Source organism: Gluconobacter sp. GP1, assembly GCF_032913585.1.
Classification (GTDB): Bacteria; Pseudomonadota; Alphaproteobacteria; order Acetobacterales; family Acetobacteraceae; genus Gluconobacter; species Gluconobacter cerinus.
This window is the reverse complement of record NZ_JASGXC010000002.1, coordinates 573,737-689,079: the sequence shown is the minus strand read 5'-3', so window position 1 is coordinate 689,079 and position 115,343 is coordinate 573,737. Positions and strand designations below refer to the sequence as shown.

Below are 115,343 nucleotides of genomic sequence, written 5' to 3'. Positions count from 1 at the left end.
CCCCCACAACTTCAAGCGGCAGGGAAGAAAGGGCAGGAAGCTGCTTGAGTGCTTTTTCAAGAATTTCGCGGCTGTCCTCTGCGACGATCACCCGATCCACGTCGGCTGATGTCAGCGCATTGACAGGACCGAGCACACGCAGCGCAGCAAACGAAATCTGCGGCTGATACAGATCCCCGATGACACGAAAGCCAGGCCCAGCGAATTTTTCATCGCGCGGGAACCAGGCAGAGACCAGAAGATCGACTTCGCCCTGCTCCATGGCTTCCGCCACATCTTCAGGGTCGAGGTCCACAAACTCGACGTCCACCTCATGCGCTTCGAGAACACGGGCGACCGCACTGGCACACCCGGCATGAAGCGAGGTGTACAGATGGCCGATCGTCATTTGCGTCATGAGGCAGTCCGTCAGTCAGAAAATTGAAACGTGAGACCGTGGATAAGCCTCACGCTTCATTTTGTCACGACCCTTACCAGATCTTTACGCGCTGATCCGGGGCAAGATAGAGCTTGTCGCCCTCTTTTACGCCGAATGCATCGTACCAGGCGTCAATATTGTGCGCTGGCATGTTCACACGCGTGACGGCCGGGGCATGCTCGTTCGAAAGCATCTGCTGGCGCAGCGCATCCGGCCGATCCTTCTCACGCCACACCTGAGCCCAGCCCAGGAACACGCGCTGATCGCCCGTCAGGCCATGAACGGTTGTCTGCGGCTTGCCATGCAGGGAGTCATGATAAGCCTGAAGACCAAGGTTCAGACCACCGGAATCCGCGATGTTCTCGCCCATGGTCATCTTGCCGTTCACGTGCGTGCCCGGCAGAGGTTCCTGCGCGTCATATTGTGCACCAAGACGATCGGCCAGCTTCTGGAAAGCATCAGAAGATGCTTTGGTCCACCAGTCATTCAGGCGGCCATGTTCATCATAATGACGGCCCTGGTCGTCAAAGCCATGGCTCATCTCATGACCGATCACGCCACCAATAGCACCATAATTCACAGCCATATCACCCTTCGGATCGAAGAACGGCGGCTGAAGGATGGCAGCCGGGAAAACGATCTCGTTCATCGTCGGATCGTTGTAAGCGTTCACGGTCTGCGGCGTCATGCCCCACTCGTCACGATCCACCGGCTTATCGAGCTTGTTCAGCTCATGCTGCCAGTTAAACGCGGCGCCACGCACAGCATTGCCATACACGTCGCCCTTGCGAACTACGAGGTTGCTGTAGTCCCACCACTTTTGGGGATAGCCAACCTGAATAGCGAAGTGATCCAGCTTGTTCAGAGCAGCCTTACGGGTCTGCTCGTCCATCCATGTGTTGTGCTCAAGGCGATCATGGAAGGAAGACTTCACCTTCTGCACCAGCTCTGTAATCTGAGCTTGGGCTGACGGCGGGAAATAACGGGCAACGTAGATCTTGCCCAGAGCCCAGCCCATGGCGCCATTGGTCACGCGCGTCGCACGCTTCCAACGAGGAGACTGCTGCGCCACGCCCGACAGCGTGCGACTGTTGAAGTCAAAGGACGCGTCAGAGAAATCATGAGACAAATAGGCTGCGGCATTATCTGCCAGATGGAAGGCTAGCCAAGCCTGAAGTACGCTGTAATCAGCCTTCTTCAGAACGCGGGACATGGCTCCGATGCCATCTGGCTCACGCACGTCTACCTTGCGATCGGCAATATTTTCGGCCGGAAGCCCTGCAGTCGTCAGGAACGTGACCCAGTCAAAGTCTGGAGCGATCTTTTGCAGCTGCGTGACCGTCATCGGGTTGTAGAGCTTGAGCGGATCGCGCGTCTGATCGCGGGGGATCTCAACCTTGGCAAGCGCTGTTTCAAGATCAACGACAGCCTGCGCGTTCTTGGCTGGATCAGCCCAGCCCACAAGCGTCAGCATCTTCGCGACATAAGCCTGATAGGCCCTCTTCTTGTCGGCCAGCTTCGGGTCTGTGTAGTAGCTGATATCGGGCAGGCCCAAGCCACCGCTGACGCCAATGCTCATGCCCTGATCGAGCATCAGCATGTAATGTTCCGGATCTTTCTGATCCTGCTCGACGCCAATCTGAAACGTCGAGAACGCCATGGAATTCAGGGACGTACCAAACGCCTCAGCCAGGCTCTTGGCATCACTGACCTTGCGGATCTTCTCCAGATCCACAGCAAGCGGCTTGGCTCCCAGAGCATCAACGGCCTTCTGGTCCAGATAGCTGGCGTAGAAGGTGCCGATCTTGCCCATGTCATCAGACGGCTCGGCAGAAACGTGCTTCTGTGCTTCGCTCAGGATCGCCTTCTGGCGCTCCATGGACAGTTCGTACAGAATACGGAACGGACCATAGCTGCTCATATCCCCTGGAATTTTCAGGTTCTTGAGGTACGTACCGTTGGCATATTCGAAGAAATTGTCGCCCGGCTTGACGCTGTGATTCATGCCGGCTTCATCAAAGCCCCAGCCTGAATTGTAACCGGCGGCCTGTGCATTTGCGGCTGTAAGGCCCATAGCCAGCGCAAGTACACTCGCACCTTGCGTCAGGCGGCGTTTAACAGAAACTGTAGTCTTCACATTATGCCTCATGTTCTGGCGATCGCCGTAGCATGAGGCATAAAAGATCATTTCGTCAAAAGGCCTTCCATACAAACGGAGACTTTTTGTTACTTCCCGCTTTTGCGGGTTGTCTTGCGTGCTTTGTCAGCGGGTGCGGAGACAGCCAGCACGTCATAATCAAAGACCATAACCTTATCGAGATATGGCCCGGCAAATTCCTTGAAGGCCTCATGGGCAGGGTCAAAGAACGCCGGATCTGTCACGACGGGCTTGCCAACATAGTAGTTCCGGTCCCCTTCAGAGCGGAACGTCACGAGGAACGCCTGCTGCAGGCCGCCCTCTACACCTTCCCCACTATTCTGAAACCCGGTCTCAATGCTGACCACAACCGGGCGACCGTCAGGGCGACGGCTGTCCTGCGCAAGATGCAGAAAACGGCCGGACACTTCTGCACGCTGTGCCGTCGTGGCGTCCTTCTTGTACCGGAACATCACCATGTGCCGCACGGTGCCAACATGCCAGTCCGCCGCTGTAAACTGAGCGTATCCGACCTGTCGGGCAAGCTGCTGGGAGGCCACCGTTGCGGCTGCCGGTGTATCGCTCGTCACCGGGCCTGATGTCGCGATCGGCAACGAGTACGGATCTGCTTTGGCTGAGAAGCCCTGCGACAGCCCTGCGATGGACAGAAGGGCAGCTGCTCCCCAGATAAAGCGACGGGACAGAAGTGGTCGAACGTCCATTCTCAAGCTCCAGTTACAAGACAGAAAATGCAGCCCTTCATGGCACGAAATGGCCTCTTCCGTCTTGTGAATTTCCGTAAGTCTGACAAACCGTCAGGCCGCAATCTGGCGCTGAAACGATTTGCGACGCCACCGGATCAGTCGATACACCCCATTCGCTGCCAGCTTCTGCCAACGGGAATGCGGAGTGAAGCCTATTGTCTTGAAGATCATCGCCGTCACACGATCAATGTGCTTCTGCTGATAGAATCCCATGGCTTTGGACATATAAGCCGCAATGCACCGCTTGTGATCATAGGGCATGTCCGGGGATTCATTGGTCGTGTGATAGGCGGACGCCAACTCATCGTCCTCACTCTCGGTCACACGCCCAAGAGCAATACGCGTCCGTGCCCAGACACTGAGCTTCTCGCGCTTCAGATAGCGATGCATGTGATCATAGAAGAGTTTGAAATGCCGGTATTCATCGGCGGCAATCTGCTTGCAGATGGCTTTCAGCAGGGGCTCATCCGTCGCATCCGCCAGCGCCGTGTAAAAAGACGACGTTCCCGTCTCGACCATACAGCGTGCGATCAGTTCGCCCGTGCGGGACCCACGGATAGACGCATCAACGTCTGCATCAATCTTGTAACTTGCGCGATAGCGCTCAAACGCCTCTTCATAGTCCCAGCTCGGATCTGCCAGCATGGCCCAGCGGCCCAGAGCATCTCCGTGCTGAACTTCTTCCACTGCCCAGTTGGCTGTTGCTGCGCTGAAATCCGGGTCTCCCACAAAGACGTGTCTCAGATATTCAGCGTAGTCCAAGCCATTCTTTTCAACGACTGAAGCAGACTTCACCAGAGGAATGATATCCGGGTCCACGCGGGATGGATCAAAGGAATCCCAGTCCATCTGCTCGATACGCCAGTGTTTCATCGCTTTGCCTCGTCCGTTTTCCGGCTCATAATCATGACGATGAGATGACACGCCGGGGCCATTTTGGGTAGGTGTGACGCAACAACGTTGGAGAAAGCCCCGTGACGGCTCAGAAAATGACACAGCCAGACGTCCGCCACGACTGGACGCGCGCTGAAGTTGAAGCGCTGATCAACCTCCCCTTCCCGGACCTGATGTTCCGCGCCCAGGAACTGCATCGTCGTTATTTCGACCCCACAAAAGTGCAGATTTCCACGCTTCTTTCGATCAAGACAGGCGGTTGCCCCGAAGACTGCGCCTACTGTCCGCAGAGCGCCCGACACGAAAAAAGCGTGAAGGCCGAGCGCCTGATGGCCGTCGAAAAGGTGATGACCGAGGCACGTGCAGCAAAGGCAGCAGGCGCAGGCCGATTCTGCATGGGTGCTGCCTGGCGCTCCCCGAAGGACCACGATCTCGACTCCGTTTGTGAGATGATCGAGGGTGTAAAGTCCCTTGGTCTCGAAACCTGCGTCACGCTGGGAATGCTGGACTCCGTACAGTCTCAGCGCCTGAAGGATGCCGGGCTGGATTATTACAACCACAACCTCGACACCTCCGAGGAATTCTACGGCTCCATCATCTCCACCCGCACGTATCAGGAGCGCCTCGATACGCTCTCCAACGTGCGCGATGCCGGCATCAATGTCTGCTGTGGCGGAATCGTGGGTATGGGCGAAGATCTGTCCGACCGCGCCGGCCTGCTGATGACGCTCGCCAACCTGCCGAAGCATCCCGAGAGCGTGCCCATCAACCTGCTCGTTCGCGTTGAAGGCACGCCGTTAGGTGAAGCTGAAGCGGTCGATCCGATCACCTTCGTCCGTATCATCGCCACGGCCCGCATCATGATGCCGGAAAGCCATGTCCGTCTGGCGGCAGGGCGTGAAAACATGACGGATGAGGCACATGCTCTGTGCTTCCTCGCAGGTGCCAACTCCATCTTCTGTGGCGAGAAGCTCCTGACCACGCCAAACCCTGCTGAACACCGCGACCGTCAGCTTCTGTCCGCTCTGGGCATGACGCCGATGGTTCAGTCTGAAGCAGAAATGGGAACGCTACGTCCTGCCGTTCCGGACGTTGCTGCCTACGAAGCGGCTCTGTCCTAACCAACAAGGGCGAGGCATGCTGTTTGCAGCGCCTCGCCCTACACATTGCTGATTAAGCTTTGAGACGCGCCGCAATATCAGCCACACGACGGCCATAGCGCTCAGCCGTCAGCAGATCTCCCTTCTGAACACCATCGACACCCGCATTTGCTGGAGCGCGCGCCAGAAGACCGACTGAGCCACCCAGATTGTTCGGATCGTCGCCAGTTGCCTCAAAAGTGTTGGACGGCGGAATTCCCAAGCTCACCCAGATGCCACCATGCTGGGATGCAAGTGTTTGCAGCGTAATCAACGTCACCTGCTTGTCCCCGTTTGGACTGGCGGAGTTCGTGAAACCACCGAACACTTTGTCCTGCCAGCCTCGCGTGAACCAAATTTTGGACGTGGCATCTGCAAATTTCTTAAACTGCCAACTCACATTCCCCATGTAGGTTGGCGTTCCAAAGATGATGGCATCCGCGTCATCCAATGCGGCCCACTCTGCTTCGGTAATTTCACCGTCCGCACTAATTGCCACGAGTTGAGCCTGTGCTCCCTGAGCCACATGCTCCGCCACCACTTTGGTGTGGCCATACCCTGAGTGATAGACGACCAAGACTTTAGACATCGTTCCTGTCCTTCGAACCAAGAGATCAAACATACAATGCGATACGTGGTATCCATTGGAAACCAGCACCCTTTCTGGTATTATGTTGGAAAATTCGGGACAAGAAGGCACCTTCAAGACACATGGTAACCTCGCAGAAACCAGACACGCCGGCACGAAACCTCTGTTTCAACGTCTATGCGAAAGAGTGTCCGACCCGCATGGTGCTAGACAGGCTTGGTGACAAATGGGCCCTTTTGGTGCTGGACCGCCTTCAGAATGACGTTGTGCGCTTCAATGCTCTCAAGCGGGATATCAATGGGATCTCGCAGAAGATCCTGTCTCAGGTGCTGAAAAACCTTGAGCGTGACGGGCTTATTTTAAGGCAAGCTTATCCAACCGTGCCCGTCACTGTTGAATATAGCCTCAAACCTCTTGGAGAGACCCTGATCCAGGCTGTTTCAAGCCTCACGCACTGGGCTGAAACCCATATGGCTGACATTCAGGACTCTCAACGTCTTTACGATGAAGCAAAAAACAGCGTGCTCTGACATTTTGCGCCTTCCATAAAGCCATTTTTCAACTTTTCCCTTGGCCTCGTAGCCGTTCTTTCCTAAACCCTCGCCCTTCGCGAATTCGGGACGGGACCAGCCAAAATGACGACGCAACCTCTTAAAGCGCCAAAAATTCGCGTCGGCATCGACTTTGGAACGACCAATAGTGTCGTCGTCATCGCAGATGAGCAGGGCAACACGCAGCCTGCCATCTTCAACTTCATTGACAGCCCGTCTTCCGAAACCTGCCGCACCCTGCTCTGTCTCTGGATGGATCAGGATGGCAATCGACGCGTTCTTCAGGACGCCATCGGGCTTGATGCCATCGAGGCCTATCTGGATGATCCGGCAGAAAGCCGCCTCATCATGTCCATGAAAACCTATCTGGCTCAGGGCTCATTCCGCGAAACACGTGTTTTTGCCTCGACCATGACGCTTCAGAACCTGATCGCCCGGTTCCTGCGCTCCCTGATGGACAAAGCAGGCATTACACCAGAGCAGGTCAGCACAACGATCGGCAGGCCCGTGCGCTTTGCTGGTGAACTGGCCGATGATGATCTGGGTGTGAAGCGCCTGAAGGAAAGCTTTGTCGAGGCAGGTTTCGCTGAGCCAAACGTTGTACTCGAGCCCGAAGGGGCTGGCTGGCGCTTCATGCAGCGACTGGATGCACCAGCAACTGTGCTGGTGGGAGACTTCGGCGGCGGCACAAGCGATTTCTCTGTCATGCGCTTTGACCCCCATGGCACACCGCGCACCGTCACGCTGGGTCATTCCGGTGTCGGGATCGCGGGAGACCAGTTTGACTTCCGTATTATCGACAATGTCGTCGCACCCGCCCTTGGTCGGGACACGACATATCGGGTGATGGGTGGGCAGCCTCTTCCCGTCCCTATTGAATGGTATGCGAGCCTCGGGCGCTGGCATCGCCTGTCCCTGATGCGGACCCCTCAAACCCTTCGCAGCATTGCAGACGTCGCAAAGACGGCCTCCGATCCGCAGAAGCTGCGAAATCTTCTGCGTCTGATTGAAGATCAGGAAGGCCAGAACCTGTATCGGGCGATTGGTCAGGCCAAAAGCGATCTCTCACGGCACGACAGCACGGTCCTGAAGTTCAGCCACCGGGACCTGAAAATCGAGCAGGCCATCACGCGTGCAGATTTCGAAAGCTGGATCAAACCCGATCTGGAAAAACTCGCAGCCGCCATTGACGATGCCCTGAACGTTACAGGCCTCGGCATTGACGATATTGATCATGTCTTCCTCACCGGCGGCACGTCTTTCGTTCCGGCTGTTCGGAATTTGTTCACGGATCGCTTTGGTGAAAGCCGCGTCGATGGCGGATCAGAATTCGTCTCTGTCGCTGAAGGTCTGGCCCTGATCGAAGTGGAAGCAAGAGCCTCGGCCTGAATGTTCAGACCGGGCTACTGGTCAGGCGATCTGGAGAAATGGGATTCATCGCGCGGGCAGAGACAACGGCCTCACGGAATGTTCCTTCCAAAGACAACTTGAAGGCCGCATCCGTATTTCCATAAGCCCGGGTCGTGAGACAGACACCTGAGGAGGTGAAAATTTCCACGACCGAACCATCTACGAAAATATCCAGCATATTGCGGGCGGCCAATGGCAAGGGTGCGGAATCTCCATTGGCCATCAATTCTTTTCCGGGCCGGTATGGATCGTAATCAAGCTCCAGAAATGGTCCCTCCCCTCCAAATGTCAGGCGCCCTGCCTCGGTTCCAATAAAGGTCAGACGAATCCGGCCATTCGGTCCATCGGGAGCGGCCCAGGACGAGGGCGTGAGCTGGCGGAAATGCGGGCCTTCCAACGCAGTCAGATTGGGATGGGGCGCAAGACGCAGAGCGGCATCCCCGTCAGCCGTAAGAACCCGCGGTAAAGACATGACACCACTCCAACCCGCTTCCATCGCCCCATGACTGCGCTCAGGCTTCTCAGGCACCCAGCCCCAAAGAACGCGCCGCCCGTGCTCATCCAACATGGTCCGTCCGGCGTAGAACGAGCCATATCCAAGAGGCTGAATAATGCGCGGATGAAATGCGCCTTCGCTGTAAATGCCTGAGGCATAATAAACAGTGCTACCCAGCGAGTAGATCAGAACCCAGGTATCGCCGAGCGCAAAAAAGTCCGGACATTCCATGGCATCGTCGTAAGCGCCAGCCTGATGCGTGGGGCCATAGAAAAGAGTGCGATAGGTCCAGTCTATCAGATTTTCGCTATCGTATTTCAGAATGACGCCACCCGGACCAAACTTGGATTGCCGAACGTTGGCGCCCAGCAGCATGTGCCATCCCTCGTGATCCTTCCAGACGAGCGGATCGCGAAATCCATCAACATGCAGTCCCGGCGGGGGCTCAGAAAGAACCGGGACGGGGTTCTGCTTCCAGTGCATCATCTGGAGATCAGATGTCGCCGTGCACTGCACGGATGGCTCAATCCCCGTGTAAAAAGCGATGGCCTGATCTTCAACGATCACAACGCAACCACTGAAAACTCCGATGGCATCTGGTCCCCCGGGGACAGGGCTCATCGCAACGGGTTCGTGATGCCAGTGAACGAGATCAGGGCTGGTCGCATGGCCCCAGTGAATGTTTCCAAACGCAGCTTTGTCCGGCCCCCACTGATAGAACATGTGATAGCGACCATTGACCCAGACCGGGCCGCAGGGGTCGTTCATCCATCCATAAGGGGCAATCAGATGATATTGAGGGCGCAACCGATCCGCAGCCATAGCGGCGGCTGACGGAAGACGATAGGGCCGCGCCTGACTCCTGTGCGTCAGCCCCAAAGCGAGCAAGGCCACTCCAGACCCAAGAACCATTCGCCTGGATGTAGGCCTCATCTTCTCTCCCTCTCATTCCGATTTCGTTACTATCGAATGAGAGGGGCGGCTCTGGCAATGACGGAAAAAGTTTTTCGTTGATCAGCGAATGGGTGCTGCGGGCGCACTCACGGCAGAGACCGTGATGGAGGCTTTCTCCACATGGCCAGTCTGCTGCACGCTTCGGCTTGAGAGTTCCTGCTGTCGTAAAGCGGCAGCGGTGTTCACGTCACCCTGTGCTTCAGCAGCTTGAGCCGCGACAAGCAGAGCACGCCGCATTCCCTCATAATCCTGCGCATCCCGTCTCTTCTGTGTCAGGGACATGGCCTGTTCCAGCGCAAGTGCTGGCGCATGATTCAGGAGTGCCAGACGGGCCGCCAGATCCTGATGATCCAGCATAGCAGTAGGCTCTTTTGAGGGAGCCAATAATGCTTCCATGCGGGTCAACTGCGCTGTATCACCCTGATCCGAAGCCCCCAAACCAGCCAGATAAGCCGCACGATTGCGAATACCCACATCAGGCGACTGAAGCGCCACGAGCGCGGACGCCTCAGAACCCGTCAGATCATGCTGCCGATAGAGCGCTGCACTTCTGACAAGCTCCAGATCACTGGTCTGGCTGTACTGACGCAGCTTCAGAGCTTTTCCGGTGTGATCAAGCGCGGTCAAAGCGTCGGCAGGCTTGTTTTCTTCCAGCAGGGCCGTCGCAAGATTGAAGCCCGCATCATGGATCTGGGCAGCATCATCCCGGATAAGGGCACGGTCCATCGCCGCACGGTACTGACTTTCGGACTGGTCTGGATGTCCAAGCTCAAAAGCGCTCCGCCCGGTGTCCATGGCGTTTTCATAAGCCTGATCCGGATCGGGCCCCTTCGTCACAGACGAGCAACTCGCCATGGCAAGACACAGCAGAATCATGCGCTTCATGGACGGACAGCCTCCGCTGGCAGACGATGACTGGGCGCTTTCTGCGCTGTACCACCCAGCAGCCATAGGCCTCTGAGCTGATCTGTCAGCTTGCGGAGGCTATTGGCACTCGCTTCCGCCTGCGTGATGAGCGCAGGAAGCTGGGCCGTTGCGGCACTGGCATGGTTAATCGTTTCCTGCACCTGCGGCATGCTCTTGCGAAGAGTATCCGTGGCCGATTTGGCATTATCCATCGTGCCATCAGCTTTCGTCATGACACCCCCAAGCTGCTTTTCGATCGGCTGAAGGCGGGCAATAACTTCTGTAAGATTTTCCAGAGCCTGATTGGCTTTCTGAAGGGTATCGTCCTTTGAAAGAAGCCCGCCAACCGTGCCCTTGCCAGCCCGCATGTCCGTCAGCATGTCATTGACCTGCTTGGTAATGGCCTGAACGCTATCCATTGCAGGGACGAGTTTGTTTCTCAGGTCCGTGACCGTCTGGGTGATCACGTCTGCCGGGTTTGCCTCTACCGTTGCGTTCAGCACGGCATAGCCCCAGTCCATATCTTCCCCACGTCCACGGCCCAACTCGATATAGCTGGCACCGGCCACCACGAAACGATGCCGGATCACGGCAGCACTATCCTGCCGGATGAAGGGCACAAACTGTGGTTCGATATAGCCTTCGGCATACATGCGGCCAGTGCTGTTCAAATCCAGATGGCGAATTTCACCGGCATGCACGCCCATGATCTCAATGTCGTCACCAATAGCCAGCCCGGCCACGCCGGTTTCCGGCAGGACAAAGTGGATTTTCTTCTCGGGTGTCAGCCACTGCTTGAGAAAGCCGGCTTCTGCCACCGCCACAGCAAAGAGGACGATGGTCACAAGGACCAGCAATCCCACCCATTCATCCGCATAGCGGTTCTGGAAAAGCGGGCGGGCAGTGTCAGGGCGGCGTACGCGAAACATCAAGACCCTCGCATCGAAAACAGTCCATCATCATACAGTCGGAGGCGAATGGTCGCATCCGCTTCATACGCTCCCCAGCCGCTGTCATTCGGAGCAAGCCAGACAACAGCACAACCCCGGTCACGCGCATCCGTCAGCGCAGACAGAAAGGCGTTCATGAGCGGAGGGTTGGCACTTCCCATCGGATTTTCCAGCAGAAGAAGTGCAGGCTCCCCCAGAAACGCACGCACGCAGTCCGCGCGGCAACGATCCAGAGGAGACAGTTTGCCCGGAGAAACGACCGGCAGACCAGGCAGACCAAACTGCATTCCCAGTTGCACGGCCTGTTGCATCAACCGTTCCTCGGGCACCCGAGTATGATGCAGTTGTGGCCAGAGAATGTTCATGTGAGTGCCATACAGGTCGATCCACCCGCCATTGGCCACCATCCGCCCGATCCGCCCCCGCAAGGCCGCAGCCCGGCGTTCATCCAGATCAGACCATTCAAGCCCCATGCAGCGGGCAATTCCGTCATCCAGATCTACCAGCCCGACACACATATCGGCAAAGAGGCTGGCCTGCTGCATATCCCGACATTCAATCAGGGCGCAGTCCCCCGGATTCAAACGCAGGTTATAACGGACAGAGGCCAAGCCACTGCCATCAAAGCGTGGACGAGCATCCAGCAACTCCAGAATAGGGTCGAGGATGTTCAGTTCAGCGGGTGGGACTGTCTTTTCGTCGGCCATATCAACCGAGCCAGACGCTGAGGACGACGTTAATCGTCATGATGGACAGAATGCCACGCGCAAATCCTCGGGGCATCAGAGACGACAGATCGTCTTCAGTCGTGGCATCCATCCCGGATAGGCATGAGCACACACCGACCGCAAAGCCACTGAAAATGAATTTGGCCGGAATGGCGAAATAGTCGACCGGGTGCATACTGCTCACCACCTGATCTAGGAACGCCCAGACCGGCATGGTGATGACACCTTCAACACGACACACCGCATAACCGACCAGCAATGCCGTCAAACTGAAGATGATGCCCAGCGTGAACCCACTGATGGTCATGGCGAGACTTCGCGGAAGCAGAAACGCCACAAACGGATCAATCCCCATGCCCGTCAGAACCCGCATCTGACCACCCGTCGTCAGGGTTCCCAGTTCCGTCAGCATCAACATCCCGGAACGCCCCAGAAGAATGACGCCAACCAGCACCGGAGCAATCTCCCGCACCATCACGGTGGACAGAATCGAGCCCGTCATCTGGGCCATCCCGGCAAAACCCAGCCAGTAAACGGCCTGCGCCACAATCCCGAACCCTGTCAGAGCGGCCGTCACCAACACACTCAGAAGACCGCCGCCTGTGGCCTGCTGAAGGGAATGCCAGAATTCGATCCGCACAGTCCGGCGCCATGACGTCGGTGACAGACCAACACGAATAACGCCCCACGAGGCACCAATGACCATCAGGGTGAACCGCATCTGGGTCCGGGTAAAATGCCCCAGAGTGCCCAGGGCATTCTGCACGCGCGGAATACGATCGAAGCGGGTTTTCATCGCCGCCCTGCCAGAATGAAGCTGCGGGTCACGCCACTGTTTGGCAGATAGAACATGCCCCGGGCTCTGAAGAGGAAATGCTCCCGAAGCTGAAGATAGGCCTGTTCCGAAACCTGAATTGTCCCGGCATCCGGCGCGCTGGCAGCCAGAAGCTCAGCCACATTGATAGCCTCGCCCCACAGATTAAAGACTGACGGCTCCTTGCCCAGCATCGCGGCCATAACAGGCCCAACATCAATGCCCACGCGGAAGACCGGATCAATATCTACGGACGCCAGCAGTGACAGGCAGGCTTCACGGATAGAAACCGCAGCATCTGCCAGACGCAGCACGGCACCTGGATCGGGCTCCTGCGAACATCCGCCAACCAGCACCAGACGGTTACTCACCACCTGAACAGAGAACAGGCCTGTTTCTCGGGCAATGCGTTGAATATCCTCGCTGAGCGACGAGACAACTTTCATGGCACGTTCGGCGCTGTGGCTATCCATCGCATAAGGATCAGCAAAGGAAATCACCATGACCGGCACCTGCGGGTAAATCCCACTTGGCACCACGCCGTCCTGAACACCCGAACCTGGTGGCAGGAGGAATCCCTCATCGTAACGCGTGTCTTTCAGCTCATGCGACACGCTCGGACGCGCCCCAGCCTGCTGGTCGCCCTGATCCAGAGCCTGGGAAAACCGTAGTGCCACGACCGACGAGACAATCGCGACAATATGCTCCATCGCGTCTGCTCTGGATGGATCTTCCAGAACAATAACACCAACAGCCTGATGTCCACGCATAACCGGATGAAAGACGAGCGACTTGGCGTCAACGGATCGCATGATAATGCGCTGGAAATTCTGACTGCGCTCATCCTGACGCGCATCTTCAATGAAAAGAGAATGCCCTTCCATCAAAGCATCGAAAAGCTTGCTGTGCTCGCGTTTCGTAATCTCGATGCCCGTGCTGTGAACATCTCGCACGGGATCAAAAGCGTCCTCGCACAGCAGGCGTTCTCCGTCCGGCAGCAATCGCCAGAGGCTGGCCCGACGAGAGCCTGTCCGCGCTGCCAGAGCTTCGGTCAGGATCGGGACATCATGCGACGCTTCAAACAGATCCGGGGTACTGGCAATTTCATACAAAGAGGCATTTTCCGCGCGCATCTGCTCACGACCAACTTCAAGCCGTTTGCGCAGGCGCTCGATACGCCGCCCCTGTATGATCAATCCGAGCGCCAGCAAAGAGGCCAGCCCGACGACCAGTGCCGAAAACCAGAGGTTCTGACGACGCGCCGTAACGGCAAAGTCCGAGAAGTCGTTTTCTGGCGCATTCAGCAACAGAACCCAGCGCCTGTGCACGAAGGGGAGTGTCGCGGCGATGGTCACGTAATTCTTATTGCGCGCCGTCACGAGGCCCGGCCCCGGTCCTTTGACCCTGAAAGTATTCAGAGCCCGAATGAAAACAGGCTGTGTCTTCGGATCAAGCTGCATATGGGCGGGATCGAAGGACGGCTCCGCCCCATCCTCGCCCATGTTATGCCCGGCGATGATCTGTCCCTTCATGTCCACGATCACAGCTCGACCGCTGCGGCCAACCTGAAGCTCATTAAGAAAAGACGTCAGCCGGTTGAGGGAAATATTGGTAGCAAAAACCGCGTGGTGCCCATCCTTCATCGGGAAGGCAATGGAAGCAGTGATGGTAAACTCGCGAGCCGCTAAATATGCGTAAGGGTTGGTCCAGTAGAGCGCTCCGTCTCCCCGTCCAATCCTTTTGATGGCGCCCTGAAACCATGGACGCGCCGTGACATCATATTTGTCAGCCGGATCAAATGCCGTGCCCAGATATGTGCCATTCTGGTCCACGTAAGTGTGCCGATAGACCTCATGGCCATTCTCGACCTGAAAATGGGTCTGCTCGTAGTCCTTGCCGTGCCGTGTCACCATCCAGAACTGGCCCTGATCACTGGCCAGATAAAAGCTGTCCACTTGGGGCGTATGAGCCAGCATGGAACGGCCATAGAGCATGAACGAGTCTGGTGACGCATCCGTCAGCGGCGAACCAAACATGTCCGGGGCGATGCTGGCGCTGTCAGATGCCGGAGACAGATAATTCCGGACCTCTTCCGTCACATACTTCTGCTGGCTGCGCAGCAGGTCCGAGGAAAGCGCAATCGCGCCCTGACGGGTGGTCCGATAGTTGTGCAGACTGATCGCAATAATGGCGGCAATGACCAACAGCACACCAACAATAGGCCCAAGAAACTGCAGAACCTTTTGCCGGCTACTGGCTGGGCTACGTGTCGGATCAACAATCTCGGCAGCTGACAAGGGCGTGTTACTCCGGAAGCACGGATAGTCTGATGGTATTTCTGACAGGCTTTGACATGCCAATATCTCCTGCCGATTAATCTACCGCAACCCATACGATACTGAACGAACGCTCGAACCAGCAGGTTTTTTGCCTGCTTCCAATAAACTTTCGTCAATTCTTGCTCTGTACAAAGAGACAGCTTAATCCGTATCGTACAAGTCCTCTTTTATTCGTCTTCAGTCGGCAGCATATCATACTGCCCCGCCTTTCATTCACGCATGCCCCGGTGCCTCCCATGATTGAACTGCTCCCCCATCGCTCTGTTCTGACTTTTTCAGGCGCTGACAGAGCGTCATTCCTGCAAGGGCTGATCACGAATGACGTTCAGTCCCTCTCACCTGGTAACGCTGTCTGGAGCGCCCTTCTGACGCCGCAGGGAAGATGGCTAAGCGAGTTTTTTCTCTTCAGCGATGGCGATCGCATTCTGATGGACTGTCCGTCCGAGCATGCAGAAATGCTGGTCAAAAAGCTGTCGCGCTTTCGTTTGCGTGCAGACGTCAAGATTGAACTGACAGCACTGCATGTCATTGTTGGTGCCACTGAGACGATACCACCTGAAGCGCTCTGCTCCGCGCCCGACCCGCGCTGCGAGAATGCAGGGTGGCGAGCAATTGTCTCCCAGCCGCCTGTCGAAACCACACAGGGCCATGACTGGCTGGACCGACGTCTCTCTCTTGGCCTTCCCGACACGGACGACTTCGAGAGTGAAAAAACGCTCGCGCTGGAAGCCAATCTGGACCTGCTGCACGGCGTGTCATGGAAGAAAGGCTGCTACATGGGGCAGGAGTTAACTGCCCGCACCCACTATCGTGGCCTTCTCCGCCGCCGCATCCTGCCAGTCACGGTGAAAGATGCTACTTTTCCAGAAACAGGCGGCATTCTCACGATGGGTGACAAAGAGGTCGGTGAATTGCGCTCACGTCATGGATCGCACGCTCTGGCCCTCCTCCGGCGTGAAGCGTGGCTGTCGCCAGACCTTGCTTTTGAGGGCAAACCAGTCTCCGTTGTGTGGCCTGACTGGTTCCCTCTGGAGATGCGTTCGTGACCTATACCCCGCCTGCCCCCGCCATCGTTGATGACATTGTCAGCCAGACGAAGTTCGATGCGAATGGCCTGATTTCCGCCATCGCGCAGGACACGAAAGGCGTCATTCTCATGCTTGCGTGGATGAATGCAGATGCTCTGCGGGAAACGCTTTTGACGGGGCGTGTATGTTACTGGTCCAGGAGCCGACAGTCTCTCTGGCGCAAAGGCGAAACGTCAGGACAGCAGCAGCATCTTATTGAAGCCCGGCTGGACTGTGACATGGATGCCGTGCTGATGATTGTGGATCAGACTGGTGTCGCCTGCCACACCGGGCGTCGCAGCTGTTTTTATCATGGCGTCACACCAGACGGGCTGCGCGACACCGCACAGCCCGAAATCAGCACCAAAGAACTATACGGTCACTGACTGACGTTAACCGGCACCGCCGCTCCCGGCAGCGGCCAACCCGGCATCATGAATGTTGCCGGGCAGTTGTCCTGCACCTGCGGGGATGAGAGATAAGCGCCATTCCCCGGGAAGACTGAAAGCTTCTTCGGGTCCAGAGTGAACCAGAACTGCGTCAGGACAACCCGCCCCTCGTGGTCAGGCTCACACTGAAACTGAAGCGCTCTTTCCTCCCGAACGCCCGTGAGTTGCACAAACATCGACAGCAGATCGTCTTTCTTCACCTGGAAGCCGCTATGCTGTGCGAGCCACTGTCCATAAGCTGAAGACGCAAAACGATCCCGCAGGATCATGGATGTGACGAAGAACTTGTCAGCGTCATATCCGAAACAGCGGGCATGCTTGGTATATTCATGCACATGCAGCGGGTGCTTGAGGTGTGGCACAACGCTTGCCAGCGCATTTTCAGTGGCAGGCTGAAGCTTTGGCGGCGCGTCGTCATGGTCATAGATATCGCACCCCTTCATCCACCACTGCTGCACAGGCACAGCCTGCGCTTCCAGGGCATGCGGCTCGGATGCCCAGAGCCCGTGTAGCCCGATCAGATGGTTATGCGGTTGCCCTGTGAGGCACCCGCCGCCCGTTGCACAAAAGCCAGGCTGCCAGGTCAAGGCCAGTGTATCGTGGCTGAAATCCGCATGCGTGACGGGGGTCAAGGCTGGCCCAACAGGAGCCTGCGACGACACGCAGCCCCCTAGAACAAGCAGGGCGGCAACTACAAGACGTCTCATGCCTTCAGTCCTTTGGCGTGATGGCTCAGATGATCAGCAATGACGGTCTGGATAAACCAATAGGAATGGTCACTGTCGTCATGCCGGCGCATGTCCAGCGCTTGGCCACATTCTTTTGCAGCTTCAACAAGGGCGTCTGGACGGAGGTCAGCGAGATACTGATCCTGAAGCCCCTGATCCACGAGAATTGACGTTGGATGCTTATGCCCGCTCCGCAGTAAAAGCGTGGGATCACATTCCTTCCACTTCGCAGGGTCCCCGCCAAAATAGGCATCAAAGGCTTTTCGCCCCCAAGGAATAACGCTGGGATGACAGATGGGCGCAAGGGCCGAGACTGTTTTCCAGAATTCCGGATGGTTTAGGGCCTGATTGAGAGCCCCCATGCCGCCCATGGAATGGCCCATGATTCCGCGCCGATTTCCATCCAGCGGAAACAGGCTTTCGGTCAGAGCGGGAAGCTCCTTCCGGATGTAGCTCTCCATCCGGTAATGGGCACTCCATGGCGCGTGCGTCGCATCCACGTAGAACCCAGCCCCGGTTCCTAAGTCATATTCATCATCTTCACCGGCTGTTCCGGTGTTCCGCGGAGACGTATCAGGTGCCACAAGCGCAATGCCGTGTTCCGCAGCGAAACGAACGGCATTGGACTTGATGAGAAAAGTCTCATGCGTACAGGTCAGACCGCCGAGAACATGAACAACCGGAACCTTTTCGCCTACCAGAGCCTCTTTGGGCAGAAAAATCCCAAAAGTTGCAGGTACGCCCAGTTCAGACGACTGATGCCTCAGAAAACGGACAGACCCGCCACAACAGGCATGCTGCCCCAACGTCTCAACATCAGTCATGCTCAATACTCCACGACGCTGCGGATGCTCTCGCCGCGCGTCATGAGGTCAAAACCGTGATTGATTTCGGAAAGTTTGAGTTTGTGGGTGATGAGGGAATCAATGTCGATCCGTCCCTCCATGTACCAGTCCACAATATTGGGAACATCCGTGCGGCCTCTCGCCCCACCGAAGGCTGAACCGATCCAGCGGCGACCCGTCACAAGCTGGAATGGGCGCGTGCTGATTTCCTGCCCTGCCCCGGCCACGCCGATCACGCAAGACACACCCCAGCCACGATGAGCACTTTCCAGAGCCTGCCGCATAAGGGTGACATTCCCCACACATTCGAACGTGTAGTCTGCGCCGCCACCGGTCATCTCAACCAGATGCCCCACCAGATCGCCGTTCGGGCCCAGGTCCTTTGGATTGACGAAGTCCGTCATGCCGAACTCGCGGGCCATCTGCTCCCGGGCCGGATTGACGTCAATACCGATGATGCGTGTTGCCCCGACCATCTTGGCGCCCTGAATGACATTCAGGCCAATCCCGCCAAGCCCAAACACGGCGACAGTCGATCCCGGCTCCACCTTGGCCGTGAACATGACTGCCCCGAGCCCCGTCGTGACACCGCAACCGATATAGCAGACCTTGTCGAACGGAGCGTCAGGACGGATTTTCGCAAGCGAAATTTCCGGAAGAACCGTAAAATTCGCGAAGGTCGAGCACCCCATATAGTGATGGATGGGCTGACCCTTGTATGAAAACCGGGATGTCCCATCCGGCATAACGCCCTTGCCCTGCGTGGAGCGGATGGACGTACACAGATTGGTCTTGCGAGACAGGCAGGACGGGCACTCACGACATTCCGGCGTGTAAAGCGGTATGACGTGGTCGCCCGGCTTCAGATGTTTGACGCCTGGCCCCACTTCCCGAACGATGCCCGCGCCCTCATGCCCGAGAATGGCCGGAAAGAGGCCCTCAGGGTCCTGCCCGGAAAGCGTATACTTGTCTGTGTGACACAGGCCAGTCGCCTTGATCTCGACCAGAACTTCACCCGTTTTCGGGCCTTCAAGCTGCACGGTGTCAATTTCAAGAGGCTTTCCGGCCTCAAAGGCAATCGCGGCGATGACATCCATCTGAACTGGCTCCCTGATATATGTGTACAAAGTGTCTCATGAGGGAAACGGGACGCAAGAGCCGCGTTACGCTTTACACTCTTCTCCTGCCCTGACACTTGACGCTCGAAAGGTTTCTTTTCCGGTTCGAGTGGCAAAAGAGTGCAAGAGAGTGGACATCTTTTGGTGTTGGCCGGTCACACTTTTCACGGTTAGTTTCACCGGCCATACCGTTTTCAGGCAAGGAGCACAGGCTTGATCGTCAATCGCCAACACGGGCTAGCCATTCTTTTCAGAGAGTCCTTGCCACCTCTTCTGATTCTGGCGCTCTGGGACCTTGTGGTCGTCATTCTCTTCCAGATCTATCATCAGGAGTGGATGGACCAGCCAGCGCTGCCAATTTCTCTCATGGGCTCCGCACTGGCCATTTTCCTGGGCATGCGCAACAACGCGGCCTATGCCCGGTGGTGGGAAGGACGAACCCTCTGGGGCTCCATCACGAACAACTGCCGGTCGTTTGGCCGTGAGGCTGCATCCCTCCTCGGCGGGCGACCTGACCTGGCCAGATTGATGGCAGCCTACCCGCACGTCCTGCGCGCAGCTCTGCGTGGTGACAAGACGGGCGAGGAAGTAGATCGCCTTCTTCCGTCCGACATCCGTGAAAAAGTCTTCGCCTGCTCCAACACGGCCAACGCCCTGCTTTACGAAATTGGCCTTGGTGTGCAGCAGGAAGTGGCTCTCAAGAATATTGACGGTGCCGTCCATGGCACCGTGGACCGCATCCTGTCTGATATCGCCAATGCGCAGGGCGGTCTTGAGCGTATCCGCAATACGCCGCTTCCGGTGCAGTATTCGGTCATTCCTGAAATCGCGACGCATCTTTTCTGCATCATTCTGCCGCTTTCTGCCGTGCAGACCCTGGGGTGGATTACGCCGCTTGGTTCCAGTGTCATCGGGCTTCTGTTCCAGATGCTGGATCGCAGTGGTCGTGACCTGCAGGAACCGTTTATTGCCAGCGTTCATGCCCTCCCGATGCACACGATGGCGCGGACGATCGAGCGTGACCTGCTTCAGCCGATTGGAGAGCCTGCTCCTGGCATCATTCAGTCCAAGCACGGCGTTCAGCCCTGATTGGACATGATAGTGCAGGACAGGAGGGGGTTTTTCTGGTATCATCCGTGGCTATGAACACCTTCAAGACCCCCCCGAAGGGCGGCATGACCGACGAAATGGCTCGTGCCGCAGCCAAGTACACCGCCCGTCAAACCGACCCTGAACACGGCACTGACCCGTTCAGCGAAGGTGACTCCATCGTCTATGCCGCCCATGGCGTAGGCCGCGTGGAAAAGATTGGTATGGTCGAAGTGGCCGATACCATGATCGAGATGATCCAGATCTCGTTCCCCGGCAATCAGATGATGCTCCGCATTCCGCTTGCGAAGGCCCGTAAGGCTGGCCTCCGCAAGATCGTGACGCGGGATATCGTGGACAAGGCGATGACTGTCATCAAGGGCAAGCCGCATGTCAGCAAAGGCATGTGGGCCCGTCGTGCTGTCGCCTATCAGGAAAAGATCAACTCCGGTGATCTGATCCAGATTGCGGAAGTTCTTCGTGACCTGCGTCGTAACGTCGACAGCCTTGATGGCAGCTTCTCCGAGCGTAAGCTTTTCGAAGCTGCACAGGAGCGCTTTGTTGCGGAAGTTGCCGTTCTCGAAAATACGGACCCCGCAACGGTCCTCGAGAGCCTGACCAAGACCATGAAGGCCGCCTGAGCCTTCCAAAATTCTGTGATGTTTTCGCGTAATTACGAAAACATCACAGTTTGAAAAGCATCCTTCAGGCCGTTTCCGCGTTGGCGACACGGAAGGCCGCTCCCGGATGCCCTATCCCATCTTTAAATCACTGACGTTCAAGGAGAGGTGAGGACCTATGCCCGCCCCTTACAGCAATCGTTTCGCCGGCAAGAAAGTACTCGTTACGGGTGCGTCCCAAGGTATTGGTGAGGCAACAGCCTTACGCTTTGCAGAAGAAGGCGCTCAGGTTGCGCTGAATGGCCGCAAGGAAGACAAGCTGATTGCTGTCCGCGACAAGCTTCCAAAGGTTTCTGGCGGTGAACATCCGATCGCCACGGGTGACATCTCCAAGGAAGAAGACGTCCGCCGCCTGATGCGTGAAAGCATTGAGGCCATGGGTGGACTGGATGTGCTGGTTTGCAATGCAGGCTATCAGATCCCTTCCCCGTCTGAAGACATCAAGCTCGAAGACTTTGAAGGCGTGATGGCCGTCAATGTAACGGGCGTGATGCTGCCCTGCCGCGAAGCCATCAAGTACTGGCTCGAAAACGGCATTCAGGGCGCGATCATCGTGAACTCCTCTGTGCACCAGATCATCCCGAAGCCTCATTATCTTGGTTATTCCGCCTCCAAAGGCGCCGTGGGCAACATCGTCCGCACGCTGGCTCTGGAATATGCAAGCCGTGGCATCCGCGTAAATGCTGTTGCGCCTGGCGCAATCGTGACGCCGATCAACATGTCCTGGATCAACGATCCAGAGCAGTACAAGAACGTGGCTGACCACATTCCGATGAAGCGCCCGGGTGAAGGACGTGAGATCGCGGATGCCGTCACATTCCTGGCCGCCGAAGACAGCACCTACATCACGGGTCAAACCCTCTTTGTTGATGGCGGCCTGACGTTGTATGGTGACTTTGAAAAGAACTGGTCCTCGTAATTTATGACATCTTCCCTCACTGTTCTCATCATTGAAGATGATTTTCTGATCCGGACCTGTCTTGTGGAGTTTCTGCAAGACAGTGGGATTACAGTGAGGGAAGCCAGTAACTGCGCGGAAGCCATTGCCTGTATTTCCGCTGAACGCAGCCTTGATGCTCTCGTGGCAGATATGTCTCTTCCTGATGGCGACGGCATGAGCCTCAGCCATCAGGCCAGAGAAAAATGGCCTGATCTCCCCGTGATTTACATTAGTGGTCATGGGGACCTTCGGCGGGATGAAGCCTCTGACAATCCGGCTCTGGCCCGTTTTATCTCCAAGCCTTATTCGCTTGCAGCCATTCTGAAAGCACTTCGGGAGATGGCTGAACCTGTTTCAGGATAACACTGTGACGGCTAGCCAAAGTACTTCTACGACAGACGGTGAGGCCCTCACCCGCGCTGAAAACGCCATACAGGCAGGCAATCCGAAACAGGCACTGGACATTCTGGGGCCACTCCCCCCGAGTGACGCCGTTCATCTGGTGAAGGGGCGTGCTTTTTTCCGTTCCGCTCAGTACGCGCAGGCTGCAATAGAGCTTGAATCCGCGAGCAAGCCTTTCGGCGGCCATGCCATCACTGCCCTCATTGAGGAAGCAGCCTCCCTCCGTCGCCGGGCTGATCTGCTCCTGCTTATCAAGGAGTGCCGTCGCCTCTCCCCGCAAGACACACGCCTTCTGGATGCCTACGGCACCATTCTGATGCATACGGGGCGCTTCGATGAAGCAGATGTCGCCTTCCGCGAGAGCCTGCAAAGACGCCCTAACGATAAAAATACCCTTAATCTTCTCGTCATGAACCTGACGGAACAGGGCCGGTTTGACGAAGCGTTGTCCATTATGGATGACCTGCGCCGCCAGCATCCGGAAGATTGGAAGATCGGCTGCAATACCGCTGCAATCCTTAACAACATCGGCAGGCTGGAAGAATCAGCTAACGTCTATCGAGAGACCATTCCGCTCGCTCCATACGAACCAGCCCTGCGACTGAACCATTCCATTGCCATGCTCAAAAGCGGTCGAATGGCGCAAGGATGGACAGAACATGAGTGGCGCTTTGGCGTCCCCGGGCACACCAACCTGCCCAAAGACACCCTCCTGCCCAACATTTCCCCGACTCTCAATCTTCAGTGCAAGCGCGTGCTCGTCACGCAAGAGGAAGGATTGGGTGATACGTTGATGTATCTTCGATACATCCCTGCGCTGGCACGAACAGGTGCAGTTGTGCACATCTGGGGATCTTCAACACTGGCAGATCTGTGCCGTCGCGTTGAAGGGGTAGCCGTTGTTCAGCATGGCGGCGAGGCCCCTGCTTTTGACTATCACTGCCCCTTCATCAGTCTTCCCCGCGCATTCTCGGCCACACCTGACGCCATGGGCGCTCCCGTGCCTTATCTGAGGGCTGACCCTGGCAAGGCGTCTCAGTGGAAGAAATCCCTGAAGGCGGATCGTAACCTGCGTGTTGGTCTGGTCTGGGCCGGTGGCGCACGCCCGGAAAACACTGGCGCGCAGATGGTGGACCGTCAGCGATCAATGCCTCTTGCAGCGCTGGCACCGCTCGCGAATGTAGAAGGCGTTACGTTCTATTCCCTGCAGAAAGATGACGCTGCGCTTCAATGCCTGGATTTCCCGGCCCCGCTGGTGGACTTCATGCCCCAGTGTCTGGACATGGACGACACAGCCGCCCTGGTGTCCTGCCTTGATCTGATCATCTCCGTGGATACATCCATGGTTCACCTGGCTGGGGCGTTAGGTAAACCGGTCATCATGATGGACCGCTTCAACAACTGCTGGCGTTGGCTCCACGAGCGCGAAGACAGTCCGTGGTATCCACAGATGCGGATCGTCCGCCAGACCCGTTTCCGGGAATGGTCGGACGTCGTGACCCGCGTAAAGGTCCTTCTGGAAGACGCCGTTCAGGCTCAGTAATCAAATCCGTAAGACAGACCCACACTTGAGCCGGGATCGTTCTCTGGCGTGGTAAAGCCTGTCACTTGGCCGCCCGTCCCGACTGTCGTATTGAGCTTCAGCCGCTTGGTCAGATCAATCTGGACCTGAGCCTGCGTACCGGAGCCAGAGGTGGCCTGTTTTGCGCCAACATACACGCCCTTCATAACGTACTTGCCCGCTTCCACGCTGGTCCCACCGTTATCAACGCCACCACCGCCACCAACAGCTAGTCGGTCCAGACCAAGGGCATTCCGCACCTTTCCAAGTGGATCGAATGAGGACCCGCCGGCAAGCTGTGCGACGGCAGCAGCAAGCTCTGCAAGCTGCGTTGTGGAAAGTGAATGGGCATCCGTTCCAAACAGCAGAATGGCCATGACTTCATCGCGAGGCTGAGTCGGCACAGACGAGAAATCGATCTTCGGCGCACTGGCATAACCCGTGACAAGAAGGCTCGCGAGCGTTCCCTTGGCGTTACGGTCCGCGCGGAAATCCAGTGTCGGGTCAAGCTTGTGATTGACGCCTGTTCCATTGAACGCGACGCGACCATGCGTGAAGTTCAGATTAATTCCGGCCAGATTGAAGTTGCCCCGCTTGAGATCGAAACCGCCTGTAATGGACGGGGCGCTACTCGTGCCGCGTACATGCAAGCGGCCCTGCATTTCCGCATCCAGGCCATGCCCCTGGACCACAAACTGTCCCGGCGAAATTACATCAATCCCCAGCCCGATGATGAGGCTGCTGGTATTGTCAGGTGCCTTCTGCCCCGGCCGGACTACGTCAAGCTGCGCGACCGATGCTGGCATTGAGTTCGGAATATTGACTGTCACGCTTGGCAGGACAATCTTCCCATCCACATCCACACGCGTCGTGGCCTGACCGTGGATGTGCAGGTCCGTGTTGATGACGGCTGTTACAAGATCACTTGAGACAGGTCGGGCCTTGTCAGAAATAACCTTGATGTCCACCGGCAGACCGGGACGGAAAATCCCAACCGTTCCATCAAGTGCGATCGTTCCCGGCCCCGCGTGAGCCAGAATATGCTCCAGCGTGAGGCTATCGCCCGAAGCGACAACGGCACCATTGATGTCTGTCAGACGAACGCCCTGTGCATAGTGGTCAAATGAAACGTTCTGGAGCTCTACACGCCCCGTCGCCCGTGGCTGGCTGGCCGTGCCTGCGACGTTCAGATTGATGCCAACTTGCCCTTTCGTCGCCATTCCACTCGCACCGAGCACGCCATTGGCAACGGAAAGATCGACATGACCTGTTGTAGCCAGTGCAATCGCGCCTTCCTTGGAAAGAGGCGCGGTTCCCCGAACAGCCAAGGCAACTTTCGGCCCTGCTCCAAGCGTCACATCAACTTTGGCGGTTTTTCCGGCCAGACCGATATTGGCCAGAATTTCAGCTGCGGGCAGTGATGCTGCGGGGCCTGTCTGCATTTTCAAGCCATGCGCCGTCAGCGCAACAGTCCCGGTAGGAGCGTCAATCGTTCCCGCCAGATTGGCCTTCGCAGAAATGACACCACTGGCAGCAAGTTCGGGGGCAAAAGGCTTGGCTATGGCAGGCGTCAGTCGGTCAACAGTCGCCGTCAGAGCCAGACGAGGTTTGATAGACCCGGCAATATCAATCGTTGCAGGCGCAACACCCTGTGGGGCCAGTGTCGCCCGCAGATGATCGACCCCCATGATATCTCCGAAAGAGACATTCGCAGGGCCACCCAGCCGGATATACTCTTCCTTGGCCATGGCCGTCAGACGGTCCACGCGCACCGTCTTTTTAGGCAGGTTGAGCAGAACCGCCGCGTCCACGTTGGCCGGAGAACCCATGACGTTCTGGAAGGCGCCATTCAGGGTCACCGCCATGGCGGACTGAGGACCTTTGACTGTGGCATGAGCCTTGCCGGTGATGTCCTGAGAGCGGACACCCGTTAGATCCAGCGCCAGATCTGGAGCGGGATCGTCAATCGGGTTGGAAATCGTTCCTTTTAGATTGAGAGCCTGCACACTGGCCTGAGCCATACCGAGTGCACCGTCTAGTCCCAGCTTGACCTGCGGTGGTGCGCCCTGCGGTTCAGTCGTATGGATGGACAGCGCCAGATGGCCTTTGATGGCCTGCCCGATCAGTCGCTGGAAATCCGAAAGATTTTTGATGCTGACGTCCAGATCACCCAGCGGCACTTTGGCGCCATTTGGAAGACGGAGTTTCCCCTGCCCCGTCAGGCTGTTCCAGCTCAACTTGTTCAGATCGAGATGAAAAGCACCGTCATCCGTTTTCTGAACAGCCGTATCCAGCGCCAGTGGGGCATGATCCAGTGTTCCATGTGCCGTCAATGTACCTTGCGGCCGGCCAGGCAAATGCTGGAAATCAGCATCCAGCGCGACTGGGCCCTTGGCGACATCCTTGGTGCCGAACTCACCCTCGAGCCCTGCTTTGACAGCCAGATCATCGGTAGGGCCATCGGCCGTTGCCGTCAGGGTCATGTTGCCCAGAAGTGCTGGGCTGGCCTGCCGCAGATCAGGAAGAGCAACCGTTGCTTTGGTTTGCATCGTGTTGCCATGCGCCAGATCGACAACGGCAGACACCAGTAAATGAAGCGCCTGACCGTCCAGACCAAAACTCTTCACCGTCAGAACATTGGCGGGTGACTTGCTGAGCTGAAGCGCAAGATGACCATCCTTGCCAATCAGATGGAGAGCCTGTGGCTGGCCACCCGTAACAGAGATCGTGCCTGAGCTCTCAAGTGTCAGATCATCATGATCAGTCACTGGCATGGCGAAGTCAGCAGCAAGGGCCGCGCTACCACTCAGATCCGTACTTCCGATCGCTGCAAGAGGATGCAGATCTGGCAGCGCCAGTGTCACATGCCCCTTCGCCGCTGGCTTGACATCAACATTGGCCGCGACGTGCATCAAAGGATGGTCAATCCTGGCGACAACCGGAAGTGTCGTTGCCAGAGGATGAGCCGTCACATCCAAGGTCAGAGGCGCCGAAGCCAGAAGTGTTGGCTGACTTCCCGGAATCCGCAGACCATCCAGAGCGGCTTGCAGATGTGCAACGGTATCTTCTGACTTTGCGGCTTCCGTGCCATCGAACGTCGCGTGCAGATGGCCGATGGATGCGCCACCAGCAGTCAGAGCATCAATATCCAGAAGCCCCTGTCCGGCAGGAGCCTTGAGCGGACCGTGTAGATCCGTGTTCAGGGCAATCGCATTCCAGCCAATGCCAGGTTTCAAAGTCATCGCAGGGGCATTTGCCTTGACGTGCAGGTTTGCGATGTTGGTGTAGAGATTGATCTGCCCTGTTGAAGATGCCGTGATCGGTCCAGCATTCAGGCCGAAATCAAGGGCCGCCGCCTTGCGGGGGCCTGCAAGGTTCAGATGCATGTCCACAGGATCAAGCTGCGGAAGCTGTCCGAGTGTGGTTGCAAAGCCGTTGACACCTTCCTTGAAGGTAACGGCGAGAGCCAAACGATCTTTCGGTGTCTGGGCTGAAAGCGTAAGTCCCCCGGCCGCATCCAGACGGGCCAGTTGCAGGGCAATGTCCATCTTGGGCAATGACTGCATCGTCACGCCATTCAGGAATGGCGCGATAGACGCAATATGAGCGTGACCGTTCAGGCTGAATAGCGTTGCCTTGCCCGTGAAATCAGGACCAATTTCGATCCGACTGACTTTCAGGGCATCCAGATCAACTTGGATATTCAGCTTTGATGGGCTGGAACTGGCTTGGGTTTCAGTCGTCTCTGCGGTTGTGTCAGAAATTGGTTTGCGCAGAAGAGCGAGGCGCTCAGCGCTCAGAACCTTGACGTGCGCATCCATGCCCACAAGGGACAGGGGCGACCAGCGAAGTTCAAAGTTATCCAGCTCGAGCCAGACGCCCTTGCTGTCCTTCACTGCAAGCCGGGCAAGCTTCAAATGCTGCGGAAGCGCACCGGACAGACCGGAGATCTGCACCATTCCACCTGTGAGTGGACTGACCTTCTGTTCAATCAGGCGTTGGCCCGGACCGATGTTGATCCCGACAAGAACGACAACCAGCGCCAGAACAACCAGCCCGAGCGGAACGCCAATGACGAGAGAGACGATCCAGAGAATAATCCTGCGGGCGCGCATCAGAACGTCTCTCCAAGACCAATATACAGTTCCCATTTGTCGCCGTAGGCCGGTCTGTTCATCGGCAGCGCGACATCGACACGAATTGGCCCGATAGGAGTGAAATAGCGCACCCCTCCGCCATAACCCACGCGAAGTGTTCCCTGTCCGGGGCGGGATCCTGTGCCGACCTGTCCGGCATCCACGAACCCTGCCAGACCGAGGTTCATGGGCAGTCTCTGCCTGAACTCAACTGTCCCGGCATCCAGTGACGTGCCACCGATCGCATATTTCGTGTGACCGTATTGCGGGCCTACACCCTGATATCGGAAACCACGCACTGTCGCCGGTCCACCCGCATAGAGCCGTTGATCTGGCGGGATCTGATACGTCGAAGCGCCCTGCACAGACCCAACAGTTCCACGAACTGCGATAACGCTCTTGCCCGGCTTCGTCAGGCCGATCTTGGCCAGATCGAAATAGGTAGAGACCTGCGCGGACAGCAATGTGAAGAACGATGTTCCGTTCTCCAAGGACACAGAAGGTGTGGCAGACAGAGAGGCCCGAACACCATGTGTGGCCGGGTCAATCGGATTTTCCAGCTGGGTGCTATCGTAGGCCGCACTCAGAGGCGCCGATACGATGAAATAGCTTCGTGTATCGCCAAACTGCTGGATCTGCTCCTGCATACCCATCAGCCCGCCGGACACATACCAGAACTTGCCGAGACGACGTCCGATGCCACCACGAATGAGGAAGGCAGTCTGATGATAGGAGTAAAGAAGCTGACGAATGGCTTCGACACGCAGACTCAGGTTTTGGTTCTTATGCAGGAAGTCCGGTTTGCTGAAGTCCGCGTAGACATCATAGCCCAGCCCCTGCTGGGCTGACCCTCCAAGACCCGTAATGAGCGCTGTGAGCTTGAGCTGCTCTGCATTGCCTAGCAGATTATGGTGCGTCCAGGTTGCACCGGCACGCCCACCGAGATCCGTCGAATACCCTGCCTGCACCGCAACAGTGCGTCTTTTTGCTTCCTTGAAGCTGAAATTGACCGGCATGGCCTGAAGAACGCCAGGCATAAGCGTCTGGCTTGCGGGAAGTGTGATGATGGGCGGTGCGTTATGCACCTGAACGGAAGAAAACACGCCGACTGCTGCCAGATCCTGACGGGCCGCTTCAATCTTGGAGGGCTGGTAAAGCTGCCCTTCCCGGATCGTCAGACGCCGCCGCAGAAAGGACTGATGCACACGCTTCAGGTCATCCATTCCGATTGGACCAATGACAACCTTCGGCCCTTTCCCGACACGGAAAACGATATCAAGGGTCTCATCATGTGGCTGGAGATAGGCCAGCGGCGTAGAGACATCCGCGACGGCGTAACCCTCTTCCTGCAACTGGGTCAGCAGGTTGCCCTGGGCAGCCAGAACGTCCGAAGCAATCGCAGGCTGGCCTGCCTTGAGCTTAAAGGCTTTCTGTTCATCAGATGTAAGCTCGACCGGCACTCCCTGCCCCGCAGCCTGCCCGGAAGTATCAACCGCTCCCATTTTGTCGGCCGTCTGAGCTTTACTCGAGACCGGCGCCGCACTTCCTTTGGGGGATGGCGCTGTTTTCGAAGCGCCAGAAACGTCCGGTTGAGGCTCTACTTTCGGTGGCGGTGTCGTCAGGATAATTTTCCCAAGGCGGAACTGGTTCCCCTTGGTGACGGAAATCGTGATGGTGACTTTGGCGTCTTGGGGAAGAGTGTTCAACACGTCCGGCACGGCCGGATCACGTCCGTCTAACTCTCGTGCTCCCGCCTTGATAAGAATTGTAACCGTCCCGGCATAATACCCCTGAGACTGCAGTGCCGTGTCCACACGGTCATAATCTGACCGGATACGGCCAGCGAGGGCATAGGGCCCGACGGCATGTGTATTCTGAAGCGATTGCAGCTGGGAGGACGCATTTACAGCGGCATCAAGGTCAGCATTTTTCGTTGGCTGTATCGTGACCTTGTAGGGAACAGCCTGTTCAGCAGTTTCGCCGGCGACAGGCGCCGTATCTGCCTTGGCCTTGGGCGCATGGCAGCAGACTGCCATTGCCCCAATGGCAAGAGAAAGGGAAACAGCAGATGAGCGACCGCGTGACTTCACCGGAGGTCCTGATAATCCGTTTTGAGAAATGATCGACCCCGAAGAGGCCGAACCACGAAAAGCGAACCGATCGGATGTGGCCGCATATCCTTGTGGCAGTACCCCACGACGCACTGTCAAGTCCATGACAGAAAGACCTTTCGAGGCAGGTATACAATGTTCGTAAGACAAACGAGATTGTCTCCAGCGCCTGAAATCCTTATCACTCAGCACCCATGCCCCATCCTGATGCTCAGCCACCACTCGGCCGCCGTCGCCATAACCGACCGATCATTGACGAAAGTGTCAATTTTCCGGCCGAACAGGCAACGACCCAGTTCTCTGCTTTCAGCCGCACTGCCTGTGTGGCAAGGCTTGCAGCTGTTCTGATCTGGGCATTCTGGGTCTCTATCATCCAGTTCGTACTCATTCGCCTTCCTGGCTCCGGCAAGATTCGGGTGCCTAGGATTTTCTGGCGCATGATCAGCCGTATTCTCGGCTTGCAGATCCGCATCGTCGGCACGAGAGCTGGAAAAATCCTGAACGCCAAGGACGTCCAGCGCGGAGAACGTCCTATTATTTATGTCGCGAACCATTGCTCGTGGCTGGATATCCCTGTTGTTGGCGGCACGCTTCACACTGTTTTTGTTGCGAAAGGTGAAGTTGGCTCCTGGCCACTGATCGGCACCATCTCACGACTGGGCAGAACAATATTTGTAAGCCGCAACAGGCAGAATACTGGCAAAGAGCTACAGGAAATGACCGAACATCTCTGGAATGGAGATGACATCGTTCTGTTCCCTGAAGGAACATCGACGGACGGATCACGTGTTCTGCCCTTTCTGTCCTCGTTCTTTGCTGTCGCAAAGCCTGGACGGCTTGATCAGGCTGGCATGCCAAAGCCTCCACCAACGCTCGTCCAGCCTGTGTCTATCGTTTATGATCGCCTGGAAGGGCTGCCAGTCGGCCGCAGTCGCCGATCCGTTTTCTCCTGGTATGGAGACATGGATCTGACGCCTCACCTGTGGTCTTTCTGCCAATGGCGCTCGATGCGGGCCACAATTCTGCTCCATCCACCACTAGACCCGGAAAATTTCCGTTCCCGGAAAGAGCTGGCAAACGCCACATTTAAGGCCGTCAGCGAGGGCGCGGCAAAGCTCAGACAGGGACTTGTTCCTGACGGCCAGAACTGAGCCCGAGTTATCTTTGGACCAACCCAAGGTTTGTCTTGACTTGCAGGGGAGCGCCGCGTCACTTTCAGTTTCATTGATGGGAGCAATTCAGCGTCCATCCGGAGATGGTGATGCCGCTTCAGGCCAGTCTGACATGCCGGTCCAGTCTCATGTTTGACCTTTCCTCTGTCAGGGTGGGCTTGACCCCGCTGCCCGCAGCCCTGATGTGTGTGCCTGATATTGCCAACCCCGGATTGAAACCTTGACCACCGAGACTTCCGCCTCCGCGCCCGCCCCTGCCGAACGTGCCCGTCATGGCCTGCATGTCATTACATGGGGCTGTCAGATGAACGTCTATGACAGCGCGCGCATGGCCGATGTCCTGCGCCCTCTGGGATATGGTCCTGTCGACACACCTGAGGCTGCTGACATGGTGATTCTCAACACCTGTCACATCCGTGAACGGGCTACGGAAAAGGTGTTCTCCGAACTTGGACGACTGCGCAAAATTCGTGATGAACGAATTGAGAATGGTCAGGATCGCAGCATCATTGCTGTCGCTGGATGTGTGGCACAGGCCGAAGGAGAAGAAATCCTTCGCCGTGCGCCGTACGTCGATCTGGTGCTTGGGCCTCAGACGTACCATCGCCTTCCGGAAATGGTGGCTAGGGCCGCACGCGCTGGTGGCGCTGTCATCGAAACAGACTTCCCGGCCGAACAGAAGTTTGACTTCCTGCCCGCCGAAGCTGCGCCGCAATCTTCAGGCAATCTCACTGCCTTTCTGACCATTCAGGAAGGCTGCGACAAATTTTGCTCCTTCTGCGTCGTTCCTTACACGCGAGGCGCGGAAACAAGCCGCCCCGTTGCATCGGTCATGGCCGAGGCACGCCGGATGGTTGCTGCAGGCGTGCGGGAAATCACCCTGCTGGGCCAGAACGTCAACGCCTATCACGGTGACAATGGCCAGGGCGGAAGCGCAACACTTGCTGAGCTGGCTGCCGAGCTGGGCCAGTTGGATGGGCTGGATCGCATTCGGTACATGACTTCACACCCGCGCGATGTGGACCAGAGCCTCATTGACGCGCACCGTGATAACCGCGCCCTGATGCCTTTCCTCCATCTGCCGGTTCAAAGTGGTTCGGATCGCATCCTGAAAGCCATGAACCGTGGCCACACGGCGGATGAATATCGCGAGAGCGTCCGTCGCCTGAGGGAAGCTCGTCCAGATCTGGCACTGTCTTCTGATTTCATCGTGGGCCATCCCGGTGAGACAGAAGAAGACTTTGAAGCGACAATGCAGCTTGTGCGCGATATCGGCTTCGCCATGGCCTACAGCTTCACATATTCCCCCCGTCCCGGCACTCCAGCCGCTGGCCAGCCTTTTCAGGTGGCCGAAGACGTGAAGACCCGTCGTCTGGCAGAGCTTCAGGCCCTTCTGCGTGAACAGCAGGATGCGTTCAATGCAGATATGGTCGGCACGGTTCAGGATATTCTCATTACGGGGAAAGGCCGCAAGCCAGGACAGCTTTCCGGCCGGTCTCCGTATCTCCAGCCCGTTCATTTCGAAGGGCCGGACCATTTGATTGGCACCATCGCCAAGGTCGCCATCACCACTCGCATGACCAACTCACTTGGTGGAACCCTCATCCGGGAGACAGCCTCCGCTTGCTGACAACACCCCCGACGCGCTCCGTCGCCGCCCCTGGTGGTACCGAAGGCAATCGCACCGTCGCATTGCGCTTCAATGACAATATTCTCCTTCAGAGACTTCTGGGAGATCATGACAGACACCTCGTCCAGCTTGAGGAGGGGTTCAATGTCAGGCTTTCATGCCGCGGCAACAAAATCGCCATTTCAGGCGAAACGGATGCCGTAGGCCGCGCTCAGGCGGCTATCGTTGCGCTGTACAATCAGCTCGAACAGGGCGGCACCATCGACAGCTCGCAGGTTGATGGTGTGATCCGGATGACTGCGCTTCCCACACGCCATCACGAACGCCAACGCGCTGCTGTTCCCCCGGCCTCACCTTCCAGGCAGCAACAGCCTCGTCGCGAAGCAGGTCAGCACAAACCTGCCCCTCAAAATTTCCAGACCTCTCCGACGTCTGCTCCTTTAACCGATCTTCCGGCTATTCGCACCAAACGCGGTGTTATTGCTCCGCGGTCTCATGGGCAGGCCGCATATATGGAAATGCTGGGTCGGACTGATCTGGTTTTCGGAATTGGTCCTGCCGGAACCGGCAAAACCTATCTGGCTGTTGCTCAGGGCGTTGCCATGCTCCTTGCCGGACAGGTGGACCGGATCATTCTTTCCCGCCCGGCTGTGGAAGCAGGCGAGCGTCTGGGCTTTCTGCCCGGCGATATGCGGGAAAAGATCGACCCCTATCTGCGTCCGCTTTACGATGCCCTGAATGACATGATGCCGGGTGACCAGGTCGTGCGACGGATGGGCACGGGCGAGATCGAAGTTGCCCCGCTGGCTTTCATGCGCGGCAGAACGCTCGCCCATTCTTTCGTCATTCTGGATGAAGCCCAGAACACGACCCCAGCCCAGATGAAGATGTTCCTGACCCGCATGGGTGAAGGCACACGCATGGCTGTTACAGGTGACCTTAGTCAGATTGATCTGCCCAACGGGGTATCATCTGGGCTAAGGGAAGCCGTCGAGACCCTGGAAGGTATCAAGGGAATCGGCATCACTCGCTTTACATCCGTTGATGTGGTGCGCCATCCGCTGGTCGCCCGTATCGTCGATGCCTATGAACAGAAAGCGCCTGCCCCCTTGGATAATTTCCGGGATCGGCCGCGCCGGGATAACAATGGAACCTCCAAGTCGTCACGCCGGTACTGACATCATCATCGAGGACGCCAGATGGCGCTCCTCGGTCTCTGATACAGAGCGCACGATCCATCGTGCGCTTACCGCCGTCGCCCGTCAGGGTGGCCCGGATTTCAGCCGGTCTCCTGCTCCGTCGATTCTTCTCTCGACAGATCGGATCGTAAAGCGGCTCAATGCCCGCTTCCGCAACAAGAACAAACCCACGAACGTTCTGACGTTCGAACCGGTCTCTCCCTTCCACGGTGGAGACATCATTCTGGGTTACGAGACAGTCCGGAAAGAAGCGGATGCTGCCCATCGCAGCATGCGCGCTCATCTGTCCCATCTCGTGGTTCATGGGGCCCTGCATCTTGCAGGATACGATCATTATCTTCCCGGCGAAGCCCGGGACATGGAAGGGGTTGAAACCCGCACGATGCGCCAGCTTGGTTTTGGCGATCCATGGCGACAGGCAGGAAGACGGGCATGAGCGAAGACATTACTGACCGTTCAGACGACGGTAGAAAGAATTCCCGCGGATTGTTCGGACTGTTTGGCCGCCGCAACCGTGATCAGGGTCTGCGCGAGTCCATCGCTACACTTGTCCACGAAGCCGCCCAGCCTTTCGAAGAGACGGGAGATGAGCCGGAACTGGACAGGCAGGAACGTGCTCTCATCATGAATGTCCTGCGCTTGCGAGACATCACGGCAGATGACGTGATGATCCCCCGCGCAGATATCATTGCCATGTCAGAGAGCATCTCCTTCAACGATGCCCTGGATCACATGCGTCGGGAAAACCATTCCCGTATGCCGGTCTATCGCGGCCAGCTCGACGATATCGCGGGCATGATCCATGTGAAGGATCTGGTGGCGTATGTTGATGACCCTGAGGCATTCGACATCCGCCCGCTTCTTCGTCAGCCTCTGATGATTGCTCCGACCATTCCGGTGCTTGATCTGCTGCTACAGATGCGTCAGCGCCGAATGCACATGGCCCTTGTCATTGACGAATACGGCAGCATCGATGGCCTCGTCACGATCGAAGATCTGATCGAGACGATTGTGGGTGATATCTCGGACGAACACGACGACCCTGTCACGACCCCGTGGGTAGAACGCGCGGATGGCTCTTTCGATATTGATGCCCGTCTGCCCGTCCGTCAGCTTGAGGAACGGCTGGGGGCTGTTCTCACGGATGCTGAGCGCGAAGCCGAGATTGAGACAGTTGGTGGACTTGTTTTCCGCCTGGCAGAGCATGTTCCGGCAAAAGACGAAGTTCTGACCCATGAGAGCGGGCTGGAATTTCGCGTTCTGGATGCGGATGCGCGCCATATTCGCGCCTTGCGGATGCGGGTGCCGGAAGGCTGGGAAAAGAAGCCCCTGCCCGATACGGGACAGCAGGACGACGAACGCGGGTCTTGACGTCTGAGCCAGATCAGCGTTGTGAGTAGGACATCTTGTCCGTAGTGGAGCCTTGTCCATGACCCTTGGCCGTCGTGCATTTCTCGTTGCCGGGCCTGCCCTTGCGGCAGTTGCGTCATTTTCTTCTGCGCATGCAGAAGAAAATGGACTTCCCTCGACTGATCCCCGGATGGGTCCGCGCGTTCTGGGATCGCCAGATGCCAAGGTTCAGGTCGATGAGTGGTTTTCGCTCACCTGTTCTCACTGTGCTCACTTCGCACAGACCATCTTTCCCCAGATCAAGACCAACCTGATCGATACCGGAAAAATCCGGTATCGCTATCATGACTTCCCCTTGGATCAGGTCGCACTTCTGGCTGCAATGCTAGCCCGGTCTCTTCCTGCAGATCGCTACGCCCCTTTTGTGGACGATCTCCTGCGGACACAGGATCAGTGGGCATTCGCTCAAAACATCGATCCCATACAGGAACTGAAAAAGCGCGCTGTCCTTGCTGGCATCTCAGCGGCTGAATTCGACAGGATCAATGCCGATAATGCCCTGCGTGAAGCCATTGTGAACCGTCAGGACCGCGATGGTGCTTTCCTTCAGATCCAGGGTACTCCTTATTTCCGCATCAATGACGTTCCGGCACCGGATGTCGTCTCCAGCTATGATGCGTTCGCCAAAGCAGTTGCAAAGGCTTCCTGAATGACCCGTCCCATGATTTCCCGCCGTTTCATCCTGTCCGCAGCACCAGCGCTGGCCGTTGCTGGTACGGCAGCCCGCGCCGCAGATGCGCCCCCGGCCCTGCCCGCCAATGACCCGCGTATGGGACCGCGCATCATCGGTAATCCGAACGCAAAGGTGCTGGTGCAGGAGTGGTTTTCCCTGACCTGCACGCATTGTGCCCATTTCGGAACGGAAGAATTCCCGAAGATCAAGGAACAGCTCATTGATACCGGTAAGATCCGCTATCAGTTCCATGATTTCTGCGGAGACCGCGTCGGCCTGACCGCCGCCATGGTGGCCCGTTCCCTGCCAGAAGACCGTTACGTGCCTTTCATTGGCGCGCTGCTTTCCAGCCAGATGCAGTGGGCCTTCGCTTCGGGTGGCGACCCGATGCAGCGGCTTCAGCAGATGTCGGCTCTGGCAGGCGTCTCTGCCGCGCAGTTCAAGAGCATCAGCGAAGACACGGCGTTCATGCAGGCCATGTTTAATCAGGTGCAGAAGGATGCGGACACCTATAGCATCCAGGGCACGCCATATTTCCGCTTCAACAACACGCACTACGATCAGGACCCGGAAACCTACGAGAAGTTTGCCGATCTGGTCGCCAAGGCGTCCTGACCTCTTTCAGGGCGTTTCATAAACACCAATGTCAACGCACACCACGACGATCAGCCGCCTGACGATCGGCGGCTTCAAAAGCTTCGCCGATGAGGTGCGCGTTGACATCCTTCCGGGCCTGACGGGCATTATCGGCCCGAATGGCTGCGGCAAATCCAATGTCGTCGAAGGCCTGCGCTGGGCGATGGGTGAGACCTCCGCCCGCGCCCTCCGGGGCGGCGAGCTGGACGATCTGATCTTTGCCGGAACAGGCGCACGTTCCGCGCGAAACATCGCTCAGGTCACGCTTCATCTGACTGGCGCCAAGGGTCTTGCTCCTGCTCCGTTTCAGGATGCTGAAGACCTAGAAATCACGCGTCGTGCAGAGCGTGGCTCGGGCAGCGAATACCGTATCAATGGCCGCGTCATGCGTGCGCGTGACGTACAGACGCTTTTTGCTGATCTGGCGTCCGGTGCGCGCAGTTCCGCCATCGTCAGCCAGAACCGTGTCGGCCAGCTTATCGCGGCTAAACCGGAAGAGCGTCGCCTTCTGCTGGAAGAAGCCGCTGGCATCACCGGCCTTCATGCCCGCCGTCATGACGCGGAACTGAAACTCCGCCAGACCGAGACCAACCTGTCCCGTGCGGAAGACCTTCGCCTTCAGATTGAAGAACGCCTTGGCAGTCTCGAAGAGCAGACCGTTCATGCGCGGAAATATCGTGAGCTTTCCGAGAAACTACGTGAAGCCGAGGTTCAGCTTCATGCGCTTCTCCATGCCCGCGCCAACCTCGCCGTACAACGCAGCAAAGATGATCTGGCCAAGGCCCGTGAAGCTCTGCGCAAAGCTGAACAGGAAGCCGAGCACGCGACCATTGCGGAGTTCGAAGCTCGCAAGGCCACCCCACAGGCCCGAGAAGAAACAGACCGGCTTCGAAGTGCTCTGGAACGTCTGAAAGTCCAGTCCGAAACGGCACAAGTAGACGTCACACGTGCGCGAGAAGCAGAGGCCGAAGCACTAGCGCGCTTTCAGCAGGCCGAAGCCGATTTTACCCGGAGCACGGAACGGCTCTCGCAGGATCGAGCCGCCCAGGCGGCCGCTCTTGCAGATTTGGAAGCGCAGGAAAAGGAGCACGCCCAGCTTCCTGAACAGCGCGCTCAAACCACAGAAGAGCAGAACCGGCTCGCAGCACTTGAGCGAACTCAGGCAGCATCTCTGGAAGAAGCGGTCCGTCTGCGGGACGCAGAAGCGATCCGTCGCGATGGGCTGAGAAGTGCTCTGAATGCTCTGACAACGCGGCTTGATGCTGAAACAGGCGCTCTTCAGGCACTTGAAACAGAACTGACTGCGCTGGAAAAAGATCGGCCGGACGATGATGCCCTGGAAAGCCTGCGCCAACAGGTTGATGTCGCCATCAATGAGGCTGAAGACGCCCGACAGATCGAAGCTGCTGCTCTCGCTACGCTTCAGGATGCGCGTCTGGCAATGGAATTGCAGGGCCGCACCCTCGAAGACGGACGGCAACGCCTGACGGTTCTGGAAAAGACCGAGGCGGATCTGAAGCGCCGCCTTCAGGCTGCGACAGACCGCCTGTCTCAAGACCGTACCGCTCATACCCAGACGGCAACCGCTCTCCTGACGGATACACAGCGCGCCGAACTTCAGGCTCAGCGTGAAAAGACCCTGCAGGCATTGGAAGATACTGCCGCTCGGGAACGCGCGGCGCGGCAAGCTCTGGATGAGGCCAATAGCGCATGGCTCGAAGCACGGGCGAAGGCTGAGGAAGGCGTTCAGCGCCATAAGGGTCTTCTGCGTGCGAAAGAAAGCGCACAGCAGGCCGCCCATCAGGCGACCCAGCGCGTAGAAACGGCTCTTCGAGAGCGGGATACCGCCGCGAAAGCTCTCGTACCGGACACTGACGTAGCAGCCCTTCGAGCAGCCGTCACGGATCTGGAAGCAAGACTGGACGCCCTTCAGCGCGCTCTTTCCGAGGCCGAAAAGGCTCTTTCTTCCGCGTCAGAAGCGGAGCGCTCTACCCGTGAGGCTCTGACCCGCACAGAAAACACGATCCTGCGCCTTCGTTCGGAATGTGAGGGGCTGGAACAGACACTCGCAGCCGTCGCCGCGCAGCCGGACCCGTTGGAAGACAGACTTGATATTCCGGCGGATCTGGCACGGGCCGTCGCTGCGGCATTGGCGGATGGGCTCGATGCCTCGCTCGCGCCCACGACCGTCGCAGCCGACCGTCGATGGCTTGCGCTCACAGCACTAGACAGCCCACGGATTGAGTCCTGCCCGCCTCTCTCGTCTCTGGTTGCGGCTCCAGATGCTGTTAAACGCTGCCTGGACGCTGTTTTCCTGCTGGATGATCCCGGTAGAGGTGCCGCTCTTCAAACGCATCTCCAGCCCGGTCAGGCGCTTGTCTGCCGGAATGGCGCTCTGTGGAGATGGGACGGTTTCATTCGCTCTGGCGATGCGCCTGACGCCGGCGCTACCCGTCTGGAGCAAAGGCAACGTCTGACAAAGGCACGCGCCCTTCTCGCTGAGCAGGAAAACGGGCTTCCGGCCGTACAGAGTGCTTTCCAAGAAGCCCAGCGCACTCGCGTCGAAACGGAACAGACCTTGCAACGTCTTCGGTCGGAACGTTCGGGGCTGGAGCCTGAACTGAGCAAGGCCCGCACGCAGCTCTCGTCACGCGAACAGCAGGCTGCGCTGGCCAAAGGTCGATGGGACGAAGCAGAACGTCGTTTGTCAGACGCCGAGGCCGCTGCGAAAAGCACACGCTCGGACGCTGACAAGGCAGCGGCCGATTATGACGCTCATCCTTCTCCGGCAGCTCTGACTGACACGGCTGAACAGGCGGCTCAGGTCGTGGAGAAGGCTCGAACAGCTCTCACAGCATTGACGCGGGATCTCCAGACAGCCCGGACAGAGGCTGAACAGGCTGATCGCACGTTGGACCAGGCCGTTCTGCGTCATGAAACGGCGCAGACACGCCTTCAGGAACTGGAAGAGGCACTGAAAAGGCTGGAGCGGGACATTGATGCTCTTCAAACAGAACTTGAAGCCACACGAACTGCCACAAACCGGCCGGATCTTCCGGATCTAGAGCGCCGTGACGCGGTCGCCCGTCAGCAGCATCAGGACGCCCGGCAGAAGCTTGAAACCGCGAGCAAGACCACGGGCGACCTCCGCCAGAAGGCAGATCGCCTTTCTGCCGAACTGCAAACTTTGGACCAGTCCGCAACGACAGCCCTCGCCCGGCGCACGGCACTTGCTCCACGTGCGGCGGAGCTCAAAGCGCTCGTAGAAAAGCTCACAAAGGACCATCAGGCGCAGGACGCTGCCATTGCAGAGCGTCCAGACCCTGCGCGTCTGGAACAAAACGTACTGGACGGCACGGCGGAACTGGAAGAAACCCGGAAGGCGCTTCAGACGGTCAGGGAGAGTCTGTCTCATCTTGCGCTGGAAGATATGCGCCTGAACGGGAGCATCGCGGCGCTCAGAGGACGGCTATCTGACCTTGAAGGACAGATTTCTCTGGCCGTTCAATCCCATGCAGAACTGGAAGAGCGCCGGAACACGCTGGAAAACGCGTGGAACAAAGCAGCCCATAGTCCGGTTCGTCTCGAAGTCGCGCTAAAGCAGCAGGATCTGGATCTTGAGAAGGCTCAGGCGGCCTATGATGAAGCCCGCGCAAAGGACGAAGCCACCGATCAGGCTGGTCAGGCTGCGCAGGAGCGTCGTCGGGAGGCTGATCTGGCCCTGTCTTCCGCACGCGAAGCCATTGCCCGCCACACGGAACGCGCTGAACAGGCCGTGGCAGCGCGTGAGCGTCTGTTGACGGAAAGCGATCCGCCAGAAGGGGGCGTTTACCCGTCTGATCTATCAGAGCAGGCTGAAACGTCCACCCGCCGTAGGCTCTCCCGCCTCACCCGTGAACGGGACGATCTGGGAGCCGTCAATCTACGGGCCGAGACAGAGTATCAGGACGCCAAGCAGACAGCCGAGACCATCGCCCGAGAGCATGAAGAACTCACGGCGGCCATCAACCGTCTGCGTGGCGGCATCGGAACCATCAACCGTGAAGGGCGCGAGAGGCTTCTGGCCGTCTTCACGGAAGTTGACCGGCATTTCCAGTCCCTGTTCTCCCGGATGTTCGGAGGGGGTCGCGCGCATCTGGGTATGGTCGGCAGTGATGATCCGCTGGAAGCTGGTCTGGAAATCTTTGCCCAGCCGCCAGGGAAAAAGCTGTCTACCCTTTCCCTGCTCTCTGGTGGCGAGCAGGCCCTGACGGCACTTTCCCTCATCTTTGCGACGTTCCGCTGTAACCCTGCGCCAATCTGCGTATTGGATGAAGTGGATGCGCCATTGGATGATGCCAACGTGGAACGCTTCTGTTCCCTTCTGGCAGATATGACCAAGGAAGCGGGCACGCGCTTCCTTGTCGTGACCCATCATCAGCTCACCATGGCGCATATGGACAGGCTTTATGGTGTTACGATGCAGGAACGTGGTGTAAGCCGGGTATTGTCGGTTGATCTGGGGCGTGCTGCCGCTCTTGTCGAAGGCTGAAGTCTTTTTTCTTCAATCGAAAATTGACGTTAAGGCGTTGAAGCCTTTTGATAGACAAAAAGCCTGAAAGATCGAACCGATTTTCCCCGAACCACCTCTCCCTGACCCGATCATGACGCGAATCCGCGAACACGGTCTTCGTGTGGTGGGAGACGTGCACGGTGATCTCAACGCTTTCCGTCACGCGACAGCGACGGAACGTTTTATCATCCAGCTCGGGGATCTGGTGGATCATGGGCCGGACAGCGCAGGTGTGATGGAGCTCATGCTCGACCTGCTTGAAACACAGCGTGGCCTCTTCATTCTCGGCAATCACGATCGGAAGCTCGGTCGTGCCCTGGAAGGGCGGCGTCTGCGCCGAGACCCACCGCTTGAAGAAACGCTGCGCCAATTTGCCCTTCCCGAGTACGAAGGGCTTCAACAGCGCACTTATGACGCCATCGCGGCGGCCCCGACATGGCTTCAGCTCGGCCGCGCGCTGTTCGTACACGGCGGCTTCCATACAGCGATGCTCTCAGAACCCGCAGTCCCGGGTCTGGGCGAAATGTCCGCGCCCCTGTCCCGCGCTCTTTTTGGCGAAACCACCGGCCGCATGCAGCCGGACGGATATCCCGAACGCCGCCTGACCTGGATCAACCGCATTCCGGACGGAATGACGGTCTATGTCGGCCATGACCGCCGCTCGACTGACGGACGCCCCTGGCGCCGGACGGGGCGTCTTGGCGGCACGGCTGTCTTCACGGATCTGGGCGCAGGAAAAGGCGGCCACCTTGCATGGATCGATATCAATGACTTCTGACAGCTCTTCCGCCCTCGCAGAACTTGAGCGCCTGCGTGCCAGCATCGACAATATCGACGCCGCCCTGATTCATATGCTGGCAGAGCGGTTCCGCTGCACCAAGGCTGTTGGCGAACTCAAGGCGCGTTCCAGCCTGCCCGCCGCAGATCCTAATCGGGAAGCCCGGCAAATCGAACGCCTGCGCCAGTTGGCACGAGACGCGCATCTGGACCCTGATTTTGCTGAAAAATTTCTCGCATTTGTCATTCGTGAGGTCATTCGCCACCACGAGGCCATCGCTGCCCAAGCCAACGGTACCCACTGAATGACCGAACGCCTGCTCCTCATTCTGCGGCATGCTGAAGCGGGTCCTCACCTTTATTCAGGATCGGGTGATATTGAGCGGCCACTGACACCAATGGGCCATCAACAGGCGGCCAGAATTGGTGCCCAGCTTGCAAAGCTGGAGTTACTAGGGCCTGTCCACGTGCTTTGCAGCCCTGCACGCCGAACACGGGAAACGGCAGAGGGCGTGCTCTCTGCTTTTCCAGACGCGGCTGTTCCGCAGCTTGAGAAGAACCTCTATGGGGCTGGCCTCGACACGCTTTATGGCTTCATTCACGCCACACCAGAAGATATCCGGACGCTACTCCTGATCGGGCACAACCCGACCATAGGAACACTGGCTCACGACCTTACCGGGCCGGCTCTCCAGAGTGATACTTTTGCGGCTTTGAGACATGGTTACGCACCCGCCACCCTAACCGTTTTTCAGACACAGGAAGACTGGATCAATATCCGGCCTTCCACTGTCAAAGCCAGTCAGGTTCTTATTCCCTGACTGGTGTACCAGCCTCGCTCAGGCGCAAAGAAGACTGATGCGTTTTTCAGCGGTCTGAGGTTTTACATAGGGGCCAGCCTCAAGAATTTCGATTTCCAGAACACCGGCATCAGTGGCCGAACGCGTCCCGAGTTCGAGAAGAGCATTGCCATTCGTCCAACGGATTCCTGAGGGATCTGCTGGATACCATCCCTCAGCATCTGCGGGCTGGCGCGCCATAAGTTCTTGCATTCCCTCTCCATCCCAAAGACGGATCGTTCGCGTCAGAACGCCGAGCATCCGGCGGTCATCCAGATAGGGACCAACCGAATCACACAGCCGAGAGGCACGTGACACCAGACGAACCGTGCGCGTACCCGTCGGAAGTGAGAAAAGGAGCCTTCCTCCGACCTGACGCATAGGAGCAATACGTTGCCCCGAACGTGTTTCAAGATGGAGATTATGTACACCCGTGGTCTCAGATTCAGACGCCACGTTCAGGCCAAGCTGTTCAGAGCGCTGAGCCAAACGAGCATGGACAGGCTCTACGACTGCCCGATCCGTCACCAGTGGTGCAGAAGCGTCGTGCTCCCAGCTTTTTGCAACAGTCGAGAAGTGAGCAATGCTTCCTGGCTGAGCAAAGCTGTTGCGATTTCCTGTGTCGAGATAGCTCTCTGTCGTCAGACCGTTTGCCACAATCACATCATGGTTGGCTGTCTCGACATGGTAGTAGTCATAGGACGTGATGTCAGTTGCGTAGGCAATGCTGCTACCATTCACGAGCATACGCACTGGAATGAAAACACCATTGAGATAAAGGCAATGCTCTGACGTCAACAGCAGATCCGTATGAGGAACGCGCTCAGACACGGCCCCTTTGCAGATGCGGACCGGATAGCCGGCTTCATCCAGATGGGGCCCTTTACGAACCTGTGCTTTCTTGCGTCCTACCCAATTCAGACGTTCAACCTGCTCGGTGCCGTCCCGGATGACCACAACTTCGTCCCCGGCACGCAGGTCTTCAACAACGACCTCACCAGTCGGTGTCTGGATAAGGCTTCCTCCAAGAAAGCAGACCGGGCCTAGCGAAGCGATTGTTGAACCGTCATCATCTTTCGTCAGGGTCACACCATTGCTGCTGTAATCGCCCTGCATCCGCGTGGAATAAACGACATTTCCACCAGAAGTGACGTTCAGATAATAAGCGCCCCCACTACTGACAAAGGTCGCTGTTTCCCCGTCTGAATAGCTCAGTCCATCCAGGTCAATCCGTCCGCCTGACGACAGGATCGTCTCGGTCAGGATGCCCCCGCTTTGCAGCGTCAGGACAGCGCCCGACGAAATAACGGTCGTATCTGCAACCGCTCCGGATGCAACGTAGAACGACGCTCCACTGCGAACTTCAGCATGGTCAACAATCGAGCCAGACAGAGCCGAGAGGGTAGCGCCGGGGTTCAGCTGTGTGTGGGTCAACTTCCCGCCCGAAGACGTAACCTGCATTCCCCCGCTGCTGACGGCTACATTGTAGGCATGACCGCCGTTCGTAACAGCCTGGAGCCCCCCGGACAAAACAGTCGCGTTGTAGGAAGTACCTGCGGACCCAACTGTCAGGGTTCCACCATTGCTGATGGTCAGAAAGCGATCTTCTCCTTCGTTAGAAACAGCACCACCGCTCACAACGGTCACCCTTTGAATAGAGCCACCATTTTCAACGGTCAGAATGTTACCCTCTCCGCTGACGGTACCCCCGGAGACTGCCTGACCTGAAGAAACTATCTGAGACATGAAGATCCTGTTTTGACGGAAAAGGAAATCGCAGATTTTCTAAACCTGACGACGTGAAGAGCGCGGGTTGTAGCCGAAACGCATTCAAAAACACAATTTTATTAACAAAAACTTTAAGGCGCACTGTTCCACGGCGGTTTTTAGGTTTTTCCGCTTTTTTTTGAGGCCATCGACGGCCTGACAGATGGTGTCTCTGGACAGGGAAAACCCCTACACCCTAGACTTTAGTCCTTTCCGTCACTCTGCCAGACAGGCGCCTGTTCCATGCACGATCCAAAGTCCGAAACTGCTACCCTTCATGCTGGCGGCGCTTCCATGCAGGCGCCCCTCCTGAAAGGCACCATGGGGCCGGACGTCGCAGACCTGCGTGGAATCCAACAGAATCTGGGTATTTTTTCCTTTGATCCGGGCCTGACGGGAACGGCAACCTGCACCAGCAAAATCACATTCATTGATGGCGATGCAGGAACGCTTCTTCACCGCGGCTATCCCATTGAAGACCTCGCCCTGAATGCAAGCTTCACGGAAACAGCCTACCTGCTGCTTTACGGAGAACTGCCGACCACTCCGCAGTATCAGGCGTTTCAAGCTGACATGAATACCCATCGGCTGCTCAATGAGCAGATCCGCAATTTTTTCAACGGTTTCCGCCGCGATGCCCACCCGATGGCTATTCTGTGCGGGACTGTTGGTGCGCTGTCCGCGTTTTATCATGATGGTCTGGATATTTCACAGGCAGAAGACCGGGATCTCTCTGCCCGCAGGCTGATTGCCAAAGTGCCGACCATTGCAGCCTGGGCTTACAAATATTCCATCGGTGAGCCTTTCATCTATCCAGATGAAGAGATGTCGTTCTCCGAGAATTTTCTGCACATGCTTTTTGCCCGCCCGGGTAATCACTACCGGGTCAATCCGGTTCTGGCGCGCGCCATGGACCGTATCCTGCTCCTGCACGCCGATCATGAGCAGAACGCGTCAACCACGACCGTTCGACTTGTTGGTTCTACCGGCGCGAACCCTTACGCCTGCATCTCGGCCGGTATTGCTGCGCTCTGGGGACCGGCTCATGGGGGAGCCAACGAAGCAGCATTGAACATGCTTCAGTCTATCGGAACACGTGAGGGCATCCCTGCTTTCCTGGAGCAGGTTAAGGATAAAAATTCCAGCGTTCGTCTGATGGGCTTTGGCCATCGCGTTTACAAGAATTTTGATCCTCGCGCGAAAATCCTACAGGCGACGTGCCATGAAGTGATTTCCGAGCTTGGCCTGGAGCGCGATCCGCTGCTCGACCTGGCCAAGGAACTGGAAAGAGTGGCCACAGAAGACGACTATTTCGTCAGCCGTAAGCTCTATCCGAATGTGGATTTCTACTCAGGTCTGATCCTGAAAGCTCTCGGGATTCCGACAAGCATGTTCACTGTTCTATTCGCGGTTGCGCGGACAGTGGGCTGGGTCAGCCAATGGAAAGAAATGATTGAAGATCCGGCCGGGCGGATTACGCGCCCTCGCCAGCTTTATGTAGGGGAAACAAAGCGGGAATTTGTTTCCATGAGTGACCGGGGCTGAAAGGCCCCTGTCACACGGGCTGGATTAGCAATCACAGCCCGGAGTCTGGCCATCAGCCTTGCGGACAACGTGATGGTCGATCCATTCCGCAACAAGGCGGCGTGCTTCCGTGATGGAAGATTCAGGATGATGGATGCGGTAAAGCGTCGTGCATGCAGCAAAGGCCTGCATGTCCGGCTGACCGACCTCACGCAGTTCCTGATAGGCTGTGACAACGGCACGTTCGCATTTCCGGCCGATCCGGCTGGTTTCGATGCTCACTTTTGATCCTGCTTCAGAAGAGGAAAAACGGTCTTACTCCTTAGGGGGCAAGGCCTGACTGCGCAAGCATAGATTGGGTCTCCCTATAACAGCAACAAGTGCGTACGAATTTGGCACTACCCTTTGTGTCTTGTGGCCGGTAAACCACAGAAAACGACGTCAGTGGAGAGCAGCATGACACAACATGGAGAGAGCCCGATCGCGGGTCGCACCCAGTGGGACCGGGACGCAGCCCTGACCACCGCCCGCATCCTTCTGGAGATCAAGGCCGTCAACTTCCGTCCGGAAGAGCCTTACACCCTGACGTCAGGCTGGAAATCCCCGGTCTATATCGACTGCCGCAAGATCATCTTCTTCCCCCGCGCCCGGACCAAGATCATGGAACTGGCTGTCGAGAAGATCGGCCGCCACATCGGCTATGAAAGCATCGATGCGGTTGTCGGCGGCGAGACAGCAGGTATTCCGTTCGCTGCGTGGATTGCAGATCGCATGATGACGCCGATGGCGTATGTCCGCAAAAAGCCGAAGGGCTTTGGCCGTAATGCGCAGATCGAAGGTGATGTGCCCGATGGCATGCGCACACTGCTGGTCGAAGACCTGACGACGGATGGCGCATCCAAGATCCGATTCGCCAATGCCCTGCGCGATGCGGGCGCCATCGTGAACCACACCTTCGTCGTGTTCTTCTACGGAGTCTTCCCAGGCGCCCACAAAACGCTGGCAGACATGGACATTTCCCTGCACGCCCTATGCACCTGGTGGGATGTTCTCGAAGCGTGTGCAGGCGGCGATTATTTCTCTGAAAAGGACAGCGCCGAGGTTCGTCGCTTCCTTGAAGATCCCTGTGGCTGGTCCCGCAAGCATGGCGGTGTCGGCAGCGCCGAAGAAGCGCTGGCGCTCAAGGCCAAAGCAGAAGGCTGACGCCCGTGGGCTCTCCTGCCCTTTTGTCCCGATGCCTTGTTTTTGACTCGGGCATCGGGGGGATGGGTGTCGTTCAGGCTCTGCGCGACATCCTCCCCGCCCTCACGATCGACTATCTGGCTGACACCGCGCTGTTTCCATATGGGGAACAACCTGATGACCGCTTGACCGGCCGCATTGTCAGCCTGCTCGAAGCAGCCTGCCGTGACGTCCAGCCAGACGTTCTGGTGATTGCCTGCAATACGGCGAGCACTATTGCCCTGCCAGCGCTCCGGGAACGTCTCTCCATCCCCGTTGTCGGATGCGTCCCCCCTATCCGCTGGGCTGGGCGCGTTTCCACAACCCGGACCGTTGGTCTGCTGTCCACGTCAGCAACGGCCCGGCGCCCCTATGTTCTGGAACTGCATCGGCAGTTTGCCTCGGATTGCCGTCTCATCACCCATGGTGCGCGTGGACTGGCTGATCTGGCCGAACGCGCCTTTCTGGGCGATGCCATTCCGGATGCAGACGTCGAACGCGAACTGACCTGCCTGTTCGAACAGCCTCATGGCGAGGCCATCGATACGGTCGGGCTTGGCTGCACGCATTACACGTTTCTGATGCCAGCTTTTCAGCGCCTTGCACGCTCAAACCTGAACTGGCTCGACCCGGCACCAGCCGTCGCCCGACAGGTGCGGACTGTGCTTGAAACCCTAGCACCCATCACGACAGACAACGTCGCAGCACCGCCCCGGCTTTTCATGACAAGCGCACCATTCAATGCGCCACGTCTGGAAGCTGCCGTAAGCCGTTTAGGTTTTTCGGAATGGTCTCTTTTCAGCCCGCTCGCACTGACGGCCTGAGAGCACAGTCTGCGCCAGCCCTGAGCGGACTGACGCAGAACGGTTTTTTTTAGCGCGCCCGGTTCACGGTGAACTGAACTGTCTCAATCAGAAGGCGACGCAGTTCGCTATCGGGGAAAATAGACAGGGCTTCAACAGCCGCATCTGCATAGACCTGCGCCCGGGCGATCGTCGTATTGATCGCACCGGTTTTCGCAATCAGGTTCAGAGCGTGAGGCAGATCTTCCTCAGTCTGCTCACCTTCCCCGATAACACGCTCCCAGAACACACGCTCTTCCGGTGAGCCGGCCTCATAGGCGGCCAGAACTGGCAGAGTAATCTTGCCTTCCCGCATGTCATCGCCAACGGTCTTGCCCAGAACCTGCTGGTCCGCGGCATAATCGAGAGCATCATCAACAAGCTGGAACGCCATACCAAGATTGGTGCCAAACTGCTCCAGAGCATCCTCTTCGGCATCCGGACGCTCAGCGACGACAGCACCAACGCGGCAGGCGGCCGCAAACAGTGCGGCCGTCTTGCCGTGAATGACTTCCAGATACCGCTCAACAGGCGTCGTGAGATCGTTCTGCACAACCATCTGAAGGACTTCGCCCTCAGCAATCGTTGCAGACGCATCTGACAGGATCGCCATGACCTTCAGGGAGCCGTCTGCCGTCATAAGCTGGAACGAACGGGCGAACAGGAAGTCCCCCACCAGAACAGACGCCTTATTGCCGAACACGGCATTAGCCGAAGCCAGACCGCGACGCAGCGTGCTCTCGTCCACCACATCATCATGCAGCAGAGTTGCGGTGTGAATGAACTCCACGCAGGCTGCGAGCCCGACATGACGCTGATGGTCAGGGCCTGGCTGATAACCACACAACCGTGCTGAAGCGAGCGTCAGAAGGGGACGAAGGCGCTTGCCGCCAGCAGCCACCAGGTGAGCGCCAAGCTGCGGGATCAGGGGGACAGGGCTCTCCATCCGCGCGATAATGGCGCGGTTGCAAGCCAGCATGTCCTCTTCGAGATAGGCTGACAGCGCTGATAGTGCGCTTTCGCCACCTGTACCCTGAACCACAGCTTTATCAACGGTCACGGCAGCATCCGGTGCGGCAGAATCCAAGGGTCTTTACTCCAGTTCCTGCACACTATCCCAGGACTGCCCAGGACCGTGCAGGCACGATATGATGTGGCGTATCCCTGCTCGTTCTTCCTGTCTGGAAAAGCGACCAGGCCATATTAACGCCGGACGACAGGTTGGAATGACCATATGAGCGGCAGCAGGAAGGTGGTCAACCCATTGCAGCCCCCTAAGACCCATCTGAAGAGCACTTCCCCCCTTTCTGAAAACGAAAGGGACGGAACATTGCTCAACGGACGACTCCACTACCGACAATTTCGGAAGGGCTATCGCACAGGGCTTGAGCCCGTCCTGATGGCGGCAGCGGTCCCTGCACGAGCTGGAGAGACTGTTCTGGAGGCAGGATGCGGTGCAGGCGCAGGCTTGCTATGCCTTGCAGCACGTGTTGCTGGCGTGAGCGGTATTGGGCTTGAAGCAGATGCGGATACAGTAAAACTGGCAGCTCACAATTTCCTGAACAACCCGTTTCCAGACTCGCGAACATCGCTTTCGGCTCTTCAGGCGGTGCTCCCGACGATCCCATCATCTTTGCGAGCTCTGGCTCCGACAGCCAATGGTCGCTTCCATCACGTGATGGCCAATCCTCCTTGGCACAGTGCGCATGGTACGCCCTCCCCCGACGAACGACGGCGGCTGGCCCTCAGCGCAGAAGACACCGACCCACAGGCCTGGATCCGCAGCCTCACCCGCTGGGTTCTGCCCGGTGGAACACTGACGTTCATCATATCCGCAGCGATCACGGACAGAGCCTGCCAGACGCTTTTGGAAAACGGGTGCGGTTCACTCCAGCTCTACCCCTTCTGGCCCAAACAGGGACGGGAAGCGAAACTGGTGCTGATCCAGGCCATCCACGGCGGCAAAGGCATCTTTCGCCTGCGTCCGGGACTGATTTTGCATGAAGAGGATGGCCGCTTTACCGATGCGGCCGAACGGGTTCTGCGACGGGGAGAAAGCCTGCCCGAAAGCTGACTCTCCCCTATCCCCAGATTATTCGAAGACGCTGCCTTCAAAGGCTTCTTCCCAGGTGCCGGACGTAGAGGCACGGGAGTATTCCGTAGAGCGGTTTTCGAAGAAGTTGGCATGCTCAACAGCGTTCAGCATGTCATCAATCCACGGGAGCGGATTTTCTTCCTCACCATAAACCGGATCAAGACCCAGCTGCGTCAGACGACGATCCGCAATGAAGCGAATGTAACGCTTGACGTCTTCCGAGGACATTCCCTCAACCGGGCCCATTTCAAAAGCCAGATCAATGAACGCGTCTTCATGCTCAACGGTCGTGCGGCAGATTTCCTTCAGTTCTTCACGGAAATCTTCCGTCCACAGTTCCGGATTCTCACGAATGAACGTGCGGAACAGACGGATCATGGACAGGCAGTGCAGCGTTTCATCACGCACGGACCAAGAGACAATCTGCCCCATGCCCTTGAGCTTGTTGAAGCGCGGGAAGTTCAGCAGGATCGCGAACGATGCGAAAAGCTGAAGCCCTTCCATGAAGGCGCCGAAGGCCGCCATGGTCTTCGCGATCTCACGCTTGTTGTCGATGTTAAACGACTGCATGAAATCGTATTTATCCTTCATCTCCTTGTACTTCAGGAAGGCCGAATACTCTGTTTCTGGCATCCCGATGGTGTCGAGAAGATGGGAATAGGCCGCAATGTGGATCGTCTCGATGTTCGAGAACGATGACAGCATCATCAGCACTTCAGTCGGCTTGAAGACCTGGCTGTAATATTTCATGTACGCGGAATTCACTTCCACGTCGGCCTGCGTGAAGAAGCGGAAGATCTGCGTCACGAGATGCTGCTCGGCTTCCGTCAACGTACGATGCCAATCCTTCACGTCATCAGCCAGCGGCACTTCTTCCGGGAGCCAGTGAACGCGCTGCTGGGTTAGCCAGGCGTCATAGGCCCACGGGTAGCGAAACGGTTTGTACACCGGGTTCGCAGTCATCAGGTCATAATGCTGCTCGGTCGCTGGCGTTTCGCCAGCATTCGGGGTCGTGTTGCTCATGACCTTACTTTCCTCAAAGACACGTTCTTCCTGTGGCCGCGTTTCATCCGATCCGGACAAGACAGACACGTGAAAATTCGTGTTTTTCAATACCTTAGTCCGACTGAAGACCATCGCAGGGGCGCAGCGACGCACAACCCAGGTCATTCAGAATCATTCTGAGGCAGATCATAACGTCCGACGCTGCATCAGTCGACAATCCATTCGCTTGTGGGACGAAAACACGGGGGTTATGCAATCAACACAACCCTCCACCTGGAGCTTCCATGCCCCCGAAAACGCGTCGCTTCTGGCCTCGCTCTCACCTTCTCGCGCTGATCTTCCTGCCAATCTGCATCTATCTGCCGGAATGGCTCGGATTACGCTCCAGCGACCCAATGATGACGACATCACTGATGGTGCAGAACTCCGCCAGTGCCGCGAAGGGACTGATACCGGGACATCCAGGCTGGATCGACGGTTGCGCAGGCGTTTTCGTAGAAGCCCTCGGCCGACTTGTGGCGCACGACTGGGTGCATGGTGTCATTCCCTGGTGGAATCCCTACAGCGGTGTCGGCATGCCTTTGGCGGGCGAATACCAGCCTGCCGCATTTTTTCTACCATTCGTGCTGTTTCTGGGGCTGCCGAATGGTCTCCTGATGATGAAGTGCACTCTGCAAATCATAGCGGGCCTGTCCACATATGCATTTTTGAAACAGCTGCGCCTCGATCTGCGCGCCGCGCTGATCGGTGGCCTGCTCTATGCTTTCAACGGCACCTATGCATGGGCTTCGGACGGCCCGTCTGAACCCCTCGCCTTTCTGCCTCTCGCTCTCTATGGCGTGGAACGTGCCCGAACCGGGAATTGGGGCTGGCTTGCTCTAAGCCTGACCTATCTCCTGTTGGCAGGCTTTCCCGAAACTGCCTTTCTTTTAGGACTGATCGCGCTCGGGCTTGCAGTTCTACGCTTTTTCCAGACTGCTCCTGACAGCAGATCCCGCTTTGCCCTTCACATCTGCCTTGGGGGCCTCACGGCAGGCTTGATTGCCGCCCCGCAACTCCTCGCGTTTCTGACATTCCTACCCCATGCTGACATCGGTGTTCACGGCGGCATCAATGATGAGACCCTGCCGCATCAGGCATGGTCGATGCTGCTATTCCCCTACATCAACGGCCCCATATTCTACGGCTCCGAATTGGATGCATGGTATGCCCTAGGAGGCTATTGCGGGCTTACTCTTCCGTTTCTGGCTTTATGCGCCATCGGGGGCAACAACGAGCGAGGGCTGCGCTTCCTGCTGCTCGGCATTTTCCTTGCTGTCGTGGGAAAACAGGCCGGTGTTCCGGGGCTCACTCAACTCGTCGATCTGGTGCCAGGACTTGGGCACACCGTATTCTTTCGCCTTTGCGAACCCATGGTGGAAAGCTGCCTGATCCTTCTCGCAGCCTTCGCCCTGGATGACATGTTCCGTGGTGTGTGGCGCCGCAGAGCAATCATCCTGTCTACTTGTGTGATGAGCGCCCTGATTGTCACGACCTATGGTCTGGATCATCAGTTCCTGACTAAACTTTGCTCGGTTTCCGAAGGACCAGTTTCCTCCCACATCTATGCAGTAGGATCGCTGATTTTTGGCAGCTTCTGCTTGGCTGTTGTGGTTTTTCTTGCAACGAGCAGGAAACATCCGAAAATTATTGGAACGGTTCTCTTTTGTGAGACCCTTTTATTGTTCGAAATTCCTCTTCTAAGCGCCTATCCGGAACAACCCCATCCAGACCAACGCCTTATTACGGCACTACAGGGTGAAACCGGCCTACAGCGCTTCGTGACCATTGGCCCGATTGAGCCAAATTATGGCGCTTATCTGCGGATCGCCTCTATCAATCACAACGCCATTCCCACGCCGAAAGCATGGATCGAGCGCCTGAAACAGGACTTCGGCTCAAAAGTCGACGCCGTAACCTTTAATGGCTCCTATCCTTTTGCTGAAAACGGGGATGCCTTTCTGGAAGCCTCTTTAGCCCGGCATCCTGATCTATTTGCCAAACTCGGCGTATCAGCCCTGCTGGTTCCTCCGGGTCATGGCATGCCAAGCATCGCGCCCTATCCCCTAGAAAACCGCCAGCAAAACGGCTTTCCTCTGACGCCGAACTCGCCAGAGGTCACAATCAATATTTCATCGTGGGAAAAGCCGGTTAGCCGCTTGGCAACGCTGCAATTGGGCACTTACGCCGGAAACTCGAACGGAATTCTGATTCTGTCCATTTGTTCCGACACGCAATGCGCAACGGGTCAGGCACGGTTGAAAGAGGCAACAGACAACGGTCTGACGTCGATCGAACTGGATAAAATCATTCCTGCCGATGCCCATACCCTGACGTTAAGCCTCAACGAGGCCACCACAGACGTTATGATCTGGTCCACCGTGAAGGATCATGTGGCTTGGCCGCGCATCCACTTTGAGACAGAGGCTGTGCGCGAAGCCATGATGCCCGTCCTGCACACGGGAACCGGAGATCTCATCCGGCTGAAGAGCGCTGCCCCCTATTTTGAGACTGAAGCAGCCTGCACCCTTACTCTGAAAGACCGGGAGACGCTTGCCGCAAGCTGCCCGGCGCCGACTTATCTTATCCGTCGCGAAGTGATGCTGCCGGGATGGACGGCCGAGGTGAATGGCACTTTCATCGTCCCGGAAGTGTGGGACGGGTTATTTGAACGTATCCCGCTTCCTGCAGGACCAACCCGGATCCACTTTCATTTTGCACCTCCCGGCGCAACATTCGGATGGATCGCTACAGCACTGGGGCTCATCCTGCTCTGGCTGGGTTTCCGTCGCGTTAAAGCGCCTGATACGCCCTGAGAACATAAAAAAAAGCCCGGCTCCCAAAACGAGGAGCCGGGCTTTTCAAACCGATAGTCCCAGCCTGCCTTACTGACAGGCGAGGCACTCGTCATAATCGCCACTGCTCATTTTGCCACGCGGGGCAGCCTGCACAGTAGCTTCGTACTTCTCATCGTCCAGAATATCGCTCTTCACGGCCAGCGTGGAGACTGCATCAGCACGCTGCACCGACAGGGAACGGCAGTAATACAGAGACTTCAGGCCTTTCTTCCAAGCCTGGAAGTGGATCTGATGCAGGTCGCGCTTATGAACATCCGCCGGCAGGAAGAGGTTGACCGACTGTGCCTGACAGATGAACGGCGCACGGTCGGCGGCATGTTCGACAACCCAGCGCTGATCCAGCTCAAAGGCCGTCTTGAAGACGTCCTTCTCATCCTGCGTCAGGAAGTCCAGATGCTGAACGGAGCCTTTGCTCAGGGTGATGTCAGACCACACCTTGTCCGTATTCTGACCGCGCTCTTCAAGGATCGTGGTCAGATGACGGTTACGGACCGAGAACGAGCCGGACAGGGTCTTCTGAAGGAAGACGTTCGCACTGATCGGCTCAATACCGGGGCTGGCATTACCCGTGATGATGGAAATGGACGCCGTCGGAGCAATCGCCAGCTTGTGCGAGAAGCGCTCCATGAAGCCGTATTCCTCGGCATCCGGGCACGGACCACGCAGTTCCGCCAGCTTCTTTGACGCCGCATCGGCCTGAGCGCGAATATGCTGGAAGATCTTCTTGTTCCAGACCTTCGCCATCACACTCTCGAACGGGATCATCCGGGCCTGAAGGAAGGAATGGTATCCCATCACGCCCAGGCCGACAGACCGCTCACGGGCAGCAGCATACTTGGCACGCGCCATGTCGTCCGGGGCGCGGTCAATGAAATCCTGCAGAACGTTATCGAGGAACAGCATGACGTCCTCGATGAACTGCGGATCATCTTTCCACTCGTCCCAGGTTTCCAGGTTCAGGGAAGACAGGCAGCAGACAGCCGTCCGGTTCTTGCCATGATGGTCTATGCCGGTCGGCAACGTGATCTCGGCGCAAAGATTGGAGGTCTTGACCTCAAGACCGGCCAGCTTGTGGTGTTCCGGACGGGCACGGTTCACATGATCCGAGTAGATGATGTACGGCTCGCCCTGCTCCATGCGGGCCGTCAGGATACGGATCCAGAGCCCACGAGCAGACACCTTGCGGATGATGCTGTGATCCTTCGGGGACAGCAGCGGCCATTCCTCGTCCGCCTCAACAGCGCGCATGAAGGCGTCTGTGATCAGAACGCCATGATGCAGGTTCAGGGCCTTACGGTTTGGGTCACCGCCCGTTGGGCGGCGCATTTCCGTGAATTCTTCGATTTCAGGATGCCAGACCGGCAGATACACAGCCGCAGACCCACGACGCAGAGACCCCTGCGAGATAGCTAGTGTCAGGCTGTCCATCACGCGGATGAACGGAATGACGCCGGACGTCTTGCCGTTACGACCGATGTTCTCGCCGATTGAGCGCAAATTGCCCCAATAAGACCCGATGCCGCCGCCCTTGGATGCCAGCCAGACGTTTTCGTTCCAGAGGCCGACGATACCTTCCAGGCTATCTTCGGCTTCGTTCAGGAAGCAGGAAATCGGCAGACCGCGGGACGTTCCACCGTTAGACAGAATCGGTGTAGCTGGCATGAACCAGTGGCGCGAAATGTAATCATAAATACGCTGGGCATGGCCCTGATCCGCCCCGTAATAGGACGCAACACGCGCAAACAGATCCTGATAATGCTCGCCTGGCAGAAGGTAGCGGTTGTTCAGAGTCGCCTTGCCAAAATCCGTCAAAAGCGAATCACGTGAACGATCCACACGGACGGCATGATGACCCGGAAGCTGCACGACATCATCGAACATGTCTGGCGTTTCTTCTCCCTCCCCAACGGCGCGCTCGCCAACAGGATGGTCAACAGGCGGAAGCACGTCATGCGGGCGGTCGGCCGTATGTGGCGTGTCCATCGTCACGTCATGAAGTGTCATTGCGCTCTGCTCCGGCAGTCTGATTTTTTCGATTTGATGCCCCTCCAATTCCACACCCGCGCCCGTCACTGCAAGCGAACTCTTCTCTTGCAAATTGGAAAGAGCTGTGAATTTGGAGTCATCCATATCTAGGGGCATAAACGATCCACACCCCTATATATTGGGGCAATCGCAGAAAACCGCCATAGGTTCCCATTCATCCCCAAGGGGCTTTTCCTGAGTGACATCACAACCACACCACACGGTTTTTTCACGGCAACGTTTCCTGTCTGGTCACGTTGGAGACAGCATCCCCCAACACGCGGAGAGCGTCTCATGACCATCAACAAGAAAGCTTCGGCCCACTGGAGCGGTACCATCAAGGAAGGCAAGGGCACCATCTCAACGCAGAGCGGCGCCCTTCAGGACCAGCCTTATGGTTTCAACACGCGATTCGAAGACAAGCCCGGCACCAACCCAGAAGAACTGCTCGGCGCGGCCCACGCCAGCTGCTTCACAATGGCGCTATCTCTGATCCTTGGTGATGCTGGCTTTACAGCCGACTCCCTCGACACGGAGTCGACAATTTCCCTGGATAAGGTTGGCGATGGCTTTGCCGTCACGAAGGCCCATCTGACGCTTCGTGGCGTGGTTCCGAACGCGACCGAGGCCGACTTCTTGGATGCTGCCAACAAGGCCAAGATCGGCTGTCCGATGTCCAAGGTTCTCAATACGGAGATCACCCTGGACGCCAAGCTTGCCAGCTAAAGCCTGAAGGCTGGGATCAGTTGTCCCAGCCGCACTGCGCATGATTGCGAAGCAGATGGTCTGCCAGAACGCAGGCCATCATAGCTTCCGCTACGGGCACGGCACGGATACCAATACACGGATCGTGTCGTCCCTTGGTGCGCACCTCAACCGAATCCCCTGCACTATTGATGCTCGGCACAGGGGTCAGGATCGAACTGGTTGGCTTGATGGCGAAGCGGGCCACGATCGGTTGCCCCGTGGAGATGCCCCCTAGGATGCCGCCCGCATGGTTCGATGCGAACTGCGGCCCCGATGCGATCGGATCGGCGTTCTGCTCACCGCGAAGAGCCGCGACAGCGAAGCCGTCACCGATCTCAACGCCCTTCACACCATTGATGCCCATAAGAGCGCCGGCGAGATCAGCATCGAGCTTCCCATAGACTGGCGCACCAAGACCCGGTGGCAGACCTTCCGCAACAACTTCAACAGTGGCCCCGATGGACGATCCATCCTTGCGAATAGAATCGAGCAGCTCTTCCCAAGGGCCGACGCTCGCAGCGTCCGGACACCAGAGCGGGTTGCGCTCCACTTCGTCCCAGTCCCAGCGGGTTGGATCAATGGTCTGACCGCCAATCCCTGTCAGGGCCGCGCGAATCTTCACGCCTTCCCCGACCAGAGTTTTCAGAAGCACACGGGCCACAGCACCAGCCGCGACACGCATAGCCGTTTCACGAGCAGACGAGCGACCGCCCCCTCGGTAATCGCGGATGCCATATTTCAGATCGTAGGCAATGTCCGCATGGCCCGGACGATAGCTCTGGGCAATCTCACCATAATCTTTCGACCGCTGATCGGTGTTTTCGATCATCAGCGAAATAGGCGTGCCGGTCGTCTGGCCTTCAAACACCCCCGACAGGATCCGGACCTGATCCGGTTCCCGACGCTGGGTCGTGAAGCGGGACTGCCCTGGCCGACGGCGGTCGAGCCAAGGCTGGATGTCCGCTTCGGACAGCTTCAGGCGAGGTGGACAGCCATCTACGACACAGCCGATGGCTGGACCGTGGCTTTCACCCCAGGTGGTGACGCGAAAGAGTTGCCCGAAGCTGTTGTCTGACATTGTCAGTCCCCGGAGCTGACAGCTGCGATGTCAGGAGCTGCCGGGTTCTTCATGCCAACCGTGTGGTAGCCACAATCCACATGATGGATTTCGCCCGTCACGCCGCTGGAGAGGTCGGAGAGCAGGTACATGCCCGAACCACCAACGTCCTTCAGAGTCACGTTACGCTCCATCGGGGCGTTGAGCTGGTTCCAGCGCAGGATGTAGCGGAAGTCGCTGATGCCGTTGGCGGCCAGCGTCATGATCGGGCCTGCGGAGATGCCGTTCACGCGGATATCGTCACGGCCGAGATCAGCGGCCATGTAACGCACGGAGGCTTCTAGAGCCGCCTTGGCAACACCCATGACGTTGTAATGTGGCATGACGCGCTCGGCACCGAGATAGGTCATGCTCAGGAACGAACCACCAGCATTCATCATGGCAGACGCGCGACGGGCGACGGACACGAAGGAATAGCAGGAAATGTCCATGGCCTGCAGGAACGCATCACGCGGCGTGTCAATGTAACGGCCGCGCAGGTACTGCTTGTCAGCAAAAGCGATGGCGTGAAGCACGAAGTCGATCTTGCCCCACACCTTTTCGATTTCATCGAACGTCGCATCGATTGCTGCATCATCGCTGACATCACACGGCAGAACCAGATCAGAGCCAACGCTTTCTGCGAGGGGACGCACGCGCTTGCCAAGAGCTTCACCCTGATAGGTGAAAGCGAGTTCCGCGCCCTGTGCAGCACAGGCGCTCGCGATAGCCCAAGCGATGGAATGCTTGTTGGCGACACCCATGATAACACCGCGCTTGCCCTTCATGAGGGTGCCGGTCACGGGAGCCGGGATGTTGTCTTCTGTTTCAGACATTGAAGGTTTCCTGAATCGCGTTGGCGTGTTAGCGCCGTGGTCGCACAAGAGATGCCAGCAAACAAGAGTAACACGACACTCAATGCCTCTTGCACGGCAGTTTCCAGCCGTAGTGTGGATTTCAGGCCCATGAGGCAGGTCAAGGCAACCGCTCCTGCTTTCTCTATATAATGCCTCTGACGCCATAATTCGGAGCCGGAACCTGACAGGGTCTGTTCCGGGACCCGGACGGAGCCGCTATGGTTCTCACATCGCCCTTTCGGGCTGTCCCCGCTGCTTCAGGAGACTTCCATGCCCTCTCTGCCCCTCATCGATCTGACTTCTGATCCATTTGCCCTGTTTGCAGCCTGGATGTCAGACGCAGAAGCGTCTGAGCCCAATGACCCCAACGCCATGGCCGTTGCAACATCCACGCCAGATGGCCGTCCTTCCGTTCGCATGCTGTTGCTCAAGGGCGCGGACGAGCGCGGATTTGTCTTCTATACAAACGTGGAGAGCCGCAAAGGTGGCGACCTGCTGGCCAATCCGCATGTCGCCCTGCTGTTCCACTGGAAGTCCCTGCGTCGGCAGATCCGGATCGAAGGACCGGTTACGCAGGTCAGTGACGAGGAAGCAGATGCTTATTTCGCCAGCCGGTCGCCCATGTCCAGGCTGGGGGCCATTGCATCTGACCAGTCACGCCCTCTGGATGAGCGCAGCACCTTTGAAGAGCGCCTGAAGGCCGCAGAAGGAAAATATGGCAATGGCCCTATTCCACGCCCGAACAACTGGACAGGTTTCCGCGTTGCTCCAGACGCCATAGAGTTCTGGCAGGACCGGCCTTTCCGCCTCCATGACCGAGCATTATGGACTCGTGATGGATCTGAATGGAACGTCACGCGTCTTTATCCGTAAAGATAGAGAACACCCTTTTCCCAAGGTGGGGAGCCTTACGTTATGCTTATCGAAATCAAGAACATCCTTCTCCCCCTCACCGGGGCCGACGATCTGGATTCAGTTATGTCGGTGGCCCTGGATTTTGCCCGTCGTTTTGATGCACACCTGTCTGCTGTCGTTGTCGGATCAGATCCGACCGAAGTTGCCACACTCGCTGGCGAAGGCATTTCTGCCGGAATGGTGACGGAAATGATTGATGCGGCGGCCACGGAAGCTCACCGCCGCGCCATCAGGATCCGACACAGCTTCGACAGCTTCGTGCATAATAACGGACTTCGCCGCGTCGAGGCCTCCAAGATCGGCATGTCCATTGGCGGCGGTGTCAGTGCCAGCCTCGAAGTGCTGGATGGCACGGAACATGATGCTCTGACATGGCGCTCACGTCTGGCAGACATGACGCTCGTGCCCAATCTCATTTCAGCCACTGACCCGCGCGCATCAGAAACACTGCATGCCATTCTTTTTGACAGCGGGCGTCCTCTGGTCATTGCTCCGCCAATTGCTCCGAAAACGGTAGGCAGCCGCATTGCCATTGCCTGGAACGGAACGCCCGAGTCTTCGCTCGCACTCCGCTGCATTCTGCCATGGGCGCATACCGCGGAAGGCGTTCAGGTTTTGACATGCCAGGAATATCAGCGTCGTGGCCCTACAGGCGACGATGTTGTCCGTTATCTGCGTCTGCATGGCATTTCCGCTACGACACGTGCCTGCGACCCCATCAATAAGGATGTCGGTGCCGGCCTGTTGAAGGGGGCTGAAGATTTTGGCGCCGATATGCTGAGCATGGGAGCCTACTCCCACTCCCGTCTTCGCCAGATGATTCTGGGGGGCGTGACCCGTCATATTCTTGAGAACATGAAACTCACGGTTCTCATGAGCCGCTAATCATGCGTCCTTTTCGGGAGTTCTGCGTTGAAACAGTCATCTGACGTCACAACCAGAACCCCGGAAGGACACATTATGATCTCCCGACTTGCTGGCCCAGCTTTTTGCCTAAGTGCTCTGATCGCTATGCCGGTGCATGCCATGGATGTCCCGCAAGCACCGGACATTTCGGCTTTTACACTCCAGGAGCCTGCCAAGCGTTTGGGCCTGCATCTTGTTCCGTCCGCGACACTTGGCTCTGGCTACAACACAGCTTTTTACTCCCGCGATCAGCAGACAGGTGCCCTAACGCTCACGACTGACGGCCTCCAGCCAGTCATCCGTGGAAAGGTCGCTCCGGAGACGCTTTTGCGAGAAAATACCGCATGGTATTTTCAGCAAACGAATTCTGACATGCAAGCGACTGTGCACATTGATCAGCTTCCGCGAAATGGAAAAGTGGTCATTGGCCGCCTGGCAAACACACAGCATCCAGTGGCGGAGCTAAGTGTTCAGGGCGACCGGGTCTTTGCACTCGTGGATAATGGGACATCCAAGCAGAGCGTTGTGGTCGGTACGGTTTATCCGCATCAGACCATTCGCTATGAAATTCGCACGTCTCCGAATGGTCTGATGCGCATCATCGTCAACGGAACAGAAAATCACTTCTCATTGCCCTCTGCCGCGATAGCACAGGGTGTATGGTTCGAAGCTGTGGCTGGCGAACAGGGTTGGCACGCGCCAACTCACTCCGATATGGCCCGGGTAACCTTCACCAGCCTTCAGGTTCATCACGAAGCAGCCTGACAGTCTGTCACAAAGTTTTGCGAGCGCCATCTGACCATGCTACCCGACTGCTCATGATATCGCCCGCTCGCATGATCCATGTCTGGTTAGGTGCCTGTCTGCGCTCCACCCACTGGAATGTCGGAGGCACCAAACAGGCAAGAGCACTTCTGACGCAAGCTGATCAGGGAACAGTTCTTGCCCTCTGGCACCGTTCCCTGACCTTGGCTCCAGCGCTCTGGTTCTGGGCCCGCGCGATCGAACCACGGGTGAAGCTCCGGGTTCTGATTTCCCGCAACGCGGATGGACGCCTCATCGCGGACGCTATTCGCCCATGGGGAATCATTGGCATTCATGGCTCCACGTCCCGCAAAGGGAAGGACAAAGGCGGTGCGGCGGCACTGAGAGTCGCTCTCCGGGAGCTGAAGGAGGGTGCTTTTGTCGCCATTACTCCAGATGGCCCGCGTGGCCCGGCGGAAGAGGTTCAGCCGGGCATTCTCGTGCTATCGCGGATTTCCAGACGCCCCATTATTCCGCTGGGTATGGCCTGTAACAGCATTCGCCTGCCCTCGTGGGACGGCCTTACATTTCCACTCCCCTTTGGGCGCGGGTCTGTCGTGGTCGGTGAACCGCTTGTTGAACCGGACACAGAGACGCTCCGTGTTGCACTCAATGCCGTTGCGGACCAGGCAGAAGCTAACGTTCGCAATCAAAATCTTTCCGTCATGGATCGGTTGTGGGGGGCCGTTGGCAGCCTTCTGGCTCCTGCTCTGACGATCATGCTGCGGGTACGTCTGAAGCGAGGACGGGAGCTGCCAGACCGCCTTCGTGAAAGAATGGGTCTAGGGGGCGGTCATCGCCCAAAAGGCACACTTCTCTGGATACATGCTGCCAGCGTGGGGGAGACCCTGTGTGCGCGACCATTGCTTGATGATCTTCTGCAGAAGCGCCCGGATCTGCATGTCCTGTTCACAACCGCCACGGTGACGGGCGCAGAAATTGTCAGCCGCCATCCAGAATTCGGGCGCCGCGTCTCTCATCGTTTTATTCCTCACGATGTGCCGCGCTGGTTTGGCCGATTTCTCAAGCGTTGGAAGCCGGACGGTGCTGTCTTTGTAGAAAGTGAACTCTGGCCCGGCATCATTGCAGCCTGCTACCGCAAGGCTATTCCCGTCATGCTGGTCAACGGTCGCCTCTCGGATCGCTCGGCTCGCCGGTGGAAAAAAGCCGCCAGCCTGACTGGACGCATGTTTTCTCGCCTCTCCTGGGTTGCAGCCCGAGGCCCGGAAGACGCGGCACACTTCCGCTCCTTAGGCACAAAAGCCGTTTATGAAGATGGAGACCTCAAACAGGACGCTCCTCCTTTGTTATGCGACTTCGCGGAATTGGAGCGACTTCAGGCCGTGATTGGAAATCGTCCGGTTTTCGTCGCGGCTTCGACTCATCCTGGTGAGGAGGAATTGGTTCTGGCAGCAGCAACACTCGCCAGAGAAAAACAACCCGACCTTCTGACGATCCTCATCCCCCGGCATCCCAAACGTGGCGAGGAACTGGCTTCGCGCTTTGATCTGCCCCGGCGATCCGTTGGGCAGGAGCCGAACAACAAGGCTCATGGCTGGATTGCCGACACATTGGGGGAACTGGGCCTGTTCTACAGACTCGCGAATTGCTGCTTCCTCGGCAACTCTCTCGCGGGGAAAGGCGGTGGCCACAATCCTTTCGAGCCACTTCGCCTGGGCGTTCCGACAGCAAGCGGCCCTCTTATGGAAAACTGGCGGGAAGCGGTTAGCCTGCTGCACGATTATCTTCACATCGTTAAGGATATCGATAGTCTGAGCCAGTGGATCACTGAACCTCATGTCACGCCTTCACCCGCAGTGCTTCAGCGCTCCGTGGTGTCCAGACTAAGCCCCCGCATTCTGGAGACACTTGAACGATGAGACTACGGGCTCCGCGATTCTGGTCCGTCCCGAGGGTAGGCCCTGCGGCATTCATGCTGCGCCCTTTGGCAGGAATCGCGACCCGTTTGACCCGTCGCCGCATGACCCGGGAAGGCTACCGAGCCGTAGTCCCGGTACTATGCTGCGGCAACGTGACTGCTGGGGGCACGGGAAAAACACCCCTGACACTGGATCTGGTCCAAAGACTGAAAGATCGTGGACATTCTCCGCATATTCTCAGCCGCGGTCATGGTGGCAGAGAGAAAGGTCCGCTGGAGGTCAATCCGGGGCGTTCGAGCGCCCGTGATGTCGGCGATGAGCCTCTTCTTCTAGCAAAAGCTGCTCCAACATGGGTCGGAGCAGACCGGGCCCAGACCGCAAGACTGGCGATTGGCCAAGGCGCTGATTGTCTCGTGATGGATGATGGTTTCCAGAACCCAGGACTTCACAAGGACCTCTCGGTGCTGGTCGTGGATGGCGTCGTGGGGTTTGGCAACGGGCAGGTCATGCCCGCCGGTCCTCTGCGTGAACCGGTGCTGGATGCTCTGAAGCGTGCGCAGTGTGTGGTCATCATCGGAGAAGACCGCCACGGCCTGCTGCTCACCCTTCCCCCATTTCTCTTCAAAGCTCAGGCCAGACTGGTTCCCGGCCCTGAAATCCGCGGTCTGCAAGGCCGGAGAGTTGTCGCTTTCGCGGGGATCGGCCGCCCCGATAAATTTTTCACCATGCTGCAGGACGCAGGTGTTTCCCCTGTTCGCTGCCTTCCCTTTCCGGATCATCATGCCTACTCGGCCAATGACATCCAGCGCCTTGAAACGCTGCGTCGGGAATCCGGAACCACGCTCGTGACCACAGCCAAGGATGCGGTCAAACTTCCTCCCGCTTTCCGGGCGCAGGTCACCGTCATCAACGTTGAGCTTCTTTGGGCGGACCCAAAAGCGCCGGACCATATTCTGGATCTTCTGTTCCCTCACTCATGACTTCAATTCCACATCGGGCGGAAGCCCTGCTTGTGCGCGTCCTGCTGGGCTGGCTGCGCATTCTCCCCTCTGCGGCCGCGTCCACACTGGGTGGCTCTGTCGCGCGCCATATCGGGCCTCTTATTCCCGTTTCCAGAGTTGCCGACCGAAACCTGCAACTGGCCATGCCACAGCTGACCAGGGAAGAGCGGGGCAGTATCGTCAAAGACTGCTGGGAAAACCTGGGACGCACCGTAGCGGAGTTTCCGCATGTGGGCCGATTGAAACAGAACACGCCGACCGGCCCAGGATGGCGTGTTGAAGGATCGGAATATCTGGAAGCCGCACGCGCAACGGGGCGCCCGGTCATTTTCTTTTCCGGCCATATTGGCAACTGGGAACTCATGCCCCCGGTCGTCGCGCGATTCGGGATGCCCTTTGCTTCCTTCTATCGGGCAGCCAGCAATCCGATTGTAGATTCCATCATTCATGCCCTCCGCCGCCGAGCTATGCGCATGGATGTTCCGATGTTCCCCAAAGGAGCCCGTGGAGCTCGCTCTGCGCTGAAGCACCTGTCTCACGGCGGGCATTTAGGCGTGCTTGGCGATCAGAAAATGAATGATGGCATCGAGGCCCGTCTTTTCGGTCGTCCCGCCATGACAGCCTCTGCAACTGCCGTGTTTGCCCTGCGGCATAAAGCCTTGATTGTAACCGGACATGTGCGCCGCGAAGGCCCTGCCAGACTGGTACTCGTTGTGGATCCCCCCATTGACCCACAGCCTACCGAGAATCGTCAGGCAGATGTCCTGAAGCTGACGCAGCAACTCAACGACTGTCTTCAGGAGTGGATAGAGCAGGAGCCCGGCTCATGGCTCTGGCTTCACCGGAGATGGGACAAGGCGCTGTATCGGAATATGACAACAACATGTTGAGCCATGCAATTTTTGCATGGCAGATTTGTCACAGTGGGGAAAGTTTATGTCGCGGAAAGGGGTTTTGGCGTCATTTTAGATTGTGAAAGGGGCCGTTTGGATTTTAGCCTGACCTTATCGCAATCCACGGGCTCCCCCGCCCCGCTCTGATGAGGACTTTCCTGATGGCGCAGGCAACTCCCCTATACGATCTTTCACCCGTTTCGATGGGCGGTAATGTCGTGACGTTGAGGCAGGGTGTTCTCCCTCGTCACCGCGAATATCTGTCGCGGTGGCTGGAAGCCGGAATGCGGATGGGTCTCTTCGATGCAGAAATCACACCGACGGATTCCGGGGTCACGAATTTCGATGGAACAACGCCCATTGAGCATGTTCTGGTCTGGGTCCGTGAGAACCCGGATCCAGCCTACATGCTCCGCCCGCAAGGGATGCGTTGGGTCCTGATCGATCATCTGCGCAATCATGAACTGGGCAGCTATGCCAGCTTCGAACTGGCTCTTCACACTATTCGCCCGGTTCTGCCGCTGGCCGAGACCTACGCAGCCTGATCTGCGCGGTCAGGATTCACCCCTGACACGCCAGTTGGCTTTCAAGAAAAGCCATAAAAAAAACACGCGCCAATCGCCATGGACGCGTGTTTCTGTTTCTGAACCAGCAGTATTTTCTCAGCTTGGACGGACCGCAATATCCCGCGATGCTGGAACAACGATGCGGGCACCTCCGCCACGCTGAATCTGGAAAATAGCCAGCGCGCGAGTGACATGACCGTCAGCGCGCAGGCGGAACAGGCCATCCACACCCATATAGCCGTCCGGACGGGTCAACGCCTGAACGGTCGGGCCTCCCTGCTTCATCAGGTTGCCGGCAAGAGCTGCGGCATCATAGGCGAAATCCGTCACAGGTGATGGCGCCTGATGATAAACCGCCTTGTATTGGGCCACGTACCCATTGCGATCCTTGGCATCGGGCGCAGCATACCAGGCACCATGCAGGGCACTGAGCTTGCCATCAAATGCCTTCCAGAGTGCTGGCCCCATGATCTGCACCTGATCTGACGTCACTTGGTCAGCGTGTAGCGCAGTGATGATGCGCCCTAGCTCCACACCGGTATCTGCCAGCAGAAGAGCGTCAAACGGAGGGGGCGGCACCGCTGGCGCAGCAACTGGAGTTGCTGGCGGCTGCGCAGGCGTTGTCGAGTCGGCAGGCGAATCGGCTGTGGGATCAACAGCCGATGGACCGGTCGGCGTCGAAACCACAGCTGCCGGCGGCTGGCGATTGGCAATATCTGAAAGGGATTTCAGGCCATCGTCGATGGTTTGCGCATCCATGGAATGGAAAACGATCTGCGGATCTTTCAGGCCGTCATCCCGGCAGGCCCGCTGTAGTCCTTCCGCCATCGCATGCCCCAGCGCGCTATCTGGCAAAAAGGCTGCAAAATTCTTACGGCCTGTTGCACGTGCAGCATCCACCATCCGGCGAACCTGCTGCTCCGGTGTCAGGCCCATCACCCAGACGCCAGGACGAGCCTGTGTGGAATCGCTTGTGAACGCCAGAACAGGCTTGCCTGCTTCAACAGCCAGCGGCGCAAGAGCCGCAGTTTCTGTAGCCGTTAGCGGCCCAAGGAGCATGGCATCGCCACGCGTCAGGGCATCATGGGCAGCCTGAGCTGCGCCACCAGCAGCGTTGCTGTCATGAACGTCCAGCACAGGCGAGCCTTGTGAAGACAGAGCCAGCTTGGCTGCATCACGCATTCGCGCACCGATGGCACCGTAGCGTCCCGTCAGGGGAAGGATAAGGCCAACGTCATGCGCGCCAGGAGCCTGGCCTGAGCCGGGAATTCCACCCACGCCAGATGTCAAAGAGGAGTTTCCGCCGGAGCAGGCGGCCAGCGTCAGGAAGGTTCCTGCGGCCAGCCCAGTGCTTACACCCTTGCGCAGACGGCTCATCGGTCCAGAATAGACCCTTGAGTTCGTCACCGAGGATGCAGATGTCCGAAAAGTCATGTTCCGCTGAAACTCCCTTGAGCGATACGGCTGAAACGTTAACGGCCGCCCCGCCTTCGGAGCATGGCCCGAGAGTGGGGGGACAACTGATATTGGTTGCGACGCCGATCGGCAACCTGGCCGATATCAGCGAGCGCGCGATTGAAGCCTTGAACAGTGTTGAAGCTATTTTATGCGAAGATACACGCGTTACGGCAAAATTATTGATGTCGCGCAACATCTCCACTCCCACACGAACGCTTCACGATCATAACGAACAGGATCGCGCACCGTTCTTTGTGGAAAAAATGGTGGCTGGTGCCAGCTTTGCCGTGGTGTCAGACGCAGGCACTCCACTCGTCTCGGACCCAGGCTATCGGCTCGTCCGGGCAGCAATCGCCGCTGGCGTCCATGTTACGGCCATTCCGGGTCCAAACGCTGTCATCACGGCTCTGACTCTTTCAGGCCTCCCCCCTCTTCCCTTCATGTTTCTCGGCTTTCCCGCGCCGCGAAGCGAAGCCCGCAAGACAGGCTTCGCGACGCTTCGGGCCGCAGAACAGGCTGGCGTTCGTTCCACTCTGATCTGGTATGAGGGGCCGCACCGCCTCGTCGAGACACTGGAAGATCTGATTACCGTCTTCGGCCCTGACCGTGAGGCAGCGGTTGGCAGAGAACTGACAAAACGCTTCGAAGAGATGGTGCGGGGAACGTTGGCGGAAGTATTCGCCCATTTCCAGGACACCGCACCGCGGGGTGAGATTACACTCCTGATCGGCCCCTCAGCAGAGGACGATAGCGGAGCAGATGATCTGGATACGCATCTCCGCGAAGCGCTGACCAGTCATTCGGTGAAGGATGCGGCCACTCTCGTGGCGGGAATTATCAAACTGCCCAAGCGCACGGTTTATGCCCGCGCACTGGAGCTTTCCCGCGAAACAAAGGACTGAACGTCAGTCCTCAGACTTCGGGAGCGTGAACAGAGACTGGGATACGCTCCCACCCGTTCTGATATCTGACAGGGCGATGCGCGTTGTTCGGCCCTGCGCATCCACGACTTCCCACCCCAGAAGAGCAAGTGGCGCTTCGGAGAACATTAGGGTCAGATTCCCCTCACCCGGGCTCTCCGTTTTTTCAACCTGAAGGTTGATCTGACCGTTCTTACGCTCAAATCCTGTCACCGTGACATCGCCCGAGAGCTTCAGATCAGGCCTTAGCAGCAAACCGAGGGGAGTACGGTCCAGCGGCATAACCGTTACCTGTCCGACGCTCCGATCCTGAAAAACGACTTTGCCATCATTGGCCACAAGAAGAAGCGGGCTGGGACTGTCATAGTCGAAGCGCATCCGCCCCGGACGATCAAGCGTCGCTGTCCCGGCAACAGCTTTCCCATCTGGTGCAATTTGTTGAAACCGCGCCTGAAGCGTTGTGATCTGCGCCAGCGTATCCTGAACGCGCGCAACCCAGCCCTGATCCACAGGACGGAGTTGTGCGGGAACGGCCTGAGCCATGGCAGGCAGCGGAAGAGCTGCTACGGATATGAAAGCGCTGGCTACAGCCGCGCGGAAGAAAAGACGGTTCATCATGCCTCTGGAACTGCCGATCAGGTCACGGGTTGCAAAAAGCTTCGCACCTGCATTCCATAACGTGTTCCTGCACAAACCGGAAACTGATCGCAGCAGGGCTTAACGCCCTACTCCGATGCGTCTGACTTCAGATCGATGCTTCGCGGAACAGCGGCTTCACATTTCCGCCCCATGCACCTTCATACAGGGCAAGCCAGTACTCAGCCTGGTTGGGGCCACCATCTGCAATCAGATGCAGCGGATCCAGGAACTGTGCTTCGTTGCGAACACGGGCGCGAAGTCCCTGCTCCGCGAGAGCCACAACGCGCTTTGCCAGCGCTTTCAGGCCACCGGGGAAGTCAGCCTGCATGCCCTTGGCAGGAACATCCGCACGGAGTTGCTGATAAACCTCCCAAGGCTGTTCCAATACCAGCTTTTCAGCTGCTTCCAACGTTGCAGCATCGTAGAACAGGCCAACCCAAAGCGCAGACTGGGCAACCATCATCTCCGGACGACCGGCGTCCGCGCCACGCATCTCAAGGAACTGCTTGAGGCGCACGTCAGGGAAAACAGTCGTGAGGTGATCCTCAAAATCACCAATTGTCGGCGTCAGACCTTCCAGAGCAGGCTGCGCAGTGCCTTCCAACCAACGCCGGAAGGAGCAGCCACTGGCGTCGATGTTTTTTCCGTCCCGAGCGACGAAATACATCGGCACATCCAGCGCCCAGTCCACGTATTTCTCGAAGCTGAAATCTTCTGCGAAGAACAGCGATGGCTGGCCTGAACGCTGATTATCGGTATCCGTCCAGATACGGGCGCGATTGGAAAGGAAGCCGTTTGCTTTGCCTTCCACAAAAGGCGAATTCGCGAACAGAGCCGTAGCCAATGGCTGAAGCGCCAGCGATACACGCATCTTGCGGGCCATATCGGCTTCATCACCGAAGTCCAGATTGACCTGCACAGTACAGGTCCGCGTCATCATATCCAGGCCCATCGTGCCAACCTTGGGCATATAACTGCGCATGATGGCGTACCGACTCTTGGGCATCCACGGCATCTCGTCGCGCGCCCAGAGCGGCTGAAAACCAAATGGCAGAAAGCCAAGTCCGAGCTCAGCAGCAGGACCGCGGATCAGATCGAAATGCTCCTGCATCTCGCTCTGCGTTTCCTGCAAGGAGACAACCGGCGCACCAGAAAGCTCGAACTGTCCAGCAGGCTCCAGAGAAATGGACCGCCCTTTCTGGCTGTTCTGCCCGGCCAGACCGATCAGCGCCTCACCGTCGTGGATCGGAGCCCAGTCCGGCCCCTCCAGTTTCCGCAACAGCGCGCCAATACCTTTGGGTTCATAAGGCGGCGCTGACAACGGTGTACGCCCATCATCCTGCCCCGGCAGTACAAAGCCGAACTTCTCGTGTTCGGTTCCGATCTTCCATTCGGACCGCGGCTTGGAGCCCCGTTCCAGAACCTCGACGAGCTGCGCCCGATTCTCGATCGTTGCGCTATTAGACGTGCCGGGATTGGACATGGCGGTTTTGCCTCGATTTGCGATCGTTGTTCGATATTGATTGAACTTGTAGCACCTCAGACTGTCCTGTCACCCTCAGGCGCCACGACGCAGTGCAAGTCGCGCCAGTCCGGCGCAGACAGCCGTCTCGGCGCGCAATACCAGCGGCCCTAGTGTCAGCGCATGAACAGCAGGATGCTTCTGAAGCAGCGCTACCTCCGCATCGGAAAAGCCGCCTTCAGGCCCAATGAGAAGAGCAGACGCGACCAAAGGACCATCTGCCCCGGGACGTCGCTCAAGAGCCGCAAACAACGGCTTGTCTTCCGGCCATTCCGCAAGAACGGATTTCAGGGGCTCCAGCGGCAGGATTTCAGGAATATCCAGCCGCTCGCATTGTTCAGCGGCTTCACTGGCAATCAGCGCAAGACGGTCGAGGTTCAGGCGATGCGTGTTTGTGCGCTCTGTTACGACGGGCCGAAAACACGTCACCCCGAGTTCTGTCCCCATCCGGATAACGAGTTCTGTCGCGTCACGCTTCAGGGGCGCAAACAGGAGTTCCACACCATCTGTGACCTGAGGTGCGCGCTCTCGCGTTCCCAGCCGCACTGTTCCCTTGTCTTTTCGCAAGGTCTGGATGATGGCGTTCCACTCTCCATCGCGCGCATTAAAGACACGTACCGGATCTCCAGTGCTCTGCCGCATTACATTGCCAAGGTAGTGGGCCTGACTGGCGGGAAGAGGAAGTTCCAGCCCTTCCGTGAAGGGAACATCCGGCACTTCAAGATAAAGACGGGGATCAGATCGGCTCATCCTCTCCCGATAGCGCGCAACAGCCATTGACGGAAGCGCATCTGCCCCTCATCACGTGCTTTGATGAGTGAAACCCGCCCCCATACCGATATCAGCCTGACAGGCTGGACTGGCCGCCTGCCTGAACCATGGCGGTCCTACGCACTTTTGGCCCGACTGGATCGCCCAGTTGGGACATGGCTGCTGTTTCTCCCTGGGGTTTGGGGATTGTTCCTTGCACCGGATGCGCCACTCGGACTCCGCGTTGTCTACACAGCGCTGTTCGCGTTCGGCTCACTCGTTATGCGCTCTGCCGGATGCGTGGTGAATGACATCTGGGACCGGGATATTGATGCCAAGGTTGCTCGAACCGCCGGCCGTCCACTTGCCAGCGGTGCGCTCTCCCTGAAGCAGGGCCTTAAGCTGCTGGCCTTTTTACTTCTGTGCGGTCTGGGCGTTCTGGTGTGTCTGCCGCGCACATGCTGGCTTCTGGCGCCCTTTGCTTTGCTGCTTGTAGCGCTTTACCCCGCGGCAAAGCGTGTGACGTGGTGGCCACAACTCGTCATGGGCTTCACGTTCGGTTTCGGTGCGCCCATGGGCTATGCCGCAGCAGGGGGTGGCCTGGATGGAAATGGCGCGCTGCTGTATGGCGCCGTCATCCTTTGGCAACTCGGATTCGATACCATCTATGGCTTCCAGGACATGGAAGATGACGCCCGCATCGGTGTTCGCTCCACGTCTCGCCTTATGGAGAAGCGCGCTCAGCCCTTTATTGCCACCTGCTACAGCCTGATGCTTCTGGCGCTGGGACTCGTCGCCATTCATGCCCATCTGCATCTGGGGTTCTGGCTGTTCTTCCTGATTGCAGGCGGACTCCTTCTCCAGCAGGCTCGCACGCTGAACCCATACGATGCGCCAAACTGCCTGCGACAATTCAAGCAGAACGTTCCAATCGGTTTCCTTCTGGCTCTGGCCTTTATCTGCGGAAGACTTTGAACATCATGTCAGTCAGACTGCAGGACCCCGCGGCATTTATCCGCGAGAATACGGCGGTCGAAACCGCCAGCCTCGTTCCCGAAATTCCCCTGCATCTGGCAACAGACATAACCCCCATCTGGCAGGCCAGCGAAGCCTTCCTTGAAGCGCACGGTATCGAGCCGCCGTTCTGGGCATTTGCATGGCCAGGTAGTCAGCTTATTGCGCGATATATTCTGGATAATCCGCAGCGCGTTGAAGGCAAAAGAGTTCTGGACGTGGCGTGTGGATGCGGATTAGCCGCCATTGCCGCCGTAAAAGCGGGCGCGTCCACTGCTGCGGCCAATGATATTGATCCTATGGCTCTCGAAGCAACGGCCCTTAACGCTACGCTCAATGCCGTGACAGTAGCGCTTTGTCCGGGCGATCTTGTCGGATCGAAACCGGACTGTGATCTGCTGGTGATCGGAGATGTCTGTTACAACGAGGCGATGGCTGCACGCATCATGCCCTGGCTGCTGGAATGTGCCCGGCACTGCGAAGTCTGGCTTTGTGATCCGGGGCGCCATTATGCCCCAAAGCTGGATCTGGACATCCTGATTCAACAGAACGTCCAGACCACTCAGGAGCTGGAAAGTACCGATCAGCGAACGACGACGCTCTTCAGTCTGCGAGGTATTTCCGCCCAAGACTGAGGGCAGATCCCGTTAGCGCGGCGATCATCGCGCCTCCAAGGCAGATGAACGCTGGATGTGGGAAGATCGTGAAAAGAGCTGCAACGAGCAGCGCACCCGTCGTCTGGCCACCCAGTCGAGCGACGGACAGCATGCCGCTGGCCCCACCTTCCCGCCCAGCCGGCGCAGAGACCATGATGGCCCGATTGTTAGGTGGCTGGAAAAGCCCGAACCCACATCCGGCCAGAAGCGTCCGCCACGCGATCGCAGCGTTGCTCGCGTCCAAGGGCAACAACCAGAGCAACATAAAGCCGAATGCTGTCAGGAGCAGTCCGAGCGAGGAGAGAACTGAAGCGGGAAAGCGGTCAGCAATCTTTCCAACAACAAAAGACATCACTGCGACGCCAACTGCCCAAGGCGCAATCAGCAAACCAATCGTGGAATCTTCTCGATGAAAAGCCGATGCCAAAGTGAACGGCATGGCGACGATGTAGAGGTTGGAGGCTACAAAACCGAGAAAGCCGACCAGACACGCCAACAGAAAAGGCCGCCGCGCCAGCAGATCCACCGGGACAATCGGCTCACGCCGTCCCTTTTGATACCTCAGAAGCAGCCACCAGCAGATGATGCCCGCTCCCGTGAGCAACGATCCTGGTAGAAAATCGCCGTGCATCAATCCGTCCAGCCCGATGCCGAGCAAAGCGAAGGACGCTACTGTCAGAAGGGAACCTGGAATGTCTGCCTGCGTCTCGCTCCGCGGTGTCTGCGGCAACGCGAAATGGGCCATGACGAGAGCGGCAAGCGCGAGTGGGAGATTGATCCAGAAAATCCAGGGCCACGTTGCGACCGAAAGAACGATCGACCCAATTGTTGGGCCAAGAGCGACGCCAATCCCAACAAACAGACCGTTCAGAGCAATGCCCTTACCAAGCTCCGCGTGTGGATAAATGAAGCGTACGAGCGCGATATTCACGCTCATGATGCAGGCACCACCCACACCTTGAAGGGCGCGCGCCAATGTCAGTTCCAGCAGGTTCTGAGACAGGGCACAGCCAACGGACGTAATGAGGAATAGAAAAATCCCAATCTGGCTCATGCGGGCGAAGCCTACTCGGGAGCCAAAAGACGCGAGTGGAAGCAGGCAGGACAGATTGGCGAGCTGATAAGCGTTCACCACCCAGATCGCCCGAGACGACGGGGCGTTCAGATCGTGGGCGATGGAGGGAAGCGCCACGTTTGCTATGGCGTAATCCAGAACGGAGAGAAGCAGCCCAAGAAGAACGGCTGACATTGCTTTGGCACGCTGGGCTCCGTAGAGCCCAGCGTGCCGTTGAGGGTCGACGCCGAGATCACTCTCGTCCGCCGCCTTGGCTTTCATCACGATTTAACGTCCCAGATTTCTAAGTTTCTTGCCCGAAAACAGATTGGCCTCAAGTGTCTCCAGGGAAACACCTTTCGTTTCCGGAACCATCATGAGGGTGACGAGAACAAAAAGTCCATTGAACGCTGCAAACATAATGAATGTTGATGCTGCCCCCATAGCCACCATGATCATGGGGAAAGTTTTGGAAATGGCCCAGTTTGCAGCCCAGTTCGTAACCGTTGAGCAGCCAATTCCAAAATCACGTCCGCGCGTTGGCTGAACTTCGGAACACAGCGTCCAGACCAGCGGACCCTCTCCGATTGCGAATCCTGCGACGAACAACAGAACAAATCCACACAGTGCAATCTGTGCCTCAAAGCTCGACGCGCCCACGGCTAGCAACGCACCTACGCCCAGAAGCGCAAAACCCGCGATTGCGCAGCTTAGAATAAGCAAAGGACGGCGCCCCCACTTGTCCACGCAGGCAATGGCAACACCCGTCAGAATCATATTCGTCAGACCAACGAGTGTCGTGGCCCAGATGGACGCGTTGACCCCGAAATGAGCAGCCTGAAAAACCCGCGGCGCATAATACAGGAGCGCGTTGATACCCGTGAGCTGCTGCATGACCTGCAGAAGCATTCCGAGATAGACGGAGCGGCGAAAGTTGGGATTGCTCTGGAAAAGGCCAAAGCCAGCGTCGCTGCTTTTGTGAAGACGCGCCTGAATATCTGCAAGCTCAGCTTCTGCCACTTCTTCGTCGGACCGAAGGCTATTGAGCACGCGACGCGCATGATCCTTGCGTCCCTGCATCATCAGCCAGCGCGGGCTGTGTGGCAGGATCAGGACAATGCCCAGAAACAGGGTGGCAGGAACAGCCATAATCCCCAGCATCCAGCGCCAATGCTGACCTGTTGCCAGCAGACTGTCAGACACGAAGGCCAGGAAAATCCCAAGCGTGACCATGAGCTGATAGAATGAAATCATGGACCCGCGCGCAGATTCCACTGTGATTTCAGAGATATAGAGAGGAGCGGCAAACGCCGCCAAACCGACAGCAAGTCCCAGGAAAACGCGCCCGACAATTAGCACCAGAGCAGAAGGCGCCAGCGCACACAGTAACGTTCCTACAAGGAACAGAACCGCAGCCACGAGCATGGCCCCTGTCCGGCCATAGCGGCTGGAAATCCGACTGGCGGCGAGAGAGCCGAATGCTGCTCCCGCCATCATCGAAGATACGATCCACCCTTGCAGGGCGTCACTCGCGTGAAAATCTGTAGCGATAAAGGGCAAGGCGCCAGCGACAACGCCGGTATCGAGACCGAACATCAGACCAGCGAGAGCTGCCATGATGCCCAATGCCGTGGCGCGCGCCGTGCTGCGTTGAGGCTCTCCTGAGGAGCCTTCACTGCGAACCGCAGCAATCCCGACCATAATCTGTAATCCTCATCTCTAACTCAGGCCTGATGTAGGGCTTGGCGGCTCTTCTAGGGCCGAACACCATGCACCGCCATAGGCTGACGAAGGATTAGGTATACGAAAATGGGGAGTTTTGCAGTCCTGTGAGAAGATTTTGTTCCGCTATGCGTTCATTGCATAACGGAACAAAAAACAACTCTTACTTATCCGCGTAAGGATTTGTCGTCCCGCGAAGCTGAATACGAATGGGCACACCAGGCATATGAAATGTCTCGCGCAGCCCGTTCACCAGATAGCGCTTGTACGCATCAGGCAGCATTTCTGCTCGGGTGCCAAAAAGAATGAATGTCGGCGGACGAGCCTTCACCTGCGTCATATAACGCAGCTTGAGGCGGCGTCCATCAACCAGAGGCGGCTGATGACGGTCCAGCATTGCTTCGAACCAACGGTTCAACTCACCCGTCGTGACGCGTGAATTCCAGACTTCGTACGCTTTCCGGACAGCCGGAAGAAGACGGTTAACGCCAGCCCCCGTCAACGCCGAGAACGTGACGACCGGGATACCCCGAACCTGAGCAAGGGACGTCTCGATCCGGTCTGAGATGGCCTGACGTGTAGCAACGCGGTCTTCAACAGCGTCCCACTTATTGAGAGCCAGCACGCAGGCGCGGCCTTCCTTCTCAATCAGACGGGCAATTTGAAGATCCTGCTCGTGCACACCCAGTGTGGCATCGATCGTCAGCACGACGACTTCTGCCATTTTCAGCGCTTCAATAGAGGCGGAAACAGACATACGCTCAAGATGCTGCTCGACACGGGCGCGCTTACGCATCCCTGCCGTATCAACAAGCTTGATCGGGCCATGTTCGTCATGCAGATCGACGGAGATCGAATCGCGGGTCAGACCAGCTTCGGGGCCGGTGATCATCCGCTCTTCACCGAGAAGGCAGTTCAGAAGCGTGGATTTGCCTGCATTCGGGCGCCCCACAATCGCAAGATGAAGCGGGCCAGCCGGACGTTCTTCAGGCTCTTCGCCCTCTTCCGGCTCTTCGTCACGACGACGACGGCGCTCCTGCTTTGGAGCACCGGGAAGACGATCGACGATCTCTCCCATGAGGTCACTGATGCCCTCACCATGCTCGGCGGACAGCGCCAGTGGCGTGCCCAGACCCAGCGAGTAGGCTTCTAGTGCGGAATTGGTCCCAGCCTGCCCTTCTGCCTTATTGGCAATCAGCAGAACCGGACGGTTCTGACGACGCAGCCAGTTGGCAAAATGAGCGTCAGTTGGCGTGATACCGGCGCGGGCATCGATGCAGAACAGCACCAGATCTGCCATGGAGACGGCAGATTCGGATGATGCACGCATACGACCGAACAGCGTGTCCGGCGCAGCTTCTTCAAGGCCCGCCGTATCAATCACACGGATGCGGCGACCGCGCATGTGGGCTTCGCCCTCCTTGCGGTCACGCGTCACACCGGGCTGATCGGAGACGAGCGCCTGACGACGCCCGACAAGCCGGTTGAAAAGAGTGGATTTCCCGACATTCGGGCGCCCGGCAATAACAACTACGGGCAGATTCTCAGAGGTCATTCGTTCAGCCATAGGCCCGCAGAACAGCATCCTGGGACAGCGTCAGAACCAGACCGTCACAGACGATCGGCTGAACCTGGCATGGAGCCGTGGTTTTACGGGTCGATTCAATTTTGCCGGTTACGGCATCAACAATCACCATGCCTTCCTGCGGCAGGGTAGAGAAACAGACCAGCTTGCCGTTTACGAGCAAAGGCCCCACCCACTGGATGGCGTCCTTCTGCACTTCCTGTCGGCGGAAGCGGCGAAGCTGGGTAATCCAGCGTACGTGGCCGGACAGACGGTCCAGACAGGCAAGCTGCTGATCGGTGGACAGGACAAACATCCAGTCACCGCAGATTGTCAGGGGCGTCTGGCCACTGACTTCGCGCTCCCACAAGCGACGTCCGGAGCGCATATCCACAGCCACAAGAACGCTGGACATGGAAATGGCATACGCCGTGCCATCCTTGATGACCGGAGCCCCACGGATGCAGGAGAAATCCAGCATGGCGCCCATACCGTTGGCACCGCCAAGGCTATCGCTCCACACCATTTCACCAGAAGCCGCACGCAGTGCAACGAGGTCGCCACTGCCGAAGCCTGCCAGAACCACACCATCTACGATTGCAGGAGCAGCCTGCCCGAAGATGACGGTGTCCGCACCCGTTGCCTGATATGTCCAGACCTGTCGGCCAGTTGCGGCCTCAAGTGCGTAAAGACGTTCGTCAATTGTCCCGAAAACGACAAGACCATCGGCAATCGTAGGGGCTGAGCGCCCGGGTGTGCCGAGATCGACAGCCCACTTTATCTTGCCACTGGCAGCATCCACGGCCAACGCCTGCGCCACGCCATCCACGATGTAGAGGGTCTCTCCATCGAGTGCGACGCCGCCACCAATATTGGTGGAGCGGGACTTTTTGGGAGCCGGCTGATGGGACCAGAGCTGCTTCATGCCCGGCCACGTCCACGCCTTCACCACACCCTGTGCATCCGTGGTGAAAATCCGACCATTCCCGATCACCGGCGGGGACTGAATGGCCCCGCGGCTGTTCGGCATGATGGCCACCATGGACAGGAAGCTCGTCGGGTTCACCTCGGCGCCGATAGAGCGGCTCCACTTGATGTCCGAACCGTTCCAGACAGCATTGACGGCAACATGGTCCGGCGTGCGGTCAGGCTGAAGCCATTCCGTCACGGACTGCGGTGCAGACAGTGTGATGGGCGTATGATCTTCCGGATCAACGGTCAGACCTGCCCCAGTGGAGAGCACGTCAACGCGATGGCCGGCCAGCGTGGGCTTCTCATCATCGTTGAACAGGCTGCATCCACCCATCGCAGTCAGAGCGGCGCCAGAACAGGCAACACGCAGCATCGAACGGCGGTTCATGGGCACAGAAGAACGGTCAGGACGGCGCATTAACCAGCGTCTCCAAAAGTTTCGAGAAGAGCCTGTGCACGCGCACGAGCCCCTTCAGGTGCAGATACATTTCCAACAATCTGCGTCAGAAGGCGACGGGCTTCTTTCTGCTGGTCAGCCGTCGCATCTGGACGCAGATCCAGAGCAACCAGGCCTTCCTGGGCCAGAGCTGACCAGGCGCCACCATTCTGCGCAAGCGCTTCATAGCCGGGACGCAACGTCTTCGGGTCTGCCGTGTTGGTCTGAGCATTCAGGACCATGTAACGGGCCATGTCCTTCAAGGCAGGCTCAGCGACAGAATCGGACACGACGCTGTTCCAAGCCTTCAAAGCAGATGCCAGATCATGGTCCTGCATCTTCAGATCTGCCAGACGCAGCGCTGCATAAGACCGCACGCCAACAGGTCCATGATCTGCCAGATCCTGAAAAACTGTCTCGGCTTTCTGCGTGACAGTCTTGTCGTGCTTGGGATCAGCCAGCGTCTCAAGTGTATTGAAATACTGAGCTGAGGCAGCCTGCTGGGCCTGCTTCCGGGCGTGATTCTGCCACTCCCAGACACCGCCGCCAATCGCTCCCACGACGACGACACCTGCCACAACAGCACCCCATCGGCGCGCAGCTGCCCGTAGGCGCTGAAGCCGAATTTCTTCGTTCACCTCTGTGATGAAATCGTCCGCCACCTGGTCCCCTGCTGGATCGGTCTTGTAAAGTTCTGGCGGAACCATACAGGCGCCGCACGTTTGCGGCAAACGCTTCGCTTGAGAAGCTGTTACCGAAAGAAACCGGCTATCAATTTAGGGCTTTCTTAACCCCTGCCGCATGATGCTGCCAAACATGAAAAAACCAGCTCTGCTTCTATCGCCGGTTCTGATGTTTTGCACACTGTGCGGCTGCGCGCCGGACCGGATTGCCTCTGCCATTACCGGAAAAGATTGCAATACGGCGTATCTGTATGATGACGAAAGCTTCTGCTCCCGCCCGGTTGGCCCACCCCCGCCCCAGCCATACTGCACCACCAGTTTTGAAGGCACGGATTGCTGGACCAGGCCGGACCTGATGCCAAACGTCGCGCGCCAGACCTATGAAGGTCCGACTTCTCTAACGCCACAACAGAATCAGGTGCGGATGGGCCAGTGAAAACCCGTCAGTGATGGCCGAGCTTACGTCCAGCGGCAGTCAGTTCGGAAGAAAGCTTCTGAAATGACCCCGCAATGTGAGTCTGAACGGCTGCACTGGCAGAATGAATTCGTGAGATTTTAGCGCTGGCCTCTTGGCTAATAGCCGTCTCTTCACGGTTGGCCTGCCCTGAAACGCATGCGTTATAGGCCCGCGCTTCTTTTTCGTAGGCTGTCACTCGGTCCACGCTCTCGTTGTACTGGGCAACAGTCCCAGCCTTCACGGCCGGAGCGTCCGGCTCGGCACCACATTTTGGTGCGCTCCAACCGGATTCGGCGGCACTGGCTGTTCCAAAGGCGAACACGGACAGAAGGGACAGGCCGCAGAGTGCGGCGACGGGGCGAATCATAAAACTCTCTTTCATGGTCGAAGCGTCGCGCGCCCTACGCCCCGATCAAGGCGCAAATTTGGCAAACCGTCCCGTGGCTTCACCAATCACCTCATCGTCCTGCATGACCACCGTTCCACGCACGATGGTTGCCATTGGCCAACCCGTCACATGGGTTCCGTCAAATGGCGTCCACCCTGCAGGCGAGACGATCCAGTCATTGGTAATTTCCCGCTGTGCTTTCATGTCCACAAGCGTGAAATCTGCGTCGAAACCGACAGCCATGCGGCCCTTGGTCTGAAGACCGTAAACACGCGCTGGCCCGGCGGACATCAGATCCACCAGACGTGCCAGTGACAGACGACCTGCATTCACATGATCAAGCATGACCGGAACAATGGTCTGGACACCAGTCAGGCCAGCCGGGCAATTCGGCCAAGGACGTTTCTTTGCTTCCAGTGGATGCGGCGCGTGGTCCGAAGACACAACATCGACACGACCGTCCTGAATGGCCTTCCAGCTTGCCTCGTAGTGATAGCGATCCCGCAACGGCGGGTTCATTACGGCAAGCCCACCCAGCTTTTCATAGCATTCCGGGCCAACCTGCGTGAGGTGATTGACCAGCACTTCTACTGTTGAAACATCCCGAAAGTCAGCGAGATATTCCAGCTCTTCGGCTGTAGACGTGTGGAGGATATGGGCCGGCCGACCCGTCTTGCGGGCAATCGCCATGATGCGGCGCGTTCCCAGAAACGCACATTCCACATCCCGCCAGACACTATGTGTGGCGTAAGGCTGGCCTTCATGAAACATCGGCTTACGTGCCTGAAGACGGTATTCATCTTCGGAATGAAAGCAGACACGACGGTGGCCCGAACGCATGACGGCTTCGATGCCTTCGTCGTCCTCGATCATCAGGTTGCCGGTAGAAGACCCCGCAAACACCTTGATCGCACAGACGCCCGGCTGCTGCTCCAGCATCGCAAGGTCCGGCGTGTTCTCACGGGTCGCCCCGATGTACATGCCAACATCGACATGAGCGACATTGCTGATGTGCTCGCGCTTCCAGTCCAGCATCGCCTTGTCCGTAACGCTAGGCGAGGTATTCGGCATATCGAAAACTGTTGCGATACCACCCAAAGCTGCCGCGCGCGTTCCGGTTTCAAGAGTTTCTACCGCAGCGTTTCCGGGATCACGCAGGTGGACATGGCTATCGATCAGGCCCGGCAGGACATGCAGCCCCGTCGCATCAATCACCCTTTCAGCTTCATCGTCGTGCGAAACGGACAGAGAAGCGATGCGGCCGTTTCGGACACCCAGATCCGCCTCCGCTTCTCCCCACGGGAATACGCAGCGGCCACCCCGGATAATCAGATCGTAATGCATGGTCTGTCCTTGTCAGTCTGATGAAAACCGCACTTAGCGAGCGCGGGAAAGTGTCTCGAAAACATCTCCGTCAGCCGGAATGCCTTCAACATGGTGTCGGAACCACAACGCGTAGAACAGCAGCGTCCAAGCTTGGCGGGCGTGACCGTGCTGGGTCGCAGTCGAGAAAATACGTTCGACCTTGTGCGGAGCCATGACGTCCTGAATGCAGGACTGTTGCGCCACCAGCGGGCCCAGTCGTTGAGACTGTTTCTCGATCCACGGCCCAACAGGCACAGTGAACCCCTGCTTTGGGGCAAACGGCTTTGCCTGGGGAAGCGCATCCTGAAGCCAGCGGCGCAGAAGCCACTTACCGTATCCATCCCGCACTTTGAAATGATCCGGGAGAGACCAGACAGCCTTGGCCACAACAGGGTCTAACAGCGGTGTGCGCCCCTCAGCAGAATGCGCCATCAGGCAGCGGTCCAACTTGAGCAACAAGTCATTCGGGAGCCATTCGGCGATATCAAGCGCCTGCACTGCGGGCAGACCCGTCAAACGCTGGGACAGTTCCATAGCCGCGAGCCCGGAGCGCCACTGACGCCCCTGTCCCGGCACACACCGCCCAAATGTACCCGAACGCCAAGGCCCTCTTCCGCCGCGCCACCATGGCTTCATAGCCCGACGATAGCGCCCATACCCAGCAAAGAGCTCATCGCCCCCTTCGCCGCTCAGGATCACAGTGACGTCCTTGCGCGCTTCCTGCGCCAGAAACCACGTTGGAATAATCGCGTAGTCCGCCGCAGGATCATCCATGCAGGCCACAATGGCAGGCAGATGGGACCAGACCATTGCTTCTGTGACGGTCAGAACATGATGATCTGCACCAACCGAAGCCGCCAATGCTGCTGCATCGGCAGATTCGTCCGCTTTTCCAGTGTCAAAGCGCGCCGTCCAGGTCATGGGGCGCGGTAGCCCGAGTTTATGAGCGGCAGCGAGAATGGCAGAACTGTCAATTCCGCCCGATAGAAACAGTCCCAGAGGAACATCGGCCCGAAGGTGCGCATGAACACTGTCTGTCAAGGCGGCATCGAGCCTGCGCAGAGCCTGCTCGTCCGTCAGGTCAGCGGGGATGGTTTCCGTGGCTTCCTGCAAAGCGTGGCGGCGGCGCGATTCAACGATCCGCCCATCCACAATCCGCAGGGTTTCACCCGGCAACAAGCGCCGTATTCCCGGGAAAACTGTTTTTTGCCCGGTTGTGAACTGAAGCTGGAGCAGTTCATTCCGCGCCTTGCTCCTGACACGCCGGACACCAAAGCCTCCAGCCAGCAAAGCCTGCGCCTCTGAGGCGAAAGCAATTCCACCTTCGTATTCCGCAATATAAAGTGGCTTGATGCCGAACGGATCACGGGACAGCAGCATTTCGTGCTGGCCTTGCTCGTTCTCAACGGCGGCGATGGCATACATGCCACGCAGTTCGTGCGTGTAACCCGTTCCATCTCTCAGCCAGAGGTGCAGAGGCGGTTCACAATCACTCTTGGTCTGGAAACGATCAGCAGGAAACGTACTGCGAATGTCGGGATCGTTGTAAATCTCTCCATTGGCAATCAACGCCGCATTCCCGACCCGGAAGGGTTGGGTTCCGCCAGCAATATCCACGATGGACAGACGGCGATGTCTCAGCGCGGCGCCCGTAAGATCCAGGCGCCCTTCCCCATCCGGCCCACGATGAAAAATCGCAGCAGACATTCGTTCCAGCGCGGCTTGATCGGGTGCCTTTCCGGGCAGACAGGACAGACCGGCGATTCCACACATCAGGTCAGCCCTCCGTCCAGAAATTCGGACCAGCGGGCCATCACAACATCCTGTGCAAACTCGCGCTCGAACCGGGCACGACCATTGTGTCGCAAACGCTGGGCAAGAGCTTTATCTTCCAGAATATTCCCGATCTGGGCAGAGAAGGCTTCAGCATCTTCAACGGGAGCAAGAAGGCCATCCTCGGTTCCCGAAAGAATTTCCTGAGGCCCCTGAATAGCACTTCCGACAACAGGCACCGCTGCCGAAAGACCTTCAATCACGACATTTCCAAGCGGCTCAATCCGCGATGGGCAAACCATAACATCACATGCCCGCAGCCACGGCCCACTCTCCGCCACCCACCCCGGAAGATGAACACGGTCTGAAAGATTTTCGCTTCGGATCAGCGCTTCAAGTGCTGCACGCTCCGGACCTTCCCCGGCAATGACGAGGTGCACGCCTGGCAGACGGGTCATGGCACGGATCAGAACATCAAACGCCTTGTTTTCATGCAGGCGCCCTAGAGCCAGCACAAACGGAACATCGGGAGGCAGGAAATCCGGGCGTACCGGCGTCACAGACGCAAAATCTGTCGCAAAATTCGGTAGGTAATGAACGCGGTTCGCAGGCCATCCCTGGGCTTTCATCCAATCGGCCAAACCACGCGTATTCCCAATCAGATGCTCACAGCGCCGATAATTGGACAGATCGTAGTATCCGCCCAGACGCCCAGCTGTCCGCCAGGGACCAATCGGCAGTTTGCGCGCCGCACGACTCATCCAGGCTACAACGACATCAGGTTGAAACTCATTCAGGTTCCGGCGCAAGTGCGACCGCGTTCTGACATCCAGAGCACCACCAAACCTGAACGTATGTGTTTCCACGCAAGCAGCACGAAGACGAACTTCCCGAGCGGCATCATGCCGGATCAGCGCGCGAACAGGGCGCTCATCCTGTGTTTGAGCCATGGAAAGGCGCTCAAAGAACAGTTCCGCCCCGCCGCGTGCCGACCCCGCCATGACATGGGCCACTCTGGCTTTGCGCCCGGGAAAAGAAGACGACACCACAGGCGAAGGCTGGAAAGAAACGCTCATACTTTCTCTATCGGCCATGCAGGGCAGCGCTTCAAGGTCAGGTCCTGAAAGCACCAGCGTTTCCTGCCAGAATGGCTTTGGCAACATTTAGAACCGCTTCGACACTCAGGTCTTCCAACAACGCTTCTCCTTCCGGCCCGGGAGCAGCGATTGCGAATGCCTCAATCCCCGACGGAGCATATTCGGACATGCGGGAGGGCCCAAACAGACCAAGCGTGGGCGTTCCGGCAGCGGCGGCCAGATGCATGAGGCCTGAGTCATTGCCTACAAAGAGCGCACAACGAGCAAGCAACGCTGCCACCTCTCCGAGAGACCTGTCTCCGCCCAGGTCCAGCGCCTCCGGGAGCGCTTCCAGAACAGGCCTGGCGCGTTCCCTTTCGGCATCTCCCGGCCCATAAAACAGAACAGGTCGCATCCCCTGACGACGCAGGCCCTCAGCAAGCGCGACAAATCGCTCTGGAGGCCAGATCTTGCCGTCCCAGTTCGCAGTTGGCCCCAAAGCCAGCCAAGGGCCACCCGCAAGCAGGTCTTCTGCAGTTTTGTCATGCTGGCTGGAGGTCCAGACACGCGGCATCGGGGTTTTGTGACGGCCAAGCGCGTCACGAAGCTGCTCGATTTTGCGTCCGTCCCGACGTCCCCCCTGGACGATCAACCTTCGACGGGTCCGCAGCGTGAGGCTGAGGAGGGAACCCCGCAGATCCACAACCATAAACCAGCGCGTTCGAACGCATGCAGACCAGAGGTCCAGCCAGTGTCGATCGTGGCGGCGTTTTTCAAGAGTAATAACCCGCTCACAGCGAGGGTCTGGCTCGAACAACCCTGCCGCGACCGGCCCACAGACAACAGTAAATACAGCTGCCGGATAGCGTTTTTGCAGAGCATCCAGCACACCGGTGGAAATAACGGCATCGCCAAGCCTGTTGGACGTGATGAACAGGATCTTCATCAGTCGCGGCGCCACACCGGATCCTTCAGACCATCCACAAAAGCTGTGTGAGCCGCCAGCTCTTCTGCATTCGGAAGCGCCATTTTCCGTGGGGTCCGGTTCGCGAGCATATCACCCGCTTCTGCAATACTGCGGCTCCGTGAAGGTCCAGCCAGTCCAAGCCCGCGCTGGCGGCCGCCCATCAGTTCGACATACACTTCCGCCAGCAATTTGCAGTCCAGCAGAGCGTTATGGGTGCCACGCTGGGACAGGTCGATGTTGAAGCGCCGACACAGCGCATCAAGGCTGGCGGGCATACCCGGATATTTTTTGCGCGCCATTTCCACGGTATCGATCGCACGACTGGCGTAATCCAGCGGCGCGCGACCGCATTTTTGCAGTTCGGCGTTCACGAATTTGAAGTCGAAGCGAGCATTATGCGCAATCATGGGGGCGTCGCCAATAAACTCCAGAAATCCGTCTGCGATTTCTGGAAACTTCGGCGCACCCTCCAGATCTTCAATCCGAAAACCATGCACCTTCGTGGCCTCGGCCGGAATGTCGCGCTCAGGGTGCACCATAACGTGGTAATAATTGGTCGTTGGCAGATCATCGATCAGTTCGATGGCCGCGATTTCGATGATGCGATCGCCCTGATCCGGGTCAAAGCCTGTGGTTTCCGTATCGAACAGGATCGAGCGTTTCATGAAGCCTCGCGCAGACGGTGCAAAAGAGCGCGAACCTGCCGGGCAGCAGATCCGCGGGAAAGGCCGGTTCGTATCACGATGTGTGCCCGGCGTCTGCGTTCGTGGTCCGGCATTTGCCGTGCGATGAGGGAACGTGCTTGTGCTTCGCTCATTCTGGCACCCGTTTTCCCGCGCTGATGAATACGGGACAGGCGTGTTGCCATGGGGGCCTCAACCACCACCACTACATCGCATTTCCGGTCTTCCCCGATTTCCATCAGGAGCGGAATATCCAGGACACAGAACGGTTCTTTTCGCGCACGACATTGACGCAGGAACCTCCCGCGCTCGGCTTTTACAAGCGGATGCATGATGGCCTCCAACGCTTGAAGCGCGGCGACATTTCCAACCACAGCCTGACGCAGGGCCATACGATTCAGAACGCCGTCCTGCACTGCAACAGGAAAGACGCGGGCAATGGCGGGGAGCGCCTTTCCTCTTGGCCCCTGGAGGGTCCGCACAACAGCGTCCGCGTCAAAAACCGGCACACCGGCCTGGCGAAACAGAGCGGCGACTGTACTTTTCCCCGCCGCCATTCCGCCAGTCAGACCGATGATTTTCATGGGTTAGCGCAAACTTGCAGCCAGCAGATTGAAGGTTGCCTCATCGGCTTCCGGGTCTACTCCGAACCAAGATCGAAACCCTGCCCGAGCCTGATGAATCAGCATCCCGAGACCATCAACCGTTTGTAGATCCGCGGCTTTTGCCGCTTTCAGGAGCGGCGTCTCCCGCGGAGTATAGACAATATCCGTCACGCATAGGCTGGACCCGGCCTGCCGTAGCATTGCGCTCCAGTCTATTTCGGCCTTGCCGTTCATCCCCAGCGACGTTGCATTGACCAGAAGTGAACAGCCCGGAAGGAGAGACGGCCAGTCATACCACTCAACAGCTTCCCCTCCCTTCAGGGCCTCGACCATTGCTTCGGCGCGCGCCATGGTTCGGTTCGCGACTACAACCTCGCAGCCCCGATCCAGCAGTGCAGCCGCAACAGCGCGCGCTGCGCCTCCAGCCCCAAGGATTAGCGCTCGGCCGGACAAGGTGACCCCATGTGCGGTGAGGTTGTCACAAAAACCCGTGCCGTCAGTGCAGTCACCGATAATCTGACCATTCTCAAAACGCACAGTGTTAACGGCTCCCGCACGCCTGGCGGTATCCGTCATGCTGTCGCAGGCCCGCATCGCGGCTTCCTTGTGCGGAATCGTGACGTTCACGCCCCGAAAGCCCGCTGCAGCCAGTCCCTTGAGAGCAGCCTCAAAATGTTCCGGTCGCGTGGGGAGCGGCACATACGCCCCGTTCACATCGTGCACCCTGCACCAGTGATTGTGCAGCATGGGCGAACGGGAATGCTCCACGGGCCATCCCATGACACCAGCAAGTTTTGTGTGTCCGTCAATCATGCAGCCAGTGTCTCCCAGACCTGAGGCAGAAGTCTTGCGAGACGCTCCGCCCATGCACGTTGCCCCTCCTCATCCGCAATAAGGTCCTGTCGAAGTTCAATTTCCAGATAGGGCAACCCGTTTGCTTCTGCATGCCGGGGGACTGTGTATTCGTTGGTATCGGTCAGAACGTAAGGCTCGTTGTCTCCAACGCAAAGGTCACCTTCTGCCCGCAGAGTATCGATCATCACACGAGCCATCCGGCTATCCTTGTGATGAAGAATGCCGATCTGCCAGGGGCGCCGAACACCCGCCATTTCCGGGGTAAAGCTGTGCAAGGCAATCAGCGCCGTCGGGCGCGATGTCCGTTCCGCCAGAACCTCGGCAATTGCATCGTGATAGGGATGAAGGATTTCGCGCTCTCGCCGTGCCCGGCAATGAACAGGCGCTTCACTGTTTCCTGGAACATGGGTCCCATCACTGACATGCGGCATGGATGTCGGGTGACCCGGCGCGCGGTTACAATCGATGACCAGCCGGGAATAGACCTGCTCAATCAGGGGAGAGCCCAGCAGGTCACGCAGAAACCGCCCTACCCCGACGATCCCGATGTCCCATGCAATGTGCCGGTGCCAGTCCGGTTCTCCAACGCCCAGAAACTCCAGTGCTTTGGGAACAGCTTTTCCCGCATGGTCACTCACCAGCACAAACGGTGACGGTTGGGTCTCAGGGAACAGGAGGAACGGTGCCGGATCATCGGCACCCAGCAGAGAAAGGGACATCGACTCTTTACGTTTTTAGCCTGCGAGGACGGACAGGGTATGGCGGACCGCATCGGCAGACCAGTCCATATTCCCAATGGCCTCAGCAACAACCTCACCCTTGGCGTTCAGCAGAAGGGACCGGGGCACGCCATGCAGCGCCATGACACTTGGCGTAAGATCTTTCAGATCGTCCGGACGTACATGCTTGATAGACGCTACCAGAGCATCCTGATCCGCCGTTTCCATCATTACAGAAGACGTCGGGTCCACGAGAAGCGGCAGGGCGTCAATCTGGTGTGCATCATAAAAAGCCCGGACCTTTGGCACCGTACTGCCGCGTACGGCTGCCGTCACAATCTGTGGCCCGTCTGCGCCCAGAGCCTTGGCCGTCGCGTTAACGGACGGAAGTTCACGAATGCATGGCGGGCACCAGGTCGCCCAGAAGTGCAGAACGAAGGGCTTGCCGAACCAATGCGACAAAGGGACTTCCTGCCCCTGCTCATTCTGGAAAGAGAGCACTGGCAGAGCACGAGGCTTGGCCAGAACGCCGAACGAATTCGGGACAAAGGGTATGCCTTTGTCTTCAGCTGAAGCACTGAAAACACGGGAAGAAGCGAGCAGTCCGGCGGCTCCGGCGAGAGCGGCACGGCGGGTCAAAGAAAAAGTCATTAGTGGAATTCCTGGTGTCGTCAGAAAATCAAAAATCAGATTCCGGCAAGAACGTCGTGCAGTTGACGCGCGGCATCAGGGGCGGACCAGTTCACACCACCTTCGGCCGCAGCCCGAAGACGACCCGACGAATCAATCAGGTATGTGACTGGAATGGCGACGTCGGATGTCTTCAACCATGCTTTGTAAGCAGCCTTGTCCATCGTCCACGCCGGGAGGTGCTTCAGATCCGCCGCATCCAGAAATGACGCAACCTTTTCCGGTGTGGCACTGGCTACAGCAGCGGGAATGATGGGACAGTCTGTTCCCAGGGAAGCACAGAAAGCGTCGAGCTTTGGAAGCTCCTGTTTGCAAGGACCGCACCATGTTGCCCACACATGCAGCAGGAACGGCTTACCCCGCATCGAGGCCAGCGATTGCGTTGCCCCTGCCGGGCCAATCAGTTGCAGCGCTACAGGCTCAAGCTGCGGCTTACCCGGCGCCAAACTCCTGACCGAACGAAGATTTTCCTGTTTTCCAGCCCATGCGGCACCAGACAGGCCGGCAGCCACGCTCAAACCGCCTACGCCCGCAATAAATCCACGCCGACCAATCGTCACTGCCATCAAATCACTCGTTCTGCTGTCACTTTCGCCAGAACACCATTACTTTTTCAAAGCTGCAATAACTTTTCTGAACTGCGCCACACTCTCTGGCGCCCCCCAGTCCGTTTCGCCTTCAATCACCGCGCGAAGACGACCCTCTGCATCAATCAGATAGGTAGACGGAAAGCTCAGCGGCTTGTCACCCAGCCAGCTCTGGAATTCATGAGCATCCGCCGACCACGGATCAATATGGGTCAGATTTTGCGCCTTAAGAAACGCAGCGACGGCATCCGGCCCATGACTGGCCATAGCGACCGGGACGATAGGGCTGTCGTCTCCAAGCGCCTTCATAAAGGCGTCCAGCTGCGGCAGTTCGTGCTTGCAGGGCGCACACCAGGTTGCCCAGACATGCAGAACAAATGGCGTGCCACGCCAGGCCGACAAGGCACGACTGCCGCCCTCCGGCCGCTGGAGCTTCAATTCCAGCGGAGTAAGACGTGCCGCCGCCGGCTCCAGAGACGGAACAATCGGTTTCGGGCGATCTTCAGCACGTGCGGAATTGCGCAGGCTGGCCGCCGCAGCTAGGCTTAGGCCTCCTGAAAGAAGGGTTCGCCGGTCGATCTGCTTCTGTTTCATCCTGTTACGGTTATCATGAAAAACGTTCCTGTCGAAAAAGAAACCGATCCTGCCTCAAGCTTTGAAGGTACGGCTGCCAACCCGCAATGGGGTGGCCGTTTCGCCTCCGGACCGGCTGCGATCATGAGTGAGATCAACGCTTCCATCGGCTTTGATAAAATCCTCTGGCGTCAGGATATCCGCGGCTCTCTCGCACATGCAGCGATGCTTCAGAAGGTCGGCCTGCTGACGGAGACCGAACTTGCGGAAATCCGGCAGGGACTGGGTGATATCGCACAGGAAATCGGCGAAGGACGCTTTGAGTTCTCCACTGCCCTCGAAGACATTCACATGAACATCGAGGCACGCCTCTCTGAGCGGATTGGCGAAGCCGGCAAGCGCCTGCACACGGCACGGTCCCGCAATGATCAGGTGGCCACAGATTTCCGCCTGTGGGTGCGTGATGCGATTGACGGCCTTCAGGAACAAACCGCCTCCCTCATGCGCGCCCTTGCGACACGCGCACTGGAACATCACGCGACGCCAATGCCCGGCTTCACGCATCTTCAGGTCGCTCAGCCTGTAACGTTCGGCCATCACCTTCTGGCTTACGTCGAAATGCTCTCCCGCGACCGTGGACGCCTGCGCGATGCACGGGCTCGATTGAACGAATGCCCGCTGGGATCAGCTGCTCTGGCTGGAACGTCCTTCCCGATCGACCGTGCAATGACGGCAGCAGCACTGGATTTTGATCGCCCGACGGCCAATTCGCTCGACGCCGTTTCAGACCGTGATTTCGCTCTCGAATTCCTGTCAGCCCTCTCTCTTCAGGCCATGCATCTGTCGCGACTGGCTGAAGAAATCGTCATGTGGGCATCCGCTCCTTTCGGATTCGTAACTCTGTCGGACGCGTTCACAACCGGCTCGTCCATCATGCCCCAGAAGCGTAACCCCGACGCGGCTGAACTGGTGCGCGCCAAGATCGGCCGCATTATGGGGAATTTCGTTGGCCTGCTGACTGTTATGAAGGGCCTGCCGCTAGCCTACGCAAAGGACACACAGGAAGACAAAGAGCCTGTCTTTGACGCGACAGAAGCCATGACGCTGTCCCTTGCTGCCATGGACGGCATGATCCGGGACCTTAAGCCCAACACAGACCGGATGCGTGAAGTCGCAGGCATGGGCTTCTCCACCGCCACAGATCTGGCGGACTGGCTGGTGCGTGAACTCCGCGTGCCTTTCCGGACGGCTCATCACGTTACAGGCCGTTTGGTAGGCCTGGCTGAACAGAAAGGCTGTGATCTGGCTGATCTCTCCCTTGCCGAAATGCAGGCGGTGGAACCAGGCATCAATGCAGGCATTTTTGATGTTCTGACGGTTGAATCTTCCCTCGCCTCCCGCACCAGCTTTGGCGGCACGGCTCCGTCCAACGTTCAGCAGCAGGCTCAGGCCTGGCTGAACAAACTTGGAGAGACGACATGAAACGTTTTTTGATTCTCGGTCTAACTTTTCTCGCCCTCAGCACCAGCCTGAGCGCCTGTGGAAAGAAAGGGGCGCCACGCCCACCGGGCCCAGACTCTGACGTCACATACCCGCGGAGCTATCCCGCAGAGTAACACTTTGCTCCGGTAAGCACTTTTCATGGGATGCCCCCACTCCGCTGGGTCATCCCATAATTTCAGCTCTCCGCGAGTGCTTGAAGCACGAGCGGATGAGCCAGAACCTGCTCAGCAGTCCATCCAGCAGCACGTAACGTTCGAATACCTTTCACTCCATTCCGTTTTGAGAGCTTCTGGCCACTTTCGTCTTTGATAAGGGCATGATGGCGATAGTGAGGTTCTGGCCATTTCATCAAGCACTGAAGAACACGATGAATGGATGTTGCGTCATACAGATCCCGACCACGCGTAACGCAGTTCACACCCTGTTGGGCATCATCATGCGTGACGCAGAGGTGATAAGAAACACCCGTGTCCCGTCGGGCCAGCACAACGTCTCCAAATTCGTCAGCGCGGCCAGAAATTCTTCCCTGCCCCACTTCGTACCAGGACGGAACTTCCTGAAGCTCATCAAGCGCGCGCTGCATGTTCAGGCGCCAGGCTGGCACACGCCCGGATATTGATCGGCCGCCACAGAGACATGTGCCCGGATAAACAATACTTCCGTCTGGAGCATAAGACGTAGAAGCCGCAGCAATGTCAGCTCGTGTACAAAAGCAGGGGTAGAGAAGCTCCCTGTTCCTGAGTTCAGTCAAAACATGGGCATATTCCGCCAGATGCCGGGATTGTTGACGCACAGGTTCCTGCGACCATAGCCCCAGCCATTGCAGATCCTCGCCCAGCGCATCGGTAAAAGCTGATGTGCACCGCGCGGTATCAATGTCCTCAATCCGCACAAGAAACCGCCCACCCTGTCCGGCGGACGCACGCGCGTGAAGGGCAGACACAACGTGTCCAAGATGCAGGAAACCAGTCGGGCTGGGCGCAAAGCGCGTTACAGGAGGCAGCGTCATCAAGCTTTCATCAGGGTTTTCTTGCAGTTCATGAAGTTTACTGAAATAGTCATCTCAAAGAAGCCGACGACGCATGTTTATCGGCGTTTGTCTTAAGTTTTCTACGCCGAAGTTCCCGCATGTGCCGTCCTTCAAAAAAGGAAGCGCGTGGTGCCTGTCAGTAGTCAGCATTTTCCGGCTCTTGTTCTAAATGCGGATTTTCGTCCGCTCTCATACTTTCCGCTGTCGCTATGGTCATGGCAGGAAGCCGTGAAGGCTGTGTTTCTGGACCGGGTATCCGTTCTATCAGAGTACGAAGACGCCGTCGTTCACTCTCCCAGCATGGCCATGCGCCTTCCCAGCGTCATCGCACTGAAAGATTACATTCCTTCAGCACGAAAACCCGCCTTCACACGGTTCAACGTTTTCTTGCGGGACAATTTTTCGTGTCAGTACTGCCATGATCGATTGCCAACACATGAGTTGACTTTCGATCACGTTATCCCCCGTGCGAAAGGGGGGAAAACAACCTGGCAGAACGTTGTTACCGCCTGCAGCCCCTGCAATCTCCTCAAAGGCTCCCGCCTCCCCAGCGAGATCGGCATGCATCCCCACCGAAAACCCGATCAGCCCAGCAGCCGCCTTCTTCAGGAAAATGGGAGGACCTTCCCGCCCCACTATCTTCACGAAAGCTGGCGTGATTATCTGTACTGGAACACTGAACTGGAGACCTGACACCACGTTTAGTGTCTCCAACTCCTGCAAGGATCACGTTCCATGCGTACAGGTCTCTTTGTTACCGCTCTCGCGCTGGGTCTCTCTGTTACAGCCCTGCCTGCTTCTGCTGAAACGATCCATCTTTTTGGTCCGTTCAAGGGCGAACATGGCGCAACATCCCCGATCAAGGGGTCTGCGTCTGCTATGCTAGACACAACCAAAAACACCCTGACGTACCGTTTCGAAGACAACGGTTTGACAGGTCCGGTCAATGCAATCCACCTGCATGGTCCGGCAGCCGAGGGTGAAGATGCCGGCGTAATTGCGCCGATCCCTGGCCCTTACCAGACCCGGATGACGGGAACCCTGACACTGACTGCAGATCAGGTGAAGGACGTGCTGGCAGGCAAAAGCTACATCAACCTGCACACGGAAAAATTCCCATCCGGTGAGGCCCGCGCCCAGCTCACGACTGAGCTGACGGGCCATAAGCACCATATGGAACACTAAGGTCTTCCCAACCTAAACAAAGGCCTGCTTCGAAAGAAGCAGGCCTTTTTTCTGGATAGAACTTAAGGAGCGTTTATACCCGCCTCAGTTACCGGAGGCGTAGTTTTATGCGGATAAAGAGAGGATCTGCCTCCTCTATCCACCCTCCTTAGCTGCGATGAATTCGAGCCGACACATAAGGTTTCGGCGTGTACGTCAGATCGGGCACCCAAGGCCAAGTCGGTTTACGGCGATGATTACCGATATTGACGATATCCTGATTGATAGCTCCCGGCGAAAGCGCCATGAGCGCCGGATTGGCCAGCGGCTTCATGGTTGGGTTGAGATACCCGCATTTCAGAACGACAATACTGAAATTGGTTGGCTCCAGCCCAATATCCCGGAATGCTTCCGCCGAATGATACAGACGCCGCCGAGCAGAAAGCGTCGCCGTGATACCATTGAATTCAATGACTGCTTCACCTTCATCGGGATGCGAGACCGGCGTCAGATGCTTCACAGTCGCGCGGACATGCACAGGCTTGCACATCACGGGGTCCAAAGTCGCGCCGATAGATAACGGAAGAACTGCGCCAACACCCGCTTTGTAACACGCATCCGTTGCAGGCCGGTCCGTCATGCCACCCAGCAGGACATTCTTCGCGCCAGCCTTTAGCAAAGCCTGAAGGAAAAAAGTCTGGTCAGAGTTTCCGCCACCGCCCGGATTATCTCCGGAATCTGAAATGACCACAGGATGCGTTTTTGACGACATCGCACGGCTGAGACACTCATCGATCGTCCCGGTTGGTGTGCCGAAATGAAAGTCGTGTCGCGCGTCCCAGTATCGCTGCGCCAGTTCCGTAGCGATGCGTTTCTGCTCTTCGACGTTCGTACCTGTGACAACCACGGATGCAGCCGAACGGGGTTCATCAGCCCAGACATATCCAACCAGTTGGGAGACATCGAGAATACCCGGCAGCCGATTGTATTCCGCCAGATCTGCCCACAGGCGACGGCCCGGCTCCCATTCTGTGCTGCTCTGCTCCCCCGGAAGCAGCGCCGGTATGCTTGCCCACACAATTCCGGGTCGCAGGCCGTAACGCAGACAATGCGTAAGCATATCCGTAGCCCGCATGACATTCTCGATACGATCAACATGCGGCGCCGTGCGGTATGCCGTCAGAGCATCCAGCGTATCGACACTGCGCTGACTGAGATTGCCGTGAAGATCGTAGTAGGCAGATAATAGGCAATCCGGCCCGACGACAGATCGCGTTGCCGCATACCAGTCCCCCTCCGCATCATCCATGCCTTCGACACTCAGGGCACCGTGCATGGCCAGGTAAACACCGTCCAACGGTAAGAGCTTTCGCAAACGCTCAAGATATTCTGCTTTCAAAGCCTCATACGTCTTGCGCTCAACGGGCCCGCCTGGTGGTGCGGATGCTTCCAGGGTCGGCAGGAGGTCAAAATCATAACGATGCAGCGGCTGGGACAGCGGCGCCCCGAAAATTTCATCGCCTCGGAGCGTAATGAACTCCGGCATGCGGGAGCGAATACGGCTGTAAGTGCTGCATTCCGACGCAATCCCCCCCACGGCAATCCGGGGCGTACCTTTAAATGCTGGTATCAGCCCGGTTCCACGATCTTGGGCATACCCCTGCCCTCGTAATGCCAGTAGCCCCGCTGGAAGCATCTTCAAGATCAGTCTGCGACGCACGTCGTTAGCCCTCGTCCTATTGTCCAGATGTTCAAAAAGCAGGAATTGTCGCAGCTCTCTTAAAGCGGAGACCCGCCCGGAGTACTCCGCTGCAGGCGCCTCTGAGCAAAAAATGGACCGGCCTTCGAACTGTCACCGTGCCAGACACCGGCAATTCCTCACTTGTTTTGTCCGCCAGAAAATGGCGATGACACGAACATGCGAAAGTCTGAACGAGATCGATATTGTTTTGCTATAAAAACTAATGTCGCAATGCGCGTTAAATTGACGCGAGGCGAAACAAATGCCCGCCTTGATGGCAAGATCATAAAAAAGGCCCGTCCCTCTCGGGACAGGCCTTTCCAAATGACAGAGGTTTAGAACCTCATTCCCACTCAATCGTTCCCGGCGGCTTGGACGTAATGTCGTAAGTCACGCGGTTAACACCCCGGACTTCATTGACGATACGGCCAGCAACACGATTCAGGAACGCGAAGTCGAACGGATAGACTTCAGCCGTCATACCGTCAGTGCTGGTCACGGCACGCAGAGCGCAGGCCTGATCATAGGTCCGGCCGTCGCCCATCACACCGACAGTCCGCACAGGAAGCAGAACCGCAAAAGCCTGCCAGATGGCATCATACAGGCCGGCATTTCGGATTTCTTCCAGGTAGATCGCATCCACCTTCCGCAGAAGATCCAACTTTTCCTTGTCGATCTCACCTGGAATACGAATAGCAAGCCCCGGCCCCGGGAACGGATGACGTCCCACGATGTGTTCCGGAATACCAAGTTCACGCCCCAGTTCACGAACTTCGTCCTTGAACAGTTCGCGGAGAGGCTCGACCAGCTGCATGTTCATGCGATCCGGCAAGCCGCCAACGTTATGATGGGACTTGATGGTAACGGACGGGCCACCCGTGAAGCTGACGCTTTCAATCACGTCTGGGTAGAGCGTGCCTTGAGCAAGGAACTGTGCGCCACCAAGCTTTGCAGCTTCTTCCTCGAACACTTCGATAAAGAGGCGGCCAATGGTCTTCCGCTTGATTTCCGGATCTTTGACGCCTGCAAGTTCACTCAGGAACAGGTCAGATGCGTCGCGGTGAACCAGACGGATATTGAAGCGACCGCGGAACGTCTTGACGACTTCGTCGGCTTCACCGGAACGCAGGATACCCGGATCAACGAAAATACAGGTCAGCTGGTCGCCAATAGCATCATGGATCAGCTTCGCCGCCACGGAGCTGTCCACACCGCCGGACAGACCACAAATGACGCGGCCATCCCCGACCTGCTTGCGGATACGGGCGATTTCCAGCTCGCGGAAGCCAGCCATCGTCCACGTGCCGCTGCAACCCGCTACATTGTGCGTAAAGTTGCGAATTAGCGCAGCACCATGCGGCGTGTGCACGACTTCCGGATGGAACTGCACACCATAAAGGCGGCGGCCTTCATCAGCGATAATCGCGAACGGAGCCCCTTCCGAATAGGCAACAGCGCGGAAGCCCGGCGGAAGCTGCGTGACGCGATCGCCATGACTCATCCAGACCTGTTCACGCTTGCCGCGTGCCCAGACGCCACGGAACAGGGCGCAATCTTCAGCGATGTCGATATAAGCGCGACCGAATTCACGATGTTCGTGCGTTTCGACCTTGCCGCCCAGCTTCTGGCACATGGCCTGCTGGCCATAGCAGATGCCAAGAACCGGACGATTCAGTGAAAAGACGATTTCCGGAATCGCCGGAGCATTTTCGTCATGAACGCTGGCAGGGCTGCCAGACAGAATGATACCGCGCGGATTGAATTCACGGATCTTCTCGTCCGTCGCCGTGAACGGCCAGATCTCACAGTAAACACCGCTCTCACGCACACGGCGGGCGATGAGCTGCGTTACCTGGCTGCCGAAATCCAGAATGAGGATACGGTCTTCGTGAAGTGTTTCGTCGAGTTTCGCGACGGTGCTGGCGTCCTGCTGGGTCAATGTGATGGCCTCGCGTTCCGTGTTCATGGTGCCTTTTGATGCTCTCCTATAAGGTGTTGTGTCGTCTGCGTCATCCATTCTGCATCACAGGACAGGCACAACATGCGTCCGATTGCTCTTTTTTCTCTTTCTGCCATGGCTTTTCTGGCAGCTTGCGCCACTCCTGATCCCGGAAATGATCCATCAGGCCGTTGGGTAGGCGCGCTCGTCACGGATCAGGGCTCCTGCCCGACAGAACGCACGTCCACGCTTGATATTCGTGGGCGAAAGATCGTTTTCACACCGGGAGATGGCTCTGAAGTGCTTTCTGGCATCTATCAGCCCGGCGTTCATCACTATCACGCAGAGCTTGCCAGCAAGGACATGAACGGCCGTCCGACCGCGCTGGTTTTTAACGGATATCCCGTTGGTCAGGCGATTGGTGGCACTTTTGGTTCCAGCGCCTGCCGTGCTCACATCACCATGACAAGAAAGTAGAAATTAATTTTCAGAGGGGGGTTGTCAGGTTTTGAAACCGCCTGTAAAACCCCGCCTCAAGACGCACCCGTAGCTCAACTGGATAGAGCACCAGACTACGAATCTGGGGGTTAGAGGTTCAAGTCCTTTCGGGTGCACCATCTTACTTTTGGCTTTGCCAAAAACATACAGTGTTCGCACCCGTAGCTCAACTGGATAGAGCACCAGACTACGAATCTGGGGGTTAGAGGTTCAAGTCCTTTCGGGTGCACCACACAACATCTTCACAAAAATCAGTGCTGCAGTGCTTTCAGAGCACGATAGACGTCTTCCCATTCGTATGGCTTGGGAAGAAACATCGCCTTGTTTGGCAAAGGTCGCTTTTCCTGAAGATAAGCACCTGACGTCAGTACAACGCCGATCTGCGGCCAGCGAGCTCCAACTGTCTCAGCCAGATCCAGTCCGTTGAGCCGCCCGGGCATGTTCACATCCGAAAAGACGAGATCGACTGTCTCACCTTTGGAAAGAATATCCATCGCCTCATCGGCAGTGGCAGCAAGAATCGGGTTATAGCCGGCGTCTTCAAGCATATCCGCAGCCAGAAAGCGCAACAGGGCCTGGTCTTCAACAACCAGAACATTCTTGCGGTGCGTCAGATAGGCGTTGCTCGCATGCATGCCACGAGACTGCCCGACAGACGCCGTTCCTTTCCCTGCCATGACATACATAAAGTGCCCCTTTCCGGACCGAATAAAGAGTGGGAAACTCCAAAGATGATGTTTCCCGATCCTTCAAACGCGTCATGCAGGCGATGTTTGCAGAATTATGAAAATTCTTCTGCCATCAACTAAGGAACAAGTGGAGCAGCCAACCCGCCAGGCCCCACATCTGCCGCGACAGCAAGCCCGCCGATACCCCACGTTCCATCAGGCTTTTGAAGCAGAAGCGGAGCGCCGCTTACTCCCTTTGTCGCCTCGCAATCGTGATGGACAAGACCACTGACTGTCACTCCGTTGATATGACAGTCCAGATCGCCGAAAGGCACTTCGTTTCTATCTTGCGAATACCCAACCAGCATTGCCCTTGCGCCATCCTGCACAGGAATCGCCGGGAGAAGATCCCGCGTCGCGATGACTGGTTCCGACAGCAACAGTGTTGCCCGATCACTGGCCCCGGTAGCGGATTCGTTTTTTGGGTCGTATCCGGGGGGGATAATGAATCGCACAACATGAGCATGTTGGCGGTATGAGCCCCTCGAGTATCCCATCAGCACATGAACATCGCTCGGCCGTATGTAAGTGTGCATTTTCGGCAGCCAGAGACAGTGAGCTGCCGTCATGACCACATTGGGAGCTACGGCAAAACCCGTACATTTAACGCCGAATTCAGTCTGTACACGCCCCAGAATTCGCCAGGGCTCCGCACGGACGTCAATCAGTTCACGTCTGGCCCCGTCCCCAAGACCGGGCAGAGACGGAAGAGGCTGCGCACAGACCGTTCCCACCACCAGCAGTCCCAGAAAACAGGGCCAATATTTCATTCCAGATTATCCGGACCAAATGCGTCAGGCAGCAATTCCGCGAGGGTGCGTGTCAGAAGCAAGGTTCCTGCGGGCGAAATCATGTGCACTTTCAGATCAGGCAGGCCGAATTCACGGAGTTTCTGCCGACAGCCACCGCATGGTGTGCAGGGTTGATCTCCACCCCCAACAATCACGATTTCCTCAATGCGCCGGCCCCCGGCAAGAATCATGGCCGAAATGGCCCCGCCTTCAGCACAGGTTCCAAGCGGATAGGCTGCATTTTCGACATTGCAGCCTGAATGAACCACGCCCTCACAGCGCAGGGCCGCGCCAACCTGAAAGCGGGAGTACGGCGCATAGGCCCGGGATCGGGCTTCAAGAGCCCGGGAGATCAGTTCTTCCATCATAATTCAGACACTAGCGCCTGTGTGAACAGCTTGGAACATCCAAGCGTCCACGATACGGTAGGAAGATCATGAATGCTCTCTCTTCCGAACCCACGCTCAACGACCTTCTGACAAGCCGCCCTCCGCTGGAGGTCAATGCGCGCGATGGTCTTCTTTTTGAAGGCGTGCCTCTGCATGTCATCGCCGCCGTAGCAGGAACCCCCTGCTGGATCACGGGAGCAGGCACACTGCGTCGCCGTGCAAACGCACTCAAAGCTGCGTTTGAAGCCCGCAGGTTGCCGGTGCATTTCCATTTCGCGATGAAATCACAGGATCATCAAGCCACACTGACGATTCTTCGAGAATGTGGCTATGGCGTGGACATCGTGAGCGGTGGAGAGATGACCCGCGCGCTACATGCCGGGATCAAGCCGGATGGAATCGTCTTTTCAGGCGTCGGGAAATCGGATCTTGAACTTCGCGCCGCAGTAGAACACGGCATCCGACAGATCAATGTCGAGAGCGTGGAAGAGCTTTATCGCCTGAACGATATTGCACGGGCCTGTGGCAAGGTTGCTCCGGCGGCACTCCGCGTGAACCCGGATGTCGACGCACAGACGCATGACAAGATCAGCACGGGCCGTGCAGGAGACAAGTTCGGGATTGAGCATCGCCGTGCGGTTGAACTGTACGCCGAAGCTGCTGCTTTGGAGCATGTGGAGCTTGTCGGCCTGGCGGTTCATCTTGGTAGTCAGATGCTAACGGCCGAGCCCTTCCGCCAGGGCTATTCCCGTCTGGCTGATATGGTGCGGGAAATTCGTGCCCTGGGGCATACCGTCAAAACAGTGGACTGTGGCGGCGGCCTAGGCATTCGCTATCAGGACGAAATCGCTCCACCTCCGGAAATGCTGGCCGGTGTCATTGCCGAAACACTTGGAGACCTTGGGGTAGAGCTCAGCATTGAGCCCGGCCGCTGGCTCTCTGCTCCGACAGGAATTCTGCTGTCCCGCGTGATCGAAACAAAAGCGGGCAATCCGGATTTCGTCGTGATCGACGCGGCAATGAACGATCTCGCCCGTCCTGCGCTTTATGATTCTTGGCACGGTATTCTGCCCGTCGCTCCGGCAGCATTCAACGATGCACTCAAGCCTTGGGACGTGGTGGGGCCAGTCTGTGAAAGCAGCGATATCTTCGCCCGGGACCGGGTTCTGCCCGCTTCCTTAAAGCGCGGAGATCTTGTCGCCCTTCTGGATACGGGAGCGTACGGATCCGTCATGAGTTCGACCTATAATTCCCGGCCGTTTGCTGCGCAGGTTCTCGTTGATAATGGTCGCTGGGAGATCATCCGCCAGCGACAGAGCGTCGAAGACCTGATCGCCGCAGAAACCGTTCCGGATTGGCTCCTGCCCGCCCATGGCTGATTCGTTTGCCGCAGCAGCTCGACTAGCTTCCGTCCGCCGTCGCGCTCGACGCGTTCTGTGGTGGGAACACGCCTGGCCAGCTCTGCGCTGGTCTTTGCTTCTTGCGGCATTCTATCTGCTGGCCTGTCTGGCCCGCATTCCCCAGTCACTGCCTGACTGGTTACACATTCTCTTCGAGCTCACAGTCTTAGGGACTGCCTTCTGGCTGGGCATCAAAGGCCTGCGTGCTATCCCGCAGCCTACGGATGCTCAGGTTGATCGCCGGATCGAGCGCGACTCTCGCCTGGCCTATCAGCCCCTTCTGACCTTAGCCGACCGCCCCGCCTACGCAGCAGATGGCGAACAAGGCGCCATCTGGACGCAGCACGTTCAACGTGTAGTTTCCTCTCTAGGACCGCTTAAGGTCAGCCTGCCAAAGCCAGACGTCACGACGCAGGAAAAACTCGGGCTTGCCTCTGTCGCCGCAGCCCTTGCCATTGCGGCCGTTCTGAGCGGATCACATTCCCAATCCCGCTTGCACGCTGGCCTTGTGCCCGGTGTCGATGACGACAGTATTCCGCTCCCGTCCGTTCAAGCCTGGATCGACCGACCATCCTACGCTCCCGGCGCGCCAGTGTTTCTGTCGCAAACGCAGCAGGGCAATCCCATCCACGTTCCTCAGGGCGCCATTCTGAATGCGACCATCACAGGCACATCCGGACGTCCGGTTCTTCGGGGGGCAACCTCCATCAGTCATGACCGTCTGGACGGACAGAGCTGGAGCGAAAAAGCCACGTTGCAGCAGACCGGCACTGTCACGCTAAAAGCCCGCGGCCGCATGCTGGGTTCATGGCGCGTGAACGTCGAGCCGGATCTGCCCCCAGTCGTAGCCTGGGACGGAAAACCCGCTCCCCAGAAAGATGACTGGCGCACCAGCCTTCCCTGGCACGTTCAGCAGACTTATGGCGTCGCCTCTCTGGAAGCGGAAATCCGACTGCCTGACCTGCCCAAAGGCCGCGTCGTACGTGTCCCTGTGCCACTGAATGGACATCCAAAAGATGCAAAAGGAGAGGCACGCCCGGATCTTTCTTCGGACCCGTTTGCCGGAATGGAAGTCGAAGGGCGCCTTCATGCCGTTAGTGTTTCCGGCCGGGAAAACCACAGCGCTTTTGTGCGCTTCCACTTAGGCTCCCGGAAGTTTTCGGACCCATTGGCACGAGCCATTGTCGCATTGCGTCGCCGCTTGATGCTGGGACAGGAACGCCCCCAGCAGGCAGCAGACGAACTGAAGCTCCTGACGCAGACAACGGATGTCCTTGCCCTCCTCGCCCCGCTAGGCCTCGATATTGCTTCCCTGCAGTCCAATGCTCCCGAAGGAGCGGCGGAACAGGTGCCGGGGCAGCTTTGGGCACTGGCTCTGTATCTCGATGATCTACGTCGAGACGGGCCAGAAATTGCGGATGCAGCCGCGGCCGTCCGGGCAGCACAGCAGAGTGTTCAGCAACAGCTCGATCACATGCAGTCTCTGGGAGATAAAGGCCATACTCTGGCTGAACAGGAAGAACTCCAGAAGCGCACGAAAGCTCTCAAGGACGCCCTTAACCACCGCATGCAGCTTCTTTTTCAGAAAGCAGCCCAAAGCGGCATCATGATGCCGCAATCCGGCACAAGCTCTGCTGATCCATGGTCGGATCAGATGCAGCGCCTTCAGAACGATGCATCGCAGGGGCATGGGGACGAAGCATTACGTAAACTCCAGCAGATGGAAGACATGGCCGAGCATATGCGTCAGGCCACGCCGGAAGATCTGAAAACCCTTGCGGCTCAGATGAAGGCTCAGGAAGAGGCACGCGCGCAACGTGCCGCCCTTCATGATCTGGTTCATCGGGAAACAACCCTGCTGGATCATGCACAGGCCCGTTTGTCTGCCGCCCGCAAGGCCGCTCTGCCGCCTGACCAGCAGGACGGCCATGAAGACATCAGCCAGATGTCTACAGCTGATTTGCTGCGCCAGCTTGGAATGCAGCCGCCGCCGAATATGGAACAGCCAGCAGCTCCAAAACCGGCAGCGCCTGTTGATCCTGCGACAGTCGCGGCGCAGTCGCCTGAACGCCGCGCAGATCATGCCTTTCAGCGTGCACTCTCTCGCGTGGATGAAATTCTTGGCCGTCGGGTAAAAGACCTGACAGGCAAGCCTGCCACTGCGTTCGACAAGGCAAAAGCGGATATGCAAGATGCCCGCAAGGCCTTGGCAGACCGTAAGGATGATCAGGCACTTACGGCAGAACAGAAGGCTCTCGCGGATCTGTCTGAGGCCGGAAAGCAGATGCGCCAGAGCCAGAAGTCCGGCGGATCTGGCCAAGGTAAAGGCGGAAGCCTGAGTTTCATCCCATCCATGGGTGGTGGTGGCTCTGGGCAACAGCAGCATGGCAAGGCTGGACAGCAGGGTGACGGAGGCGATCAGCCTGACGCCGGGGATGATGACGACGGGGACGAAGACCGCAAGGATCAGGATCCACTGGGCCGCAAGCTCGGCGAAGGCCAGAGCGGCAAGGATTCGGACGCCCACATCCCTGATCGTAACGCCCGTGATCGGGCACGGGATATCGAACGTGAACTACGTCGTCGCGCTTCCGACAGAACCCGCCCTCAGGGTGAACTGGACTATCTGGAACGTCTTCTAAAGTCGTTTTGAAGCCACAAAAAAAAGGTGCTCCGGATTTTCTCCTGAGCACCTTTTTTATACCGAAAACAGATATGTCTTAGGGAACGCGATAAAACGGGTTGGGGAGAAGGAAGCCCTTCTCTGCATGTCCGTCCGCAAGATCAGAAGGCTGATCTCCCAAGCTTGCAATGATCGTATACCCCTTGGCCTCGATGGCAGCGCGTGCTGGAGCCTTATAGTGCGCCGCATACCCATGAGATGTCATTGGGCGCAGATCCAGCCCGTCCCAATGCTTGATTCCAGCCAGATGAAGATTGCGTGCCGTCGCTTCGCGCTCATCTTCATGACGGCCTGTGATGAAGAACACAGCGACATGGTTTCGCTCGGCTTCATCAATCAGAGCCAGCGTGGAAGCGAACGCCGGAGCACGGCCGCTCTTTTCCCAGGCAATCGCCCCGCAAGGACCTTTCGGCAGCGCATCACAGGGACCATTGGCAATATAACCAAAGTTGTCCGCACGGATCTCGTCCCAATTGGAGAGTGTCGTCTCGTCAATATCGAGAACAATAGCTGGCTTGTGCACCTGAGGCGCCCGCTCGGACACCCAGTGACGAGCCTGTGCGATCACCGTGTCAAAATCGTGCTGGTAGTCACCACTATCGTGATACGCGCTGGCAGCCATGACAGCGTCACCAACGTTGGCAGGCTGCTCGGCGTAGGCCGCAAATGGCGTGAGAGCCGCACTGAAGAAAAGCCCGGTGGCGAGCAGAAAGGAACGGGTCATGGCGGGGCCACCTTTCGCGAAAAGAGAACAAGACCGACCCCAACGAGGGCCAGAGCCGTTCCGATAACGGAAACACCGGGATAACCCAACCCCATGGACAGGGCGACACCACCCAGAGCGGCCCCGATCGCATTGCCAAGATTGAAGGCGCCGATATTGACCGAGGATGCCAGGGCTGGTGCATCGTGAGCAGCTTGCATGACCCGCATCTGAAGAGCTGGCATCAAGGCAAATGTCGCCGCGCCCCAAACGAGTGTTGCGATCAGCGCACCTGGTACGGTTTGAGCCACCCAGGGGAAGAGCAGCATGACGGCACCCAGAATGGGAAAGAACATCAGCAGACTGCCATCCAGAGAGCGATCCGCGCTGCGACCACCAATCGCATTTCCGATGGAGAATCCAACGCCCGTCAGCATCAGGGCAACCGTAATGACCAGTGGGCTGGCATGCGTGATGTGCTGAAGAATAGGCGTGATGTACGTGTAGAGCACGAACATGGCCCCTGCCCCGATGGCCGTTGTGGTCAAAGCGAGAAGAACATTGGTCCTTAACAACGCCTTGAGTTCGCTGGCAACGTCTGGAACAGGACCGGCCTCACGGGCTGGAAGAGCCAGTTGCACGGCAATCATGGTCAGAACGCCCAGAATGGCCGTCACACCAAAAGCCATGTGCCAGCCGAAATTCATGCCAAGCCACGTGGCAGCCGGGACGCCGATAATGTTGGCGACCGTCAGACCCATGAACATTGTTGCAACGGCACTCGCCCGGCGCTCTGGCGCAACAACGGCAGATGCTTCGACAGCGCCCAGCCCGAAGAACGCACCATGCGCCAGGCTGGTCAGAACGCGCGAAGCGAACAGAAGCTCATAGCTTCCTGCCACGGCAGAAAGGAGGTTCCCCGCAACGTAAAGCCCCATCAGGAGCGTCAGGGCGAATTTTCGACGGAGTCTTGCGAGAAGAAGAGTAATGAAAGGCGCGCCGACCATCACGCCCACAGCATAGGCCGTTACAAGTCCGCCCGCTTTCGGGACAGTAACCTGAAGGCCCTGTGCAATGACAGGCAGAAGACCCATCGGAGTGAATTCGGTGGTTCCGATGGCGAACGCGCCCACGGCCAGCGCCAATAAAGGCCAGTTCACGGGCAATCTCCGGGATTAACAAGTGTTCGAGGATGATCGAACCATGCCAGTCCCGGAGGCAGAGAACAAGATGGAGGGTTACATCATCCCGTTCATATGCATGCCCGGCTCCATCCCGTCCATATGCATGCTCTTATGTTTTGGATCATCAATCTTGCACTTGTGATCCTGAACTTCCTCACCGGACGCACGGTCCAGAGCATGAGCGACATCGTCGAGAATGACGAAGCCACCATGATGGCCCGGTGTCACCACGATCGTATGATCGCCCATGTTCTCCGCACCAATCAGCCGGAAAGGCGACTGATCAAGGGTCTGCACCAGCTTGGCACGATACGGATGACCGTAAAGGGAGACCGGGGTCCAGTCCTCACCAATCATGTTCTTGTCAATTTCCCCACGGACATAGGGCGTCAGACAGTCAATATGAATGTGGAGCTGGTCCTGCGTCCGGCCATCACGGGAATTGATAGCCAGCGAGAGGTGATCGTCTGAAACGGGAAAACCATATCCCTCAGACACCCGGTGACGTTCGGCCCAGGCTTCGGAGAAATAGTTTGGCGTGTCAGTCTGAAGCAACGAAGGATCTTCGATGCCAGGCACTTTCCGTGTCGGGATGAGCAGATACTGACCATGTCCGGCCAGATCTTTCAGAAGAGCATAACCGTCCTGCGGATCATACACTGCACACGGATGATGCTGAGCGTCCTTCGCGCAGCGGCTCCCGACGAGTTCCCACAACTTGTTACGGTCATGCCTAGGAACCTTGCCACAACCGACAAGGCCGGCACCAATCGTGAGGGCCGCACACAGTCCCAATGCAGCCTTAGTCCCGATCTTCATTCTCAAACTCATTCTTCCCTTACCTGAGCCTCAAGCTGCATGGCTGCGGCCAATCGTTCAAAGCGTCGACGGACTGCACTTCCTGCTGCACGGACACTCCGTGCACCGAGGATCAGCACAAGCTGAGGTTCTTCCACCAGCAGGCGGCATTCTTCCAGCAACACTTCTGTTCCCGCGCACAGCGTATAGGCCAGACGCAGCGCCAGACCCAGCTTCACAGCACGATCGATTTCAGAGCGGGACAGAAGGCGGCGCGAGGGCTCAATCAGTGGAGAGTCCATCGCCACTTCATAACGCACGGCCAGGGTCAGGCCGATAAATGCACGGGCCGTGTGTTCGAACCCCACGCCGTGACAATGCATCACACGCTGATAGGTCTGTTCAGCACGATATTCCGGATGATCGTATGATCCGATATCCGAGAGGGTACAGGTCAGTTGACGCAGACGCTTCTGGGACGGTGTTTCACCCCGAAAAATCGGTGTCGTCCAATCTACGAGCGCCTTGGAAAGCGTCACGCTTCGCGCCAAACGGTCCGCCATTTCCTCCGCCAGCGTCGTCATGGGGTCTTCCCCGGCGACAGAGGAGGCGACATGCCGCATGTACCAGCCTTCTCGCAGGCCATCCACGCTGAACACCACTTTGGACGGGCGAACACGTTCCATCAGGCACTTGAGAACGACCGCGGCAAAAGGCGCATCACCCAACCGCTTGCGTGGGGCATTCGGCAGTTTTTCAAGAGTACGTTTTGAGGCGCCGATGACCCAATCCGACATCTCGCGTGCTTCACCCTCGGAAAGCGTGAAGAGATGGACAAGATTCAGAGGATACTGCGTCCGTGCAATCTGAAGACGTGCCAGAGCCCGGAACGCTCCGCCGACCAGATACAATGGGCGGCCACTCATACCCGGAAGCCAGTTGACCTCCTGGAGCATTTCAGAGGCAATCCGCTCAGCTTCCAGCAGAACACCCTTCGCCCGATCCTGAAGACGAATGACGCCAAGCTTGGTTGTCAGGGCTTCGTAATACTGCCCGTCAGCAACGTGGATCAGCTCCAGTGAGCCGCCGCCGATATCCGCGACCAGACCATTGGCTTCCGGCAGCCCGCAGAGAACACCACGGGCCGCATAATCTGCTTCCTCAGTGCCTTCGAGTACACGGATAGCCACACCCGGCATTCTTGCACGGATGGCAGAAACGAAGTCAGGCCCGTTGGAGGCATCACGCACAGCCGCAGTAGCCAGAACCTCGAAAGGTTCCGCTCCCATGGCCCGCGCGACGGTGTGGAACCGGCCCAACACGTCCATCGCCAGGGTAACGCCCTCGTCGTTCAGGCGACCCGTTGCATCCAGACCGCGCCCCAGCTTGAGTGTAACTTTCTCATTGAAGATGGGGAGCGGATTGCGCGCTACGCCTTCGAAGACCACGAGCCGAACGGAGTTGGACCCGAGATCGACGATGGCGGAGCGCTGTGCAGATGATGACATGAGGTTTCAGTCTTCCAGAATCCGGTCAGGCCGTTCGCGCGGGCGATGGGCCTCCGGAAGAGCTTTTTCCCGTGCGGCCGACCCACGGCCAGACAGGGAGGGATTGTTCATGAAGTACTCGTGTGCGGAGAACGGGTGTGCACCAGGAGACACCCGATGCCAACGCCCGTCCTTGGAGAGCGTCCAGCTCTGAAGGTTGTCCTTGATATTCATGGTCATGATCTGGCCGAGAATCTGCGCGTGGACGGTTGGGTTGGTGATAGGCACCATTGCTTCTACCCGCCAATCCATGTTTCGCACCATCCAGTCCGCAGAAGAAATGAAAACTTTTGCCTTATGCGACGGCATCCGGTGACCATTTCCAAACGCAAAGACACGCGCATGCTCCAGAAAACGACCGACAATGGACTTGATGTCGATGTTATCAGACAGCCCCGGCACACCCGGGCGAAGGCAGCAGATGCCACGAATGATCCCGACGATCTTCACACCGGCCTGCGACGCTTCATAGAGCAGGTCGATCAGTTCAGCATCGACCAGACTGTTCATTTTCAGCCAGATCCGGGCGGGACGGCCTGCCTTTGCATGAGCAATCTCGTCACGGATGAGCTGTTCAAGCGTGGAACGGATCGTCATGGGAGAGAAGGCTAATGCGTCCATTTTTTCCGGCGTGGCATAGCCGGTCATGTAATTGAAAAGCCGCGCGGAGTCTGACGCCAGTTTTGGATCGCAGGTGAAGAACGACAGATCCGTGTAAATCCGGGCCGTAATGGGATGATAGTTCCCGGTCCCAAAGTGGGCGTAAGACCGTAGTGTCCCGTTTTCACGACGCACCACAAGGCTCAGTTTCGCGTGCGTTTTCAGATGCGCAAACCCGAAGACAACCTGCACGCCCGCCGCTTCCAGCGCACGCGAAAGACGAATATTGGCTTCTTCGTCGAACCGGGCGCGCAACTCAACCATGGCCGTGACGGATTTTCCAGCTTCCGCCGCCTCGATCAGAGCATGAACGATCGGACTATCGCGTGAGGTCCGATACAGCGTCTGCTTAATGGCCAGAACATTCGGATCACGCGCAGCCTGGCGAAGGAACTGCACAACCACATCGAAGCTCTCGAACGGGTGGTGGACGACAATATCCTTTGCCCGGATCGCTGCGAAGCAGTCTCCATCATAATCCAGAATGCGTTCCGGGAAGCGTGGGCTGTACGGTGGGAAAACCAGATCCGGGCGGTCATCCACAATCAACTGCTTCAGATCTACAACGCCCACAAAATTGGGCATGACCACGACATCTTCGTCACCAACACCCAACTCTTCACCCATTTCGCGCCCAAGCGTTTCAGGGAGCTTGTGATCAAGAGCCAGATGAATACCGACGCCACGACGGCGCTGCTTGAGAGCCGTTTCATAAGAACGAACGAGATCTTCCGCCTCGTCCTCAAACTCGACGTCCGTGTCACGGATAATCCGCAGGACACCGGCCGCACCAATCATGAGACCGGGGAACAGGCGATCTGCAAACAGACTGATCAGGTCTTCAAGCAGGATGAAACGAATGTCACCCGTGGCATCCTTGCCTTCACCAACCCGGGACGGAAGGCGCAGGAAACGCGGCACCTGTGCTGGAAGCAGGATCAGCCCGTCCATGACGTGCTTGCCCGAGGCAGGGTCTTTGAGACGCATCACCAGCGCCAGCCCCATGTTTGGAATAAACGGCAGCGGATGAGACGGATCAACGGCCAGCGGCGTCAGAACCGGGAAAACACGCTCATCAAACAAAGCTGAGAGCTGTGCGAGATCCGTAGCGTCCAGACTTTCGGTCGACAGGATGGAAATACCGGCCTCTTTCAGCTCACCTTCAAGCTGATGCCAGACCCGCTGCTGCTCCGCGAGAAGGAACCGGGCTTTCTGACGTACCGCCGAAAGCTGCTGAACAGGCGTTGCTCCATCCGGGCTGCGCACAACCATGCCTTCACGGACCTGCCCTACCAGCCCCGCAACACGGACCGAGTAGAACTCATCAAGGTTACTGGCGCTGATGGAAAGAAAACGGACACGTTCCAGAAGCGGATTGCGCGAACTTTCGGCTTCTTCAATGACGCGTTGATTAAAGTCGAGCCAGGAAAGCTCCCGGTTGATGAACCGCGCTGGGGATGTTGGCATGTCAGCATAGTCTTCAGCTGTCGGAACAACCATTCTGCGCCGCCGGGCCCGGGTTGCGGCTGGCGTCAGATTCCCCTCTCGCGGCTGGTTGCGCGAACGTCGACGGGGAGTTGGCTTATTATTTTCAGTCGTCACGATGGTCTCTTCCGGGAAGCTCGAACCAAAACCCGTTTAAGATCAAGGCTTGGGAGAAGTGTGTCAAACGTAGGTTTTATGTCATTCCTCTGACATATCAGGCATCAGAAGATCGGGAAGCATTTCTCGCGCAAGCGCCCGTGTAATTGCGGTTCCACGGGCGAGAGCCGCATCATCCAGTCGCTCAACCGCCGAAACCAAAGCATTTCCCGTGCGTGGCAGGTGACGCCAAAGCCATTCCGTAACGGACTGCGAAACCACGAGCTGACGATCCGCCAGAAGAGAAAGCAGCAACGTTGCCCGCAGATCATCTTCCGGCTCTCCCGTGGCCGTCGTTGCGGTCGCACGGAGCCGACTTCCCAGATCTGGGAGGGAGACATGGCTGCGTGACGGTGGAAGGCGCCCAACCATCAACACCCGGTCCCCCTGCGTCAGCGCGTCATTCAACAGATGGAGCATGGTTGCCTCATCGCCGGGCGAATCGGCGTTATCAATCGCAAGGTTTCCCCTTACGCGAATGCGCCCTCCGGAAGAGGCGTGAGAAAACAGGCGTGCATCCAGAATGGTCGCATCATGCTCCTGCGCCCAGACAGACAACAGATGGGTTTTTCCCGTGCCCGCTGGCCCCCAGAGCCACAATCGGCCATCAGGCCACACTTTGCGTGAAAGCCACGCGCGCGCAGGCGCATTTGAAGGGCTCGTGATGAAGCGTTCAGCTGTCATCGCGGTCGGACGACGAAGAGGAAAGGCCATCTGAGGTCCGGCATCGCTTATGGCGTGCCCTTCCTGTCCGTCCTGTTTTGTCATCCCTCATCCCTTTTCATGCCGTTACGCCCTCAATTCAAGCGTTCCGCCCGCGTGCAGGATGCTCTAGAACGGCGTCACGTCAACCAGCGGGAAGCTTCATCATGACCGATCAGCCCGACACCTCACAGGGCGCCAGCTATGCACAGGCTGGTGTAGACATTGCAGCAGGCGATGCCCTGGTCGATGCCATCAAGCCCGCAGCCAAAGCCACGAACCGTCCCGGCACAATGGGCGGACTGGGCGGCTTCGGTGCCCTGTTTGATCTGAAGGCTGCCGGTTTCACCGATCCGGTCCTTGTCAGTTGCACAGACGGCGTGGGCACGAAACTCATGGTCGCGATTGAAGCCGGCAAGCATGATGAGGTCGGAATTGATCTCGTGGCCATGTGCGTGAACGATCTGGTCGTTCAAGGCGCAACCCCGCTGTTCTTCCTGGACTATCTGGCGACCGGCAAGCTCTCCATTGAAGATGCCTCAACGGTCGTGAAGGGCATCGCCCATGCCTGCGCAGAATCCGGCTGTGCGTTGGTCGGTGGCGAAACCGCAGAAATGCCTGGCATGTATGCACCGGGGCATTATGATCTCGCCGGCTTCAGTGTCGGCGCAGCAGAACGCGGCGCTCTCCTTCCCGCGGGCATCCGCGAAGGCGACGCACTGATCGGGATGCCTTCCTCAGGCGTTCACTCGAATGGCTTTTCTCTGGTTCGGGAAGTTGTTCGCCGTTCAGGCCTCGGCTGGAACGATCCGGCTCCCTTCTCTGAAGGACATACACTCGCCGAAGCCCTGCTGACACCAACGAAGCTCTATGTTCGCAGCGTGCTGGATCTGCACGCCAAGGGCCTACTCCATGGCTGCGCGCACATTACCGGTGGCGGCCTGCCGGGCAATCTGCCGCGCGTCCTTCCGGAAGGCCTGGGTGTTCGCATTGACGGTTCGTCGTGGGTCGTCCCTTCCGTATTCCGCTGGATGGCAGAAACCGGAAATGTTTCAGCTGATGAAATGCTCCGTGTCTTTAACTGTGGCATTGGCATGGTTCTCGTCACTCCTGAGCCAGAGCACGTTCTGGCTGAACTGGAAGCCCGCGGAGAAAGCGCTTTCCAGATCGGTGAAGTTGTCCGTTCCGACGAGGCTTATGCCCTGACGGCACCGGTCTCCTTCGCATGATGCAGAAAATGCCCATCGCTGTGCTTATCAGCGGGCGTGGCAGCAACATGCGTGCACTGATCGAGGCCTGTGAAAGGCCGGATTTTCCGGCTCGGATCGTACTCGTGCTCAGTAACAAGCCGGATGCGGCTGGTCTGGAGGTCGCCCGCGCAGCCGGTCTTCAGACGGCGGCCATTGACCACAAGGCGTTCGGGAAAGACCGTGAAGCTCACGAACGCAAGGTGGATGCCGCCATCCGCGCTTCCGGAGCCCAACTCGTCTGCCTTGCCGGATATATGCGTGTCCTGACGCCTTATCTCGTCAACGCCTGGGATGGCCGGATGCTCAACATCCACCCGAGCCTCTTGCCCGCATTTCCGGGACTGCATACACATGAGGCTGCCATTGCTGCTGGCGCAACCGAGCACGGCTGTACTGTCCACCTCGTGACTGCGGGGGTGGATGAAGGGCCTATTCTTGGGCAAGCGCGTGTACCGGTTCTGGAGAGTGACACACCCGACGCACTTGCTGCACGCGTACTGGAACAGGAACATGTCCTGTATCCTTCGGTTCTACAGAACTACATCAACAGACAGTAAACAGGCGACGGGATGAACGGAAATTTCTTCTTTCATCCTGCTCCTCATTTTATCTGAGCACTGTGTACTAAAAACACCTCTCAGTTAAATGCCCTGCCGATGATGACCGCAAAAACGCTCAGCACTTCCAAAACTCAGTTTTATAATTTGCGGATTGCCTTACTCTGAGTGGGTGCATATGAGCCCGGATGGCAGTCGGTCATGTGCCCCAACAAGGAAATAAGCACTGATATGAAGTCCGTTTCGTCATTTTTTGCGTTCTGCAAAACAAACCTGCGGCTTCTTGAACTCGCTTATCTTCTCTCGATTGCTGTTATCGGCGTTTTTCTTGTGTACCGCGTCACGCCTGTTAGCGGCGTAGATGAAGAATTCCATTTTTACCGCGCCCAACAGATCGCTCAGGGAAATCTTCTGGCACAGCGTTATTCGGGGCATATGTTCGGAGGTGGGCTCGACACCAGTATGCTGACCTGGGTGCGCTATTTCAATGCAAACCGGGACCAGCATAAGTCTTCTGACAGCAATGTCGCTGCGCAGATTGCAAAGGATCTGGAGAACTCCAAAAGAGACCGGGAAGTCGTTCATTTCCCTTCGACCGCTTCATATTCCCCACTGATGTATATTCCCTCAGCCACCGCCATGATGATCGCCAATGCCGGACATGGCGGAGTGGATACAAGATATTACGCTGGTCGTTTAGGAAACCTGCTCGGATACATCGGGATGCTTGCACTCGTCCTTGCGGTACTGCCCGTAGGGCGACTGGCTGTCCTTGCCCTGATGACCACGCCAACAAGCCTCCATCTGGCAACAACATATAGCGCCGATCCTGTCACCAATCTGGGATCAATGCTGTTCCTCGCCTGCTGCCTACGGGCCCGGATGGCCCCTCCCGAAGACCGGAAAATCTGGATCCGGCTGATTATCGCTTTGGCCGCTCCGCTGGGGCTTTTCAAATTAACCTGCAGCTTTCTGAGTCTCGGCTGCTTTCTTGTGCCGATGAATTCTTTCCCGACCCAGAGAAAATATGTCCAGTTCTGTATGACGGTCGTCGGATTGAGCCTTGTCTCCGCCGTTGTCTGGAACGGAATTTACCCATTCACTCCTGCGCATTACTGGAATACGGGAGGAAATCCTAAAGTCCAGATCCTGACCATGCTGGAGCACCCATGGTCTTTTGTTCGGGAAATCGCTGAAACCTACCGTGTTGGCTCGCACTGGTGGTGGGAGGACGCATGGGGACGTTTTGGCGGCGGCCCAGTGCCACTTTTCTTCAAGATTGGTGAAGGCACTGGGTATGTAGGTATAGCTCTGATTATTCTGCTGGCTCTCGCTGACAAACGGCCCATTGCTAGTCCACGATCCGGAGCAATCCTGATTACGCTTGGTGCGCTTTATTCGCTCTTAACCCTTCTGGCATTCTACGTTGGCTTCTCTCACCTTGGAGAGGACACTGTCAGCGGCCTTCAGGGACGTTATTTTTATATAAGCTGTGCTGCTATTCTAAGTGGCGTTCTGTTGTTCCTGCCACGCCCGAACAAGACGTATCAAACGGTCTATGCGGGCCTTTTAGGCGCCTATTTCGTTTGCGTTGCGCATGTCTGCATTGAAGCAACCGGCATTTATGCGCGTCTTTGGAATTAACGCATAGAAATCCAAGGGGGTCGGCTACTTCTTTCGCGGAAACCGCCCCCCTCACCATTAAATGGTCACGGCAATTACCAATACCGCGCCAGTATCGTCTGAACGATAGCGCCAAATCCTACCCATAGCCCCACCGTAAGAAGCGCAATTTCCACGGCTTTTGCTTTAGTAACGGACAGAAAATGGGGGGATGATGCGAAAGGAAAGATCAGTACTGAGAAAATTGCAGCGGGGATATAATATCTTCCCTGAAGGCCGCCAATATAACTGTCACCGACGGGGGTCCATATAAGATAAAGAGAAAGACTAACAGCGCTGACAGTCCCAATGGACACACAAAGTATGAGCGCCTTTCTCACTAGCTCGTCTCTTCCAATTTTTCTTGTAAGGTACAGGCAAGAGAAAATACCTACGAGAATGAAAAACATGACTTCGAACTGGTAAAACCAGTCTGGAAGTCGTGCATCAAGCCATCCCAGAACACCGACAAACTGGCCCATCAAGGAATAAGCAGAAACC

General features: G+C 57.5%; 105 protein-coding genes and 2 tRNA genes (2 of these 107 running past the window's edge). 50 read left to right on the top strand and 57 right to left on the bottom strand.

Annotated elements, in window-relative coordinates:
• The 4 genes from R5H23_RS07740 to R5H23_RS07725 all read right to left on the bottom strand — a co-directional run.
• Positions 1-397 carry the 5' portion of a glycine betaine ABC transporter substrate-binding protein gene (locus R5H23_RS07740; RefSeq protein ID WP_211516421.1) on the bottom strand. 335 nt of this gene lie to the left of the window's left edge, so the window shows 397 of its 732 coding nt (coding positions 1-397); it begins with the start codon at positions 395-397; its stop codon lies beyond the left edge, outside the window.
• Between the two features lie 73 nt (positions 398-470).
• A complete protein-coding gene (locus R5H23_RS07735; protein ID WP_317215003.1) occupies positions 471-2,630 on the bottom strand; it encodes a M13 family metallopeptidase in 2,160 nt (719 codons plus the stop codon).
• 14 nt (positions 2,631-2,644) lie between these two features.
• Positions 2,645-3,277, bottom strand: a complete 633-nt coding sequence (locus R5H23_RS07730; RefSeq protein WP_064274083.1) for a Dabb family protein — start codon at positions 3,275-3,277, stop codon at positions 2,645-2,647.
• Positions 3,278-3,370: 93 nt separating this feature from the next.
• The gene (locus R5H23_RS07725) at positions 3,371-4,192 is read right to left on the bottom strand and encodes a ferritin-like domain-containing protein (RefSeq protein WP_317215000.1); all 822 of its coding nucleotides are present in this window, start codon (positions 4,190-4,192) and stop codon (positions 3,371-3,373) included.
• Positions 4,193-4,308: 116 nt separating this feature from the next.
• On the opposite strand from R5H23_RS07725, the gene bioB reads away from it, so the two are divergent.
• On the top strand, positions 4,309-5,334 hold the full coding sequence (bioB, locus tag R5H23_RS07720) for a biotin synthase BioB (RefSeq protein ID WP_167386107.1): 1,026 nt from the start codon (positions 4,309-4,311) through the stop codon (positions 5,332-5,334).
• A 52-nt stretch (positions 5,335-5,386) separates the two neighbouring features.
• Here the strand turns inward: bioB and R5H23_RS07715 are convergent, their stop codons facing one another.
• The gene (locus tag R5H23_RS07715) at positions 5,387-5,941 is read right to left on the bottom strand and encodes a flavodoxin family protein (protein ID WP_317214998.1); all 555 of its coding nucleotides are present in this window, start codon (positions 5,939-5,941) and stop codon (positions 5,387-5,389) included.
• Positions 5,942-6,141: 200 nt separating this feature from the next.
• On the opposite strand from R5H23_RS07715, the gene R5H23_RS07710 reads away from it, so the two are divergent.
• On the top strand, positions 6,142-6,471 hold the full coding sequence (locus tag R5H23_RS07710) for a helix-turn-helix domain-containing protein (RefSeq protein WP_317214997.1): 330 nt from the start codon (positions 6,142-6,144) through the stop codon (positions 6,469-6,471).
• A 105-nt stretch (positions 6,472-6,576) separates the two neighbouring features.
• Entirely contained in the window at positions 6,577-7,881 is a 1,305-nt protein-coding gene (locus R5H23_RS07705) for an Hsp70 family protein (RefSeq protein WP_317214996.1), read from the top strand.
• A 4-nt stretch (positions 7,882-7,885) separates the two neighbouring features.
• Here the strand turns inward: R5H23_RS07705 and R5H23_RS07700 are convergent, their stop codons facing one another.
• The 6 genes from R5H23_RS07700 to R5H23_RS07675 all read right to left on the bottom strand — a co-directional run bounded on the left by R5H23_RS07700 (position 7,886) and on the right by R5H23_RS07675 (position 15,047).
• Entirely contained in the window at positions 7,886-9,331 is a 1,446-nt protein-coding gene (locus tag R5H23_RS07700) for a glycoside hydrolase family 32 protein (protein ID WP_317214994.1), read from the bottom strand.
• A gap of 81 nt (positions 9,332-9,412) precedes the next feature.
• Positions 9,413-10,237 carry a hypothetical protein gene (locus R5H23_RS07695; protein ID WP_211496438.1) on the bottom strand — a complete coding sequence of 275 codons (825 nt, stop codon included), beginning with the start codon at positions 10,235-10,237 and terminating at the stop codon, positions 9,413-9,415.
• Positions 10,234-11,187, bottom strand: a complete 954-nt coding sequence (locus R5H23_RS07690) for an MlaD family protein (protein ID WP_211496588.1) — start codon at positions 11,185-11,187, stop codon at positions 10,234-10,236. The genes R5H23_RS07695 and R5H23_RS07690 overlap by 4 nt, the downstream gene beginning before the upstream one ends.
• Entirely contained in the window at positions 11,187-11,915 is a 729-nt protein-coding gene (locus tag R5H23_RS07685) for a hypothetical protein (protein WP_064274077.1), read from the bottom strand. The genes R5H23_RS07690 and R5H23_RS07685 overlap by 1 nt, the downstream gene beginning before the upstream one ends.
• A 1-nt stretch (position 11,916) precedes the next feature.
• Positions 11,917-12,732 (bottom strand): ABC transporter permease, encoded by an 816-nt coding sequence (locus R5H23_RS07680; protein ID WP_046899556.1) that lies wholly within the window; start codon positions 12,730-12,732, stop codon positions 11,917-11,919.
• Positions 12,729-15,047 (bottom strand): adenylate/guanylate cyclase domain-containing protein, encoded by a 2,319-nt coding sequence (locus R5H23_RS07675; protein WP_317214991.1) that lies wholly within the window; start codon positions 15,045-15,047, stop codon positions 12,729-12,731. The genes R5H23_RS07680 and R5H23_RS07675 overlap by 4 nt, the downstream gene beginning before the upstream one ends.
• 278 nt (positions 15,048-15,325) lie before the next feature.
• Between R5H23_RS07675 and R5H23_RS07670 the strand changes: the two genes are divergently transcribed.
• Together R5H23_RS07670 and hisI are read left to right on the top strand one after the other, a co-directional pair.
• Entirely contained in the window at positions 15,326-16,135 is an 810-nt protein-coding gene (locus R5H23_RS07670) for a folate-binding protein (protein WP_317214990.1), read from the top strand.
• Positions 16,132-16,542 carry a phosphoribosyl-AMP cyclohydrolase gene (gene hisI, locus R5H23_RS07665; protein WP_046899559.1) on the top strand — a complete coding sequence of 137 codons (411 nt, stop codon included), beginning with the start codon at positions 16,132-16,134 and terminating at the stop codon, positions 16,540-16,542. Before R5H23_RS07670 ends, hisI begins: the two co-directional genes overlap by 4 nt.
• Here hisI and R5H23_RS07660 read toward each other — a convergent pair.
• The 3 genes from R5H23_RS07660 to R5H23_RS07650 are packed head-to-tail and all read right to left on the bottom strand — an operon-like array spanning position 16,536 to position 19,275.
• Positions 16,536-17,312 carry a ribonuclease T2 family protein gene (locus R5H23_RS07660; protein ID WP_211506678.1) on the bottom strand — a complete coding sequence of 259 codons (777 nt, stop codon included), beginning with the start codon at positions 17,310-17,312 and terminating at the stop codon, positions 16,536-16,538. The two genes, hisI and R5H23_RS07660, sit on opposite strands and share 7 nt — an antisense overlap.
• Positions 17,309-18,157, bottom strand: a complete 849-nt coding sequence (gene fghA, locus R5H23_RS07655; protein WP_317214989.1) for an S-formylglutathione hydrolase — start codon at positions 18,155-18,157, stop codon at positions 17,309-17,311. The genes R5H23_RS07660 and fghA overlap by 4 nt, the downstream gene beginning before the upstream one ends.
• A gap of 2 nt (positions 18,158-18,159) precedes the next feature.
• Positions 18,160-19,275, bottom strand: coding sequence for an S-(hydroxymethyl)glutathione dehydrogenase/class III alcohol dehydrogenase (locus tag R5H23_RS07650; RefSeq protein ID WP_317214988.1), 1,116 nt, complete (start codon positions 19,273-19,275; stop codon positions 18,160-18,162).
• Between the two features lie 234 nt (positions 19,276-19,509).
• Between R5H23_RS07650 and R5H23_RS07645 the strand changes: the two genes are divergently transcribed.
• The 5 genes from R5H23_RS07645 to R5H23_RS07625 all read left to right on the top strand — a co-directional run bounded on the left by R5H23_RS07645 (position 19,510) and on the right by R5H23_RS07625 (position 23,950).
• Positions 19,510-20,385: a bestrophin family protein gene (locus R5H23_RS07645; protein WP_064274069.1), complete on the top strand. Its 876-nt coding sequence runs from the start codon at positions 19,510-19,512 to the stop codon at positions 20,383-20,385.
• A gap of 53 nt (positions 20,386-20,438) precedes the next feature.
• Positions 20,439-21,026, top strand: a complete 588-nt coding sequence (locus R5H23_RS07640) for a CarD family transcriptional regulator (RefSeq protein WP_046899564.1) — start codon at positions 20,439-20,441, stop codon at positions 21,024-21,026.
• A gap of 157 nt (positions 21,027-21,183) precedes the next feature.
• Positions 21,184-21,984 (top strand): SDR family NAD(P)-dependent oxidoreductase, encoded by an 801-nt coding sequence (locus tag R5H23_RS07635; protein ID WP_064274068.1) that lies wholly within the window; start codon positions 21,184-21,186, stop codon positions 21,982-21,984.
• Positions 21,985-21,987: 3 nt separating this feature from the next.
• Entirely contained in the window at positions 21,988-22,368 is a 381-nt protein-coding gene (locus R5H23_RS07630; protein ID WP_099210234.1) for a response regulator, read from the top strand.
• Positions 22,369-22,372: 4 nt separating this feature from the next.
• A complete protein-coding gene (locus tag R5H23_RS07625) occupies positions 22,373-23,950 on the top strand; it encodes a tetratricopeptide repeat protein (RefSeq protein ID WP_317214987.1) in 1,578 nt (525 codons plus the stop codon).
• Here the strand turns inward: R5H23_RS07625 and R5H23_RS07620 are convergent.
• Both R5H23_RS07620 and R5H23_RS07615 read right to left on the bottom strand, forming a co-directional pair.
• The gene (locus R5H23_RS07620) at positions 23,944-28,083 is read right to left on the bottom strand and encodes a translocation/assembly module TamB domain-containing protein (RefSeq protein ID WP_317214986.1); all 4,140 of its coding nucleotides are present in this window, start codon (positions 28,081-28,083) and stop codon (positions 23,944-23,946) included. The genes R5H23_RS07625 and R5H23_RS07620 overlap by 7 nt on opposite strands.
• A complete protein-coding gene (locus R5H23_RS07615; protein ID WP_317214985.1) occupies positions 28,083-30,194 on the bottom strand; it encodes a BamA/TamA family outer membrane protein in 2,112 nt (703 codons plus the stop codon). The genes R5H23_RS07620 and R5H23_RS07615 overlap by 1 nt, the downstream gene beginning before the upstream one ends.
• A 215-nt stretch (positions 30,195-30,409) precedes the next feature.
• Between R5H23_RS07615 and R5H23_RS07610 the strand changes: the two genes are divergently transcribed.
• The 11 genes from R5H23_RS07610 to R5H23_RS07560 all read left to right on the top strand — a co-directional run bounded on the left by R5H23_RS07610 (position 30,410) and on the right by R5H23_RS07560 (position 43,085).
• Positions 30,410-31,366, top strand: a complete 957-nt coding sequence (locus tag R5H23_RS07610; protein WP_317214984.1) for a lysophospholipid acyltransferase family protein — start codon at positions 30,410-30,412, stop codon at positions 31,364-31,366.
• Between the two features lie 241 nt (positions 31,367-31,607).
• Positions 31,608-33,017 (top strand): tRNA (N6-isopentenyl adenosine(37)-C2)-methylthiotransferase MiaB, encoded by a 1,410-nt coding sequence (miaB, locus tag R5H23_RS07605; protein WP_083956298.1) that lies wholly within the window; start codon positions 31,608-31,610, stop codon positions 33,015-33,017.
• Entirely contained in the window at positions 33,011-34,195 is a 1,185-nt protein-coding gene (locus R5H23_RS07600) for a PhoH family protein (protein WP_317214982.1), read from the top strand. Before miaB ends, R5H23_RS07600 begins: the two co-directional genes overlap by 7 nt.
• The gene (ybeY, locus tag R5H23_RS07595; protein WP_317214981.1) at positions 34,164-34,652 is read left to right on the top strand and encodes an rRNA maturation RNase YbeY; all 489 of its coding nucleotides are present in this window, start codon (positions 34,164-34,166) and stop codon (positions 34,650-34,652) included. Before R5H23_RS07600 ends, ybeY begins: the two co-directional genes overlap by 32 nt.
• Complete coding sequence (locus tag R5H23_RS07590) at positions 34,649-35,587, top strand: hemolysin family protein (protein WP_064274061.1); 939 nt, start codon at positions 34,649-34,651, stop codon at positions 35,585-35,587. The genes ybeY and R5H23_RS07590 overlap by 4 nt, the downstream gene beginning before the upstream one ends.
• A gap of 58 nt (positions 35,588-35,645) precedes the next feature.
• Complete coding sequence (locus R5H23_RS07585; protein WP_211497949.1) at positions 35,646-36,275, top strand: thioredoxin domain-containing protein; 630 nt, start codon at positions 35,646-35,648, stop codon at positions 36,273-36,275.
• Positions 36,276-36,914: a thioredoxin domain-containing protein gene (locus tag R5H23_RS07580; RefSeq protein ID WP_061931762.1), complete on the top strand. Its 639-nt coding sequence runs from the start codon at positions 36,276-36,278 to the stop codon at positions 36,912-36,914.
• A gap of 28 nt (positions 36,915-36,942) precedes the next feature.
• Positions 36,943-41,466, top strand: a complete 4,524-nt coding sequence (locus R5H23_RS07575) for an AAA family ATPase (RefSeq protein ID WP_317214980.1) — start codon at positions 36,943-36,945, stop codon at positions 41,464-41,466.
• A gap of 112 nt (positions 41,467-41,578) precedes the next feature.
• Positions 41,579-42,265 carry a metallophosphoesterase gene (locus R5H23_RS07570; RefSeq protein ID WP_046899576.1) on the top strand — a complete coding sequence of 229 codons (687 nt, stop codon included), beginning with the start codon at positions 41,579-41,581 and terminating at the stop codon, positions 42,263-42,265.
• A complete protein-coding gene (locus R5H23_RS07565) occupies positions 42,255-42,569 on the top strand; it encodes a chorismate mutase (protein WP_046899577.1) in 315 nt (104 codons plus the stop codon). The genes R5H23_RS07570 and R5H23_RS07565 overlap by 11 nt, the downstream gene beginning before the upstream one ends.
• Positions 42,570-43,085: a histidine phosphatase family protein gene (locus R5H23_RS07560; RefSeq protein WP_317214979.1), complete on the top strand. Its 516-nt coding sequence runs from the start codon at positions 42,570-42,572 to the stop codon at positions 43,083-43,085.
• Between the two features lie 18 nt (positions 43,086-43,103).
• Here the strand turns inward: R5H23_RS07560 and R5H23_RS07555 are convergent, their stop codons facing one another.
• Positions 43,104-44,849, bottom strand: coding sequence for a Hint domain-containing protein (locus R5H23_RS07555; protein WP_317214978.1), 1,746 nt, complete (start codon positions 44,847-44,849; stop codon positions 43,104-43,106).
• A 264-nt stretch (positions 44,850-45,113) separates the two neighbouring features.
• Between R5H23_RS07555 and R5H23_RS07550 the strand changes: the two genes are divergently transcribed.
• The gene (locus tag R5H23_RS07550) at positions 45,114-46,415 is read left to right on the top strand and encodes a citrate synthase (protein WP_211496451.1); all 1,302 of its coding nucleotides are present in this window, start codon (positions 45,114-45,116) and stop codon (positions 46,413-46,415) included.
• Between the two features lie 24 nt (positions 46,416-46,439).
• Here R5H23_RS07550 and R5H23_RS07545 read toward each other — a convergent pair whose 3' ends face one another.
• Positions 46,440-46,676 carry a hypothetical protein gene (locus R5H23_RS07545; protein ID WP_046899580.1) on the bottom strand — a complete coding sequence of 79 codons (237 nt, stop codon included), beginning with the start codon at positions 46,674-46,676 and terminating at the stop codon, positions 46,440-46,442.
• A gap of 174 nt (positions 46,677-46,850) precedes the next feature.
• Here R5H23_RS07545 and R5H23_RS07540 point away from each other — a divergent pair, with 174 nt between their 5' ends.
• Both R5H23_RS07540 and murI read left to right on the top strand, forming a co-directional pair.
• The gene (locus tag R5H23_RS07540; protein ID WP_016737749.1) at positions 46,851-47,597 is read left to right on the top strand and encodes an orotate phosphoribosyltransferase; all 747 of its coding nucleotides are present in this window, start codon (positions 46,851-46,853) and stop codon (positions 47,595-47,597) included.
• Between the two features lie 5 nt (positions 47,598-47,602).
• The gene (gene murI, locus R5H23_RS07535) at positions 47,603-48,439 is read left to right on the top strand and encodes a glutamate racemase (RefSeq protein ID WP_317214976.1); all 837 of its coding nucleotides are present in this window, start codon (positions 47,603-47,605) and stop codon (positions 48,437-48,439) included.
• Between the two features lie 49 nt (positions 48,440-48,488).
• Here murI and R5H23_RS07530 read toward each other — a convergent pair whose 3' ends face one another.
• Positions 48,489-49,544 carry a polyprenyl synthetase family protein gene (locus R5H23_RS07530; protein WP_086634068.1) on the bottom strand — a complete coding sequence of 352 codons (1,056 nt, stop codon included), beginning with the start codon at positions 49,542-49,544 and terminating at the stop codon, positions 48,489-48,491.
• A gap of 147 nt (positions 49,545-49,691) precedes the next feature.
• Between R5H23_RS07530 and R5H23_RS07525 the strand changes: the two genes are divergently transcribed.
• Positions 49,692-50,531 carry an SAM-dependent methyltransferase gene (locus R5H23_RS07525; RefSeq protein ID WP_317214974.1) on the top strand — a complete coding sequence of 280 codons (840 nt, stop codon included), beginning with the start codon at positions 49,692-49,694 and terminating at the stop codon, positions 50,529-50,531.
• Between the two features lie 18 nt (positions 50,532-50,549).
• Here the strand turns inward: R5H23_RS07525 and R5H23_RS07520 are convergent, their stop codons facing one another.
• Entirely contained in the window at positions 50,550-51,575 is a 1,026-nt protein-coding gene (locus R5H23_RS07520; RefSeq protein WP_046899852.1) for a ribonucleotide-diphosphate reductase subunit beta, read from the bottom strand.
• Between the two features lie 266 nt (positions 51,576-51,841).
• On the opposite strand from R5H23_RS07520, the gene R5H23_RS07515 reads away from it, so the two are divergent.
• A complete protein-coding gene (locus R5H23_RS07515; RefSeq protein ID WP_317214973.1) occupies positions 51,842-54,412 on the top strand; it encodes a YfhO family protein in 2,571 nt (856 codons plus the stop codon).
• Between the two features lie 69 nt (positions 54,413-54,481).
• Here the strand turns inward: R5H23_RS07515 and R5H23_RS07510 are convergent, their stop codons facing one another.
• Complete coding sequence (locus R5H23_RS07510; RefSeq protein WP_317215095.1) at positions 54,482-56,335, bottom strand: ribonucleoside-diphosphate reductase subunit alpha; 1,854 nt, start codon at positions 56,333-56,335, stop codon at positions 54,482-54,484.
• Between the two features lie 438 nt (positions 56,336-56,773).
• Between R5H23_RS07510 and R5H23_RS07505 the strand changes: the two genes are divergently transcribed.
• The gene (locus R5H23_RS07505) at positions 56,774-57,205 is read left to right on the top strand and encodes an OsmC family protein (protein ID WP_086634066.1); all 432 of its coding nucleotides are present in this window, start codon (positions 56,774-56,776) and stop codon (positions 57,203-57,205) included.
• A gap of 16 nt (positions 57,206-57,221) precedes the next feature.
• Here the strand turns inward: R5H23_RS07505 and aroC are convergent, their stop codons facing one another.
• Entirely contained in the window at positions 57,222-58,304 is a 1,083-nt protein-coding gene (aroC, locus tag R5H23_RS07500) for a chorismate synthase (RefSeq protein ID WP_317214972.1), read from the bottom strand.
• Between the two features lie 2 nt (positions 58,305-58,306).
• Positions 58,307-59,158 (bottom strand): enoyl-ACP reductase FabI, encoded by an 852-nt coding sequence (gene fabI / locus R5H23_RS07495; RefSeq protein ID WP_015074825.1) that lies wholly within the window; start codon positions 59,156-59,158, stop codon positions 58,307-58,309.
• Positions 59,159-59,449: 291 nt separating this feature from the next.
• On the opposite strand from fabI, the gene pdxH reads away from it, so the two are divergent.
• The 7 genes from pdxH (at position 59,450) to R5H23_RS07460 (ending at position 66,123) form a co-directional block, all read left to right on the top strand.
• Positions 59,450-60,052, top strand: coding sequence for a pyridoxamine 5'-phosphate oxidase (gene pdxH / locus R5H23_RS07490; protein WP_317214970.1), 603 nt, complete (start codon positions 59,450-59,452; stop codon positions 60,050-60,052).
• Between the two features lie 42 nt (positions 60,053-60,094).
• Positions 60,095-60,979, top strand: coding sequence for a universal stress protein (locus R5H23_RS07485; protein ID WP_046899585.1), 885 nt, complete (start codon positions 60,095-60,097; stop codon positions 60,977-60,979).
• Positions 60,980-61,054: 75 nt separating this feature from the next.
• Positions 61,055-61,765, top strand: coding sequence for a polysaccharide lyase family 7 protein (locus R5H23_RS07480; RefSeq protein WP_317214969.1), 711 nt, complete (start codon positions 61,055-61,057; stop codon positions 61,763-61,765).
• A gap of 53 nt (positions 61,766-61,818) precedes the next feature.
• Positions 61,819-63,684, top strand: a complete 1,866-nt coding sequence (locus R5H23_RS07475) for a glycosyltransferase N-terminal domain-containing protein (protein ID WP_317214968.1) — start codon at positions 61,819-61,821, stop codon at positions 63,682-63,684.
• On the top strand, positions 63,681-64,664 hold the full coding sequence (gene lpxK / locus R5H23_RS07470) for a tetraacyldisaccharide 4'-kinase (RefSeq protein WP_317214967.1): 984 nt from the start codon (positions 63,681-63,683) through the stop codon (positions 64,662-64,664). The genes R5H23_RS07475 and lpxK overlap by 4 nt, the downstream gene beginning before the upstream one ends.
• Positions 64,661-65,575 carry a lysophospholipid acyltransferase family protein gene (locus R5H23_RS07465; RefSeq protein WP_317214966.1) on the top strand — a complete coding sequence of 305 codons (915 nt, stop codon included), beginning with the start codon at positions 64,661-64,663 and terminating at the stop codon, positions 65,573-65,575. The genes lpxK and R5H23_RS07465 overlap by 4 nt, the downstream gene beginning before the upstream one ends.
• Positions 65,576-65,739: 164 nt before the next feature.
• Positions 65,740-66,123 (top strand): hypothetical protein, encoded by a 384-nt coding sequence (locus R5H23_RS07460; protein ID WP_174694759.1) that lies wholly within the window; start codon positions 65,740-65,742, stop codon positions 66,121-66,123.
• Positions 66,124-66,240: 117 nt separating this feature from the next.
• Here R5H23_RS07460 and R5H23_RS07455 read toward each other — a convergent pair whose 3' ends face one another.
• The gene (locus R5H23_RS07455; protein ID WP_317214965.1) at positions 66,241-67,521 is read right to left on the bottom strand and encodes a penicillin-binding protein activator; all 1,281 of its coding nucleotides are present in this window, start codon (positions 67,519-67,521) and stop codon (positions 66,241-66,243) included.
• Positions 67,522-67,670: 149 nt separating this feature from the next.
• Between R5H23_RS07455 and rsmI the strand changes: the two genes are divergently transcribed.
• Positions 67,671-68,504, top strand: a complete 834-nt coding sequence (gene rsmI / locus R5H23_RS07450; RefSeq protein ID WP_317215094.1) for a 16S rRNA (cytidine(1402)-2'-O)-methyltransferase — start codon at positions 67,671-67,673, stop codon at positions 68,502-68,504.
• A 3-nt stretch (positions 68,505-68,507) separates the two neighbouring features.
• Here rsmI and R5H23_RS07445 read toward each other — a convergent pair whose 3' ends face one another.
• The 3 genes from R5H23_RS07445 to R5H23_RS07435 all read right to left on the bottom strand — a co-directional run bounded on the left by R5H23_RS07445 (position 68,508) and on the right by R5H23_RS07435 (position 71,460).
• Positions 68,508-69,140 (bottom strand): outer membrane lipoprotein carrier protein LolA, encoded by a 633-nt coding sequence (locus R5H23_RS07445; protein WP_064274045.1) that lies wholly within the window; start codon positions 69,138-69,140, stop codon positions 68,508-68,510.
• Between the two features lie 127 nt (positions 69,141-69,267).
• A complete protein-coding gene (locus tag R5H23_RS07440) occupies positions 69,268-70,644 on the bottom strand; it encodes a glutamate--cysteine ligase (RefSeq protein WP_317214964.1) in 1,377 nt (458 codons plus the stop codon).
• 75 nt (positions 70,645-70,719) lie between these two features.
• Positions 70,720-71,460 (bottom strand): 16S rRNA (uracil(1498)-N(3))-methyltransferase, encoded by a 741-nt coding sequence (locus R5H23_RS07435; RefSeq protein ID WP_211516396.1) that lies wholly within the window; start codon positions 71,458-71,460, stop codon positions 70,720-70,722.
• 36 nt (positions 71,461-71,496) lie between these two features.
• Between R5H23_RS07435 and ubiA the strand changes: the two genes are divergently transcribed.
• Together ubiA and R5H23_RS07425 are read left to right on the top strand one after the other, a co-directional pair.
• Positions 71,497-72,408 carry a 4-hydroxybenzoate octaprenyltransferase gene (gene ubiA / locus R5H23_RS07430; RefSeq protein WP_211509162.1) on the top strand — a complete coding sequence of 304 codons (912 nt, stop codon included), beginning with the start codon at positions 71,497-71,499 and terminating at the stop codon, positions 72,406-72,408.
• A gap of 5 nt (positions 72,409-72,413) precedes the next feature.
• Positions 72,414-73,082, top strand: a complete 669-nt coding sequence (locus R5H23_RS07425) for a 50S ribosomal protein L11 methyltransferase (protein ID WP_317214963.1) — start codon at positions 72,414-72,416, stop codon at positions 73,080-73,082.
• Here R5H23_RS07425 and R5H23_RS07420 read toward each other — a convergent pair.
• The 5 genes from R5H23_RS07420 to R5H23_RS07400 all read right to left on the bottom strand — a co-directional run bounded on the left by R5H23_RS07420 (position 73,051) and on the right by R5H23_RS07400 (position 79,558).
• Positions 73,051-74,439, bottom strand: a complete 1,389-nt coding sequence (locus tag R5H23_RS07420) for an MFS transporter (protein ID WP_317215093.1) — start codon at positions 74,437-74,439, stop codon at positions 73,051-73,053. The genes R5H23_RS07425 and R5H23_RS07420 overlap by 32 nt on opposite strands.
• Positions 74,440-74,445: 6 nt before the next feature.
• A complete protein-coding gene (locus tag R5H23_RS07415) occupies positions 74,446-75,858 on the bottom strand; it encodes a sugar porter family MFS transporter (protein ID WP_317214962.1) in 1,413 nt (470 codons plus the stop codon).
• A gap of 184 nt (positions 75,859-76,042) precedes the next feature.
• A complete protein-coding gene (der, locus tag R5H23_RS07410; protein WP_046899857.1) occupies positions 76,043-77,434 on the bottom strand; it encodes a ribosome biogenesis GTPase Der in 1,392 nt (463 codons plus the stop codon).
• A gap of 4 nt (positions 77,435-77,438) precedes the next feature.
• On the bottom strand, positions 77,439-78,833 hold the full coding sequence (locus tag R5H23_RS07405) for a PQQ-binding-like beta-propeller repeat protein (RefSeq protein ID WP_317214961.1): 1,395 nt from the start codon (positions 78,831-78,833) through the stop codon (positions 77,439-77,441).
• On the bottom strand, positions 78,833-79,558 hold the full coding sequence (locus R5H23_RS07400; RefSeq protein ID WP_317214960.1) for a tetratricopeptide repeat protein: 726 nt from the start codon (positions 79,556-79,558) through the stop codon (positions 78,833-78,835). The genes R5H23_RS07405 and R5H23_RS07400 overlap by 1 nt, the downstream gene beginning before the upstream one ends.
• 109 nt (positions 79,559-79,667) lie before the next feature.
• On the opposite strand from R5H23_RS07400, the gene R5H23_RS07395 reads away from it, so the two are divergent.
• Positions 79,668-79,970 carry a hypothetical protein gene (locus tag R5H23_RS07395; RefSeq protein WP_317214959.1) on the top strand — a complete coding sequence of 101 codons (303 nt, stop codon included), beginning with the start codon at positions 79,668-79,670 and terminating at the stop codon, positions 79,968-79,970.
• Between the two features lie 7 nt (positions 79,971-79,977).
• On the opposite strand, the gene R5H23_RS07390 is transcribed toward R5H23_RS07395, so the two are convergent.
• From R5H23_RS07390 to R5H23_RS07335, 12 genes are read right to left on the bottom strand one after another with little or no spacing between them, the layout of a single operon-like run.
• Positions 79,978-80,358 (bottom strand): hypothetical protein, encoded by a 381-nt coding sequence (locus R5H23_RS07390; RefSeq protein ID WP_086634050.1) that lies wholly within the window; start codon positions 80,356-80,358, stop codon positions 79,978-79,980.
• 45 nt (positions 80,359-80,403) lie between these two features.
• On the bottom strand, positions 80,404-81,723 hold the full coding sequence (locus R5H23_RS07385) for a dihydroorotase (RefSeq protein WP_317214958.1): 1,320 nt from the start codon (positions 81,721-81,723) through the stop codon (positions 80,404-80,406).
• A gap of 33 nt (positions 81,724-81,756) precedes the next feature.
• The gene (gene asnB / locus R5H23_RS07380) at positions 81,757-83,517 is read right to left on the bottom strand and encodes an asparagine synthase (glutamine-hydrolyzing) (protein WP_317214957.1); all 1,761 of its coding nucleotides are present in this window, start codon (positions 83,515-83,517) and stop codon (positions 81,757-81,759) included.
• Positions 83,517-84,593, bottom strand: a complete 1,077-nt coding sequence (locus tag R5H23_RS07375) for a glycosyltransferase (protein WP_317215092.1) — start codon at positions 84,591-84,593, stop codon at positions 83,517-83,519. The genes asnB and R5H23_RS07375 overlap by 1 nt, the downstream gene beginning before the upstream one ends.
• Positions 84,594-84,630: 37 nt before the next feature.
• On the bottom strand, positions 84,631-85,539 hold the full coding sequence (locus tag R5H23_RS07370) for a glycosyltransferase family 9 protein (RefSeq protein ID WP_317215091.1): 909 nt from the start codon (positions 85,537-85,539) through the stop codon (positions 84,631-84,633).
• Entirely contained in the window at positions 85,539-86,225 is a 687-nt protein-coding gene (gene dnaQ / locus R5H23_RS07365) for a DNA polymerase III subunit epsilon (protein WP_046899604.1), read from the bottom strand. The genes R5H23_RS07370 and dnaQ overlap by 1 nt, the downstream gene beginning before the upstream one ends.
• Positions 86,222-86,827, bottom strand: a complete 606-nt coding sequence (gene coaE / locus R5H23_RS07360) for a dephospho-CoA kinase (RefSeq protein ID WP_317214956.1) — start codon at positions 86,825-86,827, stop codon at positions 86,222-86,224. Before coaE ends, dnaQ begins: the two co-directional genes overlap by 4 nt.
• Before the next feature lie 3 nt (positions 86,828-86,830).
• Positions 86,831-87,661 carry a shikimate dehydrogenase gene (locus tag R5H23_RS07355; protein ID WP_317214955.1) on the bottom strand — a complete coding sequence of 277 codons (831 nt, stop codon included), beginning with the start codon at positions 87,659-87,661 and terminating at the stop codon, positions 86,831-86,833.
• Positions 87,658-88,422 carry an N-formylglutamate amidohydrolase gene (locus tag R5H23_RS07350; protein ID WP_099210302.1) on the bottom strand — a complete coding sequence of 255 codons (765 nt, stop codon included), beginning with the start codon at positions 88,420-88,422 and terminating at the stop codon, positions 87,658-87,660. The genes R5H23_RS07355 and R5H23_RS07350 overlap by 4 nt, the downstream gene beginning before the upstream one ends.
• 15 nt (positions 88,423-88,437) lie before the next feature.
• Complete coding sequence (locus R5H23_RS07345) at positions 88,438-89,073, bottom strand: TlpA disulfide reductase family protein (RefSeq protein WP_202206626.1); 636 nt, start codon at positions 89,071-89,073, stop codon at positions 88,438-88,440.
• Between the two features lie 35 nt (positions 89,074-89,108).
• Positions 89,109-89,678 carry a TlpA disulfide reductase family protein gene (locus R5H23_RS07340; protein WP_317214954.1) on the bottom strand — a complete coding sequence of 190 codons (570 nt, stop codon included), beginning with the start codon at positions 89,676-89,678 and terminating at the stop codon, positions 89,109-89,111.
• Between the two features lie 39 nt (positions 89,679-89,717).
• A complete protein-coding gene (locus tag R5H23_RS07335) occupies positions 89,718-90,293 on the bottom strand; it encodes a TlpA disulfide reductase family protein (protein WP_317214953.1) in 576 nt (191 codons plus the stop codon).
• Positions 90,294-90,308: 15 nt separating this feature from the next.
• Between R5H23_RS07335 and argH the strand changes: the two genes are divergently transcribed.
• Positions 90,309-91,754: an argininosuccinate lyase gene (gene argH / locus R5H23_RS07330; RefSeq protein WP_317214952.1), complete on the top strand. Its 1,446-nt coding sequence runs from the start codon at positions 90,309-90,311 to the stop codon at positions 91,752-91,754.
• Positions 91,751-91,888, top strand: a complete 138-nt coding sequence (gene lptM / locus R5H23_RS17115) for an LPS translocon maturation chaperone LptM (protein WP_408735626.1) — start codon at positions 91,751-91,753, stop codon at positions 91,886-91,888. Before argH ends, lptM begins: the two co-directional genes overlap by 4 nt.
• A 62-nt stretch (positions 91,889-91,950) precedes the next feature.
• Here lptM and gluQRS read toward each other — a convergent pair whose 3' ends face one another.
• Entirely contained in the window at positions 91,951-92,784 is an 834-nt protein-coding gene (gene gluQRS, locus R5H23_RS07325) for a tRNA glutamyl-Q(34) synthetase GluQRS (protein ID WP_317214951.1), read from the bottom strand.
• Between the two features lie 150 nt (positions 92,785-92,934).
• Here gluQRS and R5H23_RS07320 point away from each other — a divergent pair, with 150 nt between their 5' ends.
• On the top strand, positions 92,935-93,498 hold the full coding sequence (locus tag R5H23_RS07320; RefSeq protein WP_046899613.1) for an HNH endonuclease: 564 nt from the start codon (positions 92,935-92,937) through the stop codon (positions 93,496-93,498).
• 42 nt (positions 93,499-93,540) lie between these two features.
• A complete protein-coding gene (locus R5H23_RS07315; RefSeq protein WP_211502105.1) occupies positions 93,541-93,990 on the top strand; it encodes a CHRD domain-containing protein in 450 nt (149 codons plus the stop codon).
• A gap of 148 nt (positions 93,991-94,138) precedes the next feature.
• Here R5H23_RS07315 and R5H23_RS07310 read toward each other — a convergent pair whose 3' ends face one another.
• Both R5H23_RS07310 and guaA read right to left on the bottom strand, forming a co-directional pair.
• Entirely contained in the window at positions 94,139-95,689 is a 1,551-nt protein-coding gene (locus tag R5H23_RS07310) for a M81 family metallopeptidase (protein ID WP_317214950.1), read from the bottom strand.
• A 364-nt stretch (positions 95,690-96,053) separates the two neighbouring features.
• Positions 96,054-97,676: a glutamine-hydrolyzing GMP synthase gene (guaA, locus tag R5H23_RS07305; RefSeq protein ID WP_174694761.1), complete on the bottom strand. Its 1,623-nt coding sequence runs from the start codon at positions 97,674-97,676 to the stop codon at positions 96,054-96,056.
• Between the two features lie 75 nt (positions 97,677-97,751).
• Here guaA and R5H23_RS07300 point away from each other — a divergent pair, with 75 nt between their 5' ends.
• From R5H23_RS07300 to R5H23_RS07290, 3 genes are all read left to right on the top strand, one after another.
• Complete coding sequence (locus tag R5H23_RS07300) at positions 97,752-98,126, top strand: hypothetical protein (RefSeq protein ID WP_086634037.1); 375 nt, start codon at positions 97,752-97,754, stop codon at positions 98,124-98,126.
• 63 nt (positions 98,127-98,189) lie between these two features.
• A tRNA-Arg gene (locus R5H23_RS07295) sits at positions 98,190-98,266 on the top strand.
• A gap of 36 nt (positions 98,267-98,302) precedes the next feature.
• Positions 98,303-98,379 (top strand) — tRNA-Arg (locus R5H23_RS07290).
• A 19-nt stretch (positions 98,380-98,398) separates the two neighbouring features.
• Here the strand turns inward: R5H23_RS07290 and R5H23_RS07285 are convergent.
• The 3 genes from R5H23_RS07285 to R5H23_RS07275 all read right to left on the bottom strand — a co-directional run bounded on the left by R5H23_RS07285 (position 98,399) and on the right by R5H23_RS07275 (position 100,034).
• The gene (locus R5H23_RS07285) at positions 98,399-98,833 is read right to left on the bottom strand and encodes a response regulator (protein ID WP_086634501.1); all 435 of its coding nucleotides are present in this window, start codon (positions 98,831-98,833) and stop codon (positions 98,399-98,401) included.
• A gap of 119 nt (positions 98,834-98,952) precedes the next feature.
• Positions 98,953-99,645: a trypsin-like serine protease gene (locus tag R5H23_RS07280; RefSeq protein WP_317214949.1), complete on the bottom strand. Its 693-nt coding sequence runs from the start codon at positions 99,643-99,645 to the stop codon at positions 98,953-98,955.
• Positions 99,642-100,034 carry a cytidine deaminase gene (locus tag R5H23_RS07275; RefSeq protein ID WP_046899618.1) on the bottom strand — a complete coding sequence of 131 codons (393 nt, stop codon included), beginning with the start codon at positions 100,032-100,034 and terminating at the stop codon, positions 99,642-99,644. The genes R5H23_RS07280 and R5H23_RS07275 overlap by 4 nt, the downstream gene beginning before the upstream one ends.
• Positions 100,035-100,102: 68 nt before the next feature.
• On the opposite strand from R5H23_RS07275, the gene lysA reads away from it, so the two are divergent.
• Positions 100,103-101,434: a diaminopimelate decarboxylase gene (gene lysA, locus R5H23_RS07270; protein ID WP_317214948.1), complete on the top strand. Its 1,332-nt coding sequence runs from the start codon at positions 100,103-100,105 to the stop codon at positions 101,432-101,434.
• Complete coding sequence (locus tag R5H23_RS07265; protein WP_317214947.1) at positions 101,427-104,108, top strand: DUF4175 family protein; 2,682 nt, start codon at positions 101,427-101,429, stop codon at positions 104,106-104,108. The genes lysA and R5H23_RS07265 overlap by 8 nt, the downstream gene beginning before the upstream one ends.
• 67 nt (positions 104,109-104,175) lie before the next feature.
• Here R5H23_RS07265 and R5H23_RS07260 read toward each other — a convergent pair whose 3' ends face one another.
• From R5H23_RS07260 to R5H23_RS07235, 6 genes are all read right to left on the bottom strand, one after another.
• The gene (locus R5H23_RS07260; protein WP_211502099.1) at positions 104,176-104,862 is read right to left on the bottom strand and encodes an HAD family acid phosphatase; all 687 of its coding nucleotides are present in this window, start codon (positions 104,860-104,862) and stop codon (positions 104,176-104,178) included.
• A complete protein-coding gene (locus R5H23_RS07255; RefSeq protein ID WP_317214945.1) occupies positions 104,859-106,001 on the bottom strand; it encodes an MFS transporter in 1,143 nt (380 codons plus the stop codon). The genes R5H23_RS07260 and R5H23_RS07255 overlap by 4 nt, the downstream gene beginning before the upstream one ends.
• Positions 106,002-106,079: 78 nt before the next feature.
• Positions 106,080-106,844: a CDP-diacylglycerol diphosphatase gene (locus tag R5H23_RS07250; RefSeq protein ID WP_317214944.1), complete on the bottom strand. Its 765-nt coding sequence runs from the start codon at positions 106,842-106,844 to the stop codon at positions 106,080-106,082.
• 8 nt (positions 106,845-106,852) lie between these two features.
• Complete coding sequence (locus R5H23_RS07245) at positions 106,853-108,331, bottom strand: Ppx/GppA family phosphatase (protein WP_046899624.1); 1,479 nt, start codon at positions 108,329-108,331, stop codon at positions 106,853-106,855.
• Positions 108,332-108,337: 6 nt separating this feature from the next.
• Entirely contained in the window at positions 108,338-110,530 is a 2,193-nt protein-coding gene (locus tag R5H23_RS07240; RefSeq protein ID WP_046899625.1) for an RNA degradosome polyphosphate kinase, read from the bottom strand.
• Between the two features lie 183 nt (positions 110,531-110,713).
• Positions 110,714-111,385 carry an HdaA/DnaA family protein gene (locus tag R5H23_RS07235; RefSeq protein WP_046899863.1) on the bottom strand — a complete coding sequence of 224 codons (672 nt, stop codon included), beginning with the start codon at positions 111,383-111,385 and terminating at the stop codon, positions 110,714-110,716.
• 155 nt (positions 111,386-111,540) lie between these two features.
• Here R5H23_RS07235 and purM point away from each other — a divergent pair, with 155 nt between their 5' ends.
• The 3 genes from purM to R5H23_RS07220 all read left to right on the top strand — a co-directional run bounded on the left by purM (position 111,541) and on the right by R5H23_RS07220 (position 114,824).
• Positions 111,541-112,602, top strand: a complete 1,062-nt coding sequence (gene purM, locus R5H23_RS07230) for a phosphoribosylformylglycinamidine cyclo-ligase (RefSeq protein WP_317214943.1) — start codon at positions 111,541-111,543, stop codon at positions 112,600-112,602.
• The gene (gene purN, locus R5H23_RS07225; protein ID WP_317214942.1) at positions 112,599-113,180 is read left to right on the top strand and encodes a phosphoribosylglycinamide formyltransferase; all 582 of its coding nucleotides are present in this window, start codon (positions 112,599-112,601) and stop codon (positions 113,178-113,180) included. Before purM ends, purN begins: the two co-directional genes overlap by 4 nt.
• A gap of 231 nt (positions 113,181-113,411) precedes the next feature.
• Positions 113,412-114,824, top strand: a complete 1,413-nt coding sequence (locus tag R5H23_RS07220) for a DUF2142 domain-containing protein (protein ID WP_317214941.1) — start codon at positions 113,412-113,414, stop codon at positions 114,822-114,824.
• A gap of 74 nt (positions 114,825-114,898) precedes the next feature.
• On the opposite strand, the gene R5H23_RS07215 is transcribed toward R5H23_RS07220, so the two are convergent.
• Positions 114,899-115,343, bottom strand: the 3' end of a protein-coding gene (locus tag R5H23_RS07215) for a DUF2142 domain-containing protein (RefSeq protein WP_317214940.1). It continues 959 nt past the right edge of the window; 445 of the gene's 1,404 nt are visible here — the last part of the coding sequence; its start codon lies beyond the right edge, outside the window — the gene reads right to left on this strand; the stop codon is at positions 114,899-114,901.

Excerpts from the sequence above, each read along its gene's own strand:
- bioB (WP_167386107.1), top strand. The coding sequence starts at position 4,309 with ATGACACAGCCAGACGTCCGCCACGACTGGACGCGCGCTGAAGTTGAA.
- R5H23_RS07560 (WP_317214979.1), top strand. The coding sequence starts at position 42,570 with ATGACCGAACGCCTGCTCCTCATTCTGCGGCATGCTGAAGCGGGTCCT.
- R5H23_RS07640 (WP_046899564.1), top strand. The coding sequence starts at position 20,439 with ATGAACACCTTCAAGACCCCCCCGAAGGGCGGCATGACCGACGAAATG.
- gluQRS (WP_317214951.1), bottom strand. The coding sequence starts at position 92,784 with ATGACGCTGCCTCCTGTAACGCGCTTTGCGCCCAGCCCGACTGGTTTC.
- R5H23_RS07695 (WP_211496438.1), bottom strand. The coding sequence starts at position 10,237 with ATGAAGCGCATGATTCTGCTGTGTCTTGCCATGGCGAGTTGCTCGTCT.
- pdxH (WP_317214970.1), top strand. The coding sequence starts at position 59,450 with ATGCCCTCTCTGCCCCTCATCGATCTGACTTCTGATCCATTTGCCCTG.
- R5H23_RS07390 (WP_086634050.1), bottom strand. The coding sequence starts at position 80,358 with ATGATTCGCCCCGTCGCCGCACTCTGCGGCCTGTCCCTTCTGTCCGTG.
- R5H23_RS07435 (WP_211516396.1), bottom strand. The coding sequence starts at position 71,460 with ATGGCTGTTGCGCGCTATCGGGAGAGGATGAGCCGATCTGATCCCCGT.
- coaE (WP_317214956.1), bottom strand. The coding sequence starts at position 86,827 with ATGAAAATCATCGGTCTGACTGGCGGAATGGCGGCGGGGAAAAGTACA.
- R5H23_RS07425 (WP_317214963.1), top strand. The coding sequence starts at position 72,414 with ATGTCAGTCAGACTGCAGGACCCCGCGGCATTTATCCGCGAGAATACG.
- R5H23_RS07455 (WP_317214965.1), bottom strand. The coding sequence starts at position 67,521 with ATGAGCCGTCTGCGCAAGGGTGTAAGCACTGGGCTGGCCGCAGGAACC.
- R5H23_RS07585 (WP_211497949.1), top strand. The coding sequence starts at position 35,646 with ATGACCCTTGGCCGTCGTGCATTTCTCGTTGCCGGGCCTGCCCTTGCG.
- R5H23_RS07650 (WP_317214988.1), bottom strand. The coding sequence starts at position 19,275 with ATGGATGTCATCGCCGCGATTGCCTTTGAGGCCGGAAAGCCTCTTGAA.
- R5H23_RS07415 (WP_317214962.1), bottom strand. The coding sequence starts at position 75,858 with ATGGTCGGGATTGCTGCGGTTCGCAGTGAAGGCTCCTCAGGAGAGCCT.
- R5H23_RS07485 (WP_046899585.1), top strand. The coding sequence starts at position 60,095 with ATGCTTATCGAAATCAAGAACATCCTTCTCCCCCTCACCGGGGCCGAC.
- R5H23_RS07405 (WP_317214961.1), bottom strand. The coding sequence starts at position 78,833 with ATGCGCCGTCCTGACCGTTCTTCTGTGCCCATGAACCGCCGTTCGATG.
- R5H23_RS07685 (WP_064274077.1), bottom strand. The coding sequence starts at position 11,915 with ATGGCCGACGAAAAGACAGTCCCACCCGCTGAACTGAACATCCTCGAC.
- R5H23_RS07670 (WP_317214990.1), top strand. The coding sequence starts at position 15,326 with ATGATTGAACTGCTCCCCCATCGCTCTGTTCTGACTTTTTCAGGCGCT.
- R5H23_RS07265 (WP_317214947.1), top strand. The coding sequence starts at position 101,427 with ATGGCTGATTCGTTTGCCGCAGCAGCTCGACTAGCTTCCGTCCGCCGT.
- R5H23_RS07475 (WP_317214968.1), top strand. The coding sequence starts at position 61,819 with ATGATATCGCCCGCTCGCATGATCCATGTCTGGTTAGGTGCCTGTCTG.
- R5H23_RS07395 (WP_317214959.1), top strand. The coding sequence starts at position 79,668 with ATGAAAAAACCAGCTCTGCTTCTATCGCCGGTTCTGATGTTTTGCACA.
- R5H23_RS07420 (WP_317215093.1), bottom strand. The coding sequence starts at position 74,439 with ATGAAAGCCAAGGCGGCGGACGAGAGTGATCTCGGCGTCGACCCTCAA.
- R5H23_RS07240 (WP_046899625.1), bottom strand. The coding sequence starts at position 110,530 with ATGGTTGTTCCGACAGCTGAAGACTATGCTGACATGCCAACATCCCCA.
- R5H23_RS07565 (WP_046899577.1), top strand. The coding sequence starts at position 42,255 with ATGACTTCTGACAGCTCTTCCGCCCTCGCAGAACTTGAGCGCCTGCGT.
- R5H23_RS07510 (WP_317215095.1), bottom strand. The coding sequence starts at position 56,335 with ATGTTCGATGATGTCGTGCAGCTTCCGGGTCATCATGCCGTCCGTGTG.
- R5H23_RS07660 (WP_211506678.1), bottom strand. The coding sequence starts at position 17,312 with ATGAGACGTCTTGTAGTTGCCGCCCTGCTTGTTCTAGGGGGCTGCGTG.
- R5H23_RS07570 (WP_046899576.1), top strand. The coding sequence starts at position 41,579 with ATGACGCGAATCCGCGAACACGGTCTTCGTGTGGTGGGAGACGTGCAC.
- R5H23_RS07575 (WP_317214980.1), top strand. The coding sequence starts at position 36,943 with ATGTCAACGCACACCACGACGATCAGCCGCCTGACGATCGGCGGCTTC.
- dnaQ (WP_046899604.1), bottom strand. The coding sequence starts at position 86,225 with ATGAAACGCTCGATCCTGTTCGATACGGAAACCACAGGCTTTGACCCG.
- ybeY (WP_317214981.1), top strand. The coding sequence starts at position 34,164 with ATGGAACCTCCAAGTCGTCACGCCGGTACTGACATCATCATCGAGGAC.
- lptM (WP_408735626.1), top strand. The coding sequence starts at position 91,751 with ATGAAACGTTTTTTGATTCTCGGTCTAACTTTTCTCGCCCTCAGCACC.
- R5H23_RS07370 (WP_317215091.1), bottom strand. The coding sequence starts at position 85,539 with ATGAAGATCCTGTTCATCACGTCCAACAGGCTTGGCGATGCCGTTATT.
- aroC (WP_317214972.1), bottom strand. The coding sequence starts at position 58,304 with ATGTCAGACAACAGCTTCGGGCAACTCTTTCGCGTCACCACCTGGGGT.
- lysA (WP_317214948.1), top strand. The coding sequence starts at position 100,103 with ATGAATGCTCTCTCTTCCGAACCCACGCTCAACGACCTTCTGACAAGC.
- R5H23_RS07345 (WP_202206626.1), bottom strand. The coding sequence starts at position 89,073 with ATGACTTTTTCTTTGACCCGCCGTGCCGCTCTCGCCGGAGCCGCCGGA.
- R5H23_RS07280 (WP_317214949.1), bottom strand. The coding sequence starts at position 99,645 with ATGAAATATTGGCCCTGTTTTCTGGGACTGCTGGTGGTGGGAACGGTC.
- R5H23_RS07315 (WP_211502105.1), top strand. The coding sequence starts at position 93,541 with ATGCGTACAGGTCTCTTTGTTACCGCTCTCGCGCTGGGTCTCTCTGTT.
- R5H23_RS07505 (WP_086634066.1), top strand. The coding sequence starts at position 56,774 with ATGACCATCAACAAGAAAGCTTCGGCCCACTGGAGCGGTACCATCAAG.
- R5H23_RS07580 (WP_061931762.1), top strand. The coding sequence starts at position 36,276 with ATGACCCGTCCCATGATTTCCCGCCGTTTCATCCTGTCCGCAGCACCA.
- R5H23_RS07340 (WP_317214954.1), bottom strand. The coding sequence starts at position 89,678 with ATGGCAGTGACGATTGGTCGGCGTGGATTTATTGCGGGCGTAGGCGGT.
- purM (WP_317214943.1), top strand. The coding sequence starts at position 111,541 with ATGACCGATCAGCCCGACACCTCACAGGGCGCCAGCTATGCACAGGCT.
- R5H23_RS07220 (WP_317214941.1), top strand. The coding sequence starts at position 113,412 with ATGAAGTCCGTTTCGTCATTTTTTGCGTTCTGCAAAACAAACCTGCGG.
- fabI (WP_015074825.1), bottom strand. The coding sequence starts at position 59,158 with ATGTCTGAAACAGAAGACAACATCCCGGCTCCCGTGACCGGCACCCTC.
- R5H23_RS07550 (WP_211496451.1), top strand. The coding sequence starts at position 45,114 with ATGCACGATCCAAAGTCCGAAACTGCTACCCTTCATGCTGGCGGCGCT.
- R5H23_RS07400 (WP_317214960.1), bottom strand. The coding sequence starts at position 79,558 with ATGGTTCCGCCAGAACTTTACAAGACCGATCCAGCAGGGGACCAGGTG.
- der (WP_046899857.1), bottom strand. The coding sequence starts at position 77,434 with ATGACCTCTGAGAATCTGCCCGTAGTTGTTATTGCCGGGCGCCCGAAT.
- R5H23_RS07635 (WP_064274068.1), top strand. The coding sequence starts at position 21,184 with ATGCCCGCCCCTTACAGCAATCGTTTCGCCGGCAAGAAAGTACTCGTT.
- asnB (WP_317214957.1), bottom strand. The coding sequence starts at position 83,517 with ATGTGTGGAATCGCCGGTCTGTCCTGTCTGCCCGGAAAGGCACCCGAT.
- R5H23_RS07515 (WP_317214973.1), top strand. The coding sequence starts at position 51,842 with ATGCCCCCGAAAACGCGTCGCTTCTGGCCTCGCTCTCACCTTCTCGCG.
- R5H23_RS07705 (WP_317214996.1), top strand. The coding sequence starts at position 6,577 with ATGACGACGCAACCTCTTAAAGCGCCAAAAATTCGCGTCGGCATCGAC.
- R5H23_RS07630 (WP_099210234.1), top strand. The coding sequence starts at position 21,988 with ATGACATCTTCCCTCACTGTTCTCATCATTGAAGATGATTTTCTGATC.
- R5H23_RS07725 (WP_317215000.1), bottom strand. The coding sequence starts at position 4,192 with ATGAAACACTGGCGTATCGAGCAGATGGACTGGGATTCCTTTGATCCA.
- R5H23_RS07245 (WP_046899624.1), bottom strand. The coding sequence starts at position 108,331 with ATGTCATCATCTGCACAGCGCTCCGCCATCGTCGATCTCGGGTCCAAC.
- R5H23_RS07440 (WP_317214964.1), bottom strand. The coding sequence starts at position 70,644 with ATGTCCAATCCCGGCACGTCTAATAGCGCAACGATCGAGAATCGGGCG.
- guaA (WP_174694761.1), bottom strand. The coding sequence starts at position 97,676 with ATGAACACGGAACGCGAGGCCATCACATTGACCCAGCAGGACGCCAGC.
- R5H23_RS07385 (WP_317214958.1), bottom strand. The coding sequence starts at position 81,723 with ATGCATTACGATCTGATTATCCGGGGTGGCCGCTGCGTATTCCCGTGG.
- R5H23_RS07710 (WP_317214997.1), top strand. The coding sequence starts at position 6,142 with ATGGTGCTAGACAGGCTTGGTGACAAATGGGCCCTTTTGGTGCTGGAC.
- R5H23_RS07465 (WP_317214966.1), top strand. The coding sequence starts at position 64,661 with ATGACTTCAATTCCACATCGGGCGGAAGCCCTGCTTGTGCGCGTCCTG.
- R5H23_RS07555 (WP_317214978.1), bottom strand. The coding sequence starts at position 44,849 with ATGTCTCAGATAGTTTCTTCAGGTCAGGCAGTCTCCGGGGGTACCGTC.
- ubiA (WP_211509162.1), top strand. The coding sequence starts at position 71,497 with ATGAGTGAAACCCGCCCCCATACCGATATCAGCCTGACAGGCTGGACT.
- purN (WP_317214942.1), top strand. The coding sequence starts at position 112,599 with ATGATGCAGAAAATGCCCATCGCTGTGCTTATCAGCGGGCGTGGCAGC.
- R5H23_RS07350 (WP_099210302.1), bottom strand. The coding sequence starts at position 88,422 with ATGTCCCTTTCTCTGCTGGGTGCCGATGATCCGGCACCGTTCCTCCTG.
- R5H23_RS07700 (WP_317214994.1), bottom strand. The coding sequence starts at position 9,331 with ATGAGGCCTACATCCAGGCGAATGGTTCTTGGGTCTGGAGTGGCCTTG.
- R5H23_RS07610 (WP_317214984.1), top strand. The coding sequence starts at position 30,410 with ATGCCCCATCCTGATGCTCAGCCACCACTCGGCCGCCGTCGCCATAAC.
- R5H23_RS07520 (WP_046899852.1), bottom strand. The coding sequence starts at position 51,575 with ATGAGCAACACGACCCCGAATGCTGGCGAAACGCCAGCGACCGAGCAG.
- R5H23_RS07235 (WP_046899863.1), bottom strand. The coding sequence starts at position 111,385 with ATGGCCTTTCCTCTTCGTCGTCCGACCGCGATGACAGCTGAACGCTTC.
- R5H23_RS07680 (WP_046899556.1), bottom strand. The coding sequence starts at position 12,732 with ATGAAAACCCGCTTCGATCGTATTCCGCGCGTGCAGAATGCCCTGGGC.
- R5H23_RS07715 (WP_317214998.1), bottom strand. The coding sequence starts at position 5,941 with ATGTCTAAAGTCTTGGTCGTCTATCACTCAGGGTATGGCCACACCAAA.
- R5H23_RS07375 (WP_317215092.1), bottom strand. The coding sequence starts at position 84,593 with ATGAGCGTTTCTTTCCAGCCTTCGCCTGTGGTGTCGTCTTCTTTTCCC.
- lpxK (WP_317214967.1), top strand. The coding sequence starts at position 63,681 with ATGAGACTACGGGCTCCGCGATTCTGGTCCGTCCCGAGGGTAGGCCCT.
- R5H23_RS07285 (WP_086634501.1), bottom strand. The coding sequence starts at position 98,833 with ATGTATGTCATGGCAGGGAAAGGAACGGCGTCTGTCGGGCAGTCTCGT.
- R5H23_RS07590 (WP_064274061.1), top strand. The coding sequence starts at position 34,649 with ATGAGCGAAGACATTACTGACCGTTCAGACGACGGTAGAAAGAATTCC.
- R5H23_RS07480 (WP_317214969.1), top strand. The coding sequence starts at position 61,055 with ATGATCTCCCGACTTGCTGGCCCAGCTTTTTGCCTAAGTGCTCTGATC.
- fghA (WP_317214989.1), bottom strand. The coding sequence starts at position 18,157 with ATGACTGATGTTGAGACGTTGGGGCAGCATGCCTGTTGTGGCGGGTCT.
- R5H23_RS07355 (WP_317214955.1), bottom strand. The coding sequence starts at position 87,661 with ATGATTGACGGACACACAAAACTTGCTGGTGTCATGGGATGGCCCGTG.
- argH (WP_317214952.1), top strand. The coding sequence starts at position 90,309 with ATGAAAAACGTTCCTGTCGAAAAAGAAACCGATCCTGCCTCAAGCTTT.
- R5H23_RS07540 (WP_016737749.1), top strand. The coding sequence starts at position 46,851 with ATGACACAACATGGAGAGAGCCCGATCGCGGGTCGCACCCAGTGGGAC.
- R5H23_RS07275 (WP_046899618.1), bottom strand. The coding sequence starts at position 100,034 with ATGATGGAAGAACTGATCTCCCGGGCTCTTGAAGCCCGATCCCGGGCC.
- R5H23_RS07690 (WP_211496588.1), bottom strand. The coding sequence starts at position 11,187 with ATGTTTCGCGTACGCCGCCCTGACACTGCCCGCCCGCTTTTCCAGAAC.
- R5H23_RS07445 (WP_064274045.1), bottom strand. The coding sequence starts at position 69,140 with ATGATGAACCGTCTTTTCTTCCGCGCGGCTGTAGCCAGCGCTTTCATA.
- R5H23_RS07250 (WP_317214944.1), bottom strand. The coding sequence starts at position 106,844 with ATGAAGATCGGGACTAAGGCTGCATTGGGACTGTGTGCGGCCCTCACG.
- R5H23_RS07620 (WP_317214986.1), bottom strand. The coding sequence starts at position 28,083 with ATGCGCGCCCGCAGGATTATTCTCTGGATCGTCTCTCTCGTCATTGGC.
- R5H23_RS07300 (WP_086634037.1), top strand. The coding sequence starts at position 97,752 with ATGCGTCCGATTGCTCTTTTTTCTCTTTCTGCCATGGCTTTTCTGGCA.
- R5H23_RS07335 (WP_317214953.1), bottom strand. The coding sequence starts at position 90,293 with ATGAAACAGAAGCAGATCGACCGGCGAACCCTTCTTTCAGGAGGCCTA.
- R5H23_RS07260 (WP_211502099.1), bottom strand. The coding sequence starts at position 104,862 with ATGACCCGTTCCTTTCTGCTCGCCACCGGGCTTTTCTTCAGTGCGGCT.
- R5H23_RS07460 (WP_174694759.1), top strand. The coding sequence starts at position 65,740 with ATGGCGCAGGCAACTCCCCTATACGATCTTTCACCCGTTTCGATGGGC.
- R5H23_RS07525 (WP_317214974.1), top strand. The coding sequence starts at position 49,692 with ATGAGCGGCAGCAGGAAGGTGGTCAACCCATTGCAGCCCCCTAAGACC.
- R5H23_RS07730 (WP_064274083.1), bottom strand. The coding sequence starts at position 3,277 with ATGGACGTTCGACCACTTCTGTCCCGTCGCTTTATCTGGGGAGCAGCT.